Raw genomic sequence first — 115,343 nt, 5'->3', positions numbered from 1 at the left:
CTTAACGCTCGCTCAAGGCAGCGGGCAGATGATGACCGGCATCAGTTTACGCGGCGCCAGTGGCGGGCAAGGTCTGATTACGTTGGACGGCGTCCCCTTATTTGCCAATTTTGCCGGGTTTTACTCGTTGAGCCATTATTCGCTGGATGCTTTAGACCGGGTAACGGTGACGAGAGGCTCGGGCGGTGAACGGCACGGCAGTCGTACACTCGGCGGAGCCATTCATTTGCGAACCCGACAACTACAGGCGAAGGATAGTTTCTTGCACGTTGAAGGGGGGAGTTATGATACCGTACGTGGCGCTACCGGTACTGGGTTGACGACCAAGGCCGGTGATTTTTCGGCCGTTGTCGGGCGTAGCGATGTGTTTAACGGCATCAGTCAGGCACAAAACGGCGCGGAGCGCGATGATTTCGGCATGACCCATGCCTCGGGTAACTGGTCTAAAGAATTCAACCGGGGCGGCCTGGATGCATCATTATATTTTGTGCGCACCGATGAAGACATCGACGGCCCCGGTTTGGTCTTGCCAAGGCGTACCATAGGCTGGGTGGACGATAAGCGAGGCCAATTTTCGGATGAAACCTGGGTGGCGCAGTTGCGCGGTCAATATAATCTGGCATCGTATTGGAACAGTTCGCTGCAATTCGGCTTTACCCAGGATCGGCAAAAAATGGCATCGACCGCGATCAGGCCATTTTCGCTGACCAGCCAGTTATTCATGCTGGACTGGAAAAACACCCATCGCTTGCCGCTGAACGCAGATAGCCGGAATCAGGCGTTGTTGGTCTGGGGGATTAATACCCAACAGCAGCATGCGCTGAATTTGCCGGTGACACAAACGGTGATCAGTCCCAACGTGCGCGGGGAATTGATCATGGGCGCTTGGCAATGGAGCGCCGATGCGCGTTCCGATCACGGCGACACTTATGGCGATCATCAAGTATTTTCGCTGGGCGCAAACCGGTCATTACCGCAAAACATGAGCGTTTGGGCAAACGGCGGCACCGGTTATCGCCAGCCCGGCATCAGCGAACTCATGCACCCCGTGTTCGGCAATAAGGCGTTGCAGGGAGAACATAATGCCGGCGGCGAAATCGGCTGGCGCTGGCGTCCCTTGCCCGAGAGCGAAGTCAAGGTGAGCGGTTATTATCAAAATTATCAACAAATGATTACCATACAGCTGGATACAAAAACCGGTGTATCCAGAGCGGGTAACATACAGGAAGCCGATGTATGGGGTGCGGAAATGCAATCGCAACACCGCTGGACGAGTGTCTGGGAAAGCGGTTTAAGTTACAGTTATATGACGACTAAAAATCCGGTGACGCAGTTGCGCGTACCGGCACGACCCGAGCACCAGAGCGTATTCTGGAACGAAGTACAATTATTGCAACCGTTAAAATTACGGGTGGAGTTAACGGTTCGTAGCGGTTACTGGTTTGATGTCGCCAATACCCTCAGGGCTCATTCCGCCCCTCGCGTCAACGCCTTGCTAAAATATCGGCTGACGTCGAAAACGGATGCGTATTTGCGCGGCGAAAACATCACCGATGAACGCACTCCCGAGCTTAACGACTTTAATTTCAATGGCGCGGCGTTTTATTTGGGATTACGTACCGGTTTTTAGCGCATTTAAGAAATCAGTCACAAACATAATGACAGCGGTGACTTATCATAACGACTGGAAATAACGCCTGACCACCATTCGATTGCAGCTCTTGGTCGAAGCACATTTAATGCTAGATATAACTTATGACGAATTTAGTGAATACCAAGATTTATACGTGTTGGAAGCAATCGAATTCAAAACCGAAAGGGGTGCCGACACCAGGGTCTCTGTCTATCTGTCGGCCCTGCGCAATAACGATTCAATGAACAAGAGGCACAGGCGCTTAATTTTTCCTATCCTGCTTGGATTATCCTTGCTGACAGCCAATGTCTTTGCAGCGGACAAGATACTGGATGCAAGCCAACTCACTCCGACCCCGGTTTCACTAACCGAATATTTCGCCGTTCTTGAAGATCCCAATCTGGCATTGACGCTGAATGACGTGCAAGAGCCCGGCATGGCTAGCCGCTTCAAAACCGACCACGCGTCGGCAGCGGCGCTTAGTTATGGTTATACCCGTTCTGCCTACTGGTTGCGCCTGACTTTACGCAACGCCGGCGACCGCCCCCTTGAGCGGATGTTAGAAATCGGCTACGCACGCCTTGCTAATGTTCAGTTTTATCAACCGGTCGCGGATGGGGCCTATCAGTCCCTGACCACGGGTAGCCTCATGCCCTTTACAACCCGCCCCTATAAGAATCGATTCTTTGTTTTTCCCGTGACCCTGCCGGCACACTCCGACCAAGTGTATTACCTGAGGCTTGATTCCATGAGTTCCATACTTGTGCCTTCCCGATTGTGGGAGCCGCAGGCTTTTCATGCTTACGAGCGCAATGACTATATCGGGCAGGCATGGTATTTCGGTATGGCGTCTGCGATGATTTTATTCAACCTGCTGCTGTTCATCGCGCTACGTGATGTCATTTATCTGCTGTATGTCAACTTCGTCACCTGCATGGCCTTCTCCATGGCCGCGCAAAATGGGCTGGTCAAAGAATTTCTGTGGCCTAATTCGCCGCTGTGGTCGACCATATCCACTGCCACCGGCTATGCGCTCACGCTCGCGGCCATGCTGATTTTTATACGGAAGATGCTGAACACGGAGAAAGTCATTCCGAAATTCGATCGACTGCTAAAATATTTCGTGGGCTGTTTCCTTCTTTTGCCGATCGGATTCGTCGTTTCGCCCCAAACCTTTATCGAACCGGCCGTGCAATTTTACGGCATTATGCTGATATTGATTATAGGCATTGGCCTGTACTGCGCTTTCAAACGCCAGCGTAGCGCCTACTTCTTTGTGGGGGCTTTCGCCATATTTTGTTTTGGCGGCATCATCGGCATTTTGGCGGCTTTGGGGGTGTTTCCTGTCAATATCCTCACCATGAACGCTTTGCAGTTTGGTTCAGCCCTGGAAATGCTACTGCTGGCTATTGCGCTGGCTGATCGGTTTAACGTGATTCGCAGGGAAAAAGAAAAAGCCCAAAGAGAGGCGCTGGAAGCGCAACAACGCCTGGTTGAAAACCTGAAATCATCCGAACATCTACTGGAAATTCGTGTGGCGGAACGTACCGACGAACTGCAACTACTTAATCGCAAACTCGAAGCGTTGAGTACCACTGATGAGTTAACCGGTATCGCCAACCGCCGCCGTTTCGATGCAAAGCTGCTCAGTGAGTGGAGTCGTGCGGCACGCTTGGGCCAACCTCTGGCATTGGCGGTACTTGATGTTGATTGGTTCAAAAAATATAACGATCACTACGGTCATCAAAAAGGAGACGAATGCCTGCGCATTATTGCCGAGGTTTTGTCTGCCAACATCTGCCGTACCGGCGATCTGGTGGCTCGCTATGGCGGCGAGGAATTCGTCTTCATTGCGCCGACCACCGACGGTGCCATCGCGCTCAACATGGCATGGAAAATCTGCGAGGCACTGCAATCGCTGGCATTGCCGCACGAAATGTCCGGATTCGGATGGGTGACCGCCAGCATCGGTGTAGCGGCTATTGTTCCGGAGCAAAAGCTGTCGCCTGATATGTTGATAAAGGCCGCAGACGAGGCTCTGTATCGCGCCAAGAAGCAGGGACGCAATCAGGCCGTGCTCGCGGTAACTGACGAAACCGAATGGACGCAACCGGATGCCTGGCCGGTTAATGCAGAAGCGGCTTTATAGCTGCCCTCATACCCATGCCTTGCTAAAATACCCATTAACGCTGCAAACGGATGTGTATTTACGCGGCGAAAAAATCGCCGATGCCCGCACCCCGGAGATTTATCATTTTAATTCCGCGCCGCTTCGCTTCGAGCTGCGCACAGGTTTTTAGAGCGTTTAAAAAATCACACTAAATAACGCCTCTAAATCAAGCATATTAGAAAATAATTTTATCGATGAAGTTTGATTTATTAACAATCCTGACGGCTTATCTCATCGTCGACGCGGTTTTCGCCATTGCTTTTGCGGTAACGGTTCGTCGGCACCCTAATCTTGCCGGACCGGGCTGGTGGCTTGCCGCCTGCATGGCATTTTTTACCGGGTTTCTGGGTATCTGTCTACGGGACGTTATTCCCGACATCGTGTCGATTGTCATTGCCAACTCACTGATCCTTACCGGTGGTGTTTGTGTTTGGATAGGCATCCGCGGCTTTTTTGGGCTTCGACAGCATTGGTCGTTATTTGCCTTGTTCGTCCTGCCGGCTGCGACGTTGCTCAACCTGTTCATGGAAGTCTGGCCATCCGTATCGGCGCGGCAGATAACCATGTCGACATTTATCATACTGATAGGCTTATTTACAATTCGCGACATCGTGCGTCAACGCAGTGTTACGCTGTCCATGGAAACCAATCTCCTGATTGGATTTCTGGGTGCTGAGACCGTTATTCATGTTATCCGCCTGATCACCCTCATCATGAGGCCGACAGCTATAAGCAGCTACATACTGTCCCCGGAGCAACCGGACAGAGTTTTTTTGATGTGGCTGTTCATTACCGGCACTGCCCGGCTGCTTATTATGGTTACGCTGGTCAGCGCCCGGCTGCAAGACGAACTCAACCAACTGGCAACGCAGGATTCGTTAACGCAACTGCCTAACCGCCGCTTTCTGCTGGAACGCCTGAAGCATGGCATTGATGTGGAGCGGCGCGACGGCAAGCAACTGGCATTGTTAATGCTCGATTTGGATCGTTTTAAAGCCGTTAATGACAGTCTGGGGCATTCTGCCGGGGATGAGTTACTGCAACAAGTCGCAGACCGCATTCAGTCGCGGCTGCGCGACGTGGACATGGTGGCGCGCCTGGGCGGCGATGAATTTATCGTACTGTTGGAAGATATTGCGCATCCGGAAGATGCCGCACGGGTGGCGGAAGAAATAGTCGCCGATTTAAGCAGACCGTTTCAATTGCCCCGCAGCAATGAAACCGACCATGAGCCGGGCCATGAGGTACAGATTGGCGCCAGCATCGGCATCAGCCTGTATCCCCAACATGGCGATAACCCGGAACTCCTGATGGAACAGGCCGATATCGCCATGTATGAGGCCAAACAGGCCGGGCGCGGCTGCTTCGCCTATTTCTCCGAAGAGCTTACCATTGCCGTTCGCAAGCGTATCGCACTGGAAGGGCGCTTGCGCCGGGGCATTGAACAGCAGGAATTACGCGTTTTTTACCAACCACAAATAGATATTGCCAGCGGCCGGATCGTCGGAGCCGAAGCGCTGGTACGCTGGCAAAGCCCAACCGAAGGGCTTATCGCGCCGATTAATTTTATTCCCATTGCCGAAGAAACCGGCCTGATTCTCGCCATTGGCGAATGGGTGCTGCGTGAAACCTGTCGCCAAGGTCAATGCTGGCTGGCAGACGGTTTTTTGCCGCTAACCCTGGCGGTCAATGTATCGCCGCAACAGTTTCGTCGTTGCGACATTAACGCGCTGGTCGCGGAAGTACTGGCCGAAACCGGTTTTCCGGCCGGACAATTGGAATTGGAGATGACCGAAAGCGGGTTAATGGATAATCAGGATAAAGCGGTGGAAGTGCTCAATAACCTGCGTGCTCAGGGTATTCGTCTTGCCATTGACGACTTCGGTACCGGTTATTCGTCGCTGGCCTATCTCAAACGCTTCCCTTTAGACGTGCTGAAAATCGATAAAAGCTTTATCGACGATATTCCGCATCTTCAAGATGATATGGAAATCACCGCCACTATTATTGCGATGGGCCATATTCTGGGCTTTAAAGTCCTGGCGGAAGGTGTAGAAACACAAGAACAGTTAGACTTTTTACGAAAGAAAGGCTGCGATGCCTATCAGGGTTATTTCACCAGTAAACCGGTACCGGCGGAGGATTTTGCTGAGTTATTGAGGCGGCAACATAAGAATGGATAAACCGTGTAAGAGCGAGCGACCGATCGATCGCCCTTTTTGCTTAGCACATCTATTCAATCACTCAAAAATAGCCGCTTCAAGATTTTTACTGGAAATCAATCCTTTCAAAACCGATTTGTCCTTGATGCCGCGAAACCGGGTGCCTGCCAGATTTGCGCCGGTAAAATCGGCATCTTCCAATTTGCTTTCGGATAAATCCGCTCCCGATAAGTCGGCATCGGTTAAATCGGCTCCGGAAAGATCAACGCCGAATAACACTGTGTTTTTCAGCACGCTTCCTGAAAGATTGGCATGGCGCATCAACGCGCGATTAAGGTTGGCATCGGACAGATTGGCACCCGATAAATTGACATTATTCAAGCTGACCCGCATTAAACCCATGGGCTGATTCTTCATATCGACGCCCCAATTGGCGTGGGACAGATTGGCATGGCTAAGGTTGGAGCGATCCAAATTGGCAATAAACCGGCTGCCGGTGAGATTGGCGTTGCTCAAGTTAGCGCCGCCCATATGTACGCCAAAAATGCTGGCGTTGGACAGGTTGGCCCCGGAAAGATTGATTTTGGTCATCACCGTTAAATCCAGGTTCAGGCCGGATAAATCGCTATTGCTTAAATTGGCGTTGCGCAAATCCGCACCCCACAGGTCGGCGTTCCTGAAATCCAGTCCGGATAAATCCAGTCCGGTAAGATCTTTCCGGCGCAACTGCGCGGGGTGACCTTTTTCCGCCTTGGCAAGTCGCTGCTCTACAGACGCCCGATTAAGCTCGGCCGCCGATGCCGACAAACAAAACAATACGGCTAACAAACCCAGACCGTAAAAATGGATTTTCATGTGCATACCTCCTGGTGGATACATGGAATCAAATTGAAATAGTTAGTAGAACTTTATCGACAGTTCCGCGCTATTGCAACCTGGGAATGGAAATTGTTGGCTACAGAAGGCTCAAACACGATATGCGAAAGGTAGACCATGCTGTTTATGCCCGGAACTCTAAAACGATTACACTAATCGCCACACGATCAAATGACAATAGCCGTATCAGCGAGGATAATAGCAACCACAAATAGACATTAGCCCCACAAAATGAACCCAACAAACTTCACCGCCTGCCCCGAGTGTGATTTATTGCTCAACCCCGCTGAGCCAGTGATCGGCGACAAGGCGCACTGCCCCCGTTGCGGTTACCTGCTGCAACGGCCCCGCAAACAAAGCATCGAACGCACTTTTGCGCTGTCTATTGCCGGATTGATCTTGATTTTTCCGGCCAATTTGATGCCGTTGATCGGCATTAAAATGCTGGGCGGCGCTAAGGACGGTACGTTGTGGTCGGGCGTGGTTGCGTTATTTGATGAACACCTGTGGGGCGTTGCGGTGCTGGTGTTTTTATCCAGCATTTTGTTTCCGCTACTGAACATTGTTTTATCCTTGCTGATCAGCGCGCATCTTTATTTTAACCAGCCTAGCCGGCATCTGGCGCGCTGGATGCGCTGGTTGCAACACATGGATGAATGGGCGATGCTGGAAGTTTATATGCTGGGAGTTATTGTCGCCTGCGTTAAACTTGCCGCCACATCTGAACTTAAATTCGGTTTTGGGCTTTACGCATTCGTGGCCTTGCTGATCGTAACCGGCATGCTGGCGAGCAGTCTGGATAAGGTTCTATTCTGGCGGCAAATCGGGCAATTAAGAAAATGAAAATCAAAAAGACCGCCCTGGCTCAGGGTTTTATCCGTTGCCATGATTGCGGCTGTTTATCGAAACGGGCTGACAAAAACAGACCTTGCCCATTATGCGGCGGCCTCTTGCATCCACGGCTGCCCAATAGTTTTCAACGCACCGCCGCGTTGCTGTTGAGTGCCTTCTGTTTGTATATTCCTGCCAATATTTTTCCGATCATGACCGTCACCCGCTTGGGCGTCGGCGAGCCGCACACCATTATCGGCGGCATTATTGCGTTAATTAACGGTAACATGGTGCCCATAGCCATGCTGGTTCTGGTCGCCAGTATTTTGGTTCCTTTGTTAAAATTGTTGGGCATCAGCCTGTTATTGCTCAACGTTCATTATCGCTGGCAGTCCCATGCCAAGAAATGGACTATCCTATACCGCATTATCGCTTTTGTAGGCCGCTGGTCGATGCTGGATATTTTTATGATTTCAATTCTTGTGTCTTTGGTTGACATGGGCAGTGTGGCCCAGGTTATCGCAGGACCTGCGGCAACAGCATTTGCTGCGGTGGTGGTATTGACCATGCTTGCCGCCAAAAATTTCGATCCACGATTAATATGGGATAACCAGCGCTAACATGAATGACTTTATCGACCCTGATGCCTCGGAAGTAACCATCAATAAAAAAACCGAATTGCCGCTGGTGTGGTTTTTACCCTTAATCGCCTTGCTGGTCAGCGGCTGGCTAATCGCCAAATCCTACAATGAAAAAGGCCCGGTTATCACGATCAGCTTCCCTACCGCTGAAGGCCTGGAAGTGGATAAGACCAAGATTAAATACCTGAATGTGGAAATCGGCAAAGTCACGGCTATCTCCATCAGTGACGATTTAAAAACCATTGTGATTACCGCGCAAATGAACAGCACTGCGGCCGGTTATTTGAACCAGAACACCAGTTTCTGGGTGGTGCGGCCCCAGGTGGGTCTGGGCGGAATTTCCGGGCTGGGCACACTGCTCTCCGGGCCTTATATCGCCATCAAACCGGGCGACGGTTCCAAAGAAAACCATTTTACCGGACTGACTACCCCGCCCTTGTTAAAAAACAACGCCGACGGTACGCACTTCATTCTGGAAACCAATAATCTGGGTTCTATGAAACCGGGAACGCCGATCAATTTCCATGGCATAACCGTAGGCGAAGTCCTCAGCCACAAGTTATCTGACGAAGCCAATGCCATACGCTTAACCATTTTTATCAACAAACCCTACGACCAGTTCGTCAGAAAAAACACCCGCTTCTGGATAGACAGCGGCATCGATTTATCCGCCGGCGCCGACGGTTTTAAAGTCAGAACCGGGCCATTGATTTCCTTATTAAGCGGCGGCATCGCCTTTCGCGCGGCTGCCGAAGACACCATTGAAAATATCCAGCCTGAATACAGCCTTTTTCCACTGTACGATACCTATACTCTATCGACCCAGGTTGTTTATCAAAACACCTTAAAATACGTCATGTATTTTAACGGCTCGGTGCGCGGCTTAACCGTAGGCGCGCCGGTGCAAATACGCGGCATTCCAATCGGCAAGGTCACCGAGATCAATCTGGAGTTGGACAAGAAGACCGCTGAAATTCACATTCCGGTCACCGTGGAACTGGAACCGGACCGCATCAAGGAAATCAATAACGACAACAACATCAGCGATAAGGATGTTATGGCGCAACTGATCAACAAAGGCCTGCGCGCACAATTGCAAACCGGCAGCCTGCTGACCGGACAACTGTTGGTTGATCTTGATTTTCACCCGAAAAGCAAGATTGTGTTAAGCGACAATAAAAGCGTTTATCCTGAATTCCCTACCACCGCCAGCTCCCTGGATCAATTTACCCATTCCGCGAACATTATCATGGATAAAGTGGCCAAATTGCCGCTGGAAGACTTGACGGCCGAAGCCAATAAAACCCTGCAGTCCTTACAAGGCACGTCCAAAGCGGCGGCAAGCATGCTGGTCACCGCCCAAGGCACCCTGGATACCGCCGACAAAACCATGGCTTCGGCACATCAGGTATTAAGCATTATGGAACCCGGCTCTACCACCCACTACGAACTGGAGCAATTGCTACAGGAACTTACTCAGGCAGCAAGCTCGGTCAAGCAACTGACCGACTATCTGGAACAAAATCCCAACTCATTAATTCGCGGCAAAAAAGATCAGTAAAATGGCAAATCAACTCTCAAAATGGTTAATGGCACTATCGACTGTTACCCTGCTCTCGGCATGCATATCGACTCCGCCCACCCAATTTTATGTATTGGAACCGCTGAGCGAACCGCCGCCATCATCAACGACGACAGCGGAAAAAAAACGCCAGATCGGCGTAGGCCCCGTCTCCATACCGACCTTACTTGAGCGCAAGCAAATTGTCACCCGGTTACCGGATAACAGCGTAAAAATCGCCGAATTTCATCAATGGGCATCGCCTTTAAAAGATAACGTCGCACAAGTGCTAACCCACAATCTGGCGACACTGCAAACAGGCGACCTGATTAGAGCCTATCCCTGGAGCGCATACGGAACGATCGATTATCGCATCATAATAGACATTATCAGGTTCGATACCCGCCCTGAACAGACCGTAGACTTTGAAGCCAACTGGGCGATAATGAATGAAAAAAACCATACCCTATTAAGCCATGGTCGCTCCAAAATTGCGCATCCATTAAATGACCCGTCCTACCCGGCTGCTGTCAAAGCGCTGAACAAAGTACTTAGCGAATTCAGTCAGGAATTATCCCAAGCGCTGGGTAAAATAAAGTAAAAACCTTGAAAAATAGGCTCTGTGAGTAAAGTCGAGGCATTTTGTTCTTGGATTTACTCAAGAAATCCTTTAGAATTATCAAATAAATATTGGGATGTTAGCTCAGTTGGTAGAGCAGTGGACTCTTAATCCATGGGTCCAGGGTTCGAATCCCTGACGTCCCACCAATAATATCAAGGCCTTACAGATTTATATGTGTAAGGCCTTTTTTGTTTTCTCTGAAATGTAATCCGTTTGTAACCGCATTTACTCAATAGCATCAATATTTAGCTGGTGCAAAATAACCGCAATGCTTGGCTGAATTTTGGGCATAAAAAAATCGGTGTTGACCGACCCTCGTTCCTCAATTTGTGGAGCGCTCACGAACCAATGACCCACTGACCGTTTCTTTTGCTGTTGCAGTGGCAATTACCCTCAGACCAATGAGACGTTCGTGCGGCGATATATTCAGCCCACTGTTACCGATTCGCGGGCTTCCTGCATCACCAGATGCGAGACAGCTTCCGCTTCCTTTGATGGCATTCCAATGCCCGCTTATTTTTAAGTTGTCGATTTAATTACATTTAACTAACGAACACCAACAGGACTTATTACACATAAGTGTTCATACGGGTTGTATACTTAGTTCGAATACTGATATTTTAAAAGCACTTCTAATCATTACTCACACTAACCAGCATTATTTGACGCAAAAGAATGAGCCGCTCAACTCACCAAAATGGGCGGTCCGTTAGTGGTGGCTAATTCGATTCCTGACTCATTTTAAAAACGCTATGAGCATACGAAAAATTATCTTTTGCGACATCTGCAACCAGCGAGGACTAAAAACGGTAGAGTTTCGCCGTGCTTACAGGGAAAATGAATCTACCGGCCGACGTATTACTGAAAGTCGCGCATGGATAGAGGGTGATGTTACCGATGCCGTTGAAAATGGTTGGCTTTGCACGCCGGATGGTCAACATATCTGCCCTATCTGTAGAATAAGACACGATTCATAATTGACATGGACTTTATTATGACAACATCTATGTATCGTTTTGTAAAAAAACCGGGCTTATATTAGCGGCCTCCAAAACGCTGATAATCTCATTACATTCCATAACACTTTTGTCGGCACTTACAATATAGTCAGCCAAGGCAGTAATTGCATGCCAATTTGATCTTTCATTAACGAAACTGAGTGCCGCAAAAAATAGCTCTGTGATTTTTTGTTTCCTAAGCGCTGAATTTTCAAGAAAGCATTCAAGATACTCATTGATACTCTCTAATTCGGAAGTACCATTAAAGTAATATTCGGTATTTAAATGTACCAGACGAGGGTTAATAAGCTCTACGCCTCGGTGCATAATATATTTCGCTTCAGCCAAAGATCCGACCAGTATGTTAATCATATCAGCTTCAAAAGCGCATCGATAAGCAATTACCTGGGCTGGAGAAAACCCGTCTGTTGCTTCTTTAATTGAGGAGGGTAGCGTATGAATTAAGCGGCCACCGTCTATGTTTACAATATATTTAGTATTAGGCTTATTTAAAAACCGGGATGATTGAATATCATCATTCACCGGAGTTATAAAAATCTGAAAAAAAACCGGAGGCAGTCTTTTTTGTTTGTTGCCTAGGTAAATAGCCGCTGCATGTCCAGCTTCATGAATAGCAACTTTCCTATATACTTCTTGATGAGTCCGATTGAAAATGTGGTGACGCTTCATGATATTAATCCGGTAATATGATGACTTAAATTGTTTCGAGTTGAACTTTTATTAGTCCGTTTATTCTCGACAGCTTCAAGCGAGCAGATTCCATCTTAAAAGCGTTTCATTAATGGTTTCTTAAAGGTATCTAAATATAGAGATCAACTATTGTTTTAGCTGCCCACCGGCATGGAACAGGACACTCCATAAAAGACAATTACATTTAAACTGCTAATAGCTGCTGAATAGTAACTATTGGTCGCTGTTTCACATTCCAGGAGCCTATTATGCAAAAGACTATTGGTTATGCTGCCCATAATCACAATTCTCCACTGGTACCGTTTAGTTTTGAACGACGTGATCTTACGCCAACCGATGTCCAGATTGAGATTCTCTTCTGCGGGGTATGTCACTCTGACATTCATCAAGTGCGTAACGAGTGGGGTAGCTCGGTGTTTCCCATGGTGCCCGGTCATGAAATTGTCGGCAAAGTGACAAAAGTGGGTAATGAGGTAACCGGTTTTAAACTTGGAGATACCGTTGGTGTGGGTTGTCTGGTCGATTCCTGCCGGACATGCCCGGATTGCCGCGATAATCTGGAGCAATTTTGTAACAATGCAGTGTTTACTTATAACAGTCCCGATAAGCATACCGGCGGTACAAACTACGGTGGCTATTCCAGACAGATTGTCGTCAACCAGGATTTTGTGCTACATGTTTCGGATAAACTGGATCCGGCGGCCGTAGCCCCCTTGTTATGTGCAGGCATTACCACTTATTCCCCGTTAAGGCACTGGAAGGTAGGCAAAGGAGACAAAGTCGGCATCGTTGGTTTAGGCGGACTTGGCCATATGGGGATAAAATTCGCCCATGCGTTTGGCGCACACGTCGTACTTTTTACCACTTCGCCAGACAAGGCAGAAGATGCCAAACGGCTCGGAGCCGATGAAGTGGTGGCATCCAAAAATCAGGATGAAATGCAAAAGCATCTTGCCAGTTTTGACTTTATCCTTAACACCGTGGCCGCGCCGCATAATCTGGATGTTTACACGGCATTATTGAAGCATGATGGTACTTTATGCCTGGTGGGCTTGCCTGATCACCCGCATCCGTCACCCGCTGTCGGAAACTTGATTTTCAAGCGTCGCCGTATTGTCGGTTCTTTGATTGGCGGTTTGAAGGAAACTCAGGAAATGCTCGATTTTTGCGCTGAAAACGCCATCACTTCAGACATCGAAATCATCCCTATCCAACAGATTAACGAAGCCTACGAGCGCATGTTGAAAAGTGATGTGAAGTACCGCTTCGTTATTGATTTGGCAAGTCTAAAACAGCCGGTGGATTAAGGGCGTCTGCCGCATTAAACCTCAGTAAGGCGCATTTTTTTGCGCCTTACACGACAAACTTGTCCGCTACCGTATCGTCAAATAGCTGCGTTTCTTCAAAAAGGAATCAGGACCTGACCCGTAGGATACGAACCCCATCCCTTCGGAGACAGCTTTGTAGGGTTCCTTCGTCATCCCAACTTACTTGTTGCCCGTTGTTTACTGACTAAAAATCCGCCACAACCCACACTAATAGCTGTAATTCTCATCGTTAGAACCGGCGTCAAAATTATACTCATCCTCAATATCGGAGACTTGTGATTTTCTACGCCTTAAGAAAATCCTACTGCCTTCAGGTGATTCCAAAATCATTTCAACACTGCCACCAAAAATAAAGTTATAAGAAAGTATTTTAAAATCATTGGCCATACCCTGAACCTTCACATGATTGCCTATCACCCAAACACTGCTCATACCGTTTTCTTCTTTTAGTAAATGAATAATAAACTTAGCGCCACCCTAAATTAACAACGATCCAAATGGCGATTCTTCAAAAATAAAGAACGAAATATTTTTATAGTAAAACTATCAACTAAGTGCAGACTGATTATAATCTATTTTTAACGACTGAAAAGGCTAAGTTGCAAGACACTCTTACTTTAAAACTAATTAGTTACACAACTTACTTAACCCATTTTATGAAAAACAGAATATCAACCGATGCATCATTGATAGTGAGTGCGGTTTAATGACAAACTACACTTATGTTAGCCCTCAACATGGGACGGAACGCCCTGAAACTTACAATCATATCCATGCTAAACTCTGTAACATAAACCAAAACGCAGCCCTGATTAAAAACCTACCCCATGCCTGAATTACCCGAAGTTGAAACCACCTGCCGAGGCATCGCGCCTCATATTGAAGGGCAAATCATTAAACAGGTAATCATCCGCCAGCCCAAACTGCGCTGGCCTGTGCCTGAAACACTCAGTCAAACTTTAACAGGGCTCAGCATTCAATCAGTGTCCAGAAGAGCAAAATATCTGCTTTTTTCCACCACTTCCGGCACGGTGCTTTTACATCTAGGCATGTCCGGCAGTTTACGGATTATGTCTACAGACCAGACAGTCGGTAAACACGACCATATTGATTTTATTTTTAATGATGGGACGATACTGCGTTTTAATGATCCCCGACGGTTTGGCGCGGTATTATGGACCACGGAACCCGCGGCTGAACATCAATTGCTCAAAAATTTAGGCCCTGAACCACTGCTACCCGATTTCAACGGCGAGCTGCTTTACTCATTGTCCAGAAACCGCACAATAGCGGTAAAGTCGTTCATTATGGACAGTCATATCGTTGTAGGAGTTGGAAACATTTATGCCAATGAAGCCTTGTTTATGGCCGGCATACAACCTACGCGACAAGCGGGCAAAGTTTCTTTAGCCCGTTATCAAAAACTGGCTGAATGTATTCGTGTGGTTTTGCAGCAAGCCATTCAGCAAGGCGGTACAACACTGAGGGATTTTGTCAATGAAGTCGGAAAACCCGGTTATTTTCAGCAGCAACTTAAGGTTTATGGTCGTGCGGGATTGCCGTGTGTCGGCTGTAATCAGCCATTAACAGAAATCAGGATAGCCAATCGCTCAACGGTATTCTGTCCTAATTGTCAGCGATAAGCCGCTTAAACCGGGGCGATCTAGGCACCACCTCTTCGATGTTCCTGCCTCGCCTAAAGCGCCTGTATTTGGTTCTCTACATCCCGTTAAATTTCCATGATTATGGCGATGAGCTGTTTAAGATTTGGCTTCTTCACAAGGAATTTCGCTGAAAAATGGACACAAAAATTCAATTTAACAGTTATGTGAGGCAATTAACAGACCCGTAAAAAACGGATAGTACAATCAAACTGCTTACAATTTAAATCAAACAGGTGGATACGATGAAATCAAAAGGAAAATATTGTCTCTGGCGATCAACGCATTGCTGACGGCCGGAGTGGTAAGTTATCCGATGCCTAGCTATACTAATATTCAAATCAATTCTGACGGCAGACCATTACCTTAATGGCCCTAAGCAGAAACAAACAGCCAACGGGATACCGCAAAATCATGCGCAACCAGCCGGAATACAACTCAGGATTTACCCTGCTTGAGCTGATGATCACAATCGCCATCGCGGGGATACTGGTAGGAGTTGCTATCCCCAGCTTTACCTCCATTATCGCCAGCAACCGATTGACGGCCTATGCCAATGAATTAGTGACTGCATTAAATTTAGCGCGTAATGAGGCAGTAAAACGAGGCATGTCGGTAACAGTACGTAAAGTTGACAACAATTCGTCTACCAACAAAGGTGCTGGGGCAAACTGGGAAGACGGGTGGGACATCTTTACAGATGCCGACAGCGATGGCAATTTCGAAGCGGGAGATGTTCTGATCAGAACCTACGATCCTTTAAAGTTCTCCTATACTTTACGGGGTAATAATTTTTCAAATTTCATTCGCTTTACATCATCCGGACAAAGTAATACTAACGGCAGTTTTGTCATTTGCGATAACAGCGACGGCAATGATGCTCCAGAAGCAAATACATCCAAACTTATCATTGTTAATTCAGTCGGACGAGGACGTATGGGTTTAGATAGCAATAATGACGGAATCCCCAACACTGATACTACGGCCACTGCAGCATCCAATATTACGTCTTGCACTCCATAATGTGTTGAAATGTACCAAAACATGAAAACAAACGGCGGATTTACCCTAATTGAAGTCCTGATAGCCATGCTGGTGCTGGCGGTCGGCTTGCTCGGCTTGGCTGGCTTGCAAGCGACCAGCCTTAAAAACAACCAGAGCGCCTACAATCGCAGCCAAGCCACGCAATTGGCCTATGACTTGGCGGATAGAATGCGCGCCAATATTGCTGGAAAAGCTAACTATACCGCCGTTCTTCCGAGCTCAGCCACAGCAAAAGAAAATTGCCTGACTACAACCGGGTGCAGCCCGGCTGACCTGGCAGAAAACGATCTCTTTGAATGGAACAGCGCTGTCAGCAACAACTTACCCAGCGGCATCGGCACCATAGCCACTGCAGGCAATATGTTTACCATTACGATCACTTGGGATGAGGATCGGGATGGCGATGACAGCAATAATCACAACTTTCAAACTCGCTTTCAATTATGAAAAACAAACCCTATCAAACCGGCATGACCCTGATAGAAATCATGATTGCCTTATTGATTGGCGCATTTTTAGTGGGTGGGGTGCTACAGATTTTTATCGGCAGTAAACAGACCTACAGAATGCAGGAAGGTTTATCCAGATTGCAGGAAAACGGCCGGTTTGCACTGGATTTTTTAGCCAAGGACATACGCATGGCGGGATTCATAGGGTGCAACAGTCAAGCGCCCCTTACTAATACACTGAATACGCCAACGAGTTTTTTATATAGTTTCGGTAAGGCTATTGAGGGCTTTGAATCAACCTCCGCATCGGTATGGGCACCCACCATAGACGCCGCAATTACTTCGCCTCTTGGTGGTTCCGATGTCATCACCATTCGCCGAGCAGATGATCAAAGTTTCACAGTGACCACGCACGCGACAAATACCGACGGCCTTACATTAGACGCAACCGCTACTACCGCAAATTTGAAAACCGCAGGGTTTTTAACTTCCGCCGGAGCAAACAATTGCGCGACTGCTGTGGTTTCCGATTGCTCGGCTAACGCAGTCTTTCAGGTCAGTGCGATAGCGGGAAGCGTTCTTTCTCATAACACAGGCAGTGGTTGCACACCCGATAATTCGACTAACGACTTGGGTAGAACTTATGTGAGCGGTCAAGTCTACCCGATCAATACTGTCAGTTATTACATAAGGACGGGCACCGGGGGGCAGCCTTCGCTTTATCGCCACATTGGCTCAAATTCCGCAGAGGAATTTGTGGAAGGCATAGAACAGATGCAGATTTTATACGGCGAGGATACTGATCCAACGCCAGATGGGGCACCCAATTATTATGTATCAGCAAATAATATAGTTGATATGACCAAGGTCGTCAGTATTCGTATCAGCCTGTTGGCAGCAACCCTTGACGACAACCTCGCCGCTGAGCCTCTAACGTATACCTACAATGGCGCGACAACTAGAGCAACGGATAACAAAATCAGACGGGTTTTTAATGCAACCATTGCCGTGCGCAACTAGCTGTCATATAACAGAGATCCTCATGAATAATCAACAAATACCTACCCCCAAGTTCCCCATCAGTAATCCGCCGCTTTTGCAGGCTTCTGCTTTAGGCACCCCACGTCCTGCACACACTTGTGCCCCAAAGGGTATGCAGTCGAAATCTGCATACCAATCCGGCGCTGTACTGATAATCAGTTTAATCATGCTACTGCTGCTGACATTGATAGGAACCACTGGCATGCAATCAACCTCGGTGGAAGAAAAAATGGCCGGTAACCTGCGTGACAAAAATTTAGCTTTTCAGGCTGCTGAATCCGCACTTAAAGCTGCAGAATCCAGTCTAATTTCACCAGCAGTATTACCAACATTTACTGATGCCGGTACTGGAGGCTTTTATAAGGACACTTCAACCATCCCAATCGCCTCCGCGATTTTAACTGACAGTTTTTGGACAACAAATCCAGTTGCTACTTCTTCAGTCACTACATTAGGTAACAGTATCGCCACCCCGGTTTATATCATCCAACAATTACCGGCTGCCTGTTTTGGCACCTGCCCTCCCGATCCCACTTCGACGCCTTATAGAATTAGCGTTAGAGCAACCGGCGGAACCACCAACGCAGTGGTTATTTTGCAATCAATCTATTCACCCTCTTAAACCACATTACACAGACTTTTGGACCCATCAATCCTACCGAAACCTCTCATCGGAAATTTGAAATGAACACTGTTAAACATAACCGTTACCTTATCTCCAAAAGCTTGCTTCTCCGGCTAATGCTGGGTTTAATGATTGGACTTTCAGCCAATATCAGCCATGCAACAACCATTTCGCAAACGCCGCTATTCCTAACCCTCAGCGTTACGCCTATCGTTATGTTGAATGTCTCCAAGGACCATCAGCTGTATTTTAAGGCTTTTGACGATTTTTCTGACTTGGACAAAGATGGAATCCCTGAAACAACCTATAAACACAGCATTGACTATTATGGCTACTTCGATAGTTATAAATGTTATAGCTATACCAATAGCCGGTTCGAACCCAGCTCGACAACATCCACTAAATACTGCACCGGTCTTTGGAGTGGCAATTTTTTAAATTGGGCCAGCATGACCCGTATAGATACCATCCGCAAGATTCTTTATGGCGGCCTGCGTTCTACCGACATAGGCTCCACCTCTACCACTGCAAGCACTTCGGCTCCCGTTACCTCGACTCCCGTTGTCACCAGTACCAGTACCTCCGCTTACGTTGCAGGCACTCCCGTTGTTACCAATACGTCTACCTCTACCGTTGCTGGGTCTGATGTTACGAAAGCGGTGTGTAACTCACTCAACGCATCCTCGACTGTCGTTGTTAACCCCCAGAGCGCCGAATCCTCACCCAGTGCATCCACATCCGGCACAACCACGAACAGCACACCTATTCCCGGTTTATCCACGAACAGCGCACCCACTACCAGTACATCAGGCACAACCACAACAACAACTTTTAACACTATTTTTAACAGCACTTATACCGCTACCCAACCTACTACTTATACTACAACTCATACCATTAGAACCGACACTACTACAGCTGATAGTAGTTCCTGCCATAATAGCAGCCCCAATCACACAACGATAACTAAGGTCACAAAAACATACACAACCACCTGGACATCCACAAAAACAGACACAAAACAAACCACAACCACGACCACGACCACAGCTACAACCGTACCCTCTCCTGTTCTTACCGTGCTGGAGCGTAGTTATTTGCCCAACGATGCCCACAGTTTCTCCAAATTCTATAATGGCCCCGGTCTAACCCAACTCACCCCTTTCACATCTACGGATGTTGCAAACGGCATTACTCTTTGCAATACGACAGTATCAAGTACCCAGCTCTCACAGAATGTTACAGATGCCCCATTCATTCGAGTAGCTAAAGGCAACTATTCCCTTTGGGCCGCTAACGAACGCTGGCAATGCCGTTGGTCAGGCGAAAAATCTGCATCAAACAGCAACTCATCTTCTGATTCAGGCATTAGTGCGGCAAATAGTAACCCGGACAAAACCACTAATGGCTTAGGTGACTATGTTGCCAGAGTAAAAGTCTGCGACAGCAGCCTTCTCGGGACAGAAAATTGCAAAACATATCCCGACGGCGCAAAAAAGCCGATCGGTTTACTACAAACCTACGGTGATGACGACAAATTACGCTTTGGTATGATGACAGGTTCTTTCGGCAAAAATAAATCTGGCGGGGTATTGCGTAAGAACGTGTCTTCCATTACCGACGAAATCGATGTCACAACCAGTGGAACCTTCAAATCGGCTCCGTCAACAGGCGGGATCATTGATACCCTGAACAAATTGAGAATACATGGATACCGTCACGATGACGGCACCTATTTCGGCACCACCGGTAGTGATAGCTGTACTTGGGGCCTAAATACCTTTACAGACGGCAATTGCAGCAATTGGGGCAACCCCCAGTCTGAGATATTTTTGGAGTCTCTACGTTATCTGACTAATCACAGCGCCTTAAGCGCATACCTCCCTACAAGCGCTAATACCGACTCATCATACATTCCAGGCTTGACAGTTGCCACGCCAACCAACCCTATTATTGCTACCGAATGGTGCGCAAAGCTGAATGTCATCCAATTTAATGCCAGCACCAGTTCATACGACGGTGATCAACTCAGCAATGTTGCCGATATCACCGCCACCGCCATGAATGAATTAACTGATACAGTAGGCGTGGGTGAAAACATTCCAGGCAACAGCTATTTTGTTGGTGAAAATGGCACTATAAACGACCAATTGTGTACAGCAAAAACCGTGAATAATCTCAGTGATGTGAAGGGCACTTGTCCGGATGCGCCTCGTCTTTCCGGTTCGTACCATATTGCCGGGCTGGCTCAATTTGCCCATAGCAACGACATTCAACTCACCTTGGAAGGCAAACAGCTGGTAACGACCTATGGGGTTGCGTTATCTCCTGCTATCCCCAAGATTGTAGTTCCAGTACCCGGCAGCACTAGCAAAACAGCATCCATATTGCCCGCCTGCCAGGACTCATCTGTCGGCGGTAACTGCGCCATTGTTGACTTCAAGATCGTTCATCAAGACTGCTCCCTGCTTTCACCTGTGCCTTCCGGCACATGGAACTGCGGAAAGGTTTATGTTAATTGGGAAGATAGTGAACAAGGCGGCGACTTTGATCAGGATCAGTGGGGCGTTCTAACCTACAGCGTGAGTTCAACTCAGGTTATTATTACAACTGACGTTATTGCACAATCGACCCCTTATAAAATGGGATTTGGTTATATTCTCAGCGGTACAACCAAAGACGGCTTTCATGCGCACTCCGGCATTAATGGCTACGCCTATACTGACCCGCAAGGAACAACTGCCTGTACCAATTGCGTAACTACAAATGCAGCAAGTAGTGTGACCTACACAATTGGTTCCAGCTCTGCTCTTAGCTTGCAACAACCTCTTTATTACGCCGCAAAATGGGGAGGTTTTACCGACAGCAACAGCAATAAAAAGCTTGATCTACAGGAAGAATGGGACAGTAATGGAGACGGAATCCCGGACCGTTACTTTTTTGCCACTGATCCACGCGAATTAGCCACTTCTTTAAGCGCTGCCTTCGCTAACGTGGTTGCAACCAGTTCATCTTCTTCCTCAGTGGCGGCCAACTCCACTCGCTTGGACACAGGCACCCTAGTCTATCAAGCTAAATTTAACTCCGGAGAATGGAGCGGCCAATTAGTGGCTTATAGTGTAAATACCAGTTCTGGGGCGTTAACTCCCGTATGGGAAGCCTCTGCATTGCTCCCTGCCCATGATAGTCGAAACATTTATACTTATGACCCCTCAGCGGCGGCAGGCCTACACGGCGTTCTTTTTCAATGGGCCAATCTAACTGCTACGCCAGTGGGCACCTCTCAGCAGGATTATCTAAATAAGTTGATGGGACTTAGCGATGGCAATGGCGAGTTGCGTGTTAACTGGTTACGTGGTGCCGATGCCAAGGAGCAAAAAAATGCTGGTGGTATTTTTAGGAATAGAACCAACTTCCTGGGCGACATCATTAATTCCGACCCCGTGTATGTGGGTATTCAAGATTATGGCTACAGTACATTGCCAGGTGCAGAAGGGGCCAGTTATAGCGCTTTTCGTTCCACCAGTGCATACACAAACCGACGATCTATGCTTTATGTGGGAGCTAATGACGGGATGTTCCATGGTTTTGATGCCAAAAGCACAGGAATAGGCGGACAGGAAATATTCGCTTACATTCCCAATGCATTATTTCCTGAATTGAGCAAATTGACCTCACCCAACTATTCCCACCAGTATTATGTCGATGGTATGTCTGGCGTCAGCGACGTGTATTATGATTCGGCATGGCACACTTTATTGGCTGGCACCACGGGAGCGGGTGCTCGTGCGGTGTTTGCACTGGATGTAACCAATCCTGATGGGTTTGGTTCCAGCAGTGCATTATGGGAATTCACCAACGCCAATGATGCCGATTTGGGCTATACCTTAGCGCAACCTTCAGTGGTCAGGATGCAAGACGGCCATTGGGCCGTGATTGTTGCCAATGGGTATAGCAGTGATAACGGTCACGCCGTGTTGTTCGTTCTTGATGCTAAAACCGGCGCAATACTGCAAAAAATTGATACGGGCGTTGGAGCTACGACTAACAAAAATGGGCTTTCATCGCCGATTGCTGTTGATACTAATAATGATCATAGTGTCGATGCTGTTTATGCCGGGGATTTGTACGGCAATTTATGGAAGTTTGATGTGTCCGGTAGCGCCGGTAGCTGGACTGTCCCCGGCAGTCCCTTTTTTGTCGCTTGCACAACATCCGGAACAACTTGCAGTACAGCTGATCGCCAACCTATCACCGGCAAACCTAACGTGGGTCAAGTAGGAGAGGCAGGATCTGATCAGAACGGTGTGGGACGGATGATTTATTTCGGCACCGGCAAGTATTTTGAAACGGGGGACAATATTGTTGGTGATAGTCCGCAAGTGCAAACTTTTTACGGTTTATGGGACAAAGGCTCGGCAATAACCGATCGAAGCTCGTTGCAAGTGCAAACTATCGATTTTGATGGCATAGCAACAACAATAGGAGGAACGCCAAGCACCAAGCCAATTCGCGTTGTATCAAACAACCCCGTGTGTTACGCCGCCACTAGCACCGGTTGCACGGCAAGCAGTCCATTAAAGACCGGCTGGGCATTAAACTTACTCAAGCCAGTAAATATTGCCCAAGGCGAATTGGTTGACAGCTTTCCTCTCCTTCGCCGAGGCTTAGTGGTATTTTCCACAAAGATTCCCAATACTGATCCATGCGCTTCCGGCGGTAAATCACGTACAATGGAGGTCGGTGCGCTCAGTGGTGGAGAATTTAGCGGGCCGCCCTTTGATGTCAACGGAGATGGCCAGGTTAATGATGATGATTTTGTATTGATCAATGGTGTTAAACACGCCGCATCGGGTATTGACTTGGGGATCGGCATTACTAAAACGCCGGCGGTAGTTGAGGGCTCTTCCGTTGATTTCAAATACCTCAGTGGCTCATCCGGACAGATGGGTACTATTAATGATGCCGGAAGCAGTGGTTCTTGTAAGCGCAATATAGTAATGTCCTGTTTTAGCAAAGTAGAAATGTCCTCTCCGGTGTAAATTTACAGTTTTTTGTAAATTTACACCATGGATAACGACAGCTATGCAGGACATCATTACTATGAGCAACAAAGAATTACATCGCATAGAAATTCTACAAAAATTGATTGATAAACGGCTATTCGAACATGAAGCTGCCAAGCAATTAGGTTTGAGCGTTCGCCAGATCAGGCGGTTAAGAAAAGCGTATAAAGCTAATGGAGCCATAGGTGTTGTCAGCAAGAAACGCGGTAATCCAAGTAATCACAAGTATCCAGACTCGATTAAAGAATTGGCCATAGCTTATGTCAAACAATACTACGTTGATTTTAAGCCAACTTTTGCCTGTGAAAAATTAAGTGAAAACCATGAGCTAACTATTTCTCGGGAAACGTTACGAAAATGGATGATTGATGCGGAATTATGGATACCCCAAAGTAGTCGGTTAAAACGCGTCCACCAGCCTCGTAATAGACGTGAATGCTTTGGTGAGCTAATACAGATTGACGGCTCGCCACATGACTGGTTTGAAGGCAGAGCGCCTAAATGCACACTTCTTGTTTATATCGATGATGCAACGGGGAAACTCATGGAATGCCAATTTGTAAAATCAGAGTCAACGTTCACTTATTTTGATTCCACTCGCCGATATTTAGAGAAGCATGGCAAGCCCGTTGCGTTTTATAGTGATAAACACTGCGTATTTCGTGTTAATAAAACAGGTGAATTAGGTGGTGATGGTGTCACTCAATTTGGAAGAGCCTTAACCGAATTGAACATTGATATTATTTGCGCCAATACGCCGCAGGCCAAAGGCCGCGTTGAACGTGTCAATAGAACCCTGCAAGATCGTTTGATTAAAGAAATGCGGCTTATGAATATTTCTGGTGCCGAACAAGGAAATCAATTCTTGCCGGAATTTATGGATAAATTTAACAAACAGTTTGGAGTGGAATCAGTTGATTCCAAGAATATGCACCGTGAATTGCTGCCTCATGAAGAATTAAATGAAATTTTTTCATGGCAGGAAAATAGAACTTTGTCTAAAAATCTAACCCTGCAATACGACAAGGCACTCTACCTGATTGAGGATTCAATTGATAACAGAAGCCTGGCCCGGAATAAAGTGACCGTTTATGAATACTTCGATGGCACAATAAAAATCAAATGTGACAATCGCGAGCTCCCCTACCGCATATTCGATAAAATCAAAAAAATCGATCAAGGGGAAATAGTAAGTAATAAGCGATTGGGAGCGGTTCTAAATTTCATCAAAGAAAAACAGGATAAAAATGATGAAAAACGCAGTGCGGGCGCTCCATCAAGACAACACTTGGGCGAAGTGAGCACCACAATAATTAGAAATGGATGAAAACCCCACCTCCTCCTGATCGTGAGTAAAATTGGGTAGTGGAAAAAGAAAACCAATACAGGGGACACTTCTACTTTGCAGCATAGAGGACATTTCTAAATTGCGTTTACAGGTTCTGCTGCTGGTGGCGGTGGTGGCGGTATTCGCAGGTCCTGGCGGCAATTGAAATAGTTAGATAAGGTGAGTAATACTGTTTTGTTCACCTATTTTCTGAAAAACGTACCAAAATAACACTGAAAAAACATTATGAAACAAACGCAACAAGGTTTTACGCTCATTGAACTAATGGTTACCGTGGCGATCGTTGGTATTTTAGCCGGCATCGCCTATCCCAGCTATCAAGACAGTGTGATGAAGTCACGGCGAGCGGATGCAAAGGGGGTAGTGTTGGGCTTGGCTAATGCCATGGAACGGCGCTTTACGGAGACAAACAGCTATTTGGGCGCTGCGACCGGTCCGGCAGACATGGGAGCCCCCGGTATTTACACTATCCCGGCTGAAACAGCCACCTATTACACGATAACCATTAGCGTTGCGACTGCCAGCAGTTATACCTTAAGCGCGGCACCTGCCGGAGTCCAGTCAACTGATGAATGTGGTACCTTAACGCTGACTCACACAGGCAGCAAAGGTGTTACTGATGCAGCAACCGGGGTCACAGCTGCTTATTGTTGGTAAGATTAATAAGTTTTATCATCCTCTCGAATGATGTGAAAACAATTTAAGCACCCATGACCATGCTGGAACGTAGACAGAATCAATAGTTATGCCTACTTTCACCACTTATTCGCTAGCCGTATCCTCTATCCTTGTATCAAATTCAATCATCAACTACAGGAAAACGGCATATCCTCTCAAGCATTGTAATAGTCCTTCCCCTAAGGCGGGGATACGAAAGCCGGACCATTATCCTTCCCTGTCTCGGCCGTTTTTAAATTCACCAGCAATCCGGAAGCATCGCCACCCGCTGTTTTATTCAACAAAGGCGCCAGCGTGGGCTCCAGAAACTTGATTATTTGTACCGGCAATGAGCTGGTAAAGTGATACTTTTCGGCATCCGGCCCCGCCACATAAGCGGTAATCACACCAAAAAATCGATCCCCGAGGAAAAAGGTAAAAGTGGCGGCACGGCTGATGAATATCGAGTCGATCAAGCGCCCCCCTGCTCCCCATATTTCACGGCGATGATCCCCGGTTCCGGTTTTACCGCCGACCGACAGCGGTTTGCCGTCAGCGCTTTTGTATATGCCGCGAAGACGTCCCGCCGTACCTGCCTCGACCACGCCGATCAGCGCGCCGCGCGCCGCTTTCGCCACTTCGGGTGCAAGCACCTGCTGGCCTTGCTCTGGCAATTTGTCCAGCACTGTTTCATAGGGTGTCGCCTGGGCGTAATGCAAGCTGTCGAACCGGACTGTCGGTAATCGCATGCCGTCATTGCGTAAAATACCCATCAGTTCCGCCAATGCCGCCGGACGATCGCCCGATGCGCCGATGGAGGTCGCGTAAGAAGGCGTTAACGATCCGAACGGATAGCCCAATCGATCCCATGCGGTATGAATCTGCTTAAAAGCCTCATCCTCCAGCAAGGTCATGATCCGCCGCTGTTGGGCGTTTTTCCGGCTGCTTTTAAACAGCCACCGGTAGACATTCTGCCGCTGCTCGGTACTGGCGGCGATAACTTCAGCGCGCGTGGCATCGGGATGTTGAACCAGATAACCGACCAGCCACAATTCCAGCGGATGAACTTTGGTGATATAGCCCTGATCCTGCAAATCGAAATTCGCGGGCGAATACTTCCGGTGAAGCTGCTCAATATCTTCCGCATCCAAGGGCGTGGCAGATAAATGGGCATTCAAATAACCGCTAAGCGCGTGAGTATCTGCGTCCGGGTAAACCGCCTGGTAAAGCATGGTCAGACGCGACGGCTTGGCAAAGACTCTCTGGGTCAGCAACTCCATGATGTCGTCGGTCGGCTTGCCGTGATACTTGTCGTAAAAACGTCTTAAATAAACCAGGCCTTCCTTATCCGCAAAACGTTCCAGATATTCCATGCGCCGAGGATCATCAGGGATTTCCAGCCATCGCGCTATGCCTTCCGGTTTATAAAGATGATGATAGACCAGGTCGCGCATCAACCGAACGAACACCAGATTGACCGAATCGCGTAACGCATCGCGCACCGACATGATTTTAAAATTTTCATCCGGGGTGAAATTATTAAAACTATGCACGCCGCCGCCGGTATAAAAATTCTCGTAAGGACTGGCCGAGTAGCGTCGATCCAAGGCCTGGTTAAGCAAATCCTCCAGATTTATTTGTCGATTCGCACGTAACTGAGCAATAACCCAGGCCGATAAATAATCGCGCGGATGCAATTCAATCCGGCCCAGTTCCTGCGGCGGCAGGTCTTTATATTGCAGGTAAATCTCGGTAACCAGCTCCAGATAATGCACCATCGTCCGCAGCTTGGCGGTTGAACCCAAATCCAGCCGTATGCCTTCGTTAATATCGAGCGGCTGGTCGTAATTATCGGTCTGGATGCGCAACAGATTGCCTTTTTCGCCACGCTCAAACAACATCAGGCTGTAGACTATCGGAGCAAGGTCGATATTTTCATTCAGCATCCTAAAGCCCACTATGCCGGCGGCGCGGGCCTTATCAGGCTCGCTCAACTGGCGCAATGCATGGGTAACCGCTTGTTGGGTGCCGTAATCGAGTGTGGTTTTAACGGTTAAATCCAGACGGTCCAGCTCATAGTTGGACTTTACACCCAGCGTCTTGGCAAGACGGGTGCGCAACACATTCTGGGTCTTTTGTTCAGCCATAAATTTGACCGGCATTTGATCCGACTTAGGCAATCGCACCGTAGACACCTGCAAGGCCGCATCCCGTAGCGACGCTGAAATAACGCCCTGTTCCGCCAACACGCGCAAATAACTGTCGGTAAGATTTTGCAGTACGTTATAACCGGGGCCTAAAAGATAGGAGGGTCGTCTTTGCGACAGCAGGATACTCAGCACCTGTCGGTAAGCTTGCGCCTGTTGCGCGGTAACCCGTTCGGTTGAATTGAGCGATTTCTGTCGCGTCGGTTCCCTACCGACTGCGACACTTCCGCCATCCATGGCAGTCGGACTGAGCAGTTGGTTAACCGCGTTAAAATCGGCGCCGAACCAAGCCGACAAGCCATCACCCAAACCATGCACCTCGCCTAATTTCGCAGTCGCGGCCAGCGGCATGGAATTTAAATAAGCGAGCGCGATTTGTCGTCTCATTTCACGCGTATCCGGCCCCAGTAAATAGGCGCGTATCGATGCGCTGCCCATTTGGCGAAGCTTTTCGACCATTGATTCGGTATAGCCGTCCGGCGAATGCCGGTATTTTTCCAACTGCGTCGCCAAGGTGCTGCCGCCCGGCACGTTGATGTCCGCGCCCAGTTTTCGCGCCATCATTTGTAATGCGGCAAAACCCAAGCGATCCCATTCCACCGCCGGATTAATATTTCTGTGATTTTCGTCAAGCAACTCCCGGTTTTCTATAAATAGCAAGGTGTTCAATACCAGCGGCGGGATGGCATTAAAATCGGGATAACCATGAGTGGGATAGACGGCGCTGAATATAGTTCGGTTGGCTTGATCGACAATGCGAAGCCCGGCCCGGGTTTTCTCTTGATAAATGGGAAACAAGCCGTAATCATCGACCAACCGGCTCATCATCGGCGAAATAGAGGCCTGCGTGGTCACGCTATAACCTGACTTCTCCAGGCGTGCTATCTCGTCCGACAACAGCGTGTAGCCCAGGCGCTGGTCGTAAGGGCCGTGATCAGGATAACGTATCGCCGAACTATGCCCCGGCTTGAGCTCAGAACTCAATTGCTTGCTTATTGCCGACAGGTAACGCGCCTGATATTTAGAGGTCTGCACCTCTTTTTTTACCAGCGTGGTAACCGCTATTCCGATTACGACACATCCGCCCAAAACATAAAGCAGCAGTAACCGTGAAAGCGTTCGTTTATGTATTCTCATTGCCTACAAGGATGTAGGTAAGGGGCGTGAGCAGGAGCGGAAGCTTTGCCGGACATTAACCTCAAAACGAACTCCCGGCTCTTTCATTTCGGGACTATTCAAGCATTCTGCCTTCAGTATTAACATCAAAATAATTGCATCTCTTTTTCGGTTGGAATTGTAGCCCAGGGGGCAAAATGACGAGCCCCAAACTGTCCATCCAGTCGCATATATATGAATTATGCAGGAATCGGAGCAATACGGGAGCAGTGTGCCAAGGAAAGTTTAGGGATTAAACCGCGCCTCTCTGATCAACTTATATATATTAATTATAACCACTCGCGAGCAACAATGGTAATGGAAAGGAAGTTTGTCAATTTGGCAACACTCCCGTTTACTGGTCATTAAACTTTTACATCAAATAATTGCAACGCTACAATCAGTACAATTATCGAACGTTATTTATCCTGAAATCAACCCTTCCCGCACTGCTCATAATCACTCTTCAAGAACCGCTATGTCCGAATCTTATACCCGCTTTCGCGATATTTCCGTCAGCGAACGCATTTTAAATACTGTCTTTTTGCTTACCATAGGACTCGGCTATCTGGTTGCCTTGGGCAATCTGTATTACTCCCATCAGGGTCATGACGGCGTGGCCGGGCTGTCCATTGCCGATGTAACCATTAATTATCACGGTTCAAATGACCAAACGCGCTTGGGCTCGGCCATTAACGGCATCATGGAACCTAACCTGAAATATAAAAACGATAAGGAAGTCATTTTAAAATGGATACAAGACGGTGCCGATGAACCCGATTACGACCAAAAAATCGCCCCGATATTAAATCGCGACTGCATTACGTGCCATACACCCGCTATCAATCCTTCCCTGCCCGATTTAACCCATTACGCAGGCGTATCCGAAGTGGCCCATAGCGGAGGCGCATCATACCCGCGTTTAATCAGGGTTTCTCATATCCATTTATTCGGCATTGCGTTTATTTTGTTTTTTATCGGCAAGATTTTCCTGCTTTGCGATATTAATGTGATCGTAAAAAGAGTTGCGGTCGTCATCCCTTTTGCCGCGATGTTATTGGATGTCCTGTCGTGGTTTATTACCAAATCCATTCCTTCATTCGCCTACGTGGTGGTTGCCAGCGGTGCGTTAATGGGAATTTCGATGGGCATGCAAATTTTGATCAGTATTTATCAGATGTGGTTTTATGCCAGGAATAAAAACTGAATCATGGTGACGTGCCCGAATTTCTCCATGAACCTGGAAAAACGAAAACCAAAAGTAGGCGACACAAAAAGCACAAAAGTTTTCCAATAGATACCAAACCGTAAGCCATCACTCATCCAAAGGGTAAATAACAATATACTGATTTCTTTCGTGCTTTTCATGAACTCACTGCGGGTTTTTAGGATGATCGGTATTGCTAGAGTTCCTCGCATCCCTGTCGATTATGCAGGAGCAGCGTAGCGGTGCGCCGACGACCACATGAGCAAATATTTGCTCCTTCAATATCTGTATTCCCCACATCCATGTGGGTTATGCAGGAGCAATTGCCGAGTTCATGTATAATTCCGCGCCATGAGCATTATAAGAAAACTTGCATCTCAGACTGCGGTCTACGGCCTCAGCAGTATTTTCGGCCGATTCCTCAACTATCTTTTGGTGCCGCTGTACACCTATTACTTCACCGCAGCGGAATACGGGGTGGTGTCGGAATTTTATGCCTACGCCGGATTTTTTTCCGTATTGCTGTTGTTCGGATTTGAAACCGGCTATTTTCGGTTTCGCGATAAGGAGCGCACCGGCCCCGATGTCGCCTATTCCACAGCACTGATATTCGTAGTACTGGTCAATCTGGGCTTTTTTACGCTGATATTGTTGATCAACACACAGCTTTCAGCGGCGCTGAACTACGCCAATCACCCTGAATATGTACTGTGCTTTAGCCTGATTTTAATCCTGGATGCGATTGCCGCCATTCCGTTTGCCCAGCTGAGGGCGGAAAACAGGGCCTTCCGCTTCGCCGGCATCAAGATATTCGAAATAGGGGTAACCGTGCTGCTAAGCCTGTTTTTCATCATCTACTGCCCCAAGCTCTACGCGGCCAACCCCGAGTCATGGATAGCGCCGATCTACAACCCCGCCATAGGCATAGGCTATATTTTTATCGCCAATCTATTGGCCAGCGGCTTTAAATTTTTGCTGCTTGCGCCTCAATTAGCCGGCCTTGCCTGGGGATTTGACCGGGCATTATTCGGCCGCATGGTTCGCTATTCGTTGCCGATGGTGGTAATCGGTTTCGCCGGAATCATCAACGAAATGCTCGACCGCGTCCTGCTAAAGTACCTGCTGCCTTACGATGCCCTGACCAACATGAAGATGCTGGGCATTTACAGCGCCTGTTATAAATTATCGATTCTGATGTCGCTGTTCATTCAGGCTTTCCGTTATGCGGCCGAGCCGTTTTTCTTTGCTTACGCCGGCAAAAGCGATGCCCGCCAGGTTTACGCGGTGGTGCTCAAGTTTTTTGTCATTTTCTGCGTGTTCATCTTCCTGCTGGTAACCTTATTTATCGATTTCTTTAAGTACTTTGTCGGCGACGAATTCCGCGCCGGCCTTGAAGTCGTGCCGATTCTGCTGCTGGCTAATCTATGCCTGGGTATTTATATTAACCTGTCCATCTGGTATAAATTAACCGATCGTACCTTGATGGGCGCTTCGGTATCTTTAGCCGGAGCGGCGTTGACTATCGCGCTCAATATCTGGTGGATACCGCTGTTCGGTTATGTCGGTTCGGCTTGGGCGACGCTGGCCTGTTACGGCAGCATGGCTATCCTCTCGTATCTGTTGGGGCGAAAATATTATCCGGTGAATTACGATGTTAAACGCGTGCTCGGTTATATCGGGCTTGGCATCGGCTTGTATTTTGCTCACGAACAATTGCTGATGATTATCGTCTGGCAGCCGTGGCTATTGGCCAGTGCATTAATGTTGATTTATGTGCTGATTACCCTGCTATGCGAAGGGCGTCAGCAACGTAGGTTGGGTTAGGCAATAGCCGTAACTCAACCTACACTCTACGAGGATTTCGTTTACAGTGAATTCTTTTTTAAGCCTCGGCAATTGCTCCTGCATTGCTCTACCTCCTGCATCCGTGCAGTCGTCGGCAATTGCTCCTTGCATTGTTCTACCTCCTGCATCCGTGCAGTCGTCGGCAATTGCTCCTGTATTGCCCTACCCCCTGCATCCATGCAGTCGACCGAACTATAAATTATGACAAATACTATGGAAGTCAAAGCGCGTCTTATCGGCGGTTTTATTTTACTGTTGCTGGGTAGTTGGGTTTTACACAGCTTTCTGGCTTTGCTGGTTTGGGCGGTGGTGCTTGCCATCACCACTTGGCCGATTTATCAACGGCTGCTAGCCTCCAATGAAATACATGGAAAAGTCACTTGGGGGGCTTTGCTGCTGACTCTGCTGATCGGCGCACTGATTCTTGTACCCTTGGGTTATGGTTTGAGCCGGTTGCTGAATGAGGCGCAATCGCTCGGACAAATCCTGACTGAAGCTCAAAATGTCGGCATCCCGCCGCCTGTCTGGCTGGAAACCATACCCATGATAGGTAACTGGGCAAAAGACACCTGGATGAATGCCTTGGGCAATCCGGTCGTCGCCAATGAATCTTTGCACTGGCTGGGAACCGGAAGCGCCATCACTTATACCAAGGACTTCGCCAGCCAACTTTTGCACCGATTCTTCGGTTTTTTATTGACACTGTTGGTGTTGTTCTTTGTTTATCAACACGGCACGGGGCTGAGTCAATATGTGCTGGCGACTAACCGAAAACTGTTTGGCGAAACCGGCGTCCGTTACGCCATTCACGCCACAGCGGCGGTGCGCGCCACGGTCAACGGCTTGGTGCTGGTCGGCCTGGGCGAGGGCTTGCTACTGGGCGTGGGCTATGCGTTGGCCGGATTAAGTCATCCGGCCATGCTGGGTGCGTTGACCGGTGTTTTTGCGATGATTCCGTTCGCGGCCAAACTGATTTTCGGCGCCTGTTCGTTGGTGCTGATCGCAGAAGGACACATGGCGGCGGGAAGCTCGCTGTTTGTGTTCGGCGTAGTGGTTATCCTGCTGGCTGACAATTACGTACGTCCCAGACTAATCGGCGGCGCAGTTAAACTGCCGTTCATCTGGACACTGCTCGGCATTTTCGGCGGACTGGAAAACTTCGGTCTACTGGGCTTGTTTTTAGGGCCTACGCTCATGGCGGTACTGATCTCGATCTGGCGCGACTGGGTTGCCGATATGGATAAACCGAAGACAATTGCATGGGTGGAAGATGCTGAAAACGGCGCCGCACAGGAAGTAATTACCGAAGTAGAGCCAATACCAAGCCCCTCGCCAACAGAATTCGACGACGGACAATAACCAGGCTTTACCGCCTATGGCGTTTCATCATCGTTTATTGCTTTAATGATGAGGCGCTGTTGGCGGCCGAACGGATTTCCTGGATTAACAATATCAAACTCACTTGAGCGTTTGAACAGAAGTACCATCAAGCCCACGCTAAGCATAAAAGCTTATAGACTGAATCCATCAAAGACCAGATAATAGCTTTTCGTTCTATGCTCATTGCCTTGGACACACCCCCTTAAATCGTCGGGGAGGAAACGAAACATGAACCTCTATGATTTTCGACACAACCCGCGCAGGTCATCCATGACGCGGCGCATGACTGACAGGCGCAATATTCCCTATCCATTCGGATCGCCAGAGTGGGTGGAAAATATAAAAAATCATTATCTGGCCTGGCCAAAATCGAATCGTCGCGATATGAGCAGACGCAGCGATGAAAGACGCGCAATTGAGCGACGGCAACAACTGCTTTCCGAACAACGCCGCTCCGAAAAAAAATATTCCCCGATTTTACTTACGCAAGAAGAAAGAAAGCTGATTGAAGACTTGTATCTGAATGATCTGGACTAGCTGAGTTATCCGGACCGGGAATCACGGCTGACTCCGTATTATTCACACACCTTTTCATAATTCTGACGTTATAAATCCCGTTTCGGCAAAATAATAGAGGGTGTTTTTGACGACATCCAATTCAGCCATGAGACGCTATCCCCCTTTTTCCAGATAACAAATTTTAGCCTATGCTGAAAAGACTAAGGGCGACCATCCGGTCGCCCGCAATTACTTTTTCAAATTACCCGCATGTAACCCGCATTCTTTTTTCGCCCCCGCCTCCCACCACCAACGGCCCGACCTTTCATGCTGATTGGGCAGCACGGCTCGGGTGCAGGGTTCGCAACCGATACTGATAAAGCCTTTTTCGTGTAACTCGTTGTAAGGCACCTGATAGGCTTCAATATAATCCCAGACTTGCGCCGAACTCCAGTTGAGCAAGGGATTAAATTTAACCAGTTGATGCTCGGCGGTAGAAAATGCCGTGTCTATCTGCACTTCAGGAATATCTTGCCGGGTATCCAAGCTTTGATCTTTGCGTTGACCGGTAATCCAGGCGTCTAAATGAGCCAGTTTGCGCTTTAACGGTTCAACCTTGCGGATACCGCAACATTCCTGGTGTCCGTCCTCATAGAAACTGAACAGGCCTTTCTTTTTAACGAAGCTATCCAGTACATCGCGGTCCGGGGTCAATAATTCAATATCGATTTGGTAATGCTTTCTGACTTTTTCCATAAAACGATAAGTTTCAGGATGCAAGCGTCCGGTATCCAAAGAAAAGACCTGTATGTCTTTTCTGATAGCCAATGCCATATCGATCAGCACCACGTCTTCCGCGCCGCTGAACGAAATGGCAATATTATCGAACAGCTCCAGCGCTTTTTTCAGTATGACGCGCGGATTTTTTTGATCCAGCTCGGTTTGTAGTTGCTCTATATCAAATGTGGTCATCATGTGTTTTCCTTATTGCCCGCTTGTGTCACTGCTCAGTTAATCATCTATATGGGGGCAAATTCACTCGCCAACAACCTGCATCAACTTAATAATAGCGACCGCGAATAGCCAAATTACGCTTGTAAAAAATACTGCTTCAAAAAATAGTCAAACGGCATTTGCTTGTTATTTTCGATTTCCAGCTGTTTGTCATGAGATAGCGCCGCCATGTCATTAAACTGCTGCGTCTTGATCTTATCCAGTTCATTGCGCTTAAAGTACTGACCATGTTCGATGGAAGTATTTAATGCGAAACGGGAAAACGGCTGCCTAAGCTGCGTCATCTGCTCCAATATGCGTGCAGATGCGGTTGAATCAGGATTTTCGACTAACAACTGCTGTTTTTCCAAAGCGGAACTGTAATGCTTTGCCGCATCATCCTGATCAAGAATTGCACACACCGGCTGCATGGATTCAAGAATTTCAGCCGCCCAATCTTTTAAAAGAATTTTTTGATTGTTTTTATTAAGTTCCAGCCCCGGTTTTCTGCCAAAATTGGCAACAGCCAATTGATTGGCGTTGTTCACCTGTTGCTCCTGTGCTGAAGTTTTCGGACTGTCCTGCAACAAGCAAGTGAGCAATAGCGCCTCAATAAAACGGGCTTTATCTTCATCGATACCGATAGGGTTAAATAAATCCAGGTCCAGCGAACGCATTTCTATGTAACGAACCCCGCGACGCTTAAGCGCCAGGGTCGGTTTTTCGCCGGACTGGGCAATTTGTTTAGGCCGCATAGTGCTGTAAAACTCGTTTTCAATCTGCAAAATGTTGCTGTTCAGCTGACGGTATTCGCCGTCAACCAGCGTGCCGATTTTTTCATATTCGGGATAAGGCGTGTTAATGGCCGCACTCAAGCTACTGACATAGCCGTCTATGGAGTTGTAATCAATGTTCAGATTAGCCTGGTTTTTACTCTTGTAGCCGATGTCACTCATGCGTAACGACGTCGCATAGGGATGATAAAGCGTGCCATTGTCAAACGCTTCAAATTGCGTCATCAATGCCGGACGGCTGTTGAAGAAGTTTTTGCAGATGGCGGGCGATGCGCCGAATAAATACAGAATTAACCAGCCCATACGCTGGAAATTCCTGATTAGACCAAAATAGGCTTCGTTAATGAACTGCTCCAGGCTCAGCGGGCTGCTCTTTTCTTTATGTAGAACAGGCCACAGGGCTTCAGGCACCGAATAATTAAAATGGATACCGGCAATGGACTGCATGGTTCTGCCGTAACGATGCCATAAACCGTGCCGGTAAACATGCTTCATCCTGCCTATGTTGGACGACCCGTATTCGGCGATGGGAATGCTTTCATCCCCATCAATGCCGCAGGGCATGCTTGCACCCAGCAAAATTTCATTATCCAGATGCTCATAAACAAACTGATGTATGTTATGCAAATAGTCCAGAGACTCTTTTATGTCGGCAAACGGCGGGGTAATCAATTCGATCAGGGATTCAGAATAATCCGTGGTGATATACGGATGCGTCAATGCGGAGCCTAATGCTTTGGGATGTGGCGTTTGGGCAATGAATCCGTCTTTGGATATGCGCAGGCTTTCTTTCTCAATCCCTTTAAGTCCTCCGCAAAGCAGTTGATGATGACCGCTTGCAGTAAGTCGATCCAAACGTGTTGAAAGCGCGTTATTCAAATTAGTCATAGAATGGGTACATGCCCTGTAGTCCTTATATAATCCGACCATTATAAAGGGTTTAACTGATTGAAGAAATATTATCGAGGATATGAACCTGTTTTGATTAGGCCTTTACTGGAGCGATTGGTCGCTTGCCACCGGAACAAAAAAACCAGCCTAAACATGAAAAAACAATCACAAAACCGTAGCTTTTATCGCCGACAAACCTAACATATACTCTTTATAATCTTAATATTTCTATTCTCGGATAAACCATCAGGAAGATCGTCATGTTTGAATCGGCAGAGCTTGGACACAAGATAGACAAAGTCACCTACGATATGGAAGTGCCCAAGCTACGCGAGGCACTGCTGGACGCACAAATGGATTTGGCAAAATCGTCCAAATTTCCGGTTATTATTTTGATTGGCGGCCTGGACGGTGCGGGACGCGGCGAAACCGTCAACTTGCTCAACGAATGGATGGACCCGCGGTTTATCCAAACTCACGGCATGGGCGAGCCGTCGGATGAGGAACTTGACCGCCCGATGATGTGGCGGTTCTGGCGCGAGCTTCCTCCCAAAGGCAGGATAGGCGTGTTTCTCGGCTCCTGGTACACCTGGCCTATTCTCAATCGCGTGACCGGTCGCACCAAGGCGGCTGAACTTGACCAGAGCATGGAACGCGCTAAACGCCTGGAAAAAATGCTGACCGACGAAGGCGCGCTGATTCTCAAATTCTGGATGCACTTATCCAAAAACAGACAGGAAAAACGCCTGCAACTGCTTGAGGAAAATCCGCAAACCCGCTGGCGCGTGACCGATCGCGACTGGAAACACTTCAAGCTATACGACAAGTTCAGTGTCATACATGAAAGCGTGATTCGGCACACCAGCACGGCAGAAGCGCCGTGGACCATCGTCGAAGGCTACGATCCCCACTACCGCAGCTTGACCGTAGGCAAGGTGATTCTTGATGCCATACGTAAACGCCTGGACGATGCCGACATGAAAACAGTGGAGATTATTGCGCCGCCACCGCTGCCTTCGATTGACCAGCTTAACATTCTGAAGACACTGGATCTGACCCAGAAGATTGACAAGAAAAAATTCAAGACTGACTTGGAAAAATACCAGGGCAAGCTCGCTTTGCTGACCCGCGAAGCCAAGTTTAAAAACATCACCGTAATAGCCATGTTCGAAGGCAATGATGCGGCCGGAAAGGGCGGCGCAATTCGCCGCATCACCGGCGCCCTGGATGCCCGCTGGTACAATATTATTCCGGTCGCCGCCCCTACCGAGGAAGAACGCGCTCAACCTTATTTGTGGCGCTTTTGGCGACACATTCCTCGCCGCGGGCGGGTGACGATTTTCGATCGTTCCTGGTACGGTCGCGTCTTGGTCGAACGGGTTGAGGGATTCTGTTCAAAAGTAGACTGGATGCGCGCTTACAGCGAGATCAACGATTTTGAAGCACAATTGGTGCGCCACAATATTGTGGTGGTCAAATTCTGGCTCGCCATCAGTAAAGAGGAACAACTTGAGCGCTTCAATGAGCGCGAAAAAATCGGTTTCAAACGCTTCAAGATTACCGAAGACGACTGGCGCAATCGCGATAAATGGGATGAGTACGAGCATGCGGTATGCGATATGGTAGATCGCACCAGTACCGAAATTGCGCCTTGGACGCTGATAGAAGCCAATGACAAGAACTTTGCGCGTATCAAGATTTTGAAAACTTTATGCAAGCAAATTGAAGCGGCAATGCAGAAAAAATAGTCTGTAGGAAACACTGACTTCAATTTAAAAATGTGTGTCGCATGTTAACGGCCTCGCGAAGCTTGCTATCGATGACATCGGTAAAACGTTGATAGCAATCAAAAAGAAAACACACCATTTCAACAAAATAGCCGTCTTGCACGAAAAGAGCCGGATGACGCTTGCCCTCTAGCGGCAACGGAATACCGCTATGCCGCACAAATACCATTTAATTTATATGCTTCCAGGTGAGATAATAAATCCCTTCGATAAGTTGGTCATCAGAAAGTGCATATGGATTTCTTGTAACCAAGTTAAGTTTTAATTGATTTATTTCCGCACTCTCTTTCTCATTTCCAAAACAATGATAGATTCAACAACCTCAACCTCATCGACAACCAAAACAGCAGTCACTTGCGCAAACTGTAACTTGGATAATTTATGCATTCCTAAAGGACTGCCTCGGTCGGAAGTGGGTGAGCTCGCGCTATTAGTCAATCGAAACAATATACGTCAAAAGGGCGAGGCCATCTATCATGCCGGCAGCCCATTCAGGGGAATAATTGCCTTGCGTTCCGGCAGCGCCAAATTACTGAGTTTTGACCAAAACGGCAATGAGCTGGTCGTTGATTTTATTCTTCCTGGAGAATTGCTCGGATTTGACGGCATGTCGTCACAAATCCATAACTGTACCGCCATAGCCTTGGAGACCGTGAATTATTGCCATTTGCCGGCCTATAAAATAGAGATATTGGCCATCAACACCCCCGGCTTAAGCCAGGTGTTGCTGCAAAGATCCTGCAACCAGTTTGATGCGCAGGTACAAAAGATGATGCTAAGCCGCCGATCTGCAGAAGAGCGCGTGGCTTGCTTCATTCTGCATATTTCAGATCGCCTGAGCATACGAGGCTACTCCGAGCTGGAATTTCGCCTGAGCATGTCGCGGGAAGAAATAGGAAATTATCTGGGAATCGCGCATGAAACGGTTAGCCGGATCATTCATCTCTTTCAAGCACGAAAACTGATAGCAGTTAAATCCAAGCAATTGAAAATAACCGATAAAAAAGGGCTGTTTAGCTTCTATGCAACTTAATCGCTAAACAACCCAGACTTGCGAGGATTTAATAAACTTCCGCATAGAGCCCAACTCAGCCAGGCTTTAAGTTGGGCTCTATGCGGTCAAACGAAAACTACGGCTAAGAGGAGAAAGCCTTTTATTTTCTATAGGCTGAATTAGCAGGGTCTTCAGCAATTGCTTTTGCTGTCGATTCGAACTTATCATGCTCACCGCTTTTAATCATAACCACCGTAGCAACCACGGCTAAAACAAGGCCGGCTACGTAAATCCAGAATTTATCTTTTTCTTGTACATCATTCATAGTAATTCTCCAGCTATTGATTAAGGAAAAACAGTTGACTTGCATCAACGTGCGGCTATTTAAACAAAGTGCGGGATAAAAAAATTGAGCCAGATCAATAAATGTTTATTTATTGGATTTCACCCAAAATGTAGCCCGAGAATTAAAGATGGGTTGAGACAAGGTACGAATAACGGTATGGAACAATTGCCCATTTTGGGCGACCTGTACACTAGCTGCCGTTAATGATGGGGAGGCTTACTGACGGCCTGCAAATCCCAGGGAAGCTGCTCAATAGCCGCCTCCACATGTGACTCAATGCGATCGTCCAGCTCAGTAAAAAAATCGATACCGGTTTGCGCTTCTATGCTGTCAATATTGGTCACGAACTGCGCCAGCGGCTCTTTGCCGTTGACCGTTTGCGGGATTAAAAAGGCCAACGCAATAGGCGGCTTGTTTGGCGCAGTTTCTGTCATATATATTTTGTAAAACGCATCCGGTATTTCCACCGTCAAGTCTGAAGATAACCGCTCGACCGTGCCGCTAAAAACCGGCCCGGTAATCACCCACACTTTGCCGAATAGCTTGGCAAAATGCTTTATTTCCTCCTCCTCCAAACGTTGCCATAATTGTTGATTGAGCTTGGATTTTTGCGGAGTAATGTTGGTCATCAAAAAACTGTCTGCCTGCCCTTCCCTGCCGTAAAGATGACTCATCGCATAATTTGGCGCCATGTGTCCGCGATCGTATCCGCTTTTTTGATAACTCTCGTGGCTGACGCGATTGATGCTGCGCCAGTCGGTTTCAAAGTGATTGGGGCGTTTTAGGGACGGCATATTTTCTACGGCGGGGATCAACGCGTACTCTATCCACAACGGGTTACCGCGCAGATCCGAATAACCCAGAATAAAACCACGATTACGTAATATGCGAAACCAGGTATCGATGTTTTTAGCATCGCGGGATTGCGGTGCGCCTTGATAGAGTAACGCCGGACGGGCAATTTTAACTTCATAGCCATAGCTGCCTAAGCCCAGACCGAGGACAATCAGCATCAACACAGGATGCTTACGGCTTAGGCAAAATAATCCCAACAATAATTTAAGCAGGCTTAGTGTGGGTGATTTTTTACGCATTAACGGATGGTCATTAAAGAGTGGCGTTGGCTAGCCGCGAACGGATTAACGTTAAAACGGCTATTTGTCTTTCGCGAAAAAAGCTGTTTTTCTCAAGATTAAGCCGCCGCTTCAGCATTAGGGCTGAATAAGTAGTCATTTTTTAAACAGTGATCCAGCCATTTTTGCAGAAAATAATTTAACCGCCATTTGTAGTTCATAATTTCGCGGCTTAATCCGGGATCTTTAAAAACCTGCGCCACACCGGCACGGGCATGATCGCTTAATACTTCGGCCAACTGCGCATCCAGATAGACTCTTATCTTTACAGCGGGCGCCAGAAATTCATCCCTGTTTTTATTAATGAAGCAATGGCTAAGTTCCACGGTCATGGTATACGGCGTACGCTCAATGATTTCAAGATACAGCGTAGTGTGATGGGGAGCGAGACCGATGGCGGTTTCTTTAAATGCCATTAAGTCCGGAATTAATTTTAGCAGCTTTTGATAGTTGGACTCGCAGACTTGTTCGAGACAGATGGATTTGTTGACCGGATTTACAAAACTCATGGCCGCTGTCAGTTTTCCCGGTAACAGGCATGGGCGCTGGCGGTTTCCCATAACACGACTTGGGCGACGTTAAAACCGGATTGTTTAAGATGCTGATAAATCATCTTACTCAGGACTTCTGCGGTGGGATGCTCATCAAGGGCCAGGAAACGCTCCTTGTTTGCAATAAGCATGGGAATGATCGGGTCATCTTTATGCAATAGAAAATTATGATCAAGCTTCTGATCTATAAACGCTTCAACGCTGTCTCTAATATCGGAAAAATCGCAGACCATGCCTTGGTCGTTGAGTTGTTCCTGTTCTATGGAAATCGAGGCCTTAACGCTATGCCCGTGTAAATTGCGGCATTTGCCAGGGTGATTCATTAACCGGTGTCCGTAACAAAAATACACCTCTTTGGTAATCGTATACATAATAAAAATATAAGCAGTTCCGGTAATTTAAATAATGAGCGTTACCTACATGGACGTAGGCAAGGGGCGCGAGCAGGAGCGGAAGCTTTGCCTACAGGGTTGTAGGGAGCTTCAGTCCCCTTTTATGCTTTTGATGGTGGCGGCAACCTCATAGCTGCCATCGTCTTGCTGGGCACTTCTGATAACCTCGATAAAAGCGGTCATTGAGGGAGTGACCGTATTTTTGGGAATAACATTTATTTCCATTGCCTTGCCGGGATCAAAAAGCCGGTCGGCAATAAATGAAACGCCGGCGCCGCTAATTGATGAACAGCGTCCATGGTGTAATTCATCCGAACCCGCAAGTCTGTAAGTTACGTCACAGTCTATTTCCATTCGAATATAATTACGCTTTTCATCATATTCCAACATGCTATTTCTCCGGTCAAGTGTACAGTTGTTGTGCCCGCTGATCGAGTCGCATGGCCTTAACAGCAAAGTTTACTATAAAAACCCTAATAACGGGGGCATGTTTTGCCACAGCACCGTCAATTGAGCTATTCCACTGGAAATTAAGCTGAACTTATGTAATATGACGCTATCTTTCACATCTTAAATAAACAGACCTCTGAGTATTATCTAATGACTAAAGCGATCGTTTTAACTGGAATTACAACTACAGGCACACCGCATTTGGGTAATTATGTCGGCGCCATCAGACCGGCCATTGCGGCAAGCAAGGACGCGAATGTTACGCCCTTTTATTTTCTGGCCGATTATCATGCGCTGATTAAATGCCAGGAACCGGAAAGAGTCAGGCAATCCAGCCTTGAGATTGCCGCAACATGGCTGGCTTTAGGGCTGGATACGTCGAATGCGGTTTTCTATCGGCAATCGGATGTGCCGGAAATTTTGGAACTGTCCTGGATGTTGACCTGTGTTGCGGCAAAAGGTTTGATGAACAGGGCGCATGCCTATAAGGCGGCGGTTGCAGAAAATGAACAGGGCGGCGAGAACGATGCCGATAAAGGCATCACCATGGGCTTGTTCAGCTACCCGATCTTAATGGCAGCCGATATGCTGATGTTTAATGCCAATAAAGTTCCGGTCGGCAAGGACCAGATTCAGCATATTGAAATGGCCAGGGATCTTGCCGGGCGCTTTAATCACATTTACGGCGAACATTTTGTACTGCCGGAGGCGGTCATCGAAGAGCATGCGTCAACCTTGGCGGGTCTGGACGGACGCAAGATGAGCAAGAGTTATAACAATACCATCCCGTTATTCGAGCCGGAAAAAAAGCTAAGAAAACTCATTAACAAGATTAAAACCAATTCGTTGGAACCGGGCGAACCCAAAGACCCCGAAGGCTGCACTTTGTTCAGCATTTACCAGGCCTTTGCGACCCAAGCGGAAGTGGCTGAAATACGGCAACGCTACGCAGACGGCATCGCCTGGGGTGAAATGAAACAGGTGCTGTTTGAGCATATTAATGAACACATAATTCCGGCAAGAGAACGTTATGAGGCATTGCTGCAGGCGCCGGAACATATCGAAGAACAATTGCAGGAAGGCGCTCAAAAAGCGCGTGCAGTCAGCGTGCCGTTTATGAAAGAGTTGCGCAAAGCGGTCGGGATTTCGCGAATCTCTTTGTGACCCCCGTGACCTTCGGTAACTGGCTCAAGCAGTCATTAGTGCTGATCAGCCGTGCGCCGCTGCTTTGGACAGGATGCACCTTGTTCATCGGCCTGCTTTTGGGTATCGAACGGGTTTCCCTGGCACTGGGTATTTTTCTCGCGGTAACGGGTTTGTTTGTCGGCGTAGGGGTTGCAAAATATATTGACATGAAATCGTCGACAGGAACTTCGTTGAGCTTTTACCGGGCGATAGCTAAAAGCCTGCCGTTAGCCATATTAGCGGCCGTCAGCCTGGTGATTTGCTGGTTTGTGTTCAGGGTGACCGCCAATATTTATTCGGGTGAGCTTTATAAAATCGGCTACTTCTTCTTTGACTGGGAATTGACGACAGAGCATCTGAATAATAAATCCACGCACCAAATAGCCGGCTGGCTCTATTTACCGGCAATGATCACGCTGCTTTTTATCTTGCTAATGCTGACTACCTTTGCAAACTGGTTCAGCTATCCGTTAATGCTGTTTAAAGACTACTCCTGGAGTCAGGCCAAACAACAAGGCAATCAGGCATCGGTCAAAAACCAGGCGGCAATGTATAAGCTGCTGGCTTTTATATTTGCTGCCACGTTCATTGGCGCCGGAATAATACCTTTGTTAACGCCTGTTTTGTATATGCTGGTTTCAACATTGATGTATGTCTCTTACAAGACTGTTTTTGAGGCGGCATGACAAGCCCGGTTACAGCACTTGTCCCAGCGCAAAAGCGCCAAAATAAGTGGCTATAAAATAGAACAAAGACAAGACCAGACTGGCGAAAAAATTGATAGCTAAAACTTGCTTGATTATGTGAGCTACCACCACATAATCCCAAAATAAAAGCAGAACCAAAAAATAATAACTTAAAGGATCTTCGCTGACGGTGAGCCAGATCAACACCGGTACGACAAACAGTGCAATGATATTGGCGCAAAATATAATCGCTGTTGTCACTTGTACATAGGCGTATAAGGTCCTGTTGAGGAACAGCAGGGCGCCTATAAATGTCAGCGTTAATAGCGTCGCTATACTAACCTCGGTAAACGCCTCTATCGGGTCGTCGGTCATGTTGGCTTGCATGAAATACTCAACAACAAAATAGAACAGCAGATTTTGTTTGAAAAAATCGACTGATCTCGGTAGCTCGAGCGGGTTATTTTTTAACCAGCATAGTGGTAAGTATTGTTTTAAAACATCCATAGTTACCCAGGGTTTTATTTTACAAACTATTTATACCGTAGCGGCCAAGTACCCCGTAGGCATGCGAATACTATTTAAAATCCGGCGAGCCGGAATAACTGGTTAAGGATTGTCCATCATAAGTGCTAAAATTATCATTCAATAGCTGAACCAGTTCTTTGGTTTTATTGGATATCTGGGCCAAGCGAAGTTTGGTTTTTTTATTCCAGCCAACGGGTTCTGAAATTGGCAGTATCATGCGGCTGAAGGTTAGGTTTTTTTCGAAAATACCGGCTAGGTTTTCCATTAAATGAAGTTCTTTTTGCCGGGCGTTAAGTTGGCTTATGATTAATTTCGCCTGGAGCTTGCTGAAAATAATGTGCAGCGGAATCATGATGACCAACAGCGTAACAATGACAGCCGGCCCGATAATCGGGTCTAGCAAGAGTTCCAGAATGCCTGTTTGTATTTCAGCAAAAATGGCCAGGGTAGCAATAAATCCGAGTACAATCAGGCTGGAAAAGGCTGATCGATCTTTCCAGAGTCCGATGGCTTTTTTCACCTCCGGCATCACCACGTTATTAATTTCACGAATGTTTTTTTCCAGTGAATTCAACACGCGATAAGTACGGTCATACCCGACATTAGCTATGCGCTGGTCTATCAAGGCAAAGTCAGCCGAGGATTGAGGGATAACACTGCCTTCCTGACTGGACAGGACAATAAACTGACCGGTATTTAATCCCAATCCGGCAAGTTTTCTTTGCCATGAAGAAATGATCTCGCTGTTTGTAGTCGAACTCAGCATGGTTGCCGGCCTGTCTATCAGATAAACAAATTTATTGGAATCCTGATGGAGGGTAATGCTTTCTATGACTTCATCAACCAGCGGCGATGTTGAATCAAAGATATCGGTAAAAATTAACACCAGATCGGAGTTCTCAATGGTATGTTTTGCAAGCAGCGACGTAACCGGATTGGATGGGGCGGCACTGATATTCGGCGTATCGATGAAAAGCTTGCTTTTCAGGCGGTCGCTATTGAGTGTCTTCAATTCCAGGTAGGAATTAATGCGATCCCCTTCGCCTTCTTGCTGTTGCTCGATTTTACTGCTGATTTGATAAAACGGGAACCGGTGGTCTACGTCCAGCGCTGTGCCGGGCAAGGTTGCCGGGTTAGACTGATTGTTATGCAGCAAGACAGTAAACTTATGACTGGATGTTTGAATGCCCGAAAACAAATTATCCGAGCCCAGATAATTATTAATAAACCTGGATTTGGCCGTTGAATTACCGCCAATCAAACTGATTATTGGCCACCATGAGTTTTTACTGGCAGTCGTTTCATCCATTTCGATGAGCCCCAAATCGAATTCAATTTGATCGAGCTCCTGAAAGACTTTTGATGCTTTCAATAATACCGGATTGTCAGCGGCGAAGTGTTTTTCAAGGGTAAGCAGGTATTTGCTTGCTGTCTTTTCAGTCATCAGTTTGACACCTTATTTGTTATATTTTTATGGATTAAGGGGTAACGAAGTATACACCTAGAATGGGACAGTAATACAAAAAAACAAGAGGGATAATAAGGCGTTTTACGACTGTAAAATGAAAAAATGTTGAGTAAATATTGTTCTTTTCATACTCAAATCAGGTGAGTTTATAGTATATTGGGCGTTGATTAACGAGCCTTGTAAACGTGTTTAAAAATAAAATGATGAATGTGAAGAGTCTGATTGTTCTTCGAAGCTTAGCGGCGCTTGCTATTGCCGCGTTAATATCCGGCTGCGCTGTTCCGTTTTTTGGTGGATATGGCGCAAACGGCCAGTCACGTGAAGACTTTGAGCATCACGTGGAAGAGGTTTTCAAGCTGCAAAATCGCATGACCAGCGAAGTGATGATGATGTTGGAAAGCGACGAGGTTAAAAAACCTGAGGCCTTACTGCAGGCTGAGCAACATATGCAACAAATCTGCGCCGATCTTAACGAATATGTTTCTCGTGACATTGACGGTTTAAGCACCGGGCTTTTTTTGCGGCGGCGGGTTGAGAAATCAGCTATCGACTGCGAGCAAGCGGCCATGGCGATCAAACCGCTGTTGAAGCCTTAGCGTATCAACGGCGGTCAGTCGGTTACGGCGTCAAAACCGTATTTTGCGCGGGCTTGCTGTTATCGGTTTCAGGATAGTCCAACGTGTAATGCAAACCACGGCTTTCCTTGCGCTGCTGTGCGCAACGAATGATTAATTCGGCGACAATAACCAGATTGCGCAATTCCAGCAAATCACTGGTAACACGGAAGTTACCGTAATATTCGGCGATTTCCTTTTTAAGCAATTCCACGCGATTCATTGCCCGGCTTAAGCGTTTATCGGTTCTGACGATACCGACATAGTCCCACATAAAGCGGCGCAGCTCCTCCCAGTTGTGAGAAACAACCACTTCTTCATCGGAATCGCTGACTTGCGACTCATCCCAATCGGGAATAGGCGGTGGCGGCGAAATGCCGGACAATTTCTGCAAAATATCCTCGCTGGCCCGCTCTGCAAACACCAGGCATTCCAGTAACGAGTTACTGGCCATGCGATTGGCGCCGTGCAGGCCGGTACAGGCAACCTCGCCTATCGCATAGAGATTGGCGATGTCGGTACGCGCATAACTGTCGGTTAACACACCGCCGCAGGTATAATGCGCGGCCGGAACCACAGGAATAGGCTGCTTGGTGATGTCTATGTCAAACTCAAGACACTGCTGGTAAATCGTCGGAAAATGCTCGCGTATGAACTGTTCCGGTTTGTGGCTAATATCCAGATAAACGCAGTCTATGCCGCGTTTTTTCATTTCATGATCGATGGCGCGGGCCACAATATCCCGAGGCGCCAATTCCTCTCTCGGATCGAAATGCTGCATAAACGACGAGCCGTCCGGCAGGATCAACTTACCGCCCTCGCCTCTTACCGCTTCGCTGATCAAAAAAGAATGTGCGTGCGGATGATAAAGACAAGTCGGGTGGAATTGCATGAATTCCATATTGCTGACGCGACAGCCTGCGCGCCAGGCCAAAGCTATGCCATCGCCGGTTGAGCTTTGCGGATTGGTGCTGTAAAGATAAGCCTTGCTTGCGCCGCCTGTGGCCAAAACCACGACGCGAGCCGTTATCGTCCGAACCTCCTGTTTTTTCGAATCCAAAACATAGGCCCCCAAAATCCGTTTGTCGCCTTCCTTGGAATCGGTAATTAACTCCACCACATTATGGTGTTCGAACAGATCGATATTCGCGTGTTCCTGAGCGCGCTCAATCAGCGACAGCGACACCGCCTTACCCGTTGCATCGGCGGTATGCACGATGCGGCGGTGAGAATGTCCGCCTTCCTTGTTTAAATGCAGTTTTATTTCCCCGGATGCGGTCTGCTCCTCGGTAAAAATCACACCCTGCTCCCTCAACCAGTCTATCGAACTTTTACCGTGCGTGACGGTCAGCCTGACAATTTCAGGATCGCAAAGCCCGGCACCGGCATCCAGCGTATCTTCAATATGCGACTCGATAGAATCATCGGCGCCGAAAACCGCGGATATGCCGCCTTGCGCATAATAGGTGCTACCCGCTGTCAAGGCGAATTTTGACAGGACCGCAATTCGCATTGAATGATCCGCCAGCTTAAGCGCCAAGCTTAGGCCCGCGCCGCCGCTGCCGATAATAAGGACATCGTAATTTTGGGAATAAGGCATTAGATTAGAGGTAGTGATCTGGACAAATGAGAGAAAGTTTATAGGACTAACACGCTTAGTTGTTGTTAATGGATAATAAAGCTTTTTAGTGTGATAGCAATTTTTTTTATATCGCTATCCAGATATATTTTGTCTCTGTTACTATCAAGACTAGCGAGTGCTACAGCCTTAAAAATAGGACAGAACTTTTCTGGAAAGCTATATCTATTACCTTGGCTGTTATTTTTAACATACGTTATTTTATTAATGATATTAAATGGAGGTTTTTATGTTCCAGAAAATTAAGTGGTGTTTTTTTCTGATCGTTTTGTTTAATCAAAACGCGTTAGCACAATTACCGGATTTTACCGACATGGTAAAAACCAACGGGATTGCCGTGGTCAACATCAGCACCACGCAAAAAGCGCCACCAGAGGCTGAAAACGCCCCTGAAGAACCGCAGCTACCGGAGGGAATGCCTCCTGAAATGGAAGAGTTTTTTAAACGCTTTCTCAATGAACAGGGCGGCGGCTATGTGCCAAGAGATACTACGTCATTAGGCTCGGGTTTTGTTATTTCCCCGGATGGTTACGTGTTAACCAATAGTCATGTAGTAAAAGATGCCGATGAAATCGTAGTCAAATTATCCGACCACCGGGAACTGTTAGCTAAAGTGATCGGCACCGATGCACGCACCGATGTCGCCTTATTAAAAGTCGATGCCAAAGACTTGCCCGCCGTTACCATCGGCAATCCGAACAAGCTCCAGGTCGGCGAGTGGGTACTGGCGATAGGCTCCCCTTTTGGATTTGAGCAATCCGTGACGGCCGGCATCATCAGCGCCAAAGGCCGCAGCCTGCCCGGCGGAAATTATGTGCCGTTTATACAAACCGACGTCGCCATAAATCCCGGCAATTCAGGCGGACCGCTGTTTAATATGGAAGGCAAAGTCGTTGGCATAAACTCCCAGATTTACAGCCGTACCGGCGGTTTTATGGGACTTTCATTCGCCATCCCCATGGATGTAGTGATGAATGTCGTCGACCAAATCAAAGCCACCGGTAAAGCGGCGCATGGCTGGCTAGGCGTCCAAATACAGGATGTCACGCGGGAACTGGCCGAATCATTCGGCATGAAAAAACCGCAGGGAGCGTTGGTTTCCAAAGTGCTGCCCGACAGTCCTGCCGAAAAAGCCGGATTACAGATTGGCGACATTATTACCGAATTTAACGGCCAGCAGATTGAAACCTCGGGTGACTTACCGCCCATGGTAGGCATAACGCCCATCAATGACAAAGCCACCTTAAAAATCATCAGACAAGGCGAGACTAAATCCCTCGACTTTAAAGTCGGACTTTTGCCGGATGAAGCGGATAAATTGGCAGAAGCTAAAGTCGCGCCAAAACTCCCCCATAACCGGCTGGGCGTTAACGTCATTGACTTAACCGATACGCAAAGAGAAACCTTGCAGATTGCCAAAAACGGCGTGTTAGTTCAGGACGTTGCCAAGGGTACTGCCAAGGATGCCGGAATTCAGCGTGGCGATGTGATCTTACGCATTCAGAACAATGTCGTGCGCGATGCGGCTGATTTTGAAAAAATAGTCACAAAACTCCCTGCCGGTAAATCAGTCGCCATTTTAATACAGCGTCAAGGCAGCCCTGTGTTTCTGGCAATTAAAGTGGAAAAATAACTGAACTCGCCCAATAGTTAAGGCGTTTTTACCACGAAGATCGTGAAGCTTTATTGTTCATGCTCTTCGTGGTTTTTTTATGTGGCTTGCGTAACATCAGTCAGCATGTAGGGCCTGAATACAGTGAAGCGCAATATCAAGCTCCACCGTGCTAATTCATCGCCAAATGAATTGAGTTATTACCGCTTGCCGGATTTTCTCTGTATATAGTTTGGCAGGGTGAAATAAAAAGTAGCGCCTTTTCCAGGTTGGCTATTGCAATGCAACGTTCCATTATGGGCTTCGATCAGCGAACGACTGATGGATAACCCCATGCCCATACCGTCGGCCTTGGTGGTGTAAAAAGGCGTTAATATTTTTTGGCGTTGATCTTGATCAAGTCCCGGCCCATTGTCCTTCACCTCGACCCGTACGCCATTATTGGGAGCCAATCGACTATTAACGGTTAACTGGCGCTGCTGTTTTGCGGATAAATTTTGCAAGGCTTCAACGCTGTTCCTGATCAGGTTTATGATGACCTGCTCAATTTGTATATGATCAACATAGACAGGCGGCAGATTGTTCTCCAGCTCAAATTTCAGCTTTATATCGTTTTGTTTAAGCTCAGCAATACACAAGCCGACAGCCTCATGAATCAAGGTATTAACGTCGGCGCTTGAACGATGTTTTGAATGGGATTTAACAAACTCCCTCATCCGATGAATTATTCGTCCCGCTCGTAAAGCCTGTTGCTGTGTTTTGGATAAGATCTCGGTGAGCCTTACCAGATCGGGATTTTCAGTATTGATAAGGTTTAAACTGACTTGCGTATAACTGGAAATCGCAGTCAGAGGCTGGTTAACTTCATGAGCGATACCCGACGCCATTTCCCCCATCAGCCCAAGGCGAGTGACATGGGCGAGTTCGTCCAGATGTTTCTTGTCTTGTTGTTCCCTATGTTTTTGTTCGCTTATGTCGGTAGAAATACCGCACAAACCGTAAATACTGCCGTCTTCACGGCGTAGTGGTTGATTAACGGTAAAATAGGCATGGGTGATGGTGTTGTCCTTGTTGGTATAAACATACTCGGTGGCTATACGCTCGCCCTGCTCAATGACACGGCGGTTATCTTCATGCACTTTTGCCGCCGTCGCCTCATCAAAAAAGGCATCATCTGATTTACCGATGATGTCTTTTACCGCTTTGCCAAACAACTGCTGCACCGGCTGATTGACGTATTGGTATTGATAGTTGCAATCTTTGATATAAATAAACGCTTCGACATTGTCGAGGATAGTGGCCAGTTTATTTTCGCTTTCCCGCAACGCACCTTCCGCTGTTTTTCTTTGCTGTATCTCAGCTTGCAGTTGTGCAACGGTCGGTACCGACAAGACACGAGGAACAACCCATATCATCAGTATCGCGGTGGCAATCGAAATAATCGCCGTAAAGGCTTTAAGCAAGCCGTCCAACCAATACATGGGTATCCAGACTGTGATAGCCGACAATAAATGCGTGGTACCGCAGGCGACAATAAATCCGGCAAACATGACAACCAGCCACGGATAGGGCAAATCTTTACGCTGACGGATAAAATAAACGAGAATCAGGGGAATGGCATAATAGGCGAGAGCGATCAGCAGATCCGATGCAACGTGCAGCCAAAGTAATAGGGGACTCCACGACAGACAATAGCCATGAGGAATGAGGTCTTTAACATCAAAAAGATCAATCAGTGTATGCATTCGTCTGATGTAGGATGAAATGGAATGGGGGTCTGTCCGCCTGGTTTTGGCCGATCCGTCAATTAGCAAAGTTCCAGATTCCTGAATCTGCATCGATGAACCTGGGGTTTCATCCCCTGACATCCATTGATATGTTACTACTGGTATGTTACTACAACCCTGACTTAGACTAAATCACCCTACCCAAGTGTCAGACAATAAAAAGGGATTTCGTTTTCAAGTAAGCCCTTTGATTTTGTAGAGTCCATGGCCGGTAACCTATACTTTTACCCTGACTGACTCTTTAATCATGCGCCGCAAGCGGATGATACTGCTGCTGCACGTCTTTCCGGGCAATCACTTCGGCACATCCCGACCCGTTGAAAAGCTCCCCATAAGCTACATAGCACCCGCCCCACTTCTGGTGGCTATTGGCGGGAACAAATGAAATATTTCCTGTTTCGGCTAATTTAATGCCGATATATCCGCGTCTGAAAATTTATAACATGTGAATAAAATCAACAATATTCGTACCACTACCTATATCAGCACCCGCATTCTGCCTTAGCGTCCGACCGATAAAGCCAGATGGTATTCATTGACCCATTCGATTCTCGCGCCCAGCGACCGGCTTTCCCTGTCCAGGATTTGCTGCAGCCAATGAACATCATCAGGGTGTGCGTAATTCAAGCGGAAGTGTTTGATTTGCAGGGGTGTCATGATCAAGCTGGCCAGCTTTCCTGTCGCTGAGTCCAGGGTCACAAAATACATCAAGGCCAAATCGCCCCGGAATTCCTCGTATCCTGAAATGCCTTCGTAGTCGTTCAGAAAATCGCCGCAACCGAACAGAATCGGTTTGCCCTTGTACACCTCGACGCCCTTGGGATGGTGCGATGAATGGCCGTGCACCACGTCCACCAGGGCCTGATCTATCAACCGGTGCGCAAATTCCCTTTGTGCGCTTAAAACCTCGTAACCCCAGTTTCCGCCCCAGTGAATCGAGGCCACCACCCAATCGGCTTTTTGCTTAAGACCCGATATCCGCTTGGCGATGCGGCGCACCGTGTCGCCGGATAAATCCGGCAGTAAATTCACACCCGGCCTGTCTCTGCGTGCGCCCCACAACCACGGAATGCCGCTGCTTTCGTCGCCGAAACCGAACACCAGCACGCGTCCTTTCCCGGCCACCTCGATAATCGCCGGCGCTTCGGCTTCTGAAAGGTTTCGGCCCGCCCCCGCGGCCTTGAGGTTCGCACCTGTCAACGTAGTTAAAGTCTCTTTCAGCCCGGCATAACCCCAATCCAGGACATGATTATTGGACAGAACACAGCAATCGATCTTCGCCGCAGTAATGCAGGGGATGTTCTTCGGCTGCATCCGGTAATTGATGCCCTTCCCCGCCCAAAATTCCGGGCTGGACGTCACCGCCGTCTCAAGGTTAATGATGCGGGCGTCGGGATTAGTGCGCCGGAGTTCTTCAAGCGCATCCCCCCAGATATAGGCAAAGTCGATCGGTTTCGAAATAGGGCCGTTGACTTCCTCCGCGAGCCTCACATAGCCCTTGGCGGAAGTCATATAAGGTTCATAAATCCGCGGATTACCGGGGTACGGCAGCACTTGGTCGATGCCCCGCCCGGTCATCACATCGCCGCCCAGAAACAGCGTAATCGTTTGGGTATTGCGGAAAGTTGCCTGAGATGAAAGGCTTGGATCTGGAATCATTTCATGTCTCCCGCAGTGAACGCTGGGTACGTTTTTATGACCTTCAGGACAAGCGATTGAGTTTAGCTTTACACGAAGCTTACTTTATAAAATTAGCGTGCAACATACGTTTGTAAACTAATGACGTAACTGATGTTACGCAAATTAGTCGAATTTCGACCGCTTTAACATTAAGGAATCGCTAGCGCGACACTTGATTGAACCGGGTTGCCGCGCCCGAAGGCTAGTTACTTTCTTGTGCTTCGCCTCGGCAACTGCTCCTGCGTCGCCTCGGCAATAGCTCCTGCATTGCTCTACCTCCTGCATAATCCACTGGGATGTGGTGAATGCGGATATTGCAGGAGCAAATATCTGTCCATGCAGCCGAAAAGAAAGTAACCAAAGAAAAGGCGAGCCGTGGAAAACATTTCCAATAGTCAGCTTGAAATAAGGATTGTCAAAAGAATCACAGAATCCTCCACTCCTTTAAGCGAATGTGGCTCTCCTGCTACAAGATAGAGTAATTGACCGGAATGTAATTCTTGTGTTGCCCCCATAGCAGTAAACTCAATCTTCCCTTGAAGGCAATGAACGACGATAGGCCCTGATACCTTGTGATTTGGATATTCTTTGCCTTTTGGTATGACAAGGCGCGCTAATTCTATGTCATTGGTTTTTATAATGGCCTTTGTTTTTTCGTTGGGTAAATCATCTGCCCAACTAGCAAGGTCAACAATTTCTCCGGGAGCCGCATGATGTGTTGCCATGGTTACCATCCTTCATTTTCAAAAATGAGTTTAACTCTATTGATGCACTCGCTTAATATTGAGTCGTAGTGCAGTTTTACTGCTTTATAAATAGTTGCGACTAAATCTGAAGCCGTCTCTTTTTATTTTAACTTTACAGGTACGATCCAATCTGATGGCGCGAGGCAAGTAGCATCCTTGCAGGCCTGGGCGCGGACGAGCAGGCGGAGATTTTCTGCGTTGCCCGGAAGCGTCACCTTCACCGGAATACTCACTTTCCCTTCATAAACATTGATGTCACCCAGTGGTGTAGTCATCGCGCGCGCATCGGGATAGGCAGGCTCCACTTCTGCCTTGCCGGAGTCCTCGCGCACATCAACAGAAGTAGAAATCAAAAAATCGAAACTCGCAGGATTGGCATTGACATGCCAGCCCTGGGCAATGTCCAGCACCGCCGTAACAGTGAGGCTATTGCCCTCGCGCTTGGGTGCCGACGCACCGACCTTCACATACGTTTTGGTTACCATCGCCTCCCGCAGGGTAACCGCTTCATCCGGTTGCTGTGCGGCCTTCGCTGCCGGTGCCACATGATTCAGCCTAAGCAACGCATGTACCATATGGGTATAGGCTCTCGGGTTCTCGGTGATGGCCTGCCCGAAGGCAATAAGCAGCGCTTCGGCCTGCTGTTTCCATTCGGCATCGCCGGTGATTTCATAAAGATCGAGCAAGGCTTGAGCCATCACCGCATTGCCGGAGGGAATGGCCGAGTCCACGGCGTTTTTCATCCGCACCAGCAACAGCTCGCTGCCATCGGTGAAGTAATACCCGCCATGTTTCTCGTCCCAAAACAGCTGCTTGGCCTTCGCCGCCAGTTCCTTCGCTGCTTGCAGGTATCTGTTATCTTTGGCCGCGCGATAGATGGACACCAGCCCCTGAATCATGAAGGCATAATCCTCAAAATAGGCTGAGATTTCGGCCTGGCCGTCCCGCCATGTGCGATACAGCGACCCGTCTTGTTTCCGCAAATTAGCCAGAATGAAATCGGCTGCACGGCGGGAGGCTTCGGTATATTCCAGCTTCCTCATACATAGTCCAGCGCGGGCGAACGCGTCGATCATCAGCCCGTTCCAGGACGTGATGATTTTGTTGTCGAGATGCGGTAATTTGCGCTTGTCCCGCGATTCCCGTAGCGAGGTCATCACGGCCTGCTGTTTCTTAACCGCATCCTCGTAAGACAGTCCTTCCGCCGTCGCACTCTCCGAAAGCGGCTGAATCAGATACAGCACCCTGCCGTCCACATGCTTGTGTCCGGGAATCTTGGGTATCTCTGCCAGTCCGTAATGTTTCATCAGCCATGCGTAGGAATCCGTATCCAGGGCATCTTGCAGTTCCGCATCCGTCCATGCGTAATAAGCGCCTTCCACGGCGTCGGTCTCGGCATCAAGCGCAGAGTAGAAGCCACCGTCCTTGTGCGTCATCTGCCGCAGCGTAAAGTCGAAAATACCTTCGGCGACGACACGGTCATCTGGCTTATTGGAAAGCGCGTAAAGCTCCGTGTAGGCACGCCCCAGCAGCGCCTGATTGTAGAGCATCTTCTCGAAATGCGGGATACGCCACTGCGCATCGGTGGCGTAGCGATGGAACCCGCCGCCGACATGGTCGTGTATCCCGCCCTCTGCCATTTTTTCCAGCGTGCCGCGCGCCATCTCCAGGCACGTATTGTTACTGGTCAGGCGGTAGGCCTCAAGCAGGAACAGCAGCGCGTCCTCATTGGGAAACTTCGGAGCTTGGTAAAACCCGCCCAGCCGGTTGTCGTAATAATCGCTGAAATGGCTGATCAGCGCCTCCACCAGCCGGCTGCCGGGAAGCGAGCTGCTTTGGGCATTGTTTTCCTGCTGTTTGATCCGGATGATGGCGCTAGCCAGCCGCTCGGCCTGCGCTTTAAGGGGTACCTGATCCTGCATCCATATGTAGTGGATCTGCTGAATGAGCGACGAAAAGGCCGCCGGCGGGAAATAGGTGCCGGCGTAAAACGGCTTGAGATCGGGCGTGACGAATACGTTGTTCGGCCAGCCGCCGCTGTGCGTCATCATCTGGGTGGCCGTCATGTAAAGATCATCCACGTCCGGCCGCTGCTCCCGGTCGATCTTGATGCTGACGATAGACTCGTTCATCAACTTGGCGATCTCCGGATTCTCAAAGATCTCACGTTCCATCACATGGCACCAATAACAGGTGGAATAGCCGATGGAGAGCAGAATCGGCTTGTTTTCCTTCCGCGCCTTGGCAAACGCTTCCTCGCCCCACGGATACCAGTCAACCGGGTTATGCGCGTGTTGGAGCAGATACGGGCTGCTCGAATCAATAAGCCTGTTTGCAGAAGCATGTGTCGAAAGAGAAAAAGTCAAAATCCCTCCAAATTAAAGCCGGTGTATTTTCCAAGATTAAAGATTCTCATGGGACTCATAGAATAACTCAGGTAGCTTGTCGCCAAACGCTTCGCTAGCGGAGACATTGTTTTTCCGGCAGGTTCAAAGATAGCTACGGACACTGCTAAAGGCTCACCCATAAAAACTTAAGTAGAACCTCGTCAGGGAGTTTATAACTCCTGAATAAAATCAATAATATTCGTATCACTACTTATACAAACATCGGTTTCTTTATCGCTAAGTCATGGCCGTTGCTTGATTGTGACTGAGAGTACAACAGGCCGGTTTGGACATGATAAAAACATAGGCTATTTAACTGAACTTGCGAATGGACGATGCGGACGGCGATCTCACGCTCGACAGACTCCTGAGCGACAATCACATCCTTGTTATTCCGTTCCAGCGAATAAACCAAATAGGTATACCTACATATTGTATAAACCATTTTTTTTATCTAGCCTGTATTTCCATACGTCACCGTTCATCCTGAGCTTGTCGCAGGATTAAATCAGCGATTCCTTAGGGAAAATCATCATTGAGGTAGAAAAAATGACCAAAATTGTTTGCGTACTTTACGACGATCCGATTGACGGCTATCCAAAATCCTATGCCCGCGACGCGATACCGGAAATCAAAGTTTATCCCGACGGCCAAACTACTCCGACCCCCAAAGCCATCGACTTCATCCCCGGTCAAATGCTGGGCAGTGTTTCCGGCGAATTGGGTTTGCGTCGCTATCTGGAAAGTCTGGGCCATACGCTGGTGGTGACTTCCGACAAAGACGGTGAAAACTCGCGCTTGGATCAGGAATTGCACGATGCCGAAATCGTCATCTCCCAGCCGTTTTGGCCAGCCTATCTGACCGCGGAACGCATCGCCAAAGCGCCGAAATTGAAACTGGCGCTGACCGCTGGCATCGGTTCCGACCATGTCGACTTACAGGCGGCGATGGAAAACAATATCACCGTCGCCGAAATCACCTACTGCAACAGCATCAGCGTTGCCGAACATGTGGTGATGATGATTCTAAGCCTGGTGCGCAACTACATTCCATCCTACCAGTGGGTCGTAAAAGGCGGTTGGAACATCGCCGACTGCGTGGCGCGCTCCTACGACCTGGAAGGCATGGAAGTCGGCACCGTCGCCGCAGGACGCATCGGTCTGGGGGTGCTGCGCCGCTTGAAACCGTTCGATGTCAAACTGCATTACACCGATCGCCACCGCCTACCGACTGCCGTCGAGCAGGAATTGAACCTGACTTGGCACCCCAATGTTGAATCGATGGTGCGGGTTTGCGATGTGGTGACGATCAATTGCCCATTACACCCGGAAACCGAACACATGTTCGATGAGGCTATGCTGGCCAAGATGAAACGCGGCGCTTACATCATCAACACCGCCCGCGGTAAGATCTGCGACCGCGACGCTATTGCCCATGCATTGGAAAGCGGCCAGCTGTCGGGTTATGCGGGCGATGTCTGGTTTCCGCAACCGGCGCCGAAAGATCACCCATGGCGGAGCATGCCTCATCACGGCATGACCCCGCATATTTCCGGTACCAGCCTGTCCGCGCAGGCCCGCTATGCCGCCGGCGTCAGAGAGGTGCTGGAATGCTGGTTCGAAGGTCGGCCGATCCGCAACGAGTACCTGGTAGTCGATGCAGGTAAATTGGCAGGTGTCGGCGCCCATTCCTACAGTGAAGGCGATGCCACCGGCGGCTCCGAAGAAGCTGCGAAGTTCAAGCAATAGTGGCTGTGCCTTAGTAAGCAGGATGTATCGATTGTGACGCCTCCTGGTTTTCGGATAAGACAGAGGACGACAAACGATATTTTATAACCGCGAGCACCTTCATTCTGCCAATGGCTATGTATCACCCGTAGACTATGAAATGCAGTTAAAATCTGGTCAGGAAAAGAATTGCTATTAAAATACCTGATGCTATGCGGGAGTACAAAGCCATGGGTAAAAACGTAACTCAGAAGCTGATCGAAAGTCACTTGGTCGAAGGCCGCATGGTATGCGGTGAAGAGATCGGCTTAAAAATCGATCAAACGCTCACCCAGGATGCAACGGGCACGCTGGTCATGCTGGAATTTGAAGCGATTGGCCTTCCGCGCATACGAACCGAACTTTCCGTCCAGTATGTAGATCACAACCTGCTGCAGGAAGACTTTAAAAACGCCGACGACCATCTGTTTTTGCGTAGTGCGTGTAAGAAGTTCGGCCTTTGGTATAGCCGCCCCGGTAACGGCGTGAGTCATCCCGTGCATATGGAGCGCTTCGGCGTGCCGGGAAAAACCTTGTTAGGCTCGGATAGCCATACCTGCGCGGCCGGTTCATTGGGAATGCTGGCAATCGGTGCGGGCGGCCTGGAGGTGGCGATGGCGATGGCGGGGGAACCGTTTTACCTGAAAATGCCGAAAACATGGGGCGTCAAACTGGTCGGGGAAATGCCCGACTGGGTGAGCGCCAAAGATGTAATTTTGGAAATGCTGCGCAGGCACGACGTGGACGGCGGGGTTGGCAAGATCGTCGAATATTACGGTCCCGGATTGAAATCCCTGACCGCCATGGACCGGCATGTGATCGCCAACATGGGCGCCGAACTGGGCGCCACCACGTCGGTTTTTCCATCGGACGATGCGGTCATGGCGTTCCTCAAAAGCCAGGGGCGCGAGCAAGCCTTTCGGGAAATTCTCGCAGACCCGGATGCGGAATACGACGAATACGAGGAAATCAACCTGTCGGAGCTGGAGCCTCTGATCGCGCTGCCCAGCAGTCCGGGTAACGTGGTGCCGGTGCGCGAGGTGGCGGGCCGGGAAATCTACCAATCCTATATCGGATCATCCGCCAATCCTGGGCTGCGGGACTTTGCCATCACAGCCATGATCGTCGACGGCAAACAGGCGCACGACCGCGTTTCATTCGACGTCAACCCCACGTCCCGGCAGATATTGGAGAACATGACGGCAACCGGCATACTGGGAAAGCTGATCCATGCGGGCGCGCGCCTCCACCAAGCCGGTTGCGGCGGCTGTATCGGCATGGGACAGGCTCCGGCTACGGGCCGCATTAGCCTGCGCACCGTTCCCCGGAATTTTCCTGGCCGCTCGGGCACCAAGGAAGATCTGGTGTATTTGTGCAGCCCGGAAACCGCCGCCGCCTCGGCCCTGACCGGCGTGATTACCGATCCGCGTACGCTGGGCATGGAGTATCCCCGTTTCATGGAGCCTGAGACCGTACTCCTCAATATCGAGATGCTGGTCCCCCCCGCACCGGAAGGCGAACTGTATGACTTGGAGAAAGGCCCCAATATCAAACCGCTGCCCCAGTTAGAGCCTCTGCCCGATATACTCGAAGGGCCGGTGCTATTGAAGGTGGAGGATGATATTTCCACGGATGAAATTTTGCCTGCCGGAGCCAAGGTGCTGCCTTTTCGCAGTAATATCCCGGCAATCAGCCGGTTTGTTTTCAGCCCGATCGACGAGACGTACTCCGAAAGAGCTATGAGCTATCAAAAACAGGGATCGTTCGTTGTTGGCGGCAGCAATTACGGGCAGGGTTCAAGCCGCGAGCACGCAGCCTTAGGCCCCCGCTATCTGGGAGTCAAGGCTGTCATCGCAAAAAGCTTTGCCAGAATACATTTGCAGAATCTAAGCAACTTCGGCATTTTGCCGTTGATATTTGCCAATCCGGATGATTGGAACAAGATCGCCCAAGGCGACCGGCTATCAATTCCCGATGTGCGCACTGCCATTCGTCAGGGAAATAGCGTCAAGGTGATCAACCTGACCAAGAACGAGACCTATGAAACCGAGCATCGGATGACGCAATACCAGGTAGAAATGGTGTTGGCGGGTAGCCTGATCAATTTGGTTAAGCAAAAAGCGTCGTAACTACTCAGCAAATCGAAAATCGCGCTTGCTCCCTCTCCAGTAGGAGAGGGATGCTGTGCTTCGCGCTGAATAGTTACAAAGAGCCATGTAGGCCGGAATAAGCCGGTTCGAGCGACAGCGAGAACTGGCGTTTCCGGCAAACACTATCCAAATTCGCCGGAAACGCCACCTCGCGCTACGCGCTTGGATGGCCTTATTCCGGCCTACACCTAATCAATCTGGTTAAGCAAAAAAGGGCCTGATTAGCAAAAGATATTTCAGCTAACAACTGCACCCTCAATGTCAGACCGATAGCAGCGGCGCTCTGCATAAGCCCTTCCCTTTTCGCTCTCGTTCCCACGGGCTCCGTGGGAACGAGTGTCTCTTGGGCATTTGGGTATAACGATGAGTGCGCGCCTTGAGAGCTAAGGAACAGGCTAATGTTTCAGCTAACGACAACTGCATCCTCAATGTCAGACCGATAGCAGCGGCGCTCTGCATAAGCCCTCCCCTTTGGACAGGAATATTATGGAAACCTTCAATATCCAGCAATTACAAACTGACCTGACCCATAAAAACCCGCGCATCATACTTAAAAAAGCGCTTGAGCTATTCGACAACATTGCCATTGCTTTCAGCGGTGCGGAAGATGTGGCGCTGATCGATATGGCTGTCAAACTCAGCAAAGACATCCAGGTTTTTTGTTTGGATACCGGGCGCTTACATCCCGAAACCTACCGTTTCATAGAAAAAGTCAGAAAACATTACCGGATAGACATTGAAATATTATCGCCGGACAAGGACTTGCTCGATAACCTGGTAAAAAAGAAAGGCCTGTTTAGCTTTTATGTGGACGGCCATCACGAATGTTGCGGCATCCGTAAAGTTGAGTCATTAAAACGCAAACTGCCTCAGTTAGATGCCTGGATTACCGGCCAACGCAAAGATCAAAGCCCGGATACCCGGCAGTCTATTCCTGAAGTGCAAATAGACAGCGAATTTTCCACCGCCGGACATCCATTGATTAAATTCAATCCGCTAGTCAATTGGAGCCTGACGCAAGTCTGGGATTATATTGAAGCCTATCAGATCCCTTATAACGAACTGCATGAAAAAGGCTTTACCAGCATAGGCTGCGAACCCTGCACCCGCGCTATTTTGCCTCATGAACATGAAAGAGCCGGACGCTGGTGGTGGGAAGCGGGAGCCCAAAAAGAATGCGGCCTGCATGCCGGAAATGTAAAAGATAACGGTACTTCCTGATACTGCTTTGTAAAACTCCAGACTTGATCCGACAATTGCCAAAATTAGTCTCAACTGTTTCAGACATTAGCTGTCTCAGTTCGACCCTAAGCTGCCTGTTGAGTAGGCATCTTGATCGTCTGTAGTGCGACGAAAGCTGACTTTCATCGGGTTGAACGGTCTGCCTGATTCAGCGGACCACTGATCTGATGACTTTATTGATACTTGGGATGCCTGTAAATTAGGGGCTACCACAAAGCAAGAATGGCTCATAAACCTAAATAAAACCCTATTGATACACTGAATTTGCCTTGATGGCGGCGTTTCGTATGGGTATATCAAAACGGAATCCTGGCGACAAACGGCCAAAAAGGTTATTGAGAGATCGGTTATCTTTACGCCATTTATTAAAAAATGCGAACAGGATTTGGAACACAAATGCAGCCTACTTCTCTTAGTGCATGTAGGTGTTCATCCGTATTGCATATTCAGTTTGAAATGGTTTAATGAAGCCGGATACCTCTAAAGGCAGAATTTATACTGCCCATAGAGGTCCATGAGTAAAAAATACAATCGGCCTAAATATAGTCTGGAATTCAAACAGGATGCTGCCAAGTTGGTGCTTGAAAAAGGTTACAGCCAGCAGCAAGAGGCCGATCATTTGGCTATATCGCCAAGCGCTTCCTTAACGTCGCCACCCATCGGCTTGGTGCGTATACCACACTATCAGGGGCGGGCGGCGCCCCACACGATGGGCCTAGTTTACCTATGACTTTCTAACTACACTTTGAAAGGAGAAAACCATGCGTTACTTACAACTCACTCTCATGAGTCTCTGTATCATGTTGGCGGCACCCGTCGCCATGGCGAAGGGCAAGAAGGCGGAGAAACCAATGGACCCGCAAGCGATGATGGAGGTCTACACCAAGCTGGCCGCGCCGGGCGAGCAGCACAAGCAATTGGCAAGCCTTGCGGGAAGCTGGACAACTAAAACCAAGGAATGGATGGAGCCCAACAAGCCACCAGTGGAATCGACCGGCTCCGCGGAAATGAAGATACTGCTGGACGGGCGCTTTCTTCAGCAGGAATTGACCGGTCAAATGATGGGGCAGCCATTCTCCGGGATCGAGATTACAGCCTATGACAACTTGCTCAAGCGGTATGTGACGAGCTGGATGTCTACCATGGGTACCGGGATCTTCACGATGGAAGGCACTGCGAGCACAGACGGCAAGACCATCACCTTGAAGGGCCAGCACGCCGAACCGGGCGGTGGATACATGAAGCATCGCGCTATCTGGAAGATCGTGGATAGCAATACCCAGACGTTCGACATGTACGGGACTCACCCCGGCGGCAAGGAATGGAAGATGATGGAGATGACGTACACGCCGAAGTAAGAGTCACGTAGGTCGAGCAAGCTGTTTATGCCCGACACATTCACACACCAAAATGTCGGGCAACGAAAAGCTGTTGCCCGACCTACGCACTGAAAACATTAGACAGTCCGTATCGAAATGTCTAATGTTATACGTTTTTAACCATATAAATGGCAGAATTTACAAGTTAACGTAGCATCTCCAGGAGACACCAGAGGCTGACCGCTGGAATAACCTGCTAGTGCGGTTGCTTAACCAAACGCAGATATGGCTTTAGTGTTTTCCAACCTTCTTTAAACATTCCTTTTGCTTCCTCATCGGATACTGATGGGACAATAATGACATCTTCACCGTTTTTCCAATTAACTGGTGTAGCGACTTTGTACTTAGCCGTTAGCTGCATTGAATCTAAAACCCGCAGAATTTCGTCAAAGTTACGCCCCGTTGTCATAGGGTAGGTAAGCATCAGTTTAATTTTTTTGTCTGGACCAATGATAAAAACGGAGCGAACCGTTGCATTTGTAGCTGCTGTTCGGCCTTCTGACGAACCTGCCTCATCAGCAGGCAACATATTATAAAGCTTCGCCACTGCCAAATCAGTATCGCCGATCATCGGATAATTAACAGCACAGCCTTGTGTTTCTTCGATATCTTTTACCCATCTAGAGTGGTTATCCACTGGATCAACGCTTAAACCAATAATTTTACAGTTTCGTTTCGTGAATTCAGGCTCTAGCTTTGCCATATAGCCCAGCTCAGTGGTACACACCGGCGTAAAGTCCTTGGGATGAGAAAATAAGATAGCCCATCCATTACCAATCCATTCATGAAAATTAATGATTCCATGCGTTGTGGTGGCTGTGAAATCAGGTGCTTCATCATTTATTCTTAATGCCATTTTTATTCTCCTTTGTGCTGTACGGGAACTGAAAAAAATACTAAGAAACGTATGCGCGTCATTAATAAGAAGCTGCATACTATCGGATATTACACGCCAGCCCAAAAATTATATAATTATTCATAGGTTAGCGAATAAGCCAAAAGTCGAATTTGCCTTTGCGGAAGATCGGCGGGTCAACTTACGCCTACCAGAGTCGACGTCAGCAGCTTGATGAGTTCCTGGGCCGCCGCTGTTGAAGACGCCGGGTTCTGCCCGGTGATCAGGTGGCCATCGACGATCGCGAAACTCTGCCAGTCGGCGGCCTTTTCGAAGTGGCCGCCTAGACGCTTGAGTTCGTCCTCGACCAGAAACGGCACTATCTCAGTGAGGTGAACGGCCTCTTCTTCTGAATTTGTAAAGCCTGTGACGCGTTTCCCCTTCACTATCGGTTCGCCGTTAAACATTGCGTGGTGCAATACGGCAGGACCATGACAGACCGCCGCGACGGGTTTGCCTGCGTTGTAAAAGGTTTCGATCAAGGTATTCGAGATTGGATCTTCAGCCAGGTCCCACATCGGACCGTGACCGCCCGGATAAAAGATCGCGTCGTAATCCTGCGCCTTCACGTCGGATAGTTTCGTCGTGCCAGCTAGTACGGCCTGCGTTTTAGGATCGTTCTTAAATCGGCTTGTAAGGTCGGTCTGCCCTTCGGGTGTGTCGCTCTTGGGGTCGAGCGGCGGTTCACCGCCTTTGGGGGAAGCGACCGTAACGCTAGCACCCGCATCAATAAACGTGTAATAAGGGGCGCAGAACTCTTCCAGCCAGAACCCCGTCTTCCTCCCTGTATTCCCAAGCGTGTCATGAGACGTCAGTACCATCAGAATTTTCATTGTGTTCCTCCTTTGTTCAATCGATTAGGAAACTACGGCTGCGATTAAGCCAGAAGCGTGGAGACAGTCTATTGGATGAAAGTAGGGGCGTGCCTCCTTATCAGTCGGCGCGACGAGCGGCGTTAACACTTCAATGTGGATAAAAATAGTTTGCGGATAATGCAGAATGTAAACCGCATGTCCGCAATTGGTTGCTGAGTGTCATCTGGAGTTTAAAAGCACTATTCCATTTCAACCGTAAATAAAACCATAACACTTCAAACTAAAAACACAATATGTATAGAAACGTATGACACTAACTCGATGAATTAATTGCTTTGGTATTCGAAAGCCTATTATTAAATATAGGCTCTTGAAATTGATTAAACTACACGTCTATGAGACTTTACTGTTGTTTGTTTAAACTCACCCAACCATCAGATTACATTTAAGCTCCGGACTCTTAGACTACTGCCGGAGAAACGGCAGATTTAGCCATGATTGCTCAAGATAAACAATTATTTATACAATCACTTGCACTGTGAAAGAATCCTTACACCTAGCCTATCATTCATAAAGACAATGCCCATATCCGCCGAAAATTCCGTTCCCATCATCTTCGTGCGCGACGTTAACAAGACGTATGCCGGTGGTTTCCAAGCGCTCAAAAAAATCAACCTGGAGATAAAACGCGGTGAGATATTCGCCTTGCTCGGACCCAATGGTGCGGGCAAGACGACACTGATCAGCATCATCTGCGGCATCGTCAAGGCTAGCTCTGGAACCATCATCGCCGGCGGTCACGACATCGTGCGAGACTACCGCGCGGCGCGGGCCAGCATCGGGTTGGTGCCGCAGGAACTCTATACGGACTCGTTTGAGTCGGTCTGGGCCACGATCAAATTCAGCCGGGGGCTGTTCGGTAAGGCACCCAACGCAACCTACCTGGAAAAAGTGCTGCGCGATCTGTCCCTATGGGACAAACGCGACGCAAAAATCATGACCTTATCGGGGGGCATGAAACGTCGCGTGCTGATTGCCAAAGCCCTCGCGCATGAGCCGACGATATTGTTCCTCGATGAGCCGAGTGCCGGCGTGGATGTGGAGTTACGACACGATATGTGGCGCATGGTGCGCGAACTACGTGAGCAGGGTACCACCATCATTCTGACCACACATTATATTGAAGAAGCCGAAGACATGGCAGACCGGATCGGCGTCATCAGCCAAGGTGAACTGATCGTTGTTGAAGACAAAGATGTATTGATGCGCAAGCTTGGCAAAAAGCAGCTCATGCTGACTTTGCGGCAGCCCATGACCAGCATCCCGGCCGAGCTAAGCGTTTGGCCATTAGCGCTCTCCGACGATGGACACACCCTGGTTTATAGCTTCGACAGCCAAAAAGAAGAAACCGGTATTGCCGAGTTATTGCGCACGCTAGGTGAGCACAATATCGAATTCAAAGACTTACGCTCCAGCGAGAGTTCACTGGAGGACATCTTCGTCAGTCTGGTGCATCAGCCCAAGGAGGCACTGGAATGAACATCTATGGCATTCGCGCCATTTACCACTTTGAAATGGCACGCACCTTTCGTACTCTGTGGGAAAGCATCGCCGCACCGATACTGACCACCTCGCTATACTTCATCGTATTTGGCAAAGCCATCGGTTCGCGTATGGGCAACATTGACGACATCAGTTATGGCGCCTTCATCATCCCAGGACTGGTCATGCTGAATCTACTGAACGAAAGCATATCCAATGCTTCTTTCGGTATTTACATGCCCAAGTGGGCGGGCACTATATATGAGCTGCTATCAGCACCGGTTTCATGGGTCGAGATACTCATTGGTTATGTGGGGGCGGCGGCGACCAAATCGGTGATGTTGGGGCTGCTCATTCTGGGCACCGCCCGCATTTTCGTGCCCTACCAGATCGCCCACCCCTTATGGATGATCGCCTTTCTTTTGCTCACTGCCGTTACCTTCAGCCTGTTTGGCTTCATTATCGGCCTATGGGCCGATAATTTTCAGAAACTACAGGTGGTTCCGATGTTGATCGTCACCCCGCTCACATTCTTGGGCGGCGCGTTCTATTCGATCACTATGTTGCCTCCATTGTGGCAGAAGATCACCCTGTTCAATCCAATGGTCTATTTGATCAGCGGCTTTCGCTGGTGCTTCTACGGTGTCGCCGATGTGCACATCGGCATGAGTATTGGCATGACGTTTGGTTTTCTTATCATCTGCCTGACTTTTGTAGGGTGGGTGTTTAAGACTGGGTACAAGATTAGAAACTGAGGCGTCGAATATGGGCTTAATATCTCAACAGATACCCTATATAAAGCTGAGCGATTATAAATCAATGCCCCGACCCTGAGGGGGAAGATCCCTTTGGCAATTAATTCGGATCGATGGCTTCGGATATTTGCAGCTAATTCGGGCCGAAAAAAGATGCTTGCAGGTCTTAGGGATTATGTTTACAGACTGTTATCGAGAGCTGGTTAATCTACCTCTGGCTGTCATCGTCCAGTTTTTATAGCTACGTCCACTTTCCGTGCGAATGCGGTTATAGGCCCGGCTACGGTGACCGACCGCACATGGCCGGACTGCGTCATTCGTGAAAGACCGAGTTTGTTAAGGGTTGTCAGATGCCTGCCCTCCTGCGCAAGACTGCAAGACGCGACAGAACTGGGTGGGCAGGCGTCGGACAAGCCTCGAGGGAGGAAACCGCGGGCTACGCAGCAGTGGACTAGAACAGGGGATGGACTATGGAGATTTAACAGGTGGCTGTACGGGTTAACCTGGCTCTCATGTTGGTCAGCCGAGGCCCGATATAGCCCAGTAGGTCCATCTCACAGTCTATGCGCCTGATTTTTCGTGGCGGTGGCGAGCAAAAAATAGGGATTTTACGCCACCAGGCCAAGCCTTCCCGTATCGGCTCTAACCGCCGATGAAACAGTAACTGGTGATGTGGAGTTTGGCAGACTCTTGTTTTCATGCCGTACCTCGTTGCCAAGGTGGTGCTCGAATCGGCTGTTTGCGCGCTAAGATTTCGACGATGATCATGGCCGCACCGCAGTCGGGACAGGTGAAAGTCGGCTGGGCCGATTGTCCTACCGCATCGGTATCCCCACCGTTGAGTTCACTGTCGGTCGGCATAACCTGCAGTAGTTTACGTACCTGCGCAAGCTGTTCACGGCGGCCGCAATTGGCGAGCAAGCCATAATGACGAATGCGATGGAAGCCACTGGGCAACACATGCAACAGGAAGCGGCGGATAAACTCGTCGGTAGTGAGCGTCATGGTTTTATGCCGCGTCTTGCCCTTGGCTCGGTAGTCTTTCCAGCGGAACGTGACGCCGCGCTCGTCCAGGGCAATCAGGCGTGAGTTGGCGATTGCCACCCGGTGGGTATAACGCGACAGATAAGCCAATACCGCCGAAGGCCCTGCAAACGGGCGTTTGGCGTAGACCACCCATTCGCACTTTTTAAGTGGCACGAGCCAATCAGCAAAGGCCGAGGCGTCAGCCAGATGGGCATGCTCACCGAAGAACTGCAATTGTCCTGCCGCCTGCGCTTTGCTGAGTTCTTCCAGAAAACGCCGTCGAAACAGCCGTGACAGCACGCGTACCGATAAAAAGAAGCCCGGTTTGCAAGCCACCCATCGCTTGCCGTCTACGGATAAGCCGCCGCCGGGAACGATGCCGTGCACATGCGGATGATGAGTTAACGCCGAGCCCCAGGTATGCAGAATCAAGGTGGCTCCGATCCGTGCGCCCAGATGTTTAGGGTCTGCGGCGATGGTGCGCAGCGTCTCGGCGGCGACCTCAAACAGCAGGCCATAGATCACCGCCTTGTTGGTGTAGGCGATGGCGCTGATCGGCGCGGGCAAGGTGAATACCACATGGTAATAGTCCACCGGTAACAGATCGGCCTGCCGGGCTTCGAGCCACCGTTTAGCCGCACTGGCCTGGCATTTTGGGCAGTGCCGGTTACGGCAAGAGTTGTAGGCGATTTCGTCATGCTTACAGGCAGGACAGTGCAACACATGCCCACCCAAGGTCGAGGTACGACACTGTTCGATGGCGGACATGACTTTCAGTTGCCCCAGACTTAAGTGGGTCTGTTGAGCTTGTCGCCAAGCGGGTCCGTGGGCGCGGAAAATCTCCGCCACCTCCAGTGCGGGACGCACCATGACCTTAGTCTACACCGGTTGCAAGGTCTCCAGTGGACTGACCACCTCACGCAGGATATCGGTGGCCACCTGGGCATACAGCGCCGTGGTTTCCAGCTTCTTGTGGCCAAGTAGCACCTGGATCACCCGAATATCCACCTTCTGTTCCAGCAAGTGAGTGGCGAAACTGTGCCTAAGCGTATGCATCGATACCCGCTTGTCAATCCGCGCCGCCTCTGCAGCGGCATGGATGGCCCGGTTGAGTTGACGGGTGCTGAGTGGATCGATGGGGTCCAAGCCAGGAAATAGCCAGCCACCTTGGAGCATTTTGCCTTGTGCATGGGCAAACTTCCACCAGGCGCGCAACCGTTCCAACAGCACCGGCGACAGCATGGCATAACGATCCTTGCTGCCTTTACCCTGTTCGATGCGCAGCGTCATACGCTGGCTGTCGATATCACCGACCTTCAGCGACACCACCTCGCTGGCACGTAAGCCGGCGCCGTAAGCCACCGATAACGCTGTCTGGTGCTTGAGATTGTCAACGGCGGCGATCAGGCGAGCCACCTCTTCACGACTCAATACCACCGGCAGTTTGTGAGGTACATGCACCGGGTGCATCTTAGTCAACAACTCAGGGCGGTCTAGCGTCGTTTCAAAGAGAAACTTGAGCCCGGTGAGGGTCGCATTCAATGAAATCGGCGAAATACCGTGATCAACCAAGTGCAATTGATAACGGCGTAAATCTTCGACGCTGGCTGTATCAGGCGAACGTCCCAGGAAACCCGCGAATCGTTTCACAACACGGATATAACTGGCCTGGGTTTTGGGGGAAAGTTTGCGCATCCGCATGTCGTCAATCATGCGTTGGCGCAACGGGGTAATGGGTTTACTTGTCGAAGTCATGACACTGCTCCTATCTTGAAACAAGGCGGATTGCCTCATTCCTTAACATAGGAAAATGTCACGCTCTTTCAACCACCCCCAGGCTTATGATCGCAGCCTCAATACCGCGTGAGCGGTTTAGTCCTTCGACACAAAAACGACAATCGATTTAATTTTTCCAATGACCAAAAATGGAAAATAAGCCGACGTTAGGCTTGTAGACGTGCCTGAGTTGAATGATAATGAAACCCAGCCTACGGCCCTCAACAGAAGGAAAAGCTGGTAGCATGAAATATTGTCAAGTTTGGCCGCACCAAGGGATGGAAGAATGAAAGAAATTGAAAACACAGGGCTTTGGAAACGCTCGCTGGGTGCACAGAACAGTGAAAATGTTCGAGAATATGAACGCCTAAAAACGAGTTTCTGTACTTTCCGAGAACGCGCATCCCAATTGGTATCAAGGATTTCATCCGATTTGCCAGAACTTACCATTCATGATATCTCTCATCTGGATGCACTTTGGGGCGTTGCTGATCTTATTGCTGGAGATGACTATCCGCTTAATCCATTGGAGGCATTTGTTTTCGGAGGCGCAGTATTGCTGCATGATGCGGCGCTATGCTTTGAAGCATATGAAAATGGACTGAAGGGAATTCGGGAGAACGTATATTGGCAAGATGCCTATGCTACGGAATTGAAAAAATACCCAGATGCTGAAAATGATGAATGCTTGAAAGCTGCGGATTTTGTGACGATCCGACGTTTTCATAGTGCGCGGGCCGCTGATCTCGCTAAAATTGGCTGGAAAACGCCAAACGATCACGATATTTTTCTTATAGATGACACCAACCTTAGAAGCAATTTTGGAGAGATAATTGGACTCATAGCTTCAAGCCATCACTGGGACATTGAAAAACTTCTTACATCTCTTCCGGGTCAGCTAAATGCCCCAGGAAACTTCCCGTCTTCTTGGGTGGTAGACCCAATAAAAATAGCCTGCTTGCTTAGATGTGCAGATGCTGCCCATATCGATAGTCGTCGGGCGCCGGATTTTTTGTACGCACTTGTACGCCGACACGGTGTTTCGCTTCAGCATTGGCAAGCACAAAATCGTTTATCGCAAGTAGGGCCATCCCATTCCGACCCAGAAAACCGCACTTTGCTTTTCACATCTTGTTCGGCCTTTCCAATCGATGAAGCTGATGCGTGGTGGGTTGCTTATGACGCGATTTGTCTCGTTCAGCGGGAACTTCAAAACTCAAACCAATTACTTAGCTCTAGACTCGGCACTAGCAGCAAATCGCCACTATTTAAAATGCAGCATGTTGAAGGTGTCGATAATCCTGCTAATGCGTCTAAACACATACGCGTAACTGGATGGATGCCATGCTCTGTGTCTGTCCATGTTAGCGACATGCAACGACTGATCGAACGTCTTGGGGGCGAACAATTATATGGTGCGGGTTGCGATAAGTTAAAAATAGTTATTCGGGAGATGCTTCAGAATAGTCGAGATGCTGTAGTCGCACGTCGATTTATTGATGAAGGGTATGTTGGCGAAATCTCAGTCCGCCTGAGTCAATTTAATGGCAACTGGAAAATTGATATTATCGATGATGGGGTTGGTATGTCTATGGGCGTACTCACTGGCGCACTATTAGATTTTGGGAGCTCCTTTTGGTCAGGGAATATTGTTCAAGATGAATTCCCAGGATTACGCTCTTCAAAATTTCAATCAGCTGGGCGATTTGGAATTGGTTTCTTTTCTGTATTCATGGCCGCGAAAAGCGTTGAAGTAGCGGCCCGTCGTTATGATGCAGGGCTTGACGCAGTTAACCGTCTACTATTTCCCAAGGGACTAACATTACGCCCAACATTGGTTAGTTCAACTCCATGTCTCGGCGCAAGGGAATCTACACGAGTAAGTTTAATTCTTGAAGATGGACTGATCAATGAAAATGGGACGATATCTGTTGGCGGGATCACAGGCCATCAAGATAAAATACCTATAGATTTCAACAGTTACATCTCAGTCCTTGTTTGTGGTCTGGATGTGAACGTAAACATATCCCATAACAATGAATCCACAATTCATCATTCGGTTGCGGAGATAACTAGGACCGGCGATATGGGACGGTGGCTTAGAGATATTTACTATTCTAGATACGTTGTCCATGGAGCACTGCCTGAAGAAATTATTTCAAAATACGATACAAGACTACGTGCAGTGAGACGTGGAAAGGAAATTCTTGGATATGCAGCAATTAACTCGACATTCCAAAATAATGTTGCATTGTCTGTTACGACGATTGGCGGATTGGAGAGTGGCAGAAATTCATATTTTTTAGGCTATATGGATTACGATCCTCAGTCCGCCAAACGGGATCAAGGTCCGAAACCACGGGCAACGGCGGATGAGCTTGATGTTTGGGCAAATGAGCAGATGGACATTTTGATTAAAGAGAACGCACCGAAGGAGGAGCTTGAGAAGGCAACCCGATCATTCTCCGACATGGGAATAAATCCGACCAGAATTTTCCATACTTCACTTTTGGTTCCTATAGGTAATGCACAGCACCAAGTGCAAATTGTCTCTATGGATGAGATTTTAGCCATCCTTAAAAGGACAGGCATATATCTGTTTGCCTCCCATGAGGGGGGGTGGGAGTATTGTCGTCACTACGACAATCTTCCTTACGATCAAGAAGGTCCAACTTTCATACCATTGGAAAACTCTGGGACATTTTATGTACTTAGAAGAGACAGTCCAGCTAATGAGCCAGAATACACATTCCTGAAATGTGTCTCTGATTACGTGGAGGCCAATGGTTGTTGTATTTCCATCGATCATGGGCAGCCTGTCGGTAGAACCATTTTTGGAACACCACTTTACAAGTGGCGGTTAACTGCCTCATAAATAAATGGATGTCTTTTTCTCTATGTACAGAGCTAAAATTCTAACATATTGAATAACATAGGCCATTATACACCTAGATGTATTCGGTAAGAGCTATAGTTAGTTTCTTACTATAGCTGACTACGGCCCCTAAAGGTGTTAAACCGGTCATTCAAAAATTAAGATCGACTGGCCGCTCATGGCACATTGCTGCTATTCGCGACATTCGGCACTCGACCCACGACGGCCACGCGGAAATTGCGTTGTTAAGTCTGAGGGTTCTTTCACGTTAAAATGCGATCATCGCTATAAGTCCGCCGGCAATGCCTGAAAGCACAACGCCGACCACAATCACGAGACGGGTCCGCAAACTAAAGATGCGGCTGAGCATGGCCAGCGAAGGCAGGCTAACAGCCGGCAGCGTCATAATGAGCGCCCCAGCAGGGCCCGCGCCCAACCCCAAAGCGAGCATTGCCTGCACAATGGGTACCTCTCCAGCAGTGGGTATCACGAACAGTGTACCGGCTACCGCCATTGCAACGATCCAGAATATCCCATCATGAGCGCCAAGCACCGGGAAAAGCCAAGCCCGTGCGGCTCCAAGCAGAAGTACGAGAATAAGATACTCGGGTAAGAGTTTGATCGCGAGGGCCATGAATTCCCGGCCCCAGAGTGTCAGAATGTTGCCTTTTAAGGCCTCAGCCTCAGGCGGTAAACCCTGTTCGAGCGAAACAGCTTCACGCTGGTCGCCATAACGCTCTGCTAAATAAGCAACCCCAAACACCATTGCAATGCCTAACACAACCCTGAACAGAGTCCACCCCCACCCCAGCACGAACCCCATGAATATCAGAGTCGCAGGATTCAGCACCGGGTTTGATATCCACCAGGACACTACACTACCAACCGATGCGCGGCTTTGGCGCATGCCGGCAGCCACGGGGGCTGCGCAACAGGTACACATCATGCAGGGAATGGCAAAAAGGCTACCTAGTGCGACGCTCTTGAAGCCTAGCCTACCAAGCGCCGCGCTCACCCACTGAGTCGGCAGAAGCACCTTGATGCCGGAACCCAGAATCAGTCCTAGAAGAAGCGCCTTCCAGATTGCTTTGCTATAGGCTATGGCGTAGTCCACAGCCGAGTTCCATGATACAGGCGGAGCAGAGACGGAATTCCCCGAAAGAATCGAATCGCCTATGAAATGATGACTCTGGGCGAGGAAGGCCTTAGCGTAATAGGGCATCCACTTAACATAGGCGAATCCGACAATGGCCACGAGGGTAAAAATCATCGTACCGGCAAAAGGAAATAGGCGTTTTTCGTTCATTCTGACTTGCATGGAAATCCTTCGCTTAAAGGCAGTGTTCGCAATTATGATCATGGCTCGAAATTATAAGCTATTGGCTGAACGCACGGAAACGGCGAATTGAAACAGTTATTTCGTTGCCCGGTAGCTGCTGGTCGCGACTGTCTCTTTTCTGGCCGAACTGATACCGTCAGTATCAGGTCCAATCCGAGCAAATATCTGATGTTAAGCAGTTAGTCGAATTTATACTGATTTAACGTTAAGGTGTCGCTAGCGCGACGGTTATTTGAATCGGGTTCTCGCACCCGAAGGCGAGTTACTTTCTTTTGCTTCGCCAAAAGAAAGTAACCAAAGAAAAGGCGACCCGGTTGCCGCTTGCTTCCTGCGTTCCTCGCTTTCACCGGGGGTTGCCAGAAGGGCCATCCCTGGCCCTCTGGCAACGCGCTGCATCCTTGCAGCGCCCCTTCGGGCTGTTCCCGGTGAAAGCTCCGGTACTCGGCGCGGCATACGGGATTGGGTTCCTACCAACGGCCGGTTTTCTTCGTTTTTTCTCATTCCCACGCGCTGCGTAGGAATGCAGTTAAAGGCGCGCTGCGCCGCGAGTTGAGTGCATCCTACGCACTACATCCATGCAGCGCGACAAACAGGACAAAAACTATCTGTGCGTAACATCAGCAAATATTTTGAGCCTGACATCAAAACACCATAAGGGCTTTCAGCCTGTGTTTCGTTCATCCACTGTTTTCGCCAGCACTTGCAGTTCGGCAGAAATGATTACCGGGTATTCCAGGGTATTACTCAATTGGCGCAATGACATTGGCAAACTATTCAATTGGCATCGAGCATATTCCCTGGCCTCGACAAGCGTAGGCTGCCCTACTACAGTCTTTCCGCCTTGCATAACCAGTTGCAGTAACGGTTGGCCTGCGCAAGGCGCATTGTCAACGGTTACGGTATCGCCGGATATAATGCCGTTATCATAGTTACGATAAACCTGTTTGCGTCCGGGCCAGGTCGCTTTGCCTTCCGAACGCTTGCGCCGGGCAATTCCGGCATATTCCTGCAATTTATAGGCGCAGTCGAGATAAGGGGCATCGGCTGAGGTATCCAACCGCGTACCGATGCCGAAGCCGTCAATCGGGGCTTGCTCAGCGATCAATTCTGCAAGTTTATGTTCATCGATATTGCCGCTGGCAAAGAGGGTTGCATCGTTAAGGCCGCCGCGGTCAAGAATTGTCCTGACTTTCCGGGCATGATCGGCCAAATCGCCGCTGTCTATGCGAACACCTTTGATTTTTATACCTTGCGCATGCAATGCGGCCGCCAGATCGACTACTTTTTGCGCACCGGCTTCGGTATCGTAGGTGTCGACCAAAAACACGACATTATCGGGATTGGCCTTGGCAAAATCGGCAAAGGCTTGGCTCTCTGAACTGTATGCTTGGATAAAAGAATGCGCCATCGTGCCGAAAATGGGAATGCCAAAATGCATCCCGGCAGCCACCGTCGCTGAACCCGTGAAACCCGCGAGATAACTTGCCCGAGCTGCCAACAGCGCGGCTTCGCTGCCGTGCGCCCGGCGCATGCCGAAATCGACCAGCAGCTTATCCGGCGCAATCAATACCGAGCGCGCGGCTTTAGAGGCGATCAAGGTCTGGAAATGCAATAGATTGATGATCCTGCTTTCAACCAATTGTGCTTCGGGCAGCGGCGCGGTGATGCGCAATATCGGTTCGTTCGGGAAAAATACCGTACCTTCAGGCATCGCATGGACGTCGCCGGTAAACTTTAATGTCTTCAGTCGATCAAGCATGGACAGCTTGAATTGCCCGGTACTGGCCAGCCATTCAATCTCATCCGAAGAAAATCGCAATTGCTCCAGATAAATCAAAACCTGGGCCAGACCTGCCGCGACCAAATAGCCCCGGGTTTCAGGCAGTTTCCTGACAAAAAACTCGAATACGGCAAGCTCTTCCATGTTCTGTTCGTAATAGCCCTGCAACATGGTTAGCTGGTAAAGGTCGGTAAGCAAGGCGCTGTCAGGCATTATCCGATCATGCTCAAGGTAATAGGTATCGCACCCTTTTCAATCATTTCGTTGATTGCGTTTTCGCCATCTTGCTTCTGAACATTAACGGCGCGTATCGCATCTATCAATAAAAATACTTTGAAATGGAAGTTCAGTGCATCGCGCACCGTATTTAAAACGCAATAATCGGTAGCCAGTCCGCCGATGAACAAACGGCGGATACCCGCATTATCCAGTTGCGCCTTGAAGGTCCGGTTTGAGAAACTTGAATAGCCTTCCCGTTCGACATCCGTGCCTTTGGAAATGATGTAAACAGAGACAGGAAGATGCAAATCGGCTGCGAATTCTGCTCCTTTAGAACCGGCGATGCAGTGTTCCGGCCAAGGACCGCCTTGCCGGATAAACGAGCAATGGTTGGCCGGATGCCAGTCGCGGGTTGCAAAGACAGGCAATTGACGATTGCTGAATCGATCGATATAGCCGTTCAAGACGGGTATGATCCGTTCCCCCTCCTGCACAGCCAGACTGCCGCCGGGCAGAAAATCATTTTGGATATCGCTGATTAATAAGGCATCGCCTTTGCCTAACTCGATTTGATCAATGCTTTTTCGTTTGTTAGTCATAGGCGGCACGTCTCACACTGTGGATTGGGCATCAAAGGCTAGTCCCCACCACCCCGGTGACTATCGGCGAGAACAATTGAAATGTTTCCTGCTACGGATAATTTAATGCCGATATACCCGCATCTGAAAATTTATAACATGTGAATACAATCAATAAAATCCGTATCGCTACCTATATCAGCTGTTAGCTTGCGAGTTGACGATTCCATTGCCAATGCCCCTAGGTATTTCTGCATATTGTACAAAGGCTTTGTTTTTTCTAAGCTGTAACGGTCAAGTTCATGGAGAAACAGACACGGATCAGGCGGATTTATCTTCCGTGGGTAGGCCGTGCCGTGCGCGCCTACGAAGGATGTCTCTAGGCAGGGAACAGCCAATCTTGCTGGACAACGATAAGGAATAAAGCCATGAAACAATTGCATCGAATCACCCGCACCGATGACTCTCACTGGGTAGGAGACGGCTTTCCGGTACGCACGCTGTTTTCCTACAACACGCCGGACGCCGAAGTGAGCCCGTTTCTGATGCTGGACTATGCAGGACCCGCCGATTTCCCAGCCGCATCGACACCCAGAGGCGTCGGCATGCACCCGCATCGCGGTTTTGAAACCGTCACCCTTCTTTATCAAGGTGAAGTCGAACATCATGATACCGCAGGCCATGGCGGCCTGATCGGCCCCGGCGATGTGCAATGGATGACTGCGGCAAAAGGTCTTCTGCATGAAGAGATGCACTCCCCCGCCTTTACCCGGCAAGGCGGCACCTTTGAAGCGATACAGCTTTGGGTCAACCTGCCCGCCCAATATAAAATGATTGAGCCGCACTATCAGTCCATCACCTCCGACCGGATTCCGGTGGTAAAGCTGGATGACGAAGGCAGTGTCGTGCGGGTGATTGCAGGATATTATCAAGGTCTTAAAGGGCCTGCGAACACCTATACTCCGATTAACTTATGGGAGCTGCGTCTACTGGCCGGGCAAACTGTTGAGCTTGATTTCCCAGAAAATTACACAACGCTGCTGTTTGCCTTGAAAGGCAGCGTAGAAATCAATAATTCTGCAACGATCAACGATGCCGAGCTGGCGTTTTTCGAACGCTTAGGCAAAACGATTACCCTGACCGCGCTCAAAGAGGCCACGCTGCTGATCATGAACGGGGAACCGATTGACGAACCGATAGCCGGTTACGGACCGTTTGTGATGAATACCAAGGAAGAAATCCGGCAAGCCATTGAGGATTTTGATGCCGGGCGCTTTAAGTCATAGCTAATGCCGAGTTGAATCGGTCATTTTATTGAGCCTCTCACATGCCTAACGGATTATTCGGGACACGAGGCCTGAAACTTCTTTGTCTCGTTTTGATGTTGACCGGCTGCAACCCTGAAAAACAGTGGCAATTGCAGGAGATTACCGGTCATCTGCCGGACCTGCGTTTCTCGCTGATATCCGATACCGGGCAACCCGTAACCGATCAAACCTATCACGGCTACCTGGTCATACTGTTTTTCGGTTTCACCAACTGTCAGGCGGAGTGCCCGACCGCCCTGTTCCGTTTGGCAAAAATAGTGCAGCGTTTGGGAGTTAATGCAAATCGCACCCGTATTCTATTTGTCACGCTGGACCCCGGTCGCGATACCCAACAAGCTTTGCACCGTTATGTAACGGCCTTCGATGGCGGACATGCGATTGGCTTGACCGGCACCGACAGCGAAATAGAAAATCTCGCAAAACGTTATCGGGCCGCTTATCGTCCTAAAAAACCGGATTCCGACGACATTGTTCACAGTGCTGCGGTTTATATTTTCGATACGCAAGGTCATGCGCGCTTGCTGGTAACGCCGGATGATACGATTGAAACGGTTGCGAACGATTTGCGGCATCTGCTGGATTCATTGAGGCTGTAGCTAAATGAACCTGCTGCAATGGCTCATCCCATGGGAAGCATCCTTTTCCATTGCCGTCGTAACGGCCGTTACAGCCATCATCTTTATCAGGGGCAGCCTGACATGTCAGCTCCTCTTTCGGCAAAAACTATACTTTGGGGCCGGGCTGTTATCCCTGTATGTTGTCACTCAAACTCAAATCGATTATTACGCTGAACATGAATTCTTTGTTCATCAGCTCCAAAGTCTCGTGCTCCATCATCTAGGGCCGTTTTTCATCGTACTGGCCCGCCCTAAAGACGCGCTGTCGGCAGGTTTCCCTACGGCGGGCAAGCGATTAATCCGATGGGTTTCGGGGCAAAAGCCGGTGCAATGTGCGGTTAAGCTATTATTCCATCCTGTCGCCGCCATTATTGTGTTCGTAGGCTTGCTTGCTTTCTGGCTGCTGCCGTCTGTCCACTTTATCGCAATGCTTGACTGGCGCATCTATCGCCTGATGAACTGGAGCATGGCTTTAAACGGCCTGATGTTTTGGGGGCTGGCGTTGAACCCTGATTTGATGCGATCTCCCGGTAGCCGCATCGCGATGATGCTGGCAGTGGTTCCGCCGCAAATCCTGATCGGCGCATTAATCTTTTTCACCCCGCACGAGCTGTACCCGATTTACACCCTCTGCGGACGCACATTCACCGGCATGAGTCCTGTAACAGACCAGCAAATCGGCGGTTTGATGCTCTGGATGAATGCGGCAATGATGAGCGTGGTCGGAATATTGATTGTGATACATAAGGAATTGCGCCAACCGATTAAATTTAATAACTGATGTTACACACTGTCCACGAAAAGCACGAAAGACACGAAAGACACGAAAAAATAGAGGGCCGTATGTTTCCCGGCTTACGGCATGCATCTTTCTAATCTTGACGATGGGCTTTACTTATTGTTCCTGTACCCGGTTTTTTTCGTGCTTTTTGTGCCTTTCGTGGACTACGCTTTTTTATTAGGTACATGCGTAACATTAGTTAAATAAAATAATTTGCACCACGAAGGCACGAAGAATTAAAACTTCGTGTCCTTCGTGTCTTCGTGGTGAATAAAAGGCTTTTATGAACAGTTATATTTACGGTTTCTTCCGCAGCGCACGCCGTAACGATGAGACCTGGCGCGTCGTCACCGGAGACGCCGCATTGCCCCAGCTATTGCGAATGAAGCTAAGCACCTCGGCGATCTCACTATCGGAAAACTTTTCCGCAAAACTCGGCATCTCCTGGGGTTCCGGTCCCCCTCTGGTTTGCGCAGTCTTGCTTCCTTCCAGCAGCAGACGGATCAGCGAGCTAGGATTTTCGGAAAGAACGATAGAATTCCCGGCGAGCTTCGGAAATTTGTCCGGTTCGCCCGTTCCGGTTACCTGATGGCATTTTGCACAGAATGATTGGTAAAGACCCGCACCGGGACGCTCCACTTCACCAGTTACCATTGCCGCCAAGGTTATCGCAACGGCCGGAGCGTCCGGTTTATAGCTAGCCTTTTCGCTGTAAGCGGGAAGCGATTTCAGGTAGCGCGCAATCGCATCCACATCGTCTTTATGAAAATATTGGGTGCTGTTTTCGATGACATCGACCATGCTGCCAAACGCCGCGACCTTTCCGCCGTGCCCCCTTTCCAGGAAGGCGGCGATGTCCGCCTCAGACCAACGCCCCAACCCGGAAGCGTAATCGCCCCTAAGATTCGCCGTAAACCAGTTGTCCACCAGTGCCCCGCTTAAATACGCCGGAGACGATTCCGCATAGGCCTTTTCCTGGAAGGCCAGACCGCGAGGCGTATGACAAGCGCCGCAATGGCCGAGCGACTGCACCAGATAAGCGCCGCGATTCCACTGCGCGTCGCGGTCATTTTGCGGTTTAAAGCGCTTATGTTTGACAAAAGCCGCATCCCAGAAAAACAGGCTCAAGCGTATATTGAAAGGGAAAGGCAGTTTCGTTTCGGGCGGCTTATGGTGGACAGCTTCCACCGCATTCATGAAATAAACATAAAGGGCATGAATATCGTCATCGGTAATAGCCGTGAACGACGGATAAGGCATTGCCGGATACAAGCGCCTGCCGCCCTTGGCAACGCCGTTTCGGACGGCGCGACTAAAATCATGCAAGCTGTAGTTGCCGATGCCGGTAACCGGGTCCGGCGTAATATTGGTCGAGTAAATTATCCCGAAAGGCGAATTGAGCGGCAGTCCGCCTGCAAACGGCGGGGATTGCGGCCCGGACGTATGGCAGGCTATGCAGTCCCCTACCCTGGCAAGATAAGCGCCCCGGCTAAGGTCTGCCGGGTCAACTTGCTGCGCCACGGCAAGGCCGGATAATAATGCCGCACCCATGCAGGTTACAAGCTTGACTGTCGCCCGGTTCAGGATACCCCTGAAGGCCATGACAATTAAACCCACGCGCTGCATGGCGACACCAACAAAATTGCACACATGTTGAATAGTGTCGCAACGATGAAGATGAAACTCGACATCGCGCCTAATTTCACTAAAAACCGATTCCGATTCCCACCAACCGGCTTAGCGTCAAACTGCCGCCATGAGGTCCATGCAACCAGCCCGGACAGGAGAGCTACCGTGAGGCAGGCAATGCCGATCGTCGCCAGCATGACGGGCAATCGTTCCCAGATCGGCGCAGACAGCGGCATCCGGTAGGGATAGCAGGCATAAGCGGCAAGCGGCTCGCTCAAAAACATCTGCGCTATCCACGCGACCGGCGCGCCGAACAGAGCTATCCCTATTCGCATCATGCTCATCCTGCCGGAAAGCTCAAGGGACGGATCGTGATTGAATGAACGGTTCATAGTCTGTTCTAGTAAAGGTAAGGCGTTAGATACAAAGTCGTAAATACAAACAGCCAGACCGCATCGACAAAGTGCCAATACAATCCGCCAATGGTCACGGCGGCATAACGTCTATCATCAAAATAACCGAGCGCAAGCCAAAGCAAAAGCACCATCAGGATAATCAGCCCCACGATCACATGAAGCATGTGAAATCCGGTGATGGTGAAGTACAGCGAGCCGTACAGATTCGAGGTCATATCGTAGGTAAGCTTGTTCCATTCATTAAGCTGAATGACGACAAAGCCAATGCCCAGCATGAGCGCCAACGCCATCGAGGCAAGGCTCCATCGCATCAGCCTGCGCTGGATGCAGCGCTCGCACGCCCAGACGAAACCACTGCTGGCGAGTAAGATCAAGGTATTTAAGCCCGGCATGAGCAGCACCGGCAAGCCATCAGGCGGCCAGTGCTGCTCCGATTGCGCGGCCAGGTAAAAGTAGGTAAACAGTAGATAGCCGAACAGGGAACCTTCGGTGACAATCAATGCCAGCACGCCCCACCAGCCGCCGGAGCGTTTGCCTTCGCTGCCCACAGGCAAGGCTTGGGCCGATTGTATTGCCTCAGACATGGGCGGCCTCCTTATCGCATTCGATGTCCGGCACGTGCTGGACCAGGGCTTTTCTCGGCCACATCCAGACAATCAGCGACAGACTGCAAGCCGCAGCCATCAGCACCGTAAAATCCCGCCAATGCAGCAGCAACCCGACGAAAACCAAGGCGCTAAACAACCCGAGAAAGAAAGGCGCATAGGAGTCGTCCGGCATTTTGAGAATGATGTCCGGCGTGGCATCAAGCGGCGTCGTGCCTATCGTTTCCCGCCCTTCCATCAGTAAATAGCCTTGTTCAAGGCTGGATCGGCCAGTGCCTTCACCAAGCCGATCCTCCCATAACGGATGGCGGCTGGCGACAAACGGAATAACCGCAAAGTTGTAAGCCGGGGGCGGCGATGGCACAGCCCATTCCAGCGTCGGCGCATCCCAGGGATTCGAAGTCGCCGGAACGCCGCGCTTCAAACTGACAAGGATGTTGACCAGAAATAGCAAAATACCGGCGGCGAAAACAAACGATCCGACCGATGTGAGCATGTTGACCGTCGTCCAGCCCATGTGCGGCGCATAGGTATAGATGCGACGCGGCATGCCCAGCAGGCCTGCCACATGCATCGGGAAGAAGCCCAGATTGAAGCCGATGAACATGACCCAAAAGCTCCATTTCCCTAGGAGACTGTCGGATTTAGCAGTGCAAAAAGTGTTAAAATAACCCTATCGAAACACCAAATCAAAAAACAAAAATGGCTACCCAATTCATCCTGATTGATCGCGATACCCCCTACATTCTGCCCCCGTGTGTTCAGGATTATTTGCCTGAAGATCATATGGCCCGTTTTGTTGTCGAGATTGTCGATCAACTGGATTTACGGACGCTATCAGCCGTCTATGCGGGCAAAGGAAAGCGCCCCTATCATCCGGCGATGCTGTTGGCGTTGCTGTTCTACGGTTACGCGACCGGCGTATTTTCCAGTCGCAAACTGGAGAAAGCCACTCATGACTCGATGGCCTTTAAATACATCTGCGCCAACGAAAACCCAGATCACGACACCATCAACAGCTTTCGCAAGCGCTTTGGCAAAGAGATCGAAAGCCTATTTGTCGAGATATTGGTACTTGCACAAACCTTGGGGCTGCTTAAGCTGGGTACGGTGAGCCTGGACGGCACCAAGATTAAAGCCAATGCCAGCAAGCATAAAGCCTTGAGCTGGGATTACGCCAATCAACTGGAAGCCCAGTTCAAACAGGAAGTTGAAACCTTGATGAAACTGGCTGAAGCCGCCGACAATTCCCCGCTTCCAGAAGACATGGATGTACCCAAGGAACTCAAACGCCGCCAAGACCGTTTAGCAGTGATTGCCAAAGCCAAACAGGAAATCCAGGCCCGTGCCAAGGCGCGTTACGCGCAAGAAAAGGCCGAGTATGACGAAAAGCAGGCTAAGCGTGAACAACACCTGAGTGAAACCGGCAAGAAAATGGGCGGCAAAGCCCCCCAAGCGCCTACCGATGCGCCTCAAGGTAAAGATCAAGTCAGCCTGACCGATGAAGAGTCCCGCATCATGCCGACCCCTAATGGTTTTGAACAAGCCTATAACGCCCAAGCCAGTGTTGATATTGCCACCCACCTGATCGTTGCTCATCACATCACCCAACACACCAACGACAAACAAGAAATCGAACCGGCCTTAGCCAAACTGGAACAGCTCCCGGAATGCTTGGGGAGTGTTGACAACCTGTTGGCCGACACCGGCTACTTCAGCCAAGCCAATGTAAAGGCGTGTGCTGATGCAAAGATAAAACCGTACATCGCCCAAAAGCGGCAAAGCCATAACCAAGCCCTTGACGCCCGGTTTCAGCATCAGCCGGAAATAGGCGAAAGCACCTTACCGCCGGTTGAGGCCATGACCCATCGCTTAACAACCAAAGCGGGCAAAGCACTCTACGGCAAGCGAAAATCTACTGTCGAAACCGTGTTTGGCATCATTAAACACGTCCAGGGATTCAGGCAATTCCAGCTTCGAGGCCTGGAATCCGTCCAAAGTGAATGGAATTTAGTCTGTATAGGCTGGAATTTAAAAAGAATGCATGTATTAAGAGGGTGAGAGAGGAAAAAGAGCATTGAGCTGCCCATAAAACAGAACTATGGGCATTAAAAATCCCAATAAACCACTTTTTTAAATTTTAATCGTGATTAAGTGGGGAGGCTCGCTCTATTAATCCGACAGCCTCCTAGCGCTTCATTCATCATCCGGCCGAAGAATTTGGGAAACCAGTAATAGATCCCGCCGACAACCGGAAACACATTGATGCCCAGCAACACGTAATGCAAGTGCGCGACGATGAAGTAGGTTTCGTTGAGCTGAAGATCCAGAGGCACGGCTGCCGTCATCACGCCCGAAAGTCCGCCGATCACAAACAGGATGACAAAACCGGCGAAAAACAGGAACGGCGTATTGAACACCGGGCGTCCCAGCCAAATGGTCGCCAGCCATGCGAACACCGCGACGGCGCTCGGGATCGAAATCACCATGCTCGCAGCGCTGAAAAACGACAGCGCAAGCGTCGGCAAACCGGTGGCGAACATGTGGTGTATCCAGACGCCAAAACCCAACAGCATGGTCGCCATGGTTGACAGCGCAACCGCCGAATACCCAACCAGCGGACGGCGGCAAAAGGTCGGCAAAGCGTCTGACACGATGCCCATGGCCGGAAGCACCACCGCATAAACCCAGGGATGACCGAACATCCAGAACAAGTGCTGCCACAGCAGCGGCTTACCGCCATTCAGCACATCGAAAAAATGCGTACCCACTTGACGGTCCAGCCACAGCAGAAAAAAGGCCAGACTGACCGAAGGCACGGCAAAAATATTGGCGACCGATGCGGTCAGCGTGCCCCAAACCAGGATCGGCACCCGGTCGATCGACATGCCGGGGGCGCGCATTCGAAATAACGTGACGATGAAATTGATAGCCCCGACGGTGGTGGAAATCCCCAGCAGCACCATGCCGAGCGCGTAAACGTCGATGTTGGGGCCGGTGTTGTACTCCAGCCCCGCAAACGGCACATAATTGAACCAGCCTGCGTTCGGCGCTTCTCCCAGCGGAAAGCTGGCGTAGAGAAAGATACCGGCAAACAGGAAAATCCAGTAAGAAAGAGCGTTAAGACGCGGGAACGCCATATCCCGGGAACCCAGCATTAACGGCCATAAATAGTTGGAAAAACCCGACAGTATCGGCAGCGAGTACAGAAAAATCATGGTCACGCCATGCATCGTGAACAGTTGGCTGTACTGCTCCGGCGTCAGCAGGGTTTGGTCCGGCCGTGCGAGTTGCAGACGCATGATCAGCGCCTCGACTCCGCCCATCAGCAAAAAAATAAAAGCGGTGACAAGGTAACGCATCCCTATGGTTTTATGGTCAACCGTCGACAACCAGCCGCGCCATCCGGGAGCCGATTCCCATAGTTCGGCGAGTCTTCTTTCGGCAGGCGATCCGATCGGCGCGAATCCCACCTCGGGGATACGAGAGAGGCTGACGTCAGGTGTACTTTGATCGACATCTTTCATGAGCGGCTCTCCTTAGTTAAGTGTCGATAAAAATGCCGACAGCGCGTTAAGCTCCGTCGCCGTTAGCGCCATGCTGGGCATGCGCGCACCCGGTTTCAGGTCCTGGGCATGAGTAATCCATTGCGCCAAATGATCCGGGGTATTGGTTAATAATCCGGCGGCAATCAGGCGGCGCGAGTTCAGATGCGTCAAGTCGGGTGCATGGGCGCCCACCGCTTCGGTTCCCCGGATGGCATGGCAACCGGCGCAACGATCCAGAAACAGACTTTTTCCCGCATTAATGCCGGCAGTCATTTCGGCTTCTCCTCGCTGGGCGTCTTGCCATGTCCTGAATTCATCCTCGCTTTGCGCAACAATCTCCAAACTCATGTGTGCATGCTGGACCCCGCAATATTGCGTACATTGCCCGCCATAAACGCCCTCGACATCGGCCTGGATCCATTGCTGATTGGCCAGACCCGGAATCATTTGGGTTTTTCCGGCCAGCATCGGCACCCAAAACGCATGAATCACATCTGCGCTTTTCAGCTTGACCAGAACAGGCTGACCGACCGGGATGTGGATCTCGTTTGCGGTCGCAAAGCTGCGGGTCGGATCATCATCTTCATACTCGACCTTCCACCACCAGTCGTACCCGGTGACAGTCAGCGTCAGCGCCGGGGCATGCGTGGGATTTGCGATCGCATTGAGCGTAATCAACGCATAAATAGCCAATGCAAACAAAATGCCGGTGGATATGCCGGTTCCGATATAAATCCAGGGCATCCCTTCATCTTCACGGCCAATTGAACGGGGATCTACAGCCGGGCGTTTACGAAACACAGCCCAAACCAGCAACAGCGCGATGCTGCTGAAGATTGCAATCAACAGCGCGGCAAACACCCATCCCAAAACCATCGTGGGCGTTGAGGCCGGACCGTAACTATGCAAAAAATAGTTAAGCGGAGCAACGTCGTTTTCAGATGATGCGGCGGAGGCAGGCGCAGCCGCGAGGATGCATAAAAAAAATGCGTAATTGCCCGCGACGCCATGGCGAAATCCGGATTCGGAGTTGTTCATTTATTTTTCCTGTCCCTATCCAAACGGTTGTTAGGCCGATTGCTTCTTCGCCACTTCCGCAACATGAGCGCCCTGGAAACGGGCGATTTTCAGTTCGTTCTCCGACGGTTGCCGACTACCGTCGACCCCGGCAAGCGTGCTCGCGCCATAGGGCGACCCGCCGGTGATTTCACTCATGTTCAGGATTTCCTGGCAGGAATAGGGAACGCCCACGATGATCATGCCCTGATGCAACAAGGTGGTATGAAACGAGGTAATCGTAGTTTCCTGTCCGCCATGCTGCGTGGCCGTGGATGTGAACACGCTGCCGACCTTGCCGATCAAGCTGCCGTTCAGCCACAACCGGCCGGTTCGGTCGAGAAAATTGCGCATCTGCGCGCACATGTTGCCGAAGCGTGTCGGCGTGCCGAAAATGATGGCGTCGTAGCCCGGCAACTCGTCCACCGTTGCGATCAATGCTTCCTGATCGAGTTTGGCTCCGGCCTTTCGCGCCACGTCTTCCGGCACCAGATCGGGCACGCGCTTGATGATGACCTCGGTGCCTTCAACGTTGCGCGCGCCTTCAGCCACCGTTTTCGCCATGGTTTCGATGTGGCCGTACATGCTGTAGTAAAGAACCAGAATTTTTGCCATAGTGTATCTCCTCATTGCCTACGGTCTTGCAGTGAGCCTGACGTAAAGCTAACCGCGCACGGCCAAGAAAACTAAATGGGCTTACGGCCGCGCGCCGGTTAAGCGTAATGTCATGCATTTATGTTGGCTATGAGCTACCGACAACTGGAGTGCAGGCTTCGCCTGCAAGCGCAAGCGAAGCCTGCACTCCCGTTACCTGCGTTGCTTTCAATACAGATAGCCTTTTATTTCACTCCGACCCCGGCTTATTCCGGCACAGGTCGGCAAACGCTTTAATCATGCGCCGCGAGCGGATGATGCTGCACGTATTCCTGGGCAATCGCTTCGGCAGGCGTCGGATCTCCTGCGACAGCGCGTTTGATCGCCAATTTAGTAGCTTCGTAATTCCAGTCCTGGATTTTATTGTTGTCCTTGGCATCCCAGTGGATAAAAACACCGACACAGATAAATATATCGCCTGCTTCTTCCAGCGGAATTACCCCCTCTTTGACGCTATCGACCACCGCCTTGGCCACGCCCCGTTCCGCCGGGCCGAACATTTGGGTTGCCTGTTTCTCGTTCTTGATTTCGACCTTGTTGAACATGACGGTATTAGGCTTAGCCATCAGATTGGGCGCGACCAGCGCCAGCAGGGAATTATCGCCCCGTTTTTGGTTGGTCAATGTGATACAAAATGCGAGTTCTGCGGCGCTGCCCCGAGGCCCCATGATCAGGTCGATATGGGCTAATTCATTACCCTCGCCTACCAGAGCTTCACCTACCAGTACTTTATCGATTTTTGGTATTTTCATGTTGTTTTCTCCTCTTGAGATTTCAAATCAATCAATTCTTGAATTCAAAAGACAGCCACTGATAACCAATGCAATAGCCGTCTAACGTAAAGCCAACCGGACGCGGATCACGAAAGCTCGAAAATGGTTGCATGCCGCGCTCCGGCCGAGCGCAATATTAAGCGTTTGATTTACTTCATCTCCATCAGGTCGCCCGCAGGGATAGCGCCGTCGGAACGGCCTTTAAGATAGACATACAAGTCATCAACGCCGTCGACCACAGTTTTGTTGCCACTGAACGAATACATGCTTCTATGTCCATCGATAATGACCTTCCGAAAATGTTCTTTAGTCTGGTTTTTCATGGTTTGAAGCAGATTCGGATTGCTCACGTTGCCTTCTCCAGTTGCTTCGTGACAGTTTCCGCACGCTTCCGTTCTGTAGATATTCCAGCCATTGAAAGCGGCTTTATCGACTTTGTGTCCTTCGACCTTATAAAGGGCCTGCGCAAAGACAGACTGACAGGGAAATAACATAAGGCCGCCGAGCATAACAACGGCCGACATAATTTTAAGTTTGCTATGAAATATCTTGTTCATTGTGACCTCTCATAAATCATAAGTCGCGCTCCAGCGCCGCCAAACACGGCCAAAGCCCGGAGAACTCTAAAATATAGCGTAGTGCGTATAACCTGTGACTTGAGCCATGAAAGACTCAGCCGTATCAGGCTCCGCAGCGCTAACGTCTATCGGCGGGAATATATGAAACATGGGTGATTTGAATAATGTAAAACCGATATATCCACACCTTGAAATTTATAACATGCGCGTAAAATCAATAACATTCGTATCACTACCTATCAACATTGATGCGCTTCTATTAAGGACTCCATCAATAATAACTTCCGCTTAGGGTTCCCACGCTCTGCGCTCATCTTTATACACAAGTCTATCGAAGAGCGTCATTTCGATATGGACGCTGGAATGGCGGGCTCGGATGTAGGCCGGAATAAGGCCATCCAAGCGCATCGCGCGAGGTGGCGTTTCCGGCAAGTTCGTGAGGAGTTTGCCGGAAACGCCAGTTCTCACTATCGCTCGAACCGGCTTATTCCGGCCTACTTCGAGATGTGTATAAAGACGAGCGCTCTGCGTGGGAACCCGGTCAGGGCCTCTCCAGCGCCCCGAACCACAGAGCGGTTCAGGCTGCATTCCCACGCAGAGCGCTCGCCGTTATACATAAGTATTGAAAAGCACGTCATCCCGGCAGGGATTCATGTCAGGCTATCCTGCCTGACACCCTTTGGGTTAATGCAAATCCGTTCCAGACGGATTTGTGCCGGGATCCAGGCTACATGGACGTACACAGCTCGCCATCCATGGCACTGGATACCCGCTTCGGCGGGTATGACGAGTTACCCAGACACTTGTGTATAACGACGAGCGCAGAGCGTGGGAACCATGAGTTTATATTTCGAGACGTTATTACCGACCATATCCTAAACGCCTGCTTATTCCGCGCCTTCAATCAGTATCAAACTCATAGTTAAGTTTTATTCTTTGCGATGTACCGGTCTGGGTTTCAACATTAAAGGTCTTGGTCAGCTTGCGTTTTAATACCAATACGGCTTGTTTATTAAACAGGCCGACCTTGGTGCCCACATAGAAATCCGGTGTCAGGTATTGCCCTACCGTAGCCAGTGTATCTTGCAGCGTTTTTCCTTCTTGAACTTCAAATTCGTCCACGCCCAGTTTGTCGGAAAGCCAGGATAACTTGCCTGAACCGTAAGATAACGCGGCAGCGGCAACCCTGTTGCCTTCCGATTTGCTGACCTCTTCTAACGGGCCGCCGGTAATCAAATAGGCCAGCACTTCTTCTTCCGGTAGGGCCGGTTCCGAAGACAGACGCGTTTGCGGCGTATCCAGCGGGCCGGTCAGGTTCAGAATAGCGGTAACCTCTTTGCTTTTTGAAACGCGTATGGCTTCCACGTCCAGCCAGGGCTTATCGACCGGGCCGTTAAACAGGAAACGCCCTTTACGCACGGTAAGATCCTGTCCGTAGCTTTTATAACGCGCCTTATTCATGTCGATGCTGCCGTACATCGCCGTTGTTTCTCCTGTTTTGGTCATCTTCAATTTGCCGGACAAGTCGGTCTTCAGCCCTTGCCCTGAAAAGCTGACCTGTTTGCCGAGTTCGATGTCTAACTCCGCATCGATTTGGGGTGCTGACGTAGCGTTTGGCTCGGCTTTTTGTTCGCCGAGAATCACTTCATCGCTGCTGACTTTTACTGTATTTTCGGGAAGCTGCGGAAGCTGCAAGACGGCTTTGGGGATTTTTAAGGTGCCGGTCACTTTTCCTTGCTGCCCGGCAAACGCGCCTTTTAACTCCGGCGAAACGGCTATTTGAGCGTCCGGCAATTTGGCGACTTCAAAATCCGTTCCGCTCAGCGTCAAGTCTGCTGTGCCTTGCAGACTTGAAAAACCATCGAGCTTAACAAAACCTTGCCCGGATTTTGCAAAGCCGCTTAGCTGAATACGTTCGGCATTATCGGCGGACGAAACAGCCTCTAGCCTGATGTCGCGAAGTTCCAGCCCTAACTCAGCAAGATCGACAGATCCGTCGCTGAAACGCACTACTCCGTTAACCAGCGGTTTGTCGGTGCTGCCTTGTAAGGTCAAATCCGCGTTAAGCTTGCCTTTGATGTTCGACAACTGCGGAACAAAAGGATTCAACAGCGCAAAGTTAAGCATTGATGCCGTTACCTGCCCGGACAGGCTTTGAGTCTTGCCGGTATCCAGTTGCAGCTGACCGCGCAGATAATCCTGTCCCGTCAGCGCCAGATCTACGTCGGCTGAAACCGTCGTCTCTTTCAGCTTGCCCGATAATGACGACGAGCCCAAGGTAAGTTCAGTCGAGCCTTGCTGAGTCCGAAACAGAATCTTTGCGTTAGCGGGCATAGCCACCCGGAAAGTGCCGTTAAGCGAACCCTTTTCCCGCTGCATGTCCGCATCGGCATTGATGATGCCTTTTAACTTTGTCTGCTCGGGTAAGTAGGCTTGCATCAGGCTTAGCGGTAAGGCCGTGGCGTTAACTTGAAAGCGGAAGTCGCCGTTGGCAGGATAATGTCCCTGCGCACAAAGAGCGGCCTGTTGCTGAACCAGGCAGGCTTTCGCCAGCGTCGCATCCACTCCGGCGGGGCTTTGCGCTATGCGAATAGTCAGATCATTCGTAAGCCGCCAGCGGCCGGAATCGCGGGTATTCAAATCCAGTTTGGAAAAATCGCCCAGCCACACCCCGGCCTTGTAACTGCCTATCAGCACGGTTGATGCATCACCGTAAGACGAGTTGATGTCGGCTTTAAAATGATGTTGCTCAAGCGTACCCAAGCCGTCAACCCGCAGTGTTGCAATTTGCAGGGTGCCGGTTTGGATGCCGCTTGCGGACAACCGTATTTTAGAGGTCAGTTTTGTATCGGCTTGATAATCGATATTGACGGCCGCCTGCTCGGCGCGGTATCCGGCAAAATGCAGACGCTTGCCGTCAGCCTGAAATTTTACCGAAGGATTCTTCCACGCGCCCTGCAAACGCCCTTCCCCTTTCAAGCTTCCGCCCAGATTCGGCCATAACGATTCCAAGGCCGGGGCGTCGATTGCGACAACAAGCGCGGCTTGCTGCTGTCCCAGCGTACCGTTAACGGCAATTTTATTTGCTCCCGAAACGATCCGCAGGGCATCGACCTTGAGCTGCTCGCCTGCCAAAGCCAGCTTGCCGTCTGCGCTAACCGGATAGCCGCGCAACTTGCCGGACAGCTTGTTAATCTCGGCATCCAGCTGTAACGCGTCCCCGGCCAGCTGGCCTTTAAGATGGGTGCTGAAGGTCAGGCTGCCGGGAAGCTCGGGCAACAGGATGGCGGGATTAAAATTTTGCCCGCTTGCGCTAAGGTCGAAAACCGTCGCGTCTTTCCAGGACACAGCGCCGTCGACCTGGAATGTCCCTGCCGTTGAGTTGAGTTCCAGTTTTTCAATAGACAAGGCATCCATGCTGCCGTTGCCTTTAAACGCCAAATGGGCTTTCGGCAAAGTCGGCTGGGTTAACTGTGCGTCCAATACAAGCTGATAATCGCTGAGCAAACCGGTCAACTCAACAGATCCTTGTTCGCTGGTCATCTGCGGTTTGCCGCCACTCAGCGGCCAATTAAGCTGTTGCCAATCGCCGTGCGCGGTTATACGCGGCGCATCCTGCAAATCATCCAGACTGCCTTTCAAAGCTGATTTGAACGGCGATGACAACCGATTGTCGAAAACCAGCTGATGCATGTCGCCGTTGACCGTGGCTGTCGCTTGCCATAAACCGTAATCTGCTGTTGTGACCTGCCAATCGGCAGTCAAACTGAATGGAAACCCCTTGCCCAAGCCCATTTGTCCTTTTGCCGTTGCAACTCCCGGTTTGGCATTAACATCCAGCGAGACGATATTAAGTCGACCGTGTTCGGTAAATGCCGACAAGTGCAGTTTTTCCAGTTGTTGGACTTGCTCGCCTTGCTGAAAGGTTAGATCCGTCAACAGCAGGTTTTCAAGCACGATTTGCACCGGCAACCGTAGTTCGGCATTAAGGTCGAAACCGCTTTCTTCCGCAGGCGGTGTTGTTTCGGTCAGGCTGATGTTTACCCCTTCCATGGTCATATCGACAATTTTTAAAGTGCCCGAGAACAATTTGGAAGGTTGCCAAACGAACACCAGTTTTTTAACGGCGACCGTTCCCGTATCGCTTTTATAGATCAGATCAGTGAGCACAATACGTTCAAGTATCCGGCCATCAATGGTTTTAACTGAAGCCTGTATCGGTAAACTTGAGAAAATCGTCTGCAACAGCCAGCGGCTGCCGGTTATGCTGTTCATCAACCCGAGCAAACCGACAGGCGTCATCAGCACCAGAATCAAACTAATCAGAAGAATACGTTTCTTCATCTTAAAAACCGCGCCGGGTTCGCGAAAACACGATTCTCGCTCGCCGCTGTTCCCGGCTTGGAGGCCTCTGCTGTAGGGCGTGCCGCGCGCGCCTTAAGGCTTTGGATACGGTCGGTAATAGCTTCATGAAACATAAACTCCATCGTTCCCACGCTCTGCGTGGGAATGCAGCCTGAACCGCTCTGCGCTTCGGGACGCTGAAACATCCCTGACCGGGTTACCACGCAGAGCGCTCGTCTTTTATACACATCTCGAAGTAGGCCGGAATAAGCCGGTTCGAGCGATAGCGAGAACTGGCGTTTCCGGCAAACTCCTCACGAACTTGCCGGAAACGCCACCTCGCGCGATGCGCTTGGATGGCCTTATTCCGGCCTACATCCGAGCCCGCCATTCCAGCGTCCATATCGAAATGACGCTCTTCGATAGACTTGTGTATAAAGATGAGCGCAGAGCGTGGAAACGAGGGTATCTCGCAAACACTTATGTATAACGATGAGCGCAGAGCGTGGGAACCATAAGCGGAAGTTATTATTGATGGAGTCCTTAAGGCGCGCGCGGCGCGCCCTACCGATGCAATGCCGCATCTCGCTGAATATTTTCGTGCTTTTCGTGTCTTTCGTGGACAAACTGCTTTTTCCGCATTCATAGCCGTGCCCCCGCGGCAAAATGGATTTGAAACGAGGAATCCGATTCGCTCAACGGCAAGGCGAAATCCAGCCGAATCGGACCGATAGGCGAATACCACCTGACGCCCAAACCCACGCCGGTTTTAATGCTGATATGATCCAGATTATAAGCGTTACCGCCGTCGATAAAGGCCGCGACACCCCAGTCATCAAGCACGGCCTGTTCGTATTCCGCGCTGACTACGCTTAAGAACTTGCCGCCGACCACATTGCCCAAATTATCCTTAGGCCCCAGTTCTTTATAAGCGTAGCCGCGTATGCTGTTCATACCGCCGGCATAAAACCGGTACGAGGTCGGCAGCCTCTCGAATTGGTCGACCAGCGTTGCGCCTTGCTCGGTTCGGGCAATCAATTTGCCGCTCCAGGGTAACGGGTGTATCCATACCGCGGATGCCGAACCCTGCGCAAAACTGACATCGGAGATTGGATTTTTATAGCTACCGGCCAGGTTAAACTCCAGGCGATGGCCTCGGGTGGGGCGCAGTGCGTTATCGGAAACAGAACGCAGCCAACTGCCGCCCGGCACTAACAAAAGCACCTGATTTGAGATTGTGCCGGTACTAAAGTCTTCGTAGACGGAGTCGATAAACAGCGTCTGCTTCCAACCGCTGTCGAAATCGTGTTTCAAGCGCGCGGAAAGTTTGCCCGACAGGGACTTATAAGTGTCGGTATCTTCTCGCTTGAGCCCGCCGCCGAAGCTGAAGAAATCGCCGGCCGGGTTGTCCAACGGTACGGTGTATTCAACATCCGCCGTTGACAGCACCGGTGAAAGATCGATATTGGCGTTAAGAAAATGGCCCCGGCGATTCAATCGGCGGTTTTTATACGAAGCATTCAGCAACGGCCCGATGTCGGTGTCGAAACCTACGCCGAAGCCGTAATGATGGATTTTTTCAGGGTACAGTTTAACGGTGACGGGGACTCGCTTTGGGTCGACATAAGCGGTATCGGGGCGTATCTCCACGCTCTTGAAATAGCCGCTTTTTGACAGCGCATTATGCGTTTTAGCCAGTTGCTCGCCGGAATAAAAATCGCCGCTTTTGATGGTAATGAATTTACCGACAAACTCGGGATTCAAAATATCCTGTTCGACAATAACGTCACCAAACACCCTGCGTTTTCCGGTATCAAAGACCAGCTTGATGTGCGCCTTGTTGGCGGCTTTATCGATGAGCAGTTTTTTTTCCGGAAACGAGGCTTGCAAATAACCTCTTTCCAATGCCAGCGATTCAAGCCGACTCTTCATCTTTTCGTATTGATCGTGGCGCAAAGGCTTACCGGTTGCGGTTAGCAGCGTATTACGCAGTTTTTGAAATTCAGGGTCGTCGCGGGCATCGCCAATGAGGTTGATAGCGATGTCGGCAACGATGGTCTGCGGGCCGGAATCAAGCGTAAAGTCCGCCTGCCAACATTCAGTATTGAAAGCCAATGATTTTTTGATGACGGGATGGTAATAACCCAAAGCCCGCAAAGCCTGGGATATTTCTTCATCGGCTTTGTCAAACAAGCCGCGTATTTTCCATTCCGGCGATGCGCATTTTTCTTCCGAAAGCGACAGCATGAGCTGAACATTTTTTTTGGCTTCGCTTTCAAGTCCGGTGACAGAGACTTTTGCATCAACGCCGGGGGCAGCTAAATACAGCAGTATGAATAGCACAACGCTGAGGCTTGCAGGAATTAATCGCATTCTAGTTATCCGAAGATATTTGGTCCTGCATGTATAGATACTCTGCGCGTATCATTGAATGCTGAAAGGTACGCACAGCGCACCTTACGAGGCTATCAGGCCGATCATTTCTTGGCTTCCTTCAAGTAAAAAATGACTGACCAAGGACTTAAACTGCCTTGTCTCAAGTTCTTCTTAACCTTGGAATCGCTGGCAAACAACACCTCACCGTTACCTGGACAGTCAACCTTTGCCGATTCACTGCCCAGATTGGCCGCCAGCATTAAAGTCGATCCGTCGTTCAAGCGCCATTGCACGCTTATTGCCCGGTCATCCAAAACCCGGTACTGGGCTGATCCTGGGGCCATTGCCTTTAGCCTTGGGCTTATCTGACGGTGACGAATACGCAATAACTCCCGGTGATAGTCGAACCATTGTTGATGCGGCTCCCGTTCTAATTCGTCCCATGCAAGCTTGGCCGCTTGATAGGTTTCAATGGCATTGGGTAACGGTATTTTTCGGCGCATTTCAACATCGTTAAACGCCGCGAGCTTGGCGAATCCCTGTAATCGCCCCTCGTTCACTTTCTCGCCCAACGCTTCGGGAAAATCCACAAAGTAGGTGAATGGCTGGCTACAGGCCCACTCCTGCCCCATAAACAGCAAGGGTGGCGACGGCGACAGCAATAATATCGCTGTCGCCGCTCGCAGGGCTTCCGGTGGGCAAAGATTTGAGATGCGCTCGCCCAATGCCCGGTTGCCTACCTGGTCATGATTTTGTAAAAAGGAGACGAAAGCCGTCAATGGCAAATCCGAACAGGACTCGCCCCGATGTTTTCCGTCCCGATAAGCGGAGACTTCGCCCTGATAAGCGAAACCTTCGGTTAAACAACGACCCAGTTGGTGGATAGGCTGCTGACTATAATCCCGGTAATAACCGGTACTTTCCCCGGTTAACAGGACATGCAGGGCATGATGCATATCGTCATTCCATTGCGCATCGAAATAACGCTGCGGCAAGGAGGGATCGTGCCTTAAATAACGGGCGGCATTATTGTCGTTTTCCAGCACCAAATAGACATGGCGATCGTATCCAGGCCCCAGCCGAACCGCTTCGGCCAGTTCTTCCAGAATATCCGGAGACGAGTCATCGAAAATGGCATGTGCGGCATCGAAGCGCAAACCGTCGAAATGATATTCCTCCAGCCAATACAGAGCATTGTGGATAAAAAACCGACGCACCCAATGACTCTGTTCAGGATGGAAATTAATGGCATCGCCCCAGGGCGTATGAAAACGGTCGGTAAAAAATTCCGGCGCGTACAAATGCAGGTAATTGCCTTCCGGGCCGAAATGGCTGTACACCACATCGTTAAAGACCATCAGGCCTTTGGCGTGAGCGGTTTCAATCAGGTCTTTAAGCTCATCGGGCGTACCGTAACGGCTGTCAGGCGCAAACGGCAACACGCCGTCGTAGCCCCAATTATGGCGACCGGGAAAATCGGCAATGGGCATCAACTGGATTGCAGTCACGCCCAAATCGACCAGATAATCCAGACGTTCCTTTACCCCGGCAAAAGTGCCTTGTTCAGTAAAGGTGCCCACATGCAGCTCATAAAACACCGCCTCTTCCCAGGGCCGTCCTTTCCAGGCCGCGTCATGCCATTGCCATGAATCGGGATCGATAATTTGACTGGAGCCCTCGACGTCCTGCGGCTGATAGCGGGATGCAGGATCGGGCACATAGCGCCTGCCATCGATCCGGTACTGGTAATAAAATCCGCTACCGGCGAGTCCGGTCGTAATGCCGTACCAGCCACCGGCTTCCGCCGCCATGGTCAAGCTGATTTCGGGCGCATGCCCTTGCAGGCACAATTCAACCTTATCGGCTCCAGGCGCCCATAATCGAAAACTGACCCTGCCGTCATCCAGTATATGAGTTCCGAAAGGCATGGGATGGCAGCGATGTACGGTTGGCATAGGAATATTCTCTGTAGGGCGTGCCGTGCGCGCCTTGGTTTGGCTTTGATTTCTCTAAGGCGCGCAACATGGCGCGCCCTGCTCACTACCACCTCGTCACGGTCATCCAGTTAAGACACGTTCATCTATTTTCACGGGCAATGCGTAACATCAGTTAGGATTTAAGTTTTTACTTTGATTGCAACCATTCCTCTCCCTGTTACCGGTCTTAAATCTTTTTATTCGCACATGAAATACAAGCACTTGTAGCCATTCTATGTAGGGAAAGGAGAGAAAAATACTCGTACAAATACTTAGCGGCCGCGCCGTGTGTGCCTTCTCAGCTGTCCAGGGAAGGCGTTATCCGCGAAAAGCACGAAACGCAAGCCGCTCCGATATTCCGGAGCCTGTTTATGTTATTGATGTTACGCACGCGGCCTTCTGGGTCCTTTTACTTGGCTTGCCATTGTCCGCTGGATTCATCCTTCTCGTATTTCTTTTTGACCGCACTCCAAGCCACCCGGTGCGCCCGTTCTTCATCGTGCCCATATTCGTCCCAAGCGTTGTTATAAGCCGCTTGGTAAATCTCCTGAGCGTGTATCGGTAAATGGTCACGCACGCTGTTGGGCAAATCGCTTAACTCTTTATAGGGCATGTCCTACCTCCGTAAACTCTGGGTCGACGCCGTTACGCGCCAGACGATATTGCCTACATCATCGGCGACCAGCAACGCCGCGTGCGTGTCGAGCACTACGCCCACGGGCCTCCCGAACGCATCGCCATCGGCGCTAAGAAAGCCCGTCAGCACATCGATCGGATCGCCGAAAGGTTGGCCTGCTTTGAAAGGGACAAAGATGACCCGGTAGCCGCTGTGCGGCTTACGGTTCCACGAACCGTGCTGGCCGATGAACACGCCGTTATCGAACGGCGCTGGCCATGCGCGGCTCCTGGAAAAAGCCAGGCCGAGTGGCGCGGTGTGCGGCCCGAGCGCATAATCCGGCACTCGGGCCTTGATGACCCACTCCGGTTGCTGGGGTTGCACGCGTTCGTCAAGATGCCGGCCAAAGTAGCTGTAAGGCCAGCCGAAGAAGCTGCCGTCGGGAACCGACGTCAGGTAATCCGGAACCAGATCGCTGCCGAGTTCATCGCGCTCGTTGACCACGGTCCAAAGCGCACCGCCATCCGGCCCCCACGCCAGTCCGTTGGGGTTGCGCAGACCGGACGCGTAGATGCGGTAACTTCCATGCTTCGGATCCACTTCCCAGATGGCGGCTCGGCCGACCTCCTCGTCCATGCCGTTCTCGGCTATATTACTGTTCGACCCCACCGTCACGTAAAGCCGCGCCCCGTCCCGACTGGCCAGGAGATTTCGGGTCCAGTGGTAATTGTTTGGGCCCGCCGGTAAATCGATCACCTTGGTCCCCGGCTGAGTGATCCGGATTGCACCTTCCGTATAAGGAAATTTCACCACCGCATCCGAGTTGGCCACGTAGAAATCATTGCCTATCAGCGCCATGCCGAACGGCGAGTTTAACCCTTCGATGAAGGTCGAGCGTATCTCCGCGACGCCGTCGCCATCGGCATCGCGCAGCAAGGTGATGCGATTGGCGCTGGGTACGTCTGCACCGGCCTCGTTCATGACCCACTCCGTGATCCAGTCTTTAATGCTGTTTCCGTCCTCGGGCTTGGGCGGCGCATTGGTTTCGGCGACCAATACGTCGCCGTTGGACAGCACATACAGCCAACGCGGATGATCGAGCCGGTCGGCAAAGGCGTTTACGCTCATCCCTGCAGCCGCCACCGGTTTTCCATTTTCAGGCCAGCCCTTGGCCAGGGCGATGTTCACCGTGGGAATCAGCGTCGGGTTGGGCCGCGGCAGCTGGGGATGAGCGCCGACGCCCGCCGAAAGCGGCAACCGCGCCTCCTCGCCACACGCCGTTAGCGCTATCGCCAGCACCGCGAATAACAAGTATCTTGGATAGATGTCCATGCGTTTAGTGATGGGCGCTAGCCATTTCCCGGCAACTCTCGGCGCAGTCTCGACAGGCCTTGACGCATTCATCCATAGCGCCGATCCTCTCGCAATTCGCCGCGCATGCCTCGCAGATTTCGGCGCAGACCTCGCAAAGACGATGCTGAAAATGAGAGCCACTGAGCTGAAAGTTGGCCGATGTCTGGCAGATCTCGGCACAGTTCATCATCAGACGAAAGTGTTCCGCCGGTATTGAGGCAATAGTTCATGGCGGTTTGCAGACAGACTTGATGGCAACGACTACAAGCTTCTATACAGGCTTGCATGGCGTGTTTAGTGTGGGCTGGTTTGTTCATAGGATTCTCCTAAAGTAAAAACAAGCGTGGCTAAAGATGGCAAGTCATCTCGATCAAGCACCGGGCTTTCGGATAGAACCGGGACTTGTCAAAACCTTGAAAGCACTGTAACCGCAAAACCAGCCGCAGTCGGTACGGTAACGAACATACAATCAGGGCCGATCCTGTATTAATAGTATTGAGGCGTTAAGTTCAACTTTTTCAATCTATTAACTGATGTGGTAATGGGTTAAATATGTAATTTGCCCGTATAATACCCCTATGACCTGTTATCAAGAAATTACCTGCCCGGCTTGTGGCAGCAACCCAATTATGAAGTCTGGCCGTAGTGCAGAGGGTACACAGCGTTACCGCTGTCAAAATCCGGATTGCAACACTAAAACGTTCATGCTGGCTTACCGCTATAAGGCGTGCGAGCCGGGCATCAAGGAGCAAGTTGTGGACATGGCTATTAACGGTAGTGGCATCCGTGATACAGCGCGAGTTCTCAAGATCAACAAAAACACAGTCATTAGCACGTTAAAAAAAAGTCGAACCGTTTAGTCCAGGTAAATCCCAACATTCAGACCTTAAATTCAGGAGGAAATATGGAGGTGAGATTGGAACTCGCGTGTGAAGCCGCTGAAATGGATGAACAGTGGTCTTTTGTCGGTAACAAGTCCAATCAACGCCGGCTCTGGTATGCCGTTGATCATGCGACGAATATCGTACGGGCTTATGTGTTTGGCAAACGCACGGACGAGGTGTTCAAAGAGCTGAAAGCATTGCTTGAGCCCTTTGGCATTAGCCGTTATTACACCGATGATTGGGGCGCTTATGAACGTCACCTTGAAGCCGATAAGCATCAGGTAGGCAAGCGTAATACCCAAAAAATTGAACGCAAGAATCTGAATTTCAGAACCTGGATTAAGCGGCTCACACGAAAAACAATTTGCTTTTCGAAAGTTGAGACCCTGCATGATACGGTTATCGGATTGCTGATTAACAAGGTCGAGTTTGGCTTGGATATTCATGCTTAATTACAGATTTAACCACTACCCTCGTTTTCATGTTCAACGCCTATAAGAGGTTAACCCCAGAGCACCGATCACGATCAGGTAAATGGCCACGATAAGATTTAAAAGCTGAGGCATAATCAAGATGAGAATGCCGGAAATCAAGGCCAGAATTGGTTCCATATTGCTTAAAGAGAAGTTTATTTTCATAAGCATATCCTCGGTTTACTGATTGGCGAAGCGCGGTTATTGTTCCCCACGGAGCCGTGGCGCATTACACAGCTCCGGGGATGGACATCACATTTTGCCGACGGGCTCTTCAGCAGGCTTCTTGATCCAAAGCTTGCACCATGCATCGGTGCTGATGCTTCCTTCGACTATCAGGCAGGAATCAGGCGGGATAAAATGCATGCAGTTACCACACTTCTGATCACCTTTCGGTTGATTCTGGTATTGCGCTTGCGCCTTGGTCATCTTGCCCGACTGGGCCAGACTCAAACGTGGCAGGCACCATGCGCATCCGGTAGCAAGCAAACTGCGTAATACAATTCGACGGGGATGATTATGAGTTGACATGACGGATTCTCCTTTCGCAAAACAATAGAGTCGGTACGGTGTCTTGCTCAACTGCAAAACGTCCAAAAATGGAAGTAAAACAGGTAAGTCTCTACTTAAATTTGGACATAGCGTTCTTCCACGGAGGTTTTAAGATCATTCCAGGCATGTTCCAGTCCTGGCTTGAGTTCCTCCCATGCCTGTTCTCCGGATGTCGACAGCTCTTGTAATTTCGTTTGCGCAGCCGCCTGTTTGGTGCGTAATGCCTCGATCTGCTCGTAATATTCGATTTTGGCTTCCGCTTTCGCCTGATCCGCTTTGGCTTTTAATTCATCGATCTTGGCGCTCCACTCCCTCAGTTGGGCATCGAATTTCTCTTGATAGGCTTCTTTCTTGTTCATGATTTTTCTCCTTGACGGATTGCAGGTCAGCACCTTGAAAACTCGGCGCCGATCCAATAGCGCCGATGTCTCGAAACAAAGCAATGACCTGATTATTTCATCACTGGCCTTTGCCGGGCAAAGCGGGCGTCGTCATTGTTTTGGGTGCGTCGGTTATGGTCACTTCGACGCGCCGGTTTTGCTGACGCCCTGCGGCGCTTGAGTTTGTTGCGATAGGGTAATCCTTACCCATGCCTTGTGCCGTGATGCGTTCAGGTGCGACACCGTTGGTAACCAGGAAATTTCTGACGGCCTCGGCCCGTCTCTGTGAAAGCTGGGCGTTATAGTCCGAAGATCCCTGGTTGTCGGTGTGGCCCTCGATCTTCACCATGGTGTCGGCATGCACTTTTAAATATTCCACCAGGGGATAAATATTCTGAAGACTTCCAGCCTTCAGATCGGAGCGCGCCGTATCGAACAGCACATCGCCTAATGTCACCAGAATACCTTGCGGGACTTTTTTGGCCTTTAACCGCGCAATTTCTGCATCGCGGGCTTTCAGGCGAATCTCGTCTCTTTTGGCGCTTAATTCTTCAAAAGCTCTTTTCGATGCGGTCTGACTCGCGGTGGCTCGTGCTAAATCCACCTTTCGGCTGGTCAGGTAGGAAAGATGATCTATTTCTTCCGAATCCTCATCTTCCTGCCAGGATGTCTCTGCTTTTTGCAGCAGTTTTTCCGCCGCAAACAAATCCGCGGAAGCATCGGCTTTTACTGCCGGATCATTTGCCGCTTGCTGATAGTCCGAACGCGCTCTCTCAAGGCTCATATTGACGCTTGGTGCGCAAGCTGTCATCAATGCACTCAATAGGACAAGGGGGATTCTGCTCAACCATGATGGTTGGAAAGGGGTTTGTGGTCGCATGGTACGCCTCCAAAAGGGCTGGTTATTGTTGGCTTTCGCTTTCTCGCGAAGCTTCCTGTTTCAAGGCTTGAATCGCTTTCTTCATGTCATCCGTTTCCTTCGCCTGTTTTGCCGCCTCGGCTTTAGCATTGGCCAAAACCGCTTCGGAAAATGCTTCTTCGGCCATTCTACGTGCCTCGTCATTTTCTTCATCAGCCATCTCCTTGTTGGCGCGACTGAGTTTGGTGCGGGCGCTGCTTAACAATTGCGGTTCGTACTGCGAGGCCCCTGCCCGGTCTGCATTCTGAATGGCTGTTTCGGCCTGCGAAAGCACCTCTTTCGGCGGCGTCGAACTGCAGCCCGGCAGGAACAGCAATAAGCTTGTCAATATTGCCGAGGACCCTGATCTAAAGAACGTGTTAACTGTAAACATGATATGTACCTTCTGTTGGTCTACGGATTCACAAGAACCCAGGTTGCGGATTGGCGTATAGGTAGTTTTGATGAAAATCCGAAATATCATTGGCTTTTTTGATATTGTGGAGAATCATCTGACCAACCCCAAAACGCCGACGATAATGAGATAAATGGCGATGATGTAATTCAACAAGGCGGGACGAATCAGTATCAAAATCCCGGCAATAAGCGAGAGCAGCGCTTGTTCATTGACATACATAGAGTCACCTTCCTTCTGTCATAGCTTGAGTTAAATTGTTCTTGACCGAACTCGACTGATTCTAAAACCCACCCATTACGAGGTTACAATATTACGAACTACATACAATATGTACGAATACCCATACAAGCTCGAAAAACAGACGACTCTGATATTCCAAAGCCTGTTTGCGTTATTTGTTACGCATGCCGGCCTTTGAGCGAATCCAATTTAGCCATGGTCTGGCGAACGGCACCCGCTATAGAGTTTGCCCAAGAGTTCTTCTTTTTGAGAACCCCCGACGGTCACTTACTTGAACTTTGCCCGTCTTAGTCCATATCCCTGGCTTTCCATTTCCAGCTGGATTCATCTTTCTCATATTTCTTTTTGACCGCACTCCAAGCCACCCGGTGCGCCCGTTCTTCTTCGTGCCCATATTCGTCCCAAGCATTGTTGTAAGCCGCTTGGTAAATCTCCTGGGCGTGTTTCGGTAAATGCTCCCGCACGCTGTTGGGCAAATCGCTTAACGCTTTATAGGGCATGTCCTACCTCCGTAAACCCTGCGTCGGCGCCGTTACGCGCCAGACGATGTTGCCTACCTCATCGGCGACCAGCAGCGCCGCGTGCGTGTCGAGCACTACGCCCACAGGCCTCCCGAACGCATCGCCATCGGCGTTAAGAAAGCCCGTCAGCACATCGATCGGATCGCCGAAAGGTTGGCCAGCTTTGAAAGGGACAAAGATGACCCGGTAGCCGCTGTGCGGCTTACGGTTCCACGAACCGTGCTGGCCGATGAACACGCCGTTATCGAACGGCGCAGGCCATGCGCTGCTCCTGGAAAAAGCCAGGCCGAGTGGCGCGGTGTGCGGCCCGAGCGCATAATCAGGCACTCGGGCCTTGATGACCAACTCCGGTTGCTGGGGTTGCACACGTTCGTCAAGATGCCGGCCAAAGTAGCTGTAAGGCCGGCCGAAGAAGCTGCCGTCGGGAACCGACGTCAGGTAATCCGGAACCAGATCGCTGCCGGGTTCAAGGTAAAAACAAGCGTGGCTAAAGATGGCAAGTCATCTCGATCAAGCACCAGGCTTTCGGATAGAACCGGGACTTGTCAAAACCTTGAAAGCACTGTAACCGCATAACCAGCCGCAGTCGGTACGGTAACGAACATACAGTCAGGGCCGATCCTGTATTAATAGTATTGAGGCGTTAAGTTCAACTTTTTCAATCTATTAAGTGTTATGACCCGTCAGCTATACTCACTCAATGTTTGTCATGAAGACATCATCGCTTTGTGGCGGCCCTTTCCGGGGATCCGCTCAAAAGTATTAAAGATGGGGCTGTGCCGAGCCTTGCAACAGCGGTTTGAACACGTCCAATAGGTGTTCCTTATTCTCCGGGTACCACAGATTGCCCAAATGGCCGCCGCGAGGATAAACCGTCGCACACTTGTCGAAGACCTTCTCCAGATAGGCTACATCTTCCGCAGAAACTAAAATATCATCCAGGTTATGGATCAGAAAAACACTCCGATGTTCTCCGCTACGTAAAATCCACAGAACCGCGTTGAAAAAGCGCCGGCATTTTTCCACTGAACCTGCAAAGATCCGTTGGTTTAGCCGTAGCAATTTATAAATCGTACGCCACTCTTCGGCGGTTAATTCAGCTTGTTTGCACATTTCGGGTCAAATAACCGGGAATCTGCAACGCGGCGGCCCAGCCTAACCTCCCATTCTGAAAGCAGGTCGCGGAGCGTATTGAAATTCAATGGCTTGATTAGGTGATGATCGAAACCCGCCTCTTGCGAACGGGCTAATTCCTCCGCCCTCCCATAGCCGCTTAATGCTACCAGCAGCAAATCGCCCCCGTTGGGCAGTTTCCTGATCCGCTGAGCCACCTGATAGCCATTCTCTACGGGCATTCCGATGTCCAGCAGCACCACGTCGGGATGGAATGCCTCGATCAGCGTTATGGCGTGCGCGCCGGAATCAGCCATTTTAACCTCGTAGCCATTCAGCTCCAGAAGGAGTGCTGTACTCTCCCTTACGTCGGCATCATCGTCCACCACCAGCACCCGCATGCCTGCGTTAGGCGATGGCGTTGGTGTCTCGGCGGCAGGAAAGCCGGCCGCTTCGGCAATCGTCGGCAACCGAATGCTGAAGGTGGAGCCCAGCCCGGCGCCGGGGCTTGATGCCGTTACCTTTCCGCCGTGTAGTTCCACCAGCCGCTTTACCAGGGTAAGCCCAATGCCTAATCCGCCCTGAGACCGATCCAGGGTGCGCGCACCCTGTTGAAATAGGTCGAAAATGGTCGGTAATAGTCCCGCCGAGATGCCGGTGCCGTTGTCCCTCACCTGAATCTCAACTTCGGTTCCGTACAGTTGGACATCAACCTCGATTTGAGCGTTTTCCAGGGAGTATTTGCCGGCATTGTCGAGCAGGTTAAGTAACACTTGGGACAGGCGCACGGAATCGCCCTCCAACAGTATCGGTTGTTCAGGCAGATGGACATCGAGATGTTGTTGTTTGGCCAAGATAGGGCCGCGCGCCGTATCTAACACTGATTTAATCACTTCTACAAGGTCGAGCCGCTCTTTCTTCAGCGAAATTTTTCCACGCGCGATACGGGAAATATCCAGCAGATCGTCCACCAGGTGAGTGAGGTGCATCACTTGCCGCTTAATGATTTCCTTAGCCCAGCTGAGCCGCGGATCCTCCAGCTTCAGCATATCTAAAATATGGGCTGCGTTGCTGATGGGAGCCAGTGGATTTCTCAGTTCATGAGCCAGCATGGCAAGAAATTCATCCTTACGTCGGTCGGCCTCATGCAGGGCCGCCTCGGCCTGTTTGCGCGCGGAGATATCACGACTCACGGTGGCGATACCCACTGGCTCGCCGGCACTGTCTTTGATGAAAAACACGTTGTAGAGCATCCAGATGGCCGCGCCGCTCTTGAAATGACGAAACCTGATTTCCACATCGGCGTGACCCTCGCGCACAACGCGCGGGAAGAATTCATCAAGGATGAAGCGCTGATCTTCGGGGAAGAAAAACTCCTGGACTGGCGTTCGGATGCACTGCTCCAGGCTGTCGAGGCCGATCAGGCGCATGCCGGCTTCGTTGATATAGAACGGAAGGAATTTCATGTCGAACATGCCGATGAACTCCATGCTGTTATCGGCCAGCGAAACGAATTTTTGCCGTTCCAGCTCCATGTGCTTGCGTTCGGTAATGTCGCGCAAGGCGATGACGTAGCCGGGTTGTCCGTCCCACTCCAGCGGCGAGGAACGCATTTCTGCCCAGACGAGTCCGTTCGGACGGATCAGATTAATGTCCTGATAGCTGTTTTTATCAGGATTGACTGGAATCGCCAGCGATTGACCGATTATCGGGCTGCGTGCCAGCAGGATTTCGGCAGCTTGGTTGGCATAGAGTACGACGCCCTGGCTATCCACAACCAAAACGCCGTCGGTGATAGTGTCGAGAATCAGGTCGAACTTGGGGTTGTGAGTGGTCATAGCCGGTAAGTTTACTTAAACGATGATGGTTTGTGAACCGACTCCTCTAGCTTCGGTGGTAATGGCCGCTATGACGGAAGGTATCCGCGACAGGTCGCCGAGCAGTTTCAGTACGGGTTCCGGCACATCGCGCACCAGCATCGGCGTTGCAAACACGTCTTTTTCCAGGGCTTTTTCCGGCATGCCCAATACTTCGACGACGTTTAAAACCCAGTATCCGGGATCGTAGAGGTTGGCGAGCGCAGCGGTAATCTGCTCGACCAGACCGCGGGTTTCGCTGTTCAGCGATACCACGTACAGAGTTAGGACCAGTTTGTGCGGCGTTACGCGCGGTGCTTCCTGAGAAAGGGCAGTACGGGCGATCTGGGCGATATTACGAATTTGTTCGGAAGACAGCGGCTTGCTGGCCAGTTCGAACTGAAAGCCTTCCTCATGTATGCTTTTCAGCTGCTCCATGTATTCGGTGGCAAAAGCGGTGACGATATAAACGTTCAGTGTTTCATCAATGGCTTTCAGGCGGCGCAAGGTTTCCACGCCATCGATGCCGGGCATGCGCAGATCGAGAAAAATCAGATCGGGACGTTCGGCTAGGGTCATTTCGATGCCTTGCAAACCGTTCTCGGCTTCACGAACCGAGAAACTGTCATCTTCCAGAATCAGTTTGAAGGCACTGCGCACCGCAGGATCGTCGTCTATTACCAGAATGTTGCTTGCCATATAGAGTGTCTCTTGTGTATTAGGATTTAAATGCTCAAATAGGGGGAAATCGTAGCCGCATGCAGCAGCCGTGTCCATATATACTCTCCACCTGTATATTGCCCCCGACATCCTGAACTAGACGGCGGATGACTGACAAGCCCAGGCCGGTACCTTTTCCGGGAGGCTTGGTGGTAAAAAATGGATCGAAAATTTTGCTTTGTATGTCTTGTGGGATTCCGGGACCGTTATCGGTCACGCTTAGTTCCAGCATCTCCTCCATGGGCCTAACTATGATTTTGATTTGTGGTTGCCGGCTGTCGGCTAGCGCGTCGCGGGCGTTAATGATCAGATTGACCAGAATCTGCTGCAGGCTGTCGGCGCTACAGCGGATGGCCGGCAGATCGTTGGCGGCATCGACCTCAACGGCTATGCCGTTTTTGCTCAATTCGCCTTCCAGCAGTAACTGAGTTTGTTTGATTACCTCCGCGACCTGACAGTTGCCGCTTGGGACCGATCTGGTGTGGATAAATAGCAGCATGTTGCTGACAATCTTCTTGATGCGGTGAATTTGCTGTAGCGCCTGATCGAGAACTTCCTTTGATTTTTCATCAGTACTTCTGTCTGCGGCGAATTCGACAAAATTCATTATTCCCATCAGCGGGTTGTTGATCTCATGCGCCACGCCGCCGACCAGCGTCCCCAATGCAGAGAGTTTTTCCATTTGCAGCATGTGCTCCTGGTTTTCCTGTAGTTTGGTGTAGGCCAGCAGGGTTTGTTCCAGCAGGCGGGCGTTTTCCAGGGAAATCGCAGCCTGGGCGGTCAATAGTTCGGTCATATCGGTTTTTTCGGCGGTAAACACACCGGTCGACAGCCGGTTTTCCAGGTAGAGCAGGCCGATGAGTTCCTTTTGCTTAATGACCGGCAGGCACAGCACCGAACGCAGTCTTAGCGCCTGTACCTCAGGGGTATTCTGAAACTCGCCTTCGGTCATCGCATCGTGCAGTAACACTTTTTTACGCGTGCGCAACACGTAATTGACGATGGCGCGGCTAATGCTGCCAGAGGTCTGGTTAAGGTTGAGATGCCGGCGGTTAACGACGTGTTTTTTGCCGACATGGTATTCCGCGGCGATCAGCAGTTCATCCGCCTCCTTGATCAGCAAGTAGCCGTGCTGTGCCCCTGAGCTTTCCAGCACTACGGTCATGATTTTTTGCATGAGCCGATTCAGATCGACTTCCGCCGATAGCGCCAATGCCGATTTGATCAGGTAATTGAAATCGAGATTCGGCAGGGTAGCCGGCGCGTCGAGGGCAACGGTTTTTTCGGCGCGAACTGCGTTGTCGGGGGCGGTGTAAGGGTGACGCTGCTGCAATAGTTCGCTTTTGCGATCGGCGCGGCACATCCCGTACATGCGCCGCGCCGCGCCGTAGTAAAGTTCGGCGTCGCCTAGATTGCCGGCTGTCAGCACCTCGGCCAACGCTTCGTATAAATGGCCGGTAAGCAGGTCGTAGTTTTGTGCCTGGGCGATCGCGATGGCATCCAGATACAAGTTGCGGGCGTCGCGCATTTGGTTTCGGGCGCGGGCGATCTCGGCATGAATAAAGGCCAGGAAGGGTTGCAGCAGCGGTCCGAGACGGGCCCAGGTTTCCAGCTCGGCCAGCAACGGCGCGATTTCCGCTTCAAGCGTCGGCCAATCGGCACCCTCCGGCCAGCGCAGGCGATTGACAATACGGAACACATACCAGAGGCGTTTCAGCACGTTATCGGTCAGGCCGTGCAGATAGCGTTCCACCGTCTGCAAGGACACAGCCGCAGCAGCGTAATCGCCCAGATAATGCTGGGCGAAACCCAGCAACGCAAAATAACTGCCGGAAGCGGAGACATAATTGTCGGCTTCCCAGCGCGCCAGCGTTTCGGTCATGTCCACCGGCTGGTAATCGGCTTTCATCGGCGCCACCCAGCCGGCCAGCACGGCTTCGGCGAGGCCGACCGAGAACAACAGCTGGTTCTTGCGGGAAAAATTCAGGCATTCCTCGGCGGCTTCTTCAACCCAACGCAGGTTTTTGCCCTGCACCTGCAAATTCCACATCAACGGCCCGTAGGACAAGCCGGCGTTATACAAATCGCCGCAATTCTTGCCGCACTGTATGCCTTTGTGGCAGTAATCGACAATCTCGGCCGGATGGCTGCGCGAATGCATGTTGCACCAGACAATGCCGTTCATACCGCGGGTGGCGCCAAAAGTATTGGGGTGTTTTGCACACAGATCGTGGGCCAGATCCTGGTACAGGAATGCCGGTTCGAACTTGCCCTGTTCGCCGAGATTGAGCCCCATGATAGAAAACGAATAAATCACCGATTCATCCATGCCGCCCTGCAGGCAATGCAGCGTCGATTGCGCCGCTGACAGATACAACTGCGGCACTAGGCCGGACATATAGAGATCGGGGATTAGTTCGCTGTAAAACGCCAGCTCGATCTTGCTTTTCCGGTCCTTAGTAAATGGCATGTGCAGGATAGTCGTCCAGACGTCGTCTTGCTGTTCGATTTGCGCCATTAACGCCAGCATACGCTGTTGGGCCGTCTCGGGCTGTTCGGGAATCGCTTTGCCGAAATAGGCCAAGCCGCGGTTGGCGGTCGCTATCGCCTTGTTGAAATTGCCGAACGAGGACAACGACGTGGTCTGTTCCGCCAGGGCTTCGGCTTTGTCCAGGTCGCTGGCGGCGTATTCGATCAGATGATTAAGCAGCACTTCCGATTTTTCGTAACGGCCGCACATCAGCTCCGTCTTGGCCAGACGCTGGTAAATGCGAAAAGTCAGGTCGTAAGCCTGTTGCCAGCAATCGTCCGGCAGGTAGTCGTGGGCTTTCTGGAAAAAATCGTTGGCGGCATCGCCGGCCAGTGCATCCAGCGCCTTGTTTCCGGCATGGAAGTTGATATTGACCAACCGATAAGCCAGTTCCTGATCCAGGTCAGCCGGGCGGCCCAGATTGAGGTGGGCGGCAATGGTGAACAAGTTGTCAAGGCTTTCAAGATCGGTTCCTGTCGGCACCGCTTGCAGCAGGCGGTTGCCTATGCGCCAGTGGATAGCGGGTTTGGCTTGGGAATCGACTTGGCGCAGCACCGCTTCCTGGACCCGGTCGTGGACGAACTGCAAGTCGGATTTGTTTTCCAGCAGCATGCCCAGATTCAATACCGGCTTCAAATCTTCAAACAGCTGTTCGATGCGAATATCCAGCACCAGCGCCACATCTTCTACGCTGAAACGGTTGCCCATGCAGGCGCAGTGGTCGAGGATATGCAGGGTTTTAACCGGTAATTTGCCCACCTTGGAGCTGAACAATTCCACTACCGAGGTCGGCATCTGCGTGTCGCGAATCCGCTTGATGTCCCAATGCCAGTGTTGTTCGGCGTCGGTATTCAGCAAATCCTCGTTATACAGCCAGGCCAAACTTTCGCTGACGAACAGCGGGTTGCCTTCGGTGAGGTGGGCGATAAACTCCGCCAGATTGGCCGTGGCTTCCAGCGAGGAATCGAGGATATAGGCGACCATCTCGTGGCAGTCGGCGTCGGTTAGCGCCTCCACGCGAATTTCCGCGAACGGGCCGTTGTTTTCCTGAATCTTGCGGATCAGTTTGCTGAGCGGATGGCTGCTGTCGACTTCATTGTGTCGATAGGCACCCATGAAAAACAGGAAAGGATGCTCATGATGGCTGTCGAACAGGTTTTGTAGAAAATCGAAAGTTGCACTGTCGCACCATTGCAGGTCGTCGATAAACAGCACCAGCGGATTGTCTTCGCTGGCCAGGCAGGCCAGGAACCGGCCGAACAAATTGTTGAAACGGTTGCGGGCTTCCACCGGCGGCAGATGCGGCACTTCCGGCTGGGGGCCGATGATGAATTCCAGTTCCGGCAACACGTCACTGATGACGCTGCCGTTGCTGTCTACGACGTCGAGTATTTTGGCCCGCCACTGCTGAACCTGTGAGTCGCTTTCGGTCAAAAAGATGCGGATCAGATTGCGCAAGGCCTGTATCAGCGAGCTGTAGGGGATATTTTTCTGGTATTGGTCGAATTTGCCGGAAGTGAAGTAGCCGCGATTTTTGACCAATGGTTTTTGCAGTTCCTGAATCAGCCGGGTTTTACCGATGCCGGATAGGCCGGAAATAAATACCGAACGGAATTTGCCGTCGATAACCTCGTTGTATTGCTGCTGTATCAACAGGCTTTCGGTCTGGCGGCCCACCATTTTCGAAATAAAGATGACCCGGCGGCTGCGATCGTGCTGGCCAACTGTAAACGCCGATACGTTGCCGGTGGCGCTGTATTCATTCTTGCAGCGGATCAAGTCGGCCAGCAAACCCGATGCGCTCTGGTAACGCTTCTCCGGCTGCTTGACCGTGAGTTTGGCAATAATATCGGCCAAGGCTTGCGGAAGCTGCGGATTGAGCTGATTGACTTTAGGCGTTTCTTCGGCCAGATGCGAGTGAATCAGCTCCAGCGGATCGCTGGAAAAAAACGGCAACTGGCCGGTAAGTAGTTCATAAAATACGATTCCCAATGAATACAAATCGGTGGAAAAATCAACTCTATAGTTGATGCGGCCGGTCTGTTCCGGCGAGGTGTAGGCCAAAGTGTGGCGTACGAATTCCGGGTCGTAGATAAAATGGCTGACATCGCGAATATCGAGCGGAGTGATGAAATCGGTCAGCCGCAGGGTCAGCGTTCCCGGCTGTAGCAGAATATTGTGGGGTTTGATGCCGCCGTGAGTAATGCCGGCATCGTGTACCGCTTGCAGCGTATCGGCCAGTGTGCAGGCCAGCGTAAAAAAATCGTTGAGATCGAGTTTGTCTTGCTGTTTTACCCAACAGTTCAGCGGTTGTCCGGCGAACCAGGGCTGAACGATAAATTGCTGGTCGCCGTAGGACTCCAGGGCAATCGGCGTACAAACCCTCGGATCATGCAGCACTTTCAGGCGTTCAATTTTCTGGCGCAGATGCCGGGACTGGTCGTCCCAGCTCGACAGCAGTTTTAGCCGTTTGATGATCAACGGCTGGTCGGGGACGTCTTTGTGGTAGCCCTTGAATACCAAGGCCTGCAAGCTTTCTCCAAGCTTTTCGGTAACGATGTAATTGCCCAGTTTAGGCACGCCCTGCGGTTTATTTTTTGTTGTTATGTCTATCACTTGAGATATGCCCTCTGGGCTATAGGGCGATGTCAGGCATGGAAAACCATAGGTTTTGCGACGATGAGCTCGTAATAGGGGTGAGTTTAAACAAACGACAGAAATGTTTCATAAGCTTTATCAGCGATGGCTATTGTGAGTCGTGCATGTTGGCCTCGATTGAATGTTGAGCGTTGTTTTACAGCCAATCTCTACCTACCCGAAGCTCGCTATGCTTTGCGAAGTAGCCATCCGGCATCTGCCGGATTCAAGTACGTCAATAATTTCATTGCATTCAATGATATTTTCCTGATGCGCCAAAAGAGAGTCAGCCAACGCGGTAATCGCGAGCCAATTCGACCGCTCACTGACAAAATTGAATGCCGCCAGAAATAACTCAGTCATTTTTCTTTCCCTCAATTCATCACTGTCGATAAAGCACTCAAGATACTCGTTGACAACCTTCAAATCGGATGAGCCGCCGTAATACTGCAGTGCATTGACATTCACCAGTTCCGGGTTAATCGGTTCGTTGTCACGCAGTGCGAGATATCTAGCTTCGGCTAAAGGCCCGACGAGCAGATTGATTATATCGGCTTCGAAGGCGTGTTGATAAGCATGTTTCTGTGCAGCGGAAAAGTCTTTTGTGGCCTCATCAAGCGATGACGGCAGGGTATGAATCAAGCGACCGCCTTCTACTTTAGCGATATAGTGATCAGAGGGATTGCCTAAAAACTCGGATGACTGAACGTCATTGTTCAACGGTTTAATAAAAATCAGAAAAAAAACCGGCGGCAGCCCTTTTTGTTGGTTGCCAAGATAAATCGCGGCTGCATGTCCTGCTTCATGGATAGCTATTTTCCTGCTAATTTCTTGATGGACTAGTTTAGATGTATTTTTTAAATTGTGGGTACGGTTCATAGAGCACATGGTTGATACAGCTGCCTGCTTATCAAAGGGATAAGGTAAGGTAAGTTACGAGCGATGTTTCAGAGCAAAATCAGGAGTCGGATAAAGTCTTGCGGATTATCTAATTCCTAGCGCGATTTTGTTACTCAATGAACTGTTGCCAATATCCTGAAGATATATCGTCATGCTGAACCCTTCAGGATTTGAACTTGCTTCATTTTTGCTTTTTTAATGGTGGGTGACATAGCCAATTTTTTGTTAAATTGCAGTGTTATTACCTTATCGAACAACATAGGGCAATAACTCAATCAGTGGTATTAGAACGGAAAGTAAAAATAAAAAAAATAAGTACAAATACTTACCGACTAAAGCTTCTGAGCTGAAAAAACACAATAAGTAATTGATATACAATAAATTAATTATACCTTTAGATATATAATTCTGAGTACATTGAAAGCAAAATAGTATCCCAATAGGACGCTCATGCAACCTGCCACAAAAATGACCGCACTACCATTGACCTTCTGCAAGCAAGCGGTCTTTTAATCGATAACGTATTTGCCAACCTCCGGCAACAAATTGGCATGAAGACCATCCTGAGTCGAGCAGGTTTTTCATAAACGTTCGGGTATACCGATTCGTGAAGTGGTTTATACCTTGCTGCTCTGGCTGTGGTAGAAAAAGGAATCGATTGGTATGTTTGCGCGGGAAGGTCACCGGCGCCTTAGATGAATTAAAAGCCGTATTGGGCGATGCAGTTGCCTTGGTCATGGAAACCATTGATAGGCACATACAGTGCCTATTTGTGCAAGTCCTGCAACTTGACCCTAGGACTTTACGGCTTGAGGCTTCGTAAATCAGAGGCTTGTGGCTGTTATGTGGTTAAAAATGAACTCCGAAACTTTAGTTGTAAGTAGTCGTACGGATTTATCAGGGGGCGTAAGCAAGAGATACTTCACTATGAGTTTTTAGGTGTTCTCATAAGATATTTTCATTGCGTCTTAACTAAACGGGAAGTGCGATTATGAAAAATTACCCATTAATAGTGGTTGGACTTTTGCTTTTTTCTGCGACAGCGTCGGCTATTGAACAAGCCGCCCCCAAGCAGGTTGAGGAAGTGCATCACCGCGTACAGCGAGTGGTGCCCTATGCACTGGACCAAACCCTGCAAACGTTTACCAAAACCGTTCATGGCGGTGTCCAGCATGTTGTCGTCAAATCGGCAGACAATACCAAGCAGATCAAACTGGTTCAGGAACATCTACTTAAAGTTGCCGATGCCTTCAGGAAAGGTGATTTTTCTACGACTGAACGTGTCCACGGTCCTGATATGCCGGGTCTGGCTCAGTTAAAAAAGGCGGAAACCGACGATATAAAATTTGAATATAAAGCGTTACCGAACGGTGCGCAGATTCATTATTCAACCGAGTATCCCCAGTATGTTCAGGCGCTTCATATGTGGTTCGATGCCCAGCTAAAGGATCACGGCAGCGACGTCATACCGGAACACAGTCAACACCATTCAACCATTGCGGAATAAATTGAACGACGATCATCTTTAAGGCAGGCAGCCTGAAACTTTTAATCGGCTAAAAAGCTTTATTTGTCATAGCAGCCGAGTTTGCTTTTGACCCGGACAAACCCATGACGCGGCTGGAATAGTTAAACTGCAACAATCTGGAATAACACATTATGCCATTACGTGATCTTGAAACATGGATGTGGGCGGAAGCTTGTGAAATATTGGATCGAGCCGACCGATTGCATCGACAGTTTTTTAGACCGGCGGTTATGAACGCCAAACGGCCGACTTGGGAGCCGCCGATCGATGTCTACGAAACCGGTTATGAATTCAAAATCATGATCGCGCTACCGGGTGTTGCCCCGGAACATTTGAAAGTCGTACTGGAAGACGATCATTTGATTATTAACGGACAGCGGCATCTACCGAACAGTGCCGAGGCGACTATTCGACGCCTGGAAATTCCCTATGGACGCTTTGAGCGGCGCATTGAACTGCCCGCCGGGCGTTTTGAAATCGGCACTAATGAACTTGTGAACGGTTGCTTGTTAATTTCACTGCGGAA

General features: G+C 49.9%; 95 protein-coding genes, 1 tRNA gene and 1 pseudogene (2 of these 97 cut by a window edge). 43 read left to right on the top strand and 54 right to left on the bottom strand.

All coding sequences use genetic code 11. From position 1 onward, the window contains the following. The 4 genes from METTU_RS01590 to METTU_RS01580 all read left to right on the top strand — a co-directional run. On the top strand, window positions 1-1,630 hold the 3' portion of the coding sequence (locus METTU_RS01590) for a TonB-dependent receptor (RefSeq protein WP_006889548.1). It extends 368 nt beyond the left edge of the window; only the last 1,630 of its 1,998 coding nucleotides appear in the window; its start codon lies off the left edge, out of view; its stop codon occupies window positions 1,628-1,630. 109 nt (window positions 1,631-1,739) lie between these two features. Continuing rightward, window positions 1,740-3,782 (top strand): sensor domain-containing diguanylate cyclase, encoded by a 2,043-nt coding sequence (locus METTU_RS01585; protein ID WP_006889547.1) that lies wholly within the window; start codon window positions 1,740-1,742, stop codon window positions 3,780-3,782. A gap of 19 nt (window positions 3,783-3,801) precedes the next feature. Further along, window positions 3,802-3,933: a hypothetical protein gene (locus tag METTU_RS24780; RefSeq protein ID WP_302050571.1), complete on the top strand. Its 132-nt coding sequence runs from the start codon at window positions 3,802-3,804 to the stop codon at window positions 3,931-3,933. Window positions 3,934-3,997: 64 nt separating this feature from the next. After that, entirely contained in the window at window positions 3,998-5,986 is a 1,989-nt protein-coding gene (locus METTU_RS01580; RefSeq protein ID WP_006889545.1) for a putative bifunctional diguanylate cyclase/phosphodiesterase, read from the top strand. A gap of 57 nt (window positions 5,987-6,043) precedes the next feature. On the opposite strand, the gene METTU_RS01575 is transcribed toward METTU_RS01580, so the two are convergent. Beyond that, window positions 6,044-6,820, bottom strand: a complete 777-nt coding sequence (locus METTU_RS01575; protein WP_006889544.1) for a pentapeptide repeat-containing protein — start codon at window positions 6,818-6,820, stop codon at window positions 6,044-6,046. A 252-nt stretch (window positions 6,821-7,072) separates the two neighbouring features. Here METTU_RS01575 and METTU_RS01570 point away from each other — a divergent pair, with 252 nt between their 5' ends. The 5 genes from METTU_RS01570 to METTU_RS01550 all read left to right on the top strand — a co-directional run bounded on the left by METTU_RS01570 (window position 7,073) and on the right by METTU_RS01550 (window position 10,642). Further along, window positions 7,073-7,684 (top strand): paraquat-inducible protein A, encoded by a 612-nt coding sequence (locus METTU_RS01570; protein ID WP_006889543.1) that lies wholly within the window; start codon window positions 7,073-7,075, stop codon window positions 7,682-7,684. Continuing rightward, window positions 7,681-8,292, top strand: coding sequence for a paraquat-inducible protein A (locus METTU_RS01565; RefSeq protein ID WP_006889542.1), 612 nt, complete (start codon window positions 7,681-7,683; stop codon window positions 8,290-8,292). The genes METTU_RS01570 and METTU_RS01565 overlap by 4 nt, the downstream gene beginning before the upstream one ends. A gap of 1 nt (window position 8,293) precedes the next feature. Continuing rightward, window positions 8,294-9,874 carry a PqiB family protein gene (locus METTU_RS01560; RefSeq protein ID WP_006889541.1) on the top strand — a complete coding sequence of 527 codons (1,581 nt, stop codon included), beginning with the start codon at window positions 8,294-8,296 and terminating at the stop codon, window positions 9,872-9,874. A gap of 28 nt (window positions 9,875-9,902) precedes the next feature. Beyond that, entirely contained in the window at window positions 9,903-10,475 is a 573-nt protein-coding gene (locus METTU_RS01555) for a PqiC family protein (protein WP_006889540.1), read from the top strand. Between the two features lie 91 nt (window positions 10,476-10,566). After that, window positions 10,567-10,642: transfer RNA gene (locus METTU_RS01550), tRNA-Lys, on the top strand. An 858-nt stretch (window positions 10,643-11,500) separates the two neighbouring features. Here METTU_RS01550 and METTU_RS01545 read toward each other — a convergent pair. Beyond that, entirely contained in the window at window positions 11,501-12,184 is a 684-nt protein-coding gene (locus METTU_RS01545; RefSeq protein ID WP_006889539.1) for a hypothetical protein, read from the bottom strand. A gap of 269 nt (window positions 12,185-12,453) precedes the next feature. Between METTU_RS01545 and METTU_RS01540 the strand changes: the two genes are divergently transcribed. Continuing rightward, window positions 12,454-13,512: an NAD(P)-dependent alcohol dehydrogenase gene (locus METTU_RS01540; protein WP_006889538.1), complete on the top strand. Its 1,059-nt coding sequence runs from the start codon at window positions 12,454-12,456 to the stop codon at window positions 13,510-13,512. Between the two features lie 228 nt (window positions 13,513-13,740). On the opposite strand, the gene METTU_RS01535 is transcribed toward METTU_RS01540, so the two are convergent. After that, entirely contained in the window at window positions 13,741-13,965 is a 225-nt protein-coding gene (locus METTU_RS01535) for a hypothetical protein (RefSeq protein WP_006889537.1), read from the bottom strand. Window positions 13,966-14,360: 395 nt separating this feature from the next. On the opposite strand from METTU_RS01535, the gene mutM reads away from it, so the two are divergent. The 8 genes from mutM (at window position 14,361) to METTU_RS01495 (ending at window position 25,424) form a co-directional block, all read left to right on the top strand. Beyond that, window positions 14,361-15,176 (top strand): bifunctional DNA-formamidopyrimidine glycosylase/DNA-(apurinic or apyrimidinic site) lyase, encoded by an 816-nt coding sequence (gene mutM / locus METTU_RS01530; RefSeq protein WP_006889536.1) that lies wholly within the window; start codon window positions 14,361-14,363, stop codon window positions 15,174-15,176. 432 nt (window positions 15,177-15,608) lie between these two features. After that, window positions 15,609-16,217, top strand: coding sequence for a GspH/FimT family pseudopilin (locus METTU_RS01525; protein ID WP_050897702.1), 609 nt, complete (start codon window positions 15,609-15,611; stop codon window positions 16,215-16,217). 21 nt (window positions 16,218-16,238) lie between these two features. Continuing rightward, window positions 16,239-16,685 (top strand): type IV pilus modification protein PilV, encoded by a 447-nt coding sequence (pilV, locus tag METTU_RS01520; protein ID WP_050897701.1) that lies wholly within the window; start codon window positions 16,239-16,241, stop codon window positions 16,683-16,685. Further along, window positions 16,682-17,707, top strand: coding sequence for a PilW family protein (locus tag METTU_RS01515; protein ID WP_006889533.1), 1,026 nt, complete (start codon window positions 16,682-16,684; stop codon window positions 17,705-17,707). The genes pilV and METTU_RS01515 overlap by 4 nt, the downstream gene beginning before the upstream one ends. A 22-nt stretch (window positions 17,708-17,729) precedes the next feature. Next, window positions 17,730-18,350, top strand: coding sequence for a pilus assembly PilX family protein (locus METTU_RS01510; protein WP_006889532.1), 621 nt, complete (start codon window positions 17,730-17,732; stop codon window positions 18,348-18,350). Window positions 18,351-18,412: 62 nt separating this feature from the next. After that, window positions 18,413-23,395 carry a pilus assembly protein gene (locus tag METTU_RS01505; RefSeq protein WP_006889531.1) on the top strand — a complete coding sequence of 1,661 codons (4,983 nt, stop codon included), beginning with the start codon at window positions 18,413-18,415 and terminating at the stop codon, window positions 23,393-23,395. Between the two features lie 43 nt (window positions 23,396-23,438). Then, window positions 23,439-24,746, top strand: a complete 1,308-nt coding sequence (locus tag METTU_RS01500) for an ISNCY family transposase (RefSeq protein ID WP_006889414.1) — start codon at window positions 23,439-23,441, stop codon at window positions 24,744-24,746. Between the two features lie 246 nt (window positions 24,747-24,992). Further along, entirely contained in the window at window positions 24,993-25,424 is a 432-nt protein-coding gene (locus METTU_RS01495) for a type IV pilin protein (RefSeq protein ID WP_006889530.1), read from the top strand. A 200-nt stretch (window positions 25,425-25,624) separates the two neighbouring features. Here the strand turns inward: METTU_RS01495 and METTU_RS01490 are convergent, their stop codons facing one another. Continuing rightward, window positions 25,625-28,768, bottom strand: a complete 3,144-nt coding sequence (locus METTU_RS01490) for a transglycosylase domain-containing protein (RefSeq protein WP_006889529.1) — start codon at window positions 28,766-28,768, stop codon at window positions 25,625-25,627. A 496-nt stretch (window positions 28,769-29,264) separates the two neighbouring features. Here METTU_RS01490 and METTU_RS01485 point away from each other — a divergent pair, with 496 nt between their 5' ends. The 4 genes from METTU_RS01485 (at window position 29,265) to METTU_RS01465 (ending at window position 33,755) form a co-directional block, all read left to right on the top strand. Further along, the gene (locus tag METTU_RS01485; protein WP_006889528.1) at window positions 29,265-29,993 is read left to right on the top strand and encodes an Aq_1264-related membrane protein; all 729 of its coding nucleotides are present in this window, start codon (window positions 29,265-29,267) and stop codon (window positions 29,991-29,993) included. Window positions 29,994-30,344: 351 nt separating this feature from the next. Next, a complete protein-coding gene (locus METTU_RS01475; RefSeq protein WP_006889526.1) occupies window positions 30,345-31,817 on the top strand; it encodes an oligosaccharide flippase family protein in 1,473 nt (490 codons plus the stop codon). Window positions 31,818-32,039: 222 nt separating this feature from the next. After that, window positions 32,040-33,197: an AI-2E family transporter gene (locus METTU_RS01470; RefSeq protein WP_150107718.1), complete on the top strand. Its 1,158-nt coding sequence runs from the start codon at window positions 32,040-32,042 to the stop codon at window positions 33,195-33,197. A gap of 249 nt (window positions 33,198-33,446) precedes the next feature. Continuing rightward, window positions 33,447-33,755 (top strand): hypothetical protein, encoded by a 309-nt coding sequence (locus tag METTU_RS01465; protein WP_006889523.1) that lies wholly within the window; start codon window positions 33,447-33,449, stop codon window positions 33,753-33,755. A gap of 210 nt (window positions 33,756-33,965) precedes the next feature. On the opposite strand, the gene METTU_RS01460 is transcribed toward METTU_RS01465, so the two are convergent. Together METTU_RS01460 and gshA are read right to left on the bottom strand one after the other, a co-directional pair. Next, window positions 33,966-34,688 carry a phosphoadenylyl-sulfate reductase gene (locus tag METTU_RS01460; RefSeq protein WP_040579832.1) on the bottom strand — a complete coding sequence of 241 codons (723 nt, stop codon included), beginning with the start codon at window positions 34,686-34,688 and terminating at the stop codon, window positions 33,966-33,968. Window positions 34,689-34,804: 116 nt separating this feature from the next. Then, window positions 34,805-36,391, bottom strand: a complete 1,587-nt coding sequence (gshA, locus tag METTU_RS01455; protein WP_081466854.1) for a glutamate--cysteine ligase — start codon at window positions 36,389-36,391, stop codon at window positions 34,805-34,807. A 263-nt stretch (window positions 36,392-36,654) separates the two neighbouring features. Here gshA and pap point away from each other — a divergent pair, with 263 nt between their 5' ends. Continuing rightward, window positions 36,655-38,142: a polyphosphate:AMP phosphotransferase gene (gene pap / locus METTU_RS01450; protein WP_006889520.1), complete on the top strand. Its 1,488-nt coding sequence runs from the start codon at window positions 36,655-36,657 to the stop codon at window positions 38,140-38,142. 343 nt (window positions 38,143-38,485) lie between these two features. Then, complete coding sequence (locus METTU_RS01440; protein ID WP_006889518.1) at window positions 38,486-39,214, top strand: helix-turn-helix domain-containing protein; 729 nt, start codon at window positions 38,486-38,488, stop codon at window positions 39,212-39,214. Window positions 39,215-39,335: 121 nt separating this feature from the next. On the opposite strand, the gene METTU_RS22925 is transcribed toward METTU_RS01440, so the two are convergent. From METTU_RS22925 to METTU_RS01415, 5 genes are all read right to left on the bottom strand, one after another. Next, on the bottom strand, window positions 39,336-39,500 hold the full coding sequence (locus tag METTU_RS22925) for a hypothetical protein (protein ID WP_006889517.1): 165 nt from the start codon (window positions 39,498-39,500) through the stop codon (window positions 39,336-39,338). A gap of 221 nt (window positions 39,501-39,721) precedes the next feature. Next, window positions 39,722-40,615: a DNA/RNA non-specific endonuclease gene (locus tag METTU_RS01430; protein ID WP_006889516.1), complete on the bottom strand. Its 894-nt coding sequence runs from the start codon at window positions 40,613-40,615 to the stop codon at window positions 39,722-39,724. Between the two features lie 98 nt (window positions 40,616-40,713). Then, window positions 40,714-41,163 (bottom strand): DUF1249 domain-containing protein, encoded by a 450-nt coding sequence (locus tag METTU_RS01425; protein WP_040579524.1) that lies wholly within the window; start codon window positions 41,161-41,163, stop codon window positions 40,714-40,716. A gap of 8 nt (window positions 41,164-41,171) precedes the next feature. After that, window positions 41,172-41,576, bottom strand: a complete 405-nt coding sequence (locus tag METTU_RS01420; protein WP_006889514.1) for a 6-pyruvoyl trahydropterin synthase family protein — start codon at window positions 41,574-41,576, stop codon at window positions 41,172-41,174. Between the two features lie 111 nt (window positions 41,577-41,687). Next, on the bottom strand, window positions 41,688-41,987 hold the full coding sequence (locus tag METTU_RS01415) for a PilZ domain-containing protein (RefSeq protein ID WP_006889513.1): 300 nt from the start codon (window positions 41,985-41,987) through the stop codon (window positions 41,688-41,690). 210 nt (window positions 41,988-42,197) lie between these two features. Here METTU_RS01415 and METTU_RS01410 point away from each other — a divergent pair, with 210 nt between their 5' ends. Both METTU_RS01410 and METTU_RS01405 read left to right on the top strand, forming a co-directional pair. Further along, window positions 42,198-43,211, top strand: coding sequence for a tryptophan--tRNA ligase (locus METTU_RS01410; RefSeq protein ID WP_006889512.1), 1,014 nt, complete (start codon window positions 42,198-42,200; stop codon window positions 43,209-43,211). Between the two features lie 5 nt (window positions 43,212-43,216). After that, complete coding sequence (locus METTU_RS01405) at window positions 43,217-43,918, top strand: hypothetical protein (RefSeq protein ID WP_254257801.1); 702 nt, start codon at window positions 43,217-43,219, stop codon at window positions 43,916-43,918. A gap of 9 nt (window positions 43,919-43,927) precedes the next feature. On the opposite strand, the gene METTU_RS01400 is transcribed toward METTU_RS01405, so the two are convergent. Both METTU_RS01400 and METTU_RS01395 read right to left on the bottom strand, forming a co-directional pair. Then, entirely contained in the window at window positions 43,928-44,425 is a 498-nt protein-coding gene (locus METTU_RS01400) for a hypothetical protein (protein ID WP_006889510.1), read from the bottom strand. A 70-nt stretch (window positions 44,426-44,495) separates the two neighbouring features. Further along, window positions 44,496-45,890 (bottom strand): P-loop NTPase family protein, encoded by a 1,395-nt coding sequence (locus METTU_RS01395; RefSeq protein ID WP_006889509.1) that lies wholly within the window; start codon window positions 45,888-45,890, stop codon window positions 44,496-44,498. A gap of 209 nt (window positions 45,891-46,099) precedes the next feature. Between METTU_RS01395 and METTU_RS01390 the strand changes: the two genes are divergently transcribed. Continuing rightward, entirely contained in the window at window positions 46,100-46,510 is a 411-nt protein-coding gene (locus METTU_RS01390; RefSeq protein WP_235202246.1) for a hypothetical protein, read from the top strand. Between the two features lie 22 nt (window positions 46,511-46,532). Here METTU_RS01390 and nadB read toward each other — a convergent pair whose 3' ends face one another. Beyond that, window positions 46,533-48,128, bottom strand: a complete 1,596-nt coding sequence (gene nadB / locus METTU_RS01385) for an L-aspartate oxidase (protein ID WP_006889507.1) — start codon at window positions 48,126-48,128, stop codon at window positions 46,533-46,535. A gap of 268 nt (window positions 48,129-48,396) precedes the next feature. Here nadB and METTU_RS01380 point away from each other — a divergent pair, with 268 nt between their 5' ends. Continuing rightward, a complete protein-coding gene (locus METTU_RS01380; protein WP_006889506.1) occupies window positions 48,397-49,800 on the top strand; it encodes a DegQ family serine endoprotease in 1,404 nt (467 codons plus the stop codon). A 179-nt stretch (window positions 49,801-49,979) separates the two neighbouring features. Here the strand turns inward: METTU_RS01380 and METTU_RS22030 are convergent, their stop codons facing one another. From METTU_RS22030 to METTU_RS23915, 5 genes are all read right to left on the bottom strand, one after another. Continuing rightward, complete coding sequence (locus METTU_RS22030) at window positions 49,980-51,524, bottom strand: PAS domain-containing sensor histidine kinase (protein ID WP_081466853.1); 1,545 nt, start codon at window positions 51,522-51,524, stop codon at window positions 49,980-49,982. Between the two features lie 543 nt (window positions 51,525-52,067). Continuing rightward, window positions 52,068-53,225: a CapA family protein gene (locus METTU_RS01370; RefSeq protein WP_006889504.1), complete on the bottom strand. Its 1,158-nt coding sequence runs from the start codon at window positions 53,223-53,225 to the stop codon at window positions 52,068-52,070. Between the two features lie 416 nt (window positions 53,226-53,641). Then, entirely contained in the window at window positions 53,642-53,971 is a 330-nt protein-coding gene (locus tag METTU_RS01365) for a cupin domain-containing protein (protein WP_006889503.1), read from the bottom strand. Window positions 53,972-54,093: 122 nt separating this feature from the next. Next, window positions 54,094-56,358 (bottom strand): DUF255 domain-containing protein, encoded by a 2,265-nt coding sequence (locus METTU_RS01360; RefSeq protein WP_006889502.1) that lies wholly within the window; start codon window positions 56,356-56,358, stop codon window positions 54,094-54,096. Between the two features lie 232 nt (window positions 56,359-56,590). Further along, window positions 56,591-56,824, bottom strand: coding sequence for a hypothetical protein (locus tag METTU_RS23915; RefSeq protein ID WP_006889501.1), 234 nt, complete (start codon window positions 56,822-56,824; stop codon window positions 56,591-56,593). Between the two features lie 104 nt (window positions 56,825-56,928). Between METTU_RS23915 and METTU_RS01350 the strand changes: the two genes are divergently transcribed. From METTU_RS01350 to METTU_RS01330, 5 genes are all read left to right on the top strand, one after another. Then, a complete protein-coding gene (locus METTU_RS01350; protein ID WP_006889500.1) occupies window positions 56,929-58,128 on the top strand; it encodes an NAD-dependent formate dehydrogenase in 1,200 nt (399 codons plus the stop codon). Window positions 58,129-58,337: 209 nt separating this feature from the next. Next, the gene (locus METTU_RS01345; protein WP_006889499.1) at window positions 58,338-60,275 is read left to right on the top strand and encodes an aconitate hydratase; all 1,938 of its coding nucleotides are present in this window, start codon (window positions 58,338-58,340) and stop codon (window positions 60,273-60,275) included. Window positions 60,276-60,782: 507 nt separating this feature from the next. Continuing rightward, the gene (locus METTU_RS01340) at window positions 60,783-61,517 is read left to right on the top strand and encodes a phosphoadenylyl-sulfate reductase (RefSeq protein WP_006889497.1); all 735 of its coding nucleotides are present in this window, start codon (window positions 60,783-60,785) and stop codon (window positions 61,515-61,517) included. Window positions 61,518-62,052: 535 nt separating this feature from the next. Then, a complete protein-coding gene (locus METTU_RS01335) occupies window positions 62,053-62,268 on the top strand; it encodes a transposase (RefSeq protein ID WP_006889496.1) in 216 nt (71 codons plus the stop codon). A gap of 31 nt (window positions 62,269-62,299) precedes the next feature. Next, window positions 62,300-62,896: a DUF1579 domain-containing protein gene (locus tag METTU_RS01330; protein WP_006889495.1), complete on the top strand. Its 597-nt coding sequence runs from the start codon at window positions 62,300-62,302 to the stop codon at window positions 62,894-62,896. Window positions 62,897-63,113: 217 nt separating this feature from the next. Here the strand turns inward: METTU_RS01330 and METTU_RS01325 are convergent, their stop codons facing one another. Both METTU_RS01325 and METTU_RS01320 read right to left on the bottom strand, forming a co-directional pair. Further along, window positions 63,114-63,773, bottom strand: coding sequence for a peroxiredoxin (locus METTU_RS01325; RefSeq protein WP_006889494.1), 660 nt, complete (start codon window positions 63,771-63,773; stop codon window positions 63,114-63,116). Between the two features lie 176 nt (window positions 63,774-63,949). Beyond that, entirely contained in the window at window positions 63,950-64,645 is a 696-nt protein-coding gene (locus tag METTU_RS01320; RefSeq protein ID WP_006889493.1) for a type 1 glutamine amidotransferase domain-containing protein, read from the bottom strand. 561 nt (window positions 64,646-65,206) lie between these two features. Between METTU_RS01320 and METTU_RS01315 the strand changes: the two genes are divergently transcribed. Next, complete coding sequence (locus METTU_RS01315) at window positions 65,207-66,166, top strand: ABC transporter ATP-binding protein (protein ID WP_006889492.1); 960 nt, start codon at window positions 65,207-65,209, stop codon at window positions 66,164-66,166. Further along, window positions 66,163-66,924 (top strand): ABC transporter permease, encoded by a 762-nt coding sequence (locus METTU_RS01310; protein WP_006889491.1) that lies wholly within the window; start codon window positions 66,163-66,165, stop codon window positions 66,922-66,924. The genes METTU_RS01315 and METTU_RS01310 overlap by 4 nt, the downstream gene beginning before the upstream one ends. Before the next feature lie 696 nt (window positions 66,925-67,620). Here the strand turns inward: METTU_RS01310 and METTU_RS01305 are convergent. Together METTU_RS01305 and METTU_RS01300 are read right to left on the bottom strand one after the other, a co-directional pair. Continuing rightward, on the bottom strand, window positions 67,621-68,820 hold the full coding sequence (locus METTU_RS01305) for an IS91 family transposase (protein ID WP_006889489.1): 1,200 nt from the start codon (window positions 68,818-68,820) through the stop codon (window positions 67,621-67,623). Between the two features lie 9 nt (window positions 68,821-68,829). Then, the gene (locus tag METTU_RS01300) at window positions 68,830-69,705 is read right to left on the bottom strand and encodes a tyrosine-type recombinase/integrase (RefSeq protein WP_006889488.1); all 876 of its coding nucleotides are present in this window, start codon (window positions 69,703-69,705) and stop codon (window positions 68,830-68,832) included. A gap of 307 nt (window positions 69,706-70,012) precedes the next feature. Between METTU_RS01300 and METTU_RS01295 the strand changes: the two genes are divergently transcribed. Continuing rightward, window positions 70,013-72,601 (top strand): HD domain-containing protein, encoded by a 2,589-nt coding sequence (locus METTU_RS01295; protein ID WP_006889487.1) that lies wholly within the window; start codon window positions 70,013-70,015, stop codon window positions 72,599-72,601. 268 nt (window positions 72,602-72,869) lie between these two features. Here METTU_RS01295 and METTU_RS01290 read toward each other — a convergent pair whose 3' ends face one another. The 3 genes from METTU_RS01290 to METTU_RS01280 all read right to left on the bottom strand — a co-directional run bounded on the left by METTU_RS01290 (window position 72,870) and on the right by METTU_RS01280 (window position 76,538). Continuing rightward, window positions 72,870-73,907, bottom strand: coding sequence for a permease (locus tag METTU_RS01290; protein WP_040579823.1), 1,038 nt, complete (start codon window positions 73,905-73,907; stop codon window positions 72,870-72,872). Between the two features lie 694 nt (window positions 73,908-74,601). Continuing rightward, window positions 74,602-75,933 (bottom strand): nicotinate phosphoribosyltransferase, encoded by a 1,332-nt coding sequence (locus METTU_RS01285; RefSeq protein ID WP_006889485.1) that lies wholly within the window; start codon window positions 75,931-75,933, stop codon window positions 74,602-74,604. Next, the gene (locus tag METTU_RS01280; protein ID WP_006889484.1) at window positions 75,933-76,538 is read right to left on the bottom strand and encodes an isochorismatase family protein; all 606 of its coding nucleotides are present in this window, start codon (window positions 76,536-76,538) and stop codon (window positions 75,933-75,935) included. Before METTU_RS01280 ends, METTU_RS01285 begins: the two co-directional genes overlap by 1 nt. 407 nt (window positions 76,539-76,945) lie before the next feature. On the opposite strand from METTU_RS01280, the gene METTU_RS01275 reads away from it, so the two are divergent. Genes METTU_RS01275 through METTU_RS01265 form a run of 3 tightly spaced genes read left to right on the top strand, consistent with a single transcriptional unit; the run spans window position 76,946 to window position 79,243 of the window. Further along, window positions 76,946-77,803 (top strand): pirin family protein, encoded by an 858-nt coding sequence (locus METTU_RS01275; RefSeq protein WP_006889483.1) that lies wholly within the window; start codon window positions 76,946-76,948, stop codon window positions 77,801-77,803. A 41-nt stretch (window positions 77,804-77,844) separates the two neighbouring features. Beyond that, the gene (locus METTU_RS01270) at window positions 77,845-78,441 is read left to right on the top strand and encodes an SCO family protein (protein WP_006889482.1); all 597 of its coding nucleotides are present in this window, start codon (window positions 77,845-77,847) and stop codon (window positions 78,439-78,441) included. Window positions 78,442-78,445: 4 nt separating this feature from the next. Continuing rightward, entirely contained in the window at window positions 78,446-79,243 is a 798-nt protein-coding gene (locus METTU_RS01265; protein WP_006889481.1) for a cytochrome c oxidase assembly protein, read from the top strand. Between the two features lie 297 nt (window positions 79,244-79,540). On the opposite strand, the gene METTU_RS01260 is transcribed toward METTU_RS01265, so the two are convergent. The 4 genes and pseudogenes from METTU_RS01260 to METTU_RS01245 form a co-directional block, all read right to left on the bottom strand. Next, complete coding sequence (locus tag METTU_RS01260; protein ID WP_254257800.1) at window positions 79,541-80,893, bottom strand: cytochrome c; 1,353 nt, start codon at window positions 80,891-80,893, stop codon at window positions 79,541-79,543. Then, a complete protein-coding gene (locus METTU_RS01255; protein ID WP_254257799.1) occupies window positions 80,851-81,210 on the bottom strand; it encodes a hypothetical protein in 360 nt (119 codons plus the stop codon). The genes METTU_RS01260 and METTU_RS01255 overlap by 43 nt, the downstream gene beginning before the upstream one ends. 62 nt (window positions 81,211-81,272) lie before the next feature. Beyond that, the gene (locus tag METTU_RS01250) at window positions 81,273-81,872 is read right to left on the bottom strand and encodes a cytochrome c oxidase subunit 3 (RefSeq protein WP_006889478.1); all 600 of its coding nucleotides are present in this window, start codon (window positions 81,870-81,872) and stop codon (window positions 81,273-81,275) included. Next, window positions 81,865-82,527 (bottom strand): annotated as a pseudogene (locus METTU_RS01245) (cbb3-type cytochrome c oxidase subunit I); the annotation flags it as partial. The pseudogene METTU_RS01245 and the gene METTU_RS01250, both read right to left, overlap by 8 nt. A gap of 68 nt (window positions 82,528-82,595) precedes the next feature. Between METTU_RS01245 and METTU_RS01240 the strand changes: the two are divergent. Next, the gene (locus METTU_RS01240) at window positions 82,596-83,954 is read left to right on the top strand and encodes an IS1182 family transposase (RefSeq protein WP_006889238.1); all 1,359 of its coding nucleotides are present in this window, start codon (window positions 82,596-82,598) and stop codon (window positions 83,952-83,954) included. Between the two features lie 89 nt (window positions 83,955-84,043). On the opposite strand, the gene METTU_RS01235 is transcribed toward METTU_RS01240, so the two are convergent. The 11 genes from METTU_RS01235 to METTU_RS25110 form a co-directional block, all read right to left on the bottom strand. After that, complete coding sequence (locus METTU_RS01235) at window positions 84,044-85,420, bottom strand: cbb3-type cytochrome c oxidase subunit I (RefSeq protein ID WP_254257798.1); 1,377 nt, start codon at window positions 85,418-85,420, stop codon at window positions 84,044-84,046. 12 nt (window positions 85,421-85,432) lie between these two features. After that, a complete protein-coding gene (locus METTU_RS01230; protein ID WP_006889477.1) occupies window positions 85,433-86,479 on the bottom strand; it encodes a cytochrome c oxidase subunit II in 1,047 nt (348 codons plus the stop codon). A 30-nt stretch (window positions 86,480-86,509) separates the two neighbouring features. Beyond that, on the bottom strand, window positions 86,510-87,112 hold the full coding sequence (gene wrbA, locus METTU_RS01225) for an NAD(P)H:quinone oxidoreductase (protein ID WP_006889476.1): 603 nt from the start codon (window positions 87,110-87,112) through the stop codon (window positions 86,510-86,512). A gap of 272 nt (window positions 87,113-87,384) precedes the next feature. Then, entirely contained in the window at window positions 87,385-87,903 is a 519-nt protein-coding gene (gene fae, locus METTU_RS01220) for a formaldehyde-activating enzyme (protein WP_006889475.1), read from the bottom strand. Between the two features lie 170 nt (window positions 87,904-88,073). After that, entirely contained in the window at window positions 88,074-88,481 is a 408-nt protein-coding gene (locus tag METTU_RS01215; RefSeq protein WP_006889473.1) for a c-type cytochrome, read from the bottom strand. Window positions 88,482-89,402: 921 nt separating this feature from the next. Continuing rightward, the gene (locus tag METTU_RS01210; RefSeq protein ID WP_006889471.1) at window positions 89,403-92,846 is read right to left on the bottom strand and encodes a translocation/assembly module TamB domain-containing protein; all 3,444 of its coding nucleotides are present in this window, start codon (window positions 92,844-92,846) and stop codon (window positions 89,403-89,405) included. 642 nt (window positions 92,847-93,488) lie between these two features. Continuing rightward, window positions 93,489-95,219 (bottom strand): autotransporter assembly complex protein TamA, encoded by a 1,731-nt coding sequence (locus tag METTU_RS01195; RefSeq protein ID WP_006889469.1) that lies wholly within the window; start codon window positions 95,217-95,219, stop codon window positions 93,489-93,491. A 104-nt stretch (window positions 95,220-95,323) separates the two neighbouring features. Further along, a complete protein-coding gene (gene treZ / locus METTU_RS01190; protein ID WP_006889468.1) occupies window positions 95,324-97,177 on the bottom strand; it encodes a malto-oligosyltrehalose trehalohydrolase in 1,854 nt (617 codons plus the stop codon). A 430-nt stretch (window positions 97,178-97,607) separates the two neighbouring features. Continuing rightward, window positions 97,608-97,811 carry a ChaB family protein gene (locus tag METTU_RS01185; protein ID WP_006889467.1) on the bottom strand — a complete coding sequence of 68 codons (204 nt, stop codon included), beginning with the start codon at window positions 97,809-97,811 and terminating at the stop codon, window positions 97,608-97,610. A gap of 3 nt (window positions 97,812-97,814) precedes the next feature. Then, window positions 97,815-99,146: a PQQ-dependent sugar dehydrogenase gene (locus tag METTU_RS01180; protein ID WP_040579515.1), complete on the bottom strand. Its 1,332-nt coding sequence runs from the start codon at window positions 99,144-99,146 to the stop codon at window positions 97,815-97,817. Window positions 99,147-99,150: 4 nt separating this feature from the next. Then, complete coding sequence (locus METTU_RS25110) at window positions 99,151-99,354, bottom strand: four-helix bundle copper-binding protein (protein ID WP_496109392.1); 204 nt, start codon at window positions 99,352-99,354, stop codon at window positions 99,151-99,153. 391 nt (window positions 99,355-99,745) lie between these two features. Here METTU_RS25110 and METTU_RS22010 point away from each other — a divergent pair. Beyond that, window positions 99,746-100,503, top strand: a protein-coding gene (locus METTU_RS22010) for an IS1 family transposase (protein ID WP_436969932.1) whose coding sequence is annotated in 2 segments (ribosomal slippage) — window positions 99,746-100,004 and window positions 100,004-100,503 — 759 coding nt in all. Because the reading frame shifts where the segments join, the coding sequence is not laid out codon by codon here. Between the two features lie 33 nt (window positions 100,504-100,536). On the opposite strand, the gene METTU_RS22005 is transcribed toward METTU_RS22010, so the two are convergent. From METTU_RS22005 to METTU_RS01110, 13 genes are all read right to left on the bottom strand, one after another. Further along, a complete protein-coding gene (locus tag METTU_RS22005; protein WP_006889462.1) occupies window positions 100,537-100,689 on the bottom strand; it encodes a DUF3096 domain-containing protein in 153 nt (50 codons plus the stop codon). An 87-nt stretch (window positions 100,690-100,776) separates the two neighbouring features. After that, window positions 100,777-101,055: a high-potential iron-sulfur protein gene (locus tag METTU_RS01160; protein WP_006889461.1), complete on the bottom strand. Its 279-nt coding sequence runs from the start codon at window positions 101,053-101,055 to the stop codon at window positions 100,777-100,779. 95 nt (window positions 101,056-101,150) lie between these two features. Then, window positions 101,151-101,435 (bottom strand): sll1863 family stress response protein, encoded by a 285-nt coding sequence (locus METTU_RS01155; RefSeq protein WP_006889460.1) that lies wholly within the window; start codon window positions 101,433-101,435, stop codon window positions 101,151-101,153. 100 nt (window positions 101,436-101,535) lie between these two features. Next, window positions 101,536-102,240 (bottom strand): OmpA family protein, encoded by a 705-nt coding sequence (locus METTU_RS01150; RefSeq protein ID WP_254257797.1) that lies wholly within the window; start codon window positions 102,238-102,240, stop codon window positions 101,536-101,538. 118 nt (window positions 102,241-102,358) lie between these two features. Beyond that, window positions 102,359-102,748: a DUF4398 domain-containing protein gene (locus METTU_RS01145; RefSeq protein ID WP_254257796.1), complete on the bottom strand. Its 390-nt coding sequence runs from the start codon at window positions 102,746-102,748 to the stop codon at window positions 102,359-102,361. A gap of 114 nt (window positions 102,749-102,862) precedes the next feature. Continuing rightward, window positions 102,863-102,991: a DUF3096 domain-containing protein gene (locus tag METTU_RS22000; RefSeq protein WP_006889457.1), complete on the bottom strand. Its 129-nt coding sequence runs from the start codon at window positions 102,989-102,991 to the stop codon at window positions 102,863-102,865. Window positions 102,992-103,299: 308 nt separating this feature from the next. Further along, window positions 103,300-103,512 carry a ChaB family protein gene (locus tag METTU_RS01140; protein WP_006889456.1) on the bottom strand — a complete coding sequence of 71 codons (213 nt, stop codon included), beginning with the start codon at window positions 103,510-103,512 and terminating at the stop codon, window positions 103,300-103,302. A 3-nt stretch (window positions 103,513-103,515) separates the two neighbouring features. Continuing rightward, window positions 103,516-103,899: a PQQ-dependent sugar dehydrogenase family protein gene (locus METTU_RS01135; protein WP_254257795.1), complete on the bottom strand. Its 384-nt coding sequence runs from the start codon at window positions 103,897-103,899 to the stop codon at window positions 103,516-103,518. A gap of 396 nt (window positions 103,900-104,295) precedes the next feature. Beyond that, window positions 104,296-104,646: a hypothetical protein gene (locus METTU_RS01130; RefSeq protein ID WP_040579513.1), complete on the bottom strand. Its 351-nt coding sequence runs from the start codon at window positions 104,644-104,646 to the stop codon at window positions 104,296-104,298. Further along, window positions 104,625-106,484 carry a hybrid sensor histidine kinase/response regulator gene (locus tag METTU_RS01125; RefSeq protein WP_006889455.1) on the bottom strand — a complete coding sequence of 620 codons (1,860 nt, stop codon included), beginning with the start codon at window positions 106,482-106,484 and terminating at the stop codon, window positions 104,625-104,627. Before METTU_RS01125 ends, METTU_RS01130 begins: the two co-directional genes overlap by 22 nt. 15 nt (window positions 106,485-106,499) lie before the next feature. Further along, complete coding sequence (locus tag METTU_RS01120) at window positions 106,500-107,201, bottom strand: response regulator (RefSeq protein ID WP_040579512.1); 702 nt, start codon at window positions 107,199-107,201, stop codon at window positions 106,500-106,502. A 34-nt stretch (window positions 107,202-107,235) separates the two neighbouring features. Then, complete coding sequence (locus tag METTU_RS01115) at window positions 107,236-112,368, bottom strand: trifunctional serine/threonine-protein kinase/ATP-binding protein/sensor histidine kinase (RefSeq protein WP_006889453.1); 5,133 nt, start codon at window positions 112,366-112,368, stop codon at window positions 107,236-107,238. Between the two features lie 195 nt (window positions 112,369-112,563). Then, on the bottom strand, window positions 112,564-113,109 hold the full coding sequence (locus tag METTU_RS01110; protein WP_367301493.1) for a hypothetical protein: 546 nt from the start codon (window positions 113,107-113,109) through the stop codon (window positions 112,564-112,566). 1,171 nt (window positions 113,110-114,280) lie between these two features. Here METTU_RS01110 and METTU_RS01105 point away from each other — a divergent pair. Both METTU_RS01105 and METTU_RS01100 read left to right on the top strand, forming a co-directional pair. Continuing rightward, window positions 114,281-114,796 (top strand): hypothetical protein, encoded by a 516-nt coding sequence (locus tag METTU_RS01105; protein ID WP_006889450.1) that lies wholly within the window; start codon window positions 114,281-114,283, stop codon window positions 114,794-114,796. A 152-nt stretch (window positions 114,797-114,948) separates the two neighbouring features. After that, window positions 114,949-115,343, top strand: partial view of an Hsp20/alpha crystallin family protein gene (locus tag METTU_RS01100; RefSeq protein WP_006889449.1) — the 5' portion only. The gene runs 7 nt beyond the window's last position; only the first 395 of its 402 coding nucleotides appear in the window; the start codon lies at window positions 114,949-114,951; its stop codon lies off the right edge, out of view.

This window comes from Methylobacter tundripaludum SV96, assembly GCF_000190755.2.
Taxonomy (GTDB): domain Bacteria; phylum Pseudomonadota; class Gammaproteobacteria; order Methylococcales; family Methylomonadaceae; genus Methylobacter_A; species Methylobacter_A tundripaludum.
The sequence above is the reverse complement of the archived record's forward strand: the minus strand, read 5'-3'. Positions and strand labels throughout refer to the sequence as shown.

Bases quoted from the DNA above. Each gene is read 5' to 3' on its own strand.
- nadB (WP_006889507.1), bottom strand. From the start codon at position 48,128: ATGCCTTATTCCCAAAATTACGATGTCCTTATTATCGGCAGCGGCGGC.
- treZ (WP_006889468.1), bottom strand. From the start codon at position 97,177: ATGCCAACCGTACATCGCTGCCATCCCATGCCTTTCGGAACTCATATA.
- METTU_RS01515 (WP_006889533.1), top strand. From the start codon at position 16,682: ATGAAAAACAAACCCTATCAAACCGGCATGACCCTGATAGAAATCATG.
- METTU_RS01505 (WP_006889531.1), top strand. From the start codon at position 18,413: ATGAACACTGTTAAACATAACCGTTACCTTATCTCCAAAAGCTTGCTT.
- METTU_RS01380 (WP_006889506.1), top strand. From the start codon at position 48,397: ATGTTCCAGAAAATTAAGTGGTGTTTTTTTCTGATCGTTTTGTTTAAT.
- METTU_RS01120 (WP_040579512.1), bottom strand. From the start codon at position 107,201: ATGGCAAGCAACATTCTGGTAATAGACGACGATCCTGCGGTGCGCAGT.
- pilV (WP_050897701.1), top strand. From the start codon at position 16,239: ATGAAAACAAACGGCGGATTTACCCTAATTGAAGTCCTGATAGCCATG.
- METTU_RS25110 (WP_496109392.1), bottom strand. From the start codon at position 99,354: ATGAACTGTGCCGAGATCTGCCAGACATCGGCCAACTTTCAGCTCAGT.
- METTU_RS01105 (WP_006889450.1), top strand. From the start codon at position 114,281: ATGAAAAATTACCCATTAATAGTGGTTGGACTTTTGCTTTTTTCTGCG.
- METTU_RS22030 (WP_081466853.1), bottom strand. From the start codon at position 51,524: ATGCATACACTGATTGATCTTTTTGATGTTAAAGACCTCATTCCTCAT.
- METTU_RS01415 (WP_006889513.1), bottom strand. From the start codon at position 41,987: ATGTTGGAATATGATGAAAAGCGTAATTATATTCGAATGGAAATAGAC.
- METTU_RS22005 (WP_006889462.1), bottom strand. From the start codon at position 100,689: ATGAAAATAAACTTCTCTTTAAGCAATATGGAACCAATTCTGGCCTTG.
- METTU_RS01250 (WP_006889478.1), bottom strand. From the start codon at position 81,872: ATGTCTGAGGCAATACAATCGGCCCAAGCCTTGCCTGTGGGCAGCGAA.
- METTU_RS01325 (WP_006889494.1), bottom strand. From the start codon at position 63,773: ATGGCATTAAGAATAAATGATGAAGCACCTGATTTCACAGCCACCACA.
- METTU_RS01305 (WP_006889489.1), bottom strand. From the start codon at position 68,820: ATGGTGCGTCCCGCACTGGAGGTGGCGGAGATTTTCCGCGCCCACGGA.
- METTU_RS01230 (WP_006889477.1), bottom strand. From the start codon at position 86,479: ATGAACAACTCCGAATCCGGATTTCGCCATGGCGTCGCGGGCAATTAC.
- METTU_RS01345 (WP_006889499.1), top strand. From the start codon at position 58,338: ATGGGTAAAAACGTAACTCAGAAGCTGATCGAAAGTCACTTGGTCGAA.
- METTU_RS01330 (WP_006889495.1), top strand. From the start codon at position 62,300: ATGCGTTACTTACAACTCACTCTCATGAGTCTCTGTATCATGTTGGCG.
- METTU_RS01210 (WP_006889471.1), bottom strand. From the start codon at position 92,846: ATGAAGAAACGTATTCTTCTGATTAGTTTGATTCTGGTGCTGATGACG.
- METTU_RS01160 (WP_006889461.1), bottom strand. From the start codon at position 101,055: ATGTCAACTCATAATCATCCCCGTCGAATTGTATTACGCAGTTTGCTT.
- METTU_RS01465 (WP_006889523.1), top strand. From the start codon at position 33,447: ATGAACCTCTATGATTTTCGACACAACCCGCGCAGGTCATCCATGACG.
- METTU_RS01180 (WP_040579515.1), bottom strand. From the start codon at position 99,146: ATGGACATCTATCCAAGATACTTGTTATTCGCGGTGCTGGCGATAGCG.
- METTU_RS01525 (WP_050897702.1), top strand. From the start codon at position 15,609: ATGCGCAACCAGCCGGAATACAACTCAGGATTTACCCTGCTTGAGCTG.
- METTU_RS01555 (WP_006889540.1), top strand. From the start codon at position 9,903: ATGGCACTATCGACTGTTACCCTGCTCTCGGCATGCATATCGACTCCG.
- METTU_RS01130 (WP_040579513.1), bottom strand. From the start codon at position 104,646: ATGTGCAAACAAGCTGAATTAACCGCCGAAGAGTGGCGTACGATTTAT.
- METTU_RS01400 (WP_006889510.1), bottom strand. From the start codon at position 44,425: ATGGATGTTTTAAAACAATACTTACCACTATGCTGGTTAAAAAATAAC.
- METTU_RS01280 (WP_006889484.1), bottom strand. From the start codon at position 76,538: ATGACTAACAAACGAAAAAGCATTGATCAAATCGAGTTAGGCAAAGGC.
- METTU_RS01395 (WP_006889509.1), bottom strand. From the start codon at position 45,890: ATGACTGAAAAGACAGCAAGCAAATACCTGCTTACCCTTGAAAAACAC.
- METTU_RS01235 (WP_254257798.1), bottom strand. From the start codon at position 85,420: ATGAAAGATGTCGATCAAAGTACACCTGACGTCAGCCTCTCTCGTATC.
- METTU_RS01290 (WP_040579823.1), bottom strand. From the start codon at position 73,907: ATGAACGAAAAACGCCTATTTCCTTTTGCCGGTACGATGATTTTTACC.
- METTU_RS01275 (WP_006889483.1), top strand. From the start codon at position 76,946: ATGAAACAATTGCATCGAATCACCCGCACCGATGACTCTCACTGGGTA.
- METTU_RS01575 (WP_006889544.1), bottom strand. From the start codon at position 6,820: ATGAAAATCCATTTTTACGGTCTGGGTTTGTTAGCCGTATTGTTTTGT.
- METTU_RS01565 (WP_006889542.1), top strand. From the start codon at position 7,681: ATGAAAATCAAAAAGACCGCCCTGGCTCAGGGTTTTATCCGTTGCCAT.
- METTU_RS01440 (WP_006889518.1), top strand. From the start codon at position 38,486: ATGATAGATTCAACAACCTCAACCTCATCGACAACCAAAACAGCAGTC.
- METTU_RS01500 (WP_006889414.1), top strand. From the start codon at position 23,439: ATGCAGGACATCATTACTATGAGCAACAAAGAATTACATCGCATAGAA.
- METTU_RS01370 (WP_006889504.1), bottom strand. From the start codon at position 53,225: ATGATTCCAGATCCAAGCCTTTCATCTCAGGCAACTTTCCGCAATACC.
- METTU_RS01265 (WP_006889481.1), top strand. From the start codon at position 78,446: ATGAACCTGCTGCAATGGCTCATCCCATGGGAAGCATCCTTTTCCATT.
- METTU_RS01420 (WP_006889514.1), bottom strand. From the start codon at position 41,576: ATGTATACGATTACCAAAGAGGTGTATTTTTGTTACGGACACCGGTTA.
- METTU_RS01310 (WP_006889491.1), top strand. From the start codon at position 66,163: ATGAACATCTATGGCATTCGCGCCATTTACCACTTTGAAATGGCACGC.
- METTU_RS01410 (WP_006889512.1), top strand. From the start codon at position 42,198: ATGACTAAAGCGATCGTTTTAACTGGAATTACAACTACAGGCACACCG.
- gshA (WP_081466854.1), bottom strand. From the start codon at position 36,391: ATGACTAATTTGAATAACGCGCTTTCAACACGTTTGGATCGACTTACT.
- METTU_RS01315 (WP_006889492.1), top strand. From the start codon at position 65,207: ATGCCCATATCCGCCGAAAATTCCGTTCCCATCATCTTCGTGCGCGAC.
- METTU_RS01540 (WP_006889538.1), top strand. From the start codon at position 12,454: ATGCAAAAGACTATTGGTTATGCTGCCCATAATCACAATTCTCCACTG.
- METTU_RS01185 (WP_006889467.1), bottom strand. From the start codon at position 97,811: ATGCCCTATAAAGAGTTAAGCGATTTGCCCAACAGCGTGCGTGACCAT.
- METTU_RS01145 (WP_254257796.1), bottom strand. From the start codon at position 102,748: ATGTTTACAGTTAACACGTTCTTTAGATCAGGGTCCTCGGCAATATTG.
- METTU_RS01335 (WP_006889496.1), top strand. From the start codon at position 62,053: ATGAGTAAAAAATACAATCGGCCTAAATATAGTCTGGAATTCAAACAG.
- METTU_RS01485 (WP_006889528.1), top strand. From the start codon at position 29,265: ATGTCCGAATCTTATACCCGCTTTCGCGATATTTCCGTCAGCGAACGC.
- METTU_RS01560 (WP_006889541.1), top strand. From the start codon at position 8,294: ATGAATGACTTTATCGACCCTGATGCCTCGGAAGTAACCATCAATAAA.
- METTU_RS23915 (WP_006889501.1), bottom strand. From the start codon at position 56,824: ATGGTTTATACAATATGTAGGTATACCTATTTGGTTTATTCGCTGGAA.
- METTU_RS01215 (WP_006889473.1), bottom strand. From the start codon at position 88,481: ATGAACAAGATATTTCATAGCAAACTTAAAATTATGTCGGCCGTTGTT.
- METTU_RS01570 (WP_006889543.1), top strand. From the start codon at position 7,073: ATGAACCCAACAAACTTCACCGCCTGCCCCGAGTGTGATTTATTGCTC.
- mutM (WP_006889536.1), top strand. From the start codon at position 14,361: ATGCCTGAATTACCCGAAGTTGAAACCACCTGCCGAGGCATCGCGCCT.
- METTU_RS01320 (WP_006889493.1), bottom strand. From the start codon at position 64,645: ATGAAAATTCTGATGGTACTGACGTCTCATGACACGCTTGGGAATACA.
- METTU_RS01490 (WP_006889529.1), bottom strand. From the start codon at position 28,768: ATGAGAATACATAAACGAACGCTTTCACGGTTACTGCTGCTTTATGTT.
- METTU_RS01580 (WP_006889545.1), top strand. From the start codon at position 3,998: ATGAAGTTTGATTTATTAACAATCCTGACGGCTTATCTCATCGTCGAC.
- METTU_RS01510 (WP_006889532.1), top strand. From the start codon at position 17,730: ATGAATAATCAACAAATACCTACCCCCAAGTTCCCCATCAGTAATCCG.
- fae (WP_006889475.1), bottom strand. From the start codon at position 87,903: ATGAAAATACCAAAAATCGATAAAGTACTGGTAGGTGAAGCTCTGGTA.
- METTU_RS01475 (WP_006889526.1), top strand. From the start codon at position 30,345: ATGAGCATTATAAGAAAACTTGCATCTCAGACTGCGGTCTACGGCCTC.
- pap (WP_006889520.1), top strand. From the start codon at position 36,655: ATGTTTGAATCGGCAGAGCTTGGACACAAGATAGACAAAGTCACCTAC.
- METTU_RS01340 (WP_006889497.1), top strand. From the start codon at position 60,783: ATGGAAACCTTCAATATCCAGCAATTACAAACTGACCTGACCCATAAA.
- METTU_RS01155 (WP_006889460.1), bottom strand. From the start codon at position 101,435: ATGAACAAGAAAGAAGCCTATCAAGAGAAATTCGATGCCCAACTGAGG.
- METTU_RS01585 (WP_006889547.1), top strand. From the start codon at position 1,740: ATGCTAGATATAACTTATGACGAATTTAGTGAATACCAAGATTTATAC.
- METTU_RS01270 (WP_006889482.1), top strand. From the start codon at position 77,845: ATGCCTAACGGATTATTCGGGACACGAGGCCTGAAACTTCTTTGTCTC.
- METTU_RS01365 (WP_006889503.1), bottom strand. From the start codon at position 53,971: ATGGCAACACATCATGCGGCTCCCGGAGAAATTGTTGACCTTGCTAGT.
- METTU_RS01140 (WP_006889456.1), bottom strand. From the start codon at position 103,512: ATGCCCTATAAAGCGTTAAGCGATTTGCCCAACAGCGTGCGGGAGCAT.
- METTU_RS01295 (WP_006889487.1), top strand. From the start codon at position 70,013: ATGAAAGAAATTGAAAACACAGGGCTTTGGAAACGCTCGCTGGGTGCA.
- METTU_RS01350 (WP_006889500.1), top strand. From the start codon at position 56,929: ATGACCAAAATTGTTTGCGTACTTTACGACGATCCGATTGACGGCTAT.
- METTU_RS01470 (WP_150107718.1), top strand. From the start codon at position 32,040: ATGACAAATACTATGGAAGTCAAAGCGCGTCTTATCGGCGGTTTTATT.
- METTU_RS01255 (WP_254257799.1), bottom strand. From the start codon at position 81,210: ATGATGCGAATAGGGATAGCTCTGTTCGGCGCGCCGGTCGCGTGGATA.
- METTU_RS01545 (WP_006889539.1), bottom strand. From the start codon at position 12,184: ATGAAGCGTCACCACATTTTCAATCGGACTCATCAAGAAGTATATAGG.
- METTU_RS01125 (WP_006889455.1), bottom strand. From the start codon at position 106,484: ATGACCACTCACAACCCCAAGTTCGACCTGATTCTCGACACTATCACC.
- METTU_RS01430 (WP_006889516.1), bottom strand. From the start codon at position 40,615: ATGCGTAAAAAATCACCCACACTAAGCCTGCTTAAATTATTGTTGGGA.
- METTU_RS01285 (WP_006889485.1), bottom strand. From the start codon at position 75,933: ATGCCTGACAGCGCCTTGCTTACCGACCTTTACCAGCTAACCATGTTG.
- METTU_RS22925 (WP_006889517.1), bottom strand. From the start codon at position 39,500: ATGAATGATGTACAAGAAAAAGATAAATTCTGGATTTACGTAGCCGGC.
- METTU_RS01150 (WP_254257797.1), bottom strand. From the start codon at position 102,240: ATGAGCCTTGAGAGAGCGCGTTCGGACTATCAGCAAGCGGCAAATGAT.
- METTU_RS22000 (WP_006889457.1), bottom strand. From the start codon at position 102,991: ATGTATGTCAATGAACAAGCGCTGCTCTCGCTTATTGCCGGGATTTTG.
- METTU_RS01300 (WP_006889488.1), bottom strand. From the start codon at position 69,705: ATGACTTCGACAAGTAAACCCATTACCCCGTTGCGCCAACGCATGATT.
- wrbA (WP_006889476.1), bottom strand. From the start codon at position 87,112: ATGGCAAAAATTCTGGTTCTTTACTACAGCATGTACGGCCACATCGAA.
- METTU_RS01495 (WP_006889530.1), top strand. From the start codon at position 24,993: ATGAAACAAACGCAACAAGGTTTTACGCTCATTGAACTAATGGTTACC.
- METTU_RS01425 (WP_040579524.1), bottom strand. From the start codon at position 41,163: ATGAGTTTTGTAAATCCGGTCAACAAATCCATCTGTCTCGAACAAGTC.
- METTU_RS01535 (WP_006889537.1), bottom strand. From the start codon at position 13,965: ATGAGCAGTGTTTGGGTGATAGGCAATCATGTGAAGGTTCAGGGTATG.
- METTU_RS01240 (WP_006889238.1), top strand. From the start codon at position 82,596: ATGGCTACCCAATTCATCCTGATTGATCGCGATACCCCCTACATTCTG.
- METTU_RS01460 (WP_040579832.1), bottom strand. From the start codon at position 34,688: ATGACCACATTTGATATAGAGCAACTACAAACCGAGCTGGATCAAAAA.
- METTU_RS01195 (WP_006889469.1), bottom strand. From the start codon at position 95,219: ATGCGATTAATTCCTGCAAGCCTCAGCGTTGTGCTATTCATACTGCTG.